Source organism: Alistipes sp. An66, assembly GCF_002161445.1.
GTDB classification, from domain to species: domain Bacteria; phylum Bacteroidota; class Bacteroidia; order Bacteroidales; family Rikenellaceae; genus Alistipes; species Alistipes cottocaccae.
In genome coordinates this window covers 173,014-287,306 of the sequence record NZ_NFHT01000001.1, presented here as the reverse complement: position 1 = coordinate 287,306, position 114,293 = coordinate 173,014, and the positions used below count along the sequence as shown (strand labels likewise).

The 114,293-nt window shown below is 60.2% G+C and carries 105 protein-coding genes and 1 tRNA gene (1 of these 106 running past the window's edge); 38 read left to right on the top strand and 68 right to left on the bottom strand.

Translation table 11 applies throughout. The annotated features are described in order from the left end of the window. Window positions 1–89: 89 nt before the first annotated feature. The 3 genes from B5G16_RS01150 to prmA are packed head-to-tail and all read right to left on the bottom strand — an operon-like array spanning window position 90 to window position 2,065. The gene (locus B5G16_RS01150) at window positions 90–479 is read right to left on the bottom strand and encodes a hypothetical protein (protein WP_087260241.1); all 390 of its coding nucleotides are present in this window, start codon (window positions 477–479) and stop codon (window positions 90–92) included. Between the two features lie 33 nt (window positions 480–512). Beyond that, entirely contained in the window at window positions 513–1,238 is a 726-nt protein-coding gene (gene recO / locus B5G16_RS01145) for a DNA repair protein RecO (RefSeq protein ID WP_087260240.1), read from the bottom strand. Next, window positions 1,235–2,065, bottom strand: a complete 831-nt coding sequence (gene prmA, locus B5G16_RS01140; protein WP_087260238.1) for a 50S ribosomal protein L11 methyltransferase — start codon at window positions 2,063–2,065, stop codon at window positions 1,235–1,237. Before prmA ends, recO begins: the two co-directional genes overlap by 4 nt. Before the next feature lie 70 nt (window positions 2,066–2,135). On the opposite strand from prmA, the gene xerD reads away from it, so the two are divergent. Then, on the top strand, window positions 2,136–3,032 hold the full coding sequence (gene xerD, locus B5G16_RS01135) for a site-specific tyrosine recombinase XerD (RefSeq protein ID WP_087260236.1): 897 nt from the start codon (window positions 2,136–2,138) through the stop codon (window positions 3,030–3,032). 248 nt (window positions 3,033–3,280) lie between these two features. Here the strand turns inward: xerD and B5G16_RS01130 are convergent, their stop codons facing one another. From B5G16_RS01130 to B5G16_RS01075, 12 genes are all read right to left on the bottom strand, one after another. Beyond that, on the bottom strand, window positions 3,281–3,550 hold the full coding sequence (locus B5G16_RS01130) for a cytosine deaminase (protein WP_239405900.1): 270 nt from the start codon (window positions 3,548–3,550) through the stop codon (window positions 3,281–3,283). A gap of 40 nt (window positions 3,551–3,590) precedes the next feature. Next, window positions 3,591–4,418, bottom strand: a complete 828-nt coding sequence (locus tag B5G16_RS01125; RefSeq protein ID WP_087260233.1) for a DUF4296 domain-containing protein — start codon at window positions 4,416–4,418, stop codon at window positions 3,591–3,593. Continuing rightward, window positions 4,415–5,626 carry an ABC transporter permease gene (locus tag B5G16_RS01120; protein ID WP_087260231.1) on the bottom strand — a complete coding sequence of 404 codons (1,212 nt, stop codon included), beginning with the start codon at window positions 5,624–5,626 and terminating at the stop codon, window positions 4,415–4,417. Before B5G16_RS01120 ends, B5G16_RS01125 begins: the two co-directional genes overlap by 4 nt. A 13-nt stretch (window positions 5,627–5,639) precedes the next feature. Next, window positions 5,640–5,981 (bottom strand): 30S ribosome-binding factor RbfA, encoded by a 342-nt coding sequence (gene rbfA / locus B5G16_RS01115; protein ID WP_087260230.1) that lies wholly within the window; start codon window positions 5,979–5,981, stop codon window positions 5,640–5,642. Window positions 5,982–5,993: 12 nt separating this feature from the next. After that, window positions 5,994–6,818 carry an outer membrane beta-barrel protein gene (locus tag B5G16_RS01110; protein ID WP_087260228.1) on the bottom strand — a complete coding sequence of 275 codons (825 nt, stop codon included), beginning with the start codon at window positions 6,816–6,818 and terminating at the stop codon, window positions 5,994–5,996. A gap of 1 nt (window position 6,819) precedes the next feature. Beyond that, window positions 6,820–8,865: an Ig-like domain-containing protein gene (locus B5G16_RS01105; protein WP_087260226.1), complete on the bottom strand. Its 2,046-nt coding sequence runs from the start codon at window positions 8,863–8,865 to the stop codon at window positions 6,820–6,822. Continuing rightward, complete coding sequence (locus tag B5G16_RS01100; protein WP_087260224.1) at window positions 8,862–9,830, bottom strand: hypothetical protein; 969 nt, start codon at window positions 9,828–9,830, stop codon at window positions 8,862–8,864. The genes B5G16_RS01105 and B5G16_RS01100 overlap by 4 nt, the downstream gene beginning before the upstream one ends. Window positions 9,831–9,840: 10 nt before the next feature. After that, window positions 9,841–10,332 carry a 2-amino-4-hydroxy-6-hydroxymethyldihydropteridine diphosphokinase gene (folK, locus tag B5G16_RS01095; RefSeq protein ID WP_087260222.1) on the bottom strand — a complete coding sequence of 164 codons (492 nt, stop codon included), beginning with the start codon at window positions 10,330–10,332 and terminating at the stop codon, window positions 9,841–9,843. A 12-nt stretch (window positions 10,333–10,344) separates the two neighbouring features. Next, the gene (locus B5G16_RS01090) at window positions 10,345–11,490 is read right to left on the bottom strand and encodes a DNA polymerase III subunit (protein WP_087260220.1); all 1,146 of its coding nucleotides are present in this window, start codon (window positions 11,488–11,490) and stop codon (window positions 10,345–10,347) included. Between the two features lie 5 nt (window positions 11,491–11,495). Beyond that, window positions 11,496–12,965 (bottom strand): oligosaccharide flippase family protein, encoded by a 1,470-nt coding sequence (locus tag B5G16_RS01085; RefSeq protein WP_087260218.1) that lies wholly within the window; start codon window positions 12,963–12,965, stop codon window positions 11,496–11,498. Window positions 12,966–13,113: 148 nt separating this feature from the next. Continuing rightward, complete coding sequence (locus B5G16_RS01080; RefSeq protein ID WP_087260217.1) at window positions 13,114–14,097, bottom strand: magnesium transporter CorA family protein; 984 nt, start codon at window positions 14,095–14,097, stop codon at window positions 13,114–13,116. A 72-nt stretch (window positions 14,098–14,169) separates the two neighbouring features. Further along, window positions 14,170–14,697 (bottom strand): ABC transporter substrate-binding protein, encoded by a 528-nt coding sequence (locus tag B5G16_RS01075; RefSeq protein ID WP_335340981.1) that lies wholly within the window; start codon window positions 14,695–14,697, stop codon window positions 14,170–14,172. Between the two features lie 410 nt (window positions 14,698–15,107). Between B5G16_RS01075 and B5G16_RS01070 the strand changes: the two genes are divergently transcribed. The 14 genes from B5G16_RS01070 to B5G16_RS01005 all read left to right on the top strand — a co-directional run bounded on the left by B5G16_RS01070 (window position 15,108) and on the right by B5G16_RS01005 (window position 28,627). Continuing rightward, window positions 15,108–16,073 carry a hypothetical protein gene (locus B5G16_RS01070; RefSeq protein WP_087260215.1) on the top strand — a complete coding sequence of 322 codons (966 nt, stop codon included), beginning with the start codon at window positions 15,108–15,110 and terminating at the stop codon, window positions 16,071–16,073. Then, window positions 16,064–18,424 (top strand): hypothetical protein, encoded by a 2,361-nt coding sequence (locus B5G16_RS01065; protein ID WP_087260213.1) that lies wholly within the window; start codon window positions 16,064–16,066, stop codon window positions 18,422–18,424. Before B5G16_RS01070 ends, B5G16_RS01065 begins: the two co-directional genes overlap by 10 nt. Beyond that, on the top strand, window positions 18,421–18,681 hold the full coding sequence (locus tag B5G16_RS01060) for a hypothetical protein (protein ID WP_087260211.1): 261 nt from the start codon (window positions 18,421–18,423) through the stop codon (window positions 18,679–18,681). Before B5G16_RS01065 ends, B5G16_RS01060 begins: the two co-directional genes overlap by 4 nt. A gap of 3 nt (window positions 18,682–18,684) precedes the next feature. Further along, a complete protein-coding gene (locus B5G16_RS01055; protein WP_087260209.1) occupies window positions 18,685–19,557 on the top strand; it encodes a Clp protease ClpP in 873 nt (290 codons plus the stop codon). A 95-nt stretch (window positions 19,558–19,652) separates the two neighbouring features. Beyond that, window positions 19,653–20,633 (top strand): hypothetical protein, encoded by a 981-nt coding sequence (locus tag B5G16_RS01050; RefSeq protein ID WP_087260208.1) that lies wholly within the window; start codon window positions 19,653–19,655, stop codon window positions 20,631–20,633. A 67-nt stretch (window positions 20,634–20,700) separates the two neighbouring features. Then, window positions 20,701–21,927 carry a phage portal protein gene (locus B5G16_RS01045; protein WP_087260205.1) on the top strand — a complete coding sequence of 409 codons (1,227 nt, stop codon included), beginning with the start codon at window positions 20,701–20,703 and terminating at the stop codon, window positions 21,925–21,927. Window positions 21,928–22,001: 74 nt separating this feature from the next. Next, window positions 22,002–22,475 carry a DUF6712 family protein gene (locus tag B5G16_RS01040; RefSeq protein WP_087260514.1) on the top strand — a complete coding sequence of 158 codons (474 nt, stop codon included), beginning with the start codon at window positions 22,002–22,004 and terminating at the stop codon, window positions 22,473–22,475. Continuing rightward, complete coding sequence (locus tag B5G16_RS01035) at window positions 22,450–22,902, top strand: phage holin family protein (protein ID WP_087260203.1); 453 nt, start codon at window positions 22,450–22,452, stop codon at window positions 22,900–22,902. Before B5G16_RS01040 ends, B5G16_RS01035 begins: the two co-directional genes overlap by 26 nt. Continuing rightward, entirely contained in the window at window positions 22,883–23,290 is a 408-nt protein-coding gene (locus B5G16_RS01030) for a structural protein P5 (RefSeq protein ID WP_087260201.1), read from the top strand. Before B5G16_RS01035 ends, B5G16_RS01030 begins: the two co-directional genes overlap by 20 nt. 33 nt (window positions 23,291–23,323) lie before the next feature. Then, a complete protein-coding gene (locus B5G16_RS01025; protein WP_087260199.1) occupies window positions 23,324–24,802 on the top strand; it encodes a ComEC/Rec2 family competence protein in 1,479 nt (492 codons plus the stop codon). Between the two features lie 17 nt (window positions 24,803–24,819). After that, window positions 24,820–25,965: a THUMP-like domain-containing protein gene (locus tag B5G16_RS01020; protein WP_087260197.1), complete on the top strand. Its 1,146-nt coding sequence runs from the start codon at window positions 24,820–24,822 to the stop codon at window positions 25,963–25,965. A 39-nt stretch (window positions 25,966–26,004) separates the two neighbouring features. Then, window positions 26,005–27,309 (top strand): YhjD/YihY/BrkB family envelope integrity protein, encoded by a 1,305-nt coding sequence (locus B5G16_RS01015; protein WP_087260195.1) that lies wholly within the window; start codon window positions 26,005–26,007, stop codon window positions 27,307–27,309. Between the two features lie 17 nt (window positions 27,310–27,326). Then, window positions 27,327–28,106 carry a Rossmann-like and DUF2520 domain-containing protein gene (locus tag B5G16_RS01010; RefSeq protein ID WP_087260512.1) on the top strand — a complete coding sequence of 260 codons (780 nt, stop codon included), beginning with the start codon at window positions 27,327–27,329 and terminating at the stop codon, window positions 28,104–28,106. Continuing rightward, window positions 28,082–28,627 (top strand): KdsC family phosphatase, encoded by a 546-nt coding sequence (locus tag B5G16_RS01005; protein WP_087260193.1) that lies wholly within the window; start codon window positions 28,082–28,084, stop codon window positions 28,625–28,627. Before B5G16_RS01010 ends, B5G16_RS01005 begins: the two co-directional genes overlap by 25 nt. A 336-nt stretch (window positions 28,628–28,963) precedes the next feature. On the opposite strand, the gene B5G16_RS01000 is transcribed toward B5G16_RS01005, so the two are convergent. Further along, entirely contained in the window at window positions 28,964–29,437 is a 474-nt protein-coding gene (locus tag B5G16_RS01000; protein ID WP_087260192.1) for an Lrp/AsnC family transcriptional regulator, read from the bottom strand. A gap of 10 nt (window positions 29,438–29,447) precedes the next feature. After that, window positions 29,448–30,635, bottom strand: coding sequence for a glycine C-acetyltransferase (gene kbl / locus B5G16_RS00995; RefSeq protein ID WP_087260190.1), 1,188 nt, complete (start codon window positions 30,633–30,635; stop codon window positions 29,448–29,450). Between the two features lie 407 nt (window positions 30,636–31,042). Here kbl and galE point away from each other — a divergent pair, with 407 nt between their 5' ends. From galE to pth, 3 genes are all read left to right on the top strand, one after another. Further along, complete coding sequence (gene galE / locus B5G16_RS00990; protein ID WP_087260511.1) at window positions 31,043–32,071, top strand: UDP-glucose 4-epimerase GalE; 1,029 nt, start codon at window positions 31,043–31,045, stop codon at window positions 32,069–32,071. A 209-nt stretch (window positions 32,072–32,280) separates the two neighbouring features. After that, the gene (locus B5G16_RS00985) at window positions 32,281–32,853 is read left to right on the top strand and encodes a 50S ribosomal protein L25/general stress protein Ctc (RefSeq protein WP_087260188.1); all 573 of its coding nucleotides are present in this window, start codon (window positions 32,281–32,283) and stop codon (window positions 32,851–32,853) included. A 13-nt stretch (window positions 32,854–32,866) separates the two neighbouring features. After that, window positions 32,867–33,430, top strand: a complete 564-nt coding sequence (gene pth, locus B5G16_RS00980; protein ID WP_087260186.1) for an aminoacyl-tRNA hydrolase — start codon at window positions 32,867–32,869, stop codon at window positions 33,428–33,430. A 110-nt stretch (window positions 33,431–33,540) separates the two neighbouring features. On the opposite strand, the gene B5G16_RS00975 is transcribed toward pth, so the two are convergent. The 8 genes from B5G16_RS00975 to rsmH all read right to left on the bottom strand — a co-directional run bounded on the left by B5G16_RS00975 (window position 33,541) and on the right by rsmH (window position 43,264). Next, a complete protein-coding gene (locus B5G16_RS00975) occupies window positions 33,541–33,936 on the bottom strand; it encodes an RNA-binding S4 domain-containing protein (protein ID WP_087260184.1) in 396 nt (131 codons plus the stop codon). A gap of 65 nt (window positions 33,937–34,001) precedes the next feature. Beyond that, a complete protein-coding gene (locus tag B5G16_RS00970; protein WP_087260181.1) occupies window positions 34,002–35,468 on the bottom strand; it encodes an FtsW/RodA/SpoVE family cell cycle protein in 1,467 nt (488 codons plus the stop codon). A 15-nt stretch (window positions 35,469–35,483) separates the two neighbouring features. Next, the gene (gene murD / locus B5G16_RS00965) at window positions 35,484–36,833 is read right to left on the bottom strand and encodes a UDP-N-acetylmuramoyl-L-alanine--D-glutamate ligase (protein ID WP_087260179.1); all 1,350 of its coding nucleotides are present in this window, start codon (window positions 36,831–36,833) and stop codon (window positions 35,484–35,486) included. Window position 36,834: 1 nt separating this feature from the next. Beyond that, window positions 36,835–38,079: a phospho-N-acetylmuramoyl-pentapeptide-transferase gene (mraY, locus tag B5G16_RS00960; protein ID WP_087260177.1), complete on the bottom strand. Its 1,245-nt coding sequence runs from the start codon at window positions 38,077–38,079 to the stop codon at window positions 36,835–36,837. Between the two features lie 15 nt (window positions 38,080–38,094). After that, entirely contained in the window at window positions 38,095–39,573 is a 1,479-nt protein-coding gene (locus tag B5G16_RS00955) for a UDP-N-acetylmuramoyl-L-alanyl-D-glutamate--2,6-diaminopimelate ligase (RefSeq protein WP_087260174.1), read from the bottom strand. Window positions 39,574–39,576: 3 nt separating this feature from the next. After that, complete coding sequence (locus B5G16_RS00950) at window positions 39,577–41,835, bottom strand: penicillin-binding protein (RefSeq protein ID WP_087260172.1); 2,259 nt, start codon at window positions 41,833–41,835, stop codon at window positions 39,577–39,579. 6 nt (window positions 41,836–41,841) lie between these two features. Then, a complete protein-coding gene (locus B5G16_RS00945; RefSeq protein ID WP_087260170.1) occupies window positions 41,842–42,357 on the bottom strand; it encodes an FtsL-like putative cell division protein in 516 nt (171 codons plus the stop codon). A gap of 4 nt (window positions 42,358–42,361) precedes the next feature. Next, on the bottom strand, window positions 42,362–43,264 hold the full coding sequence (rsmH, locus tag B5G16_RS00940; RefSeq protein WP_087260509.1) for a 16S rRNA (cytosine(1402)-N(4))-methyltransferase RsmH: 903 nt from the start codon (window positions 43,262–43,264) through the stop codon (window positions 42,362–42,364). A 94-nt stretch (window positions 43,265–43,358) separates the two neighbouring features. Between rsmH and B5G16_RS00935 the strand changes: the two genes are divergently transcribed. Continuing rightward, a complete protein-coding gene (locus tag B5G16_RS00935; protein WP_087260168.1) occupies window positions 43,359–44,192 on the top strand; it encodes an acyltransferase in 834 nt (277 codons plus the stop codon). 22 nt (window positions 44,193–44,214) lie between these two features. Then, a complete protein-coding gene (locus tag B5G16_RS00930; protein ID WP_087260166.1) occupies window positions 44,215–45,222 on the top strand; it encodes a GNAT family N-acetyltransferase in 1,008 nt (335 codons plus the stop codon). Between the two features lie 305 nt (window positions 45,223–45,527). Here B5G16_RS00930 and B5G16_RS00925 read toward each other — a convergent pair whose 3' ends face one another. The 3 genes from B5G16_RS00925 to B5G16_RS00915 form a co-directional block, all read right to left on the bottom strand. Next, window positions 45,528–45,740, bottom strand: coding sequence for a hypothetical protein (locus B5G16_RS00925; protein ID WP_087260164.1), 213 nt, complete (start codon window positions 45,738–45,740; stop codon window positions 45,528–45,530). A 243-nt stretch (window positions 45,741–45,983) separates the two neighbouring features. Then, window positions 45,984–47,345 (bottom strand): sigma-54-dependent transcriptional regulator, encoded by a 1,362-nt coding sequence (locus B5G16_RS00920; RefSeq protein ID WP_087260162.1) that lies wholly within the window; start codon window positions 47,343–47,345, stop codon window positions 45,984–45,986. A 4-nt stretch (window positions 47,346–47,349) separates the two neighbouring features. Further along, entirely contained in the window at window positions 47,350–49,869 is a 2,520-nt protein-coding gene (locus B5G16_RS00915) for an ATP-binding protein (protein WP_087260160.1), read from the bottom strand. Window positions 49,870–50,062: 193 nt separating this feature from the next. On the opposite strand from B5G16_RS00915, the gene B5G16_RS00910 reads away from it, so the two are divergent. From B5G16_RS00910 to B5G16_RS00895, 4 genes are all read left to right on the top strand, one after another. After that, window positions 50,063–50,986: an ABC transporter ATP-binding protein gene (locus B5G16_RS00910; protein ID WP_087260158.1), complete on the top strand. Its 924-nt coding sequence runs from the start codon at window positions 50,063–50,065 to the stop codon at window positions 50,984–50,986. A 28-nt stretch (window positions 50,987–51,014) separates the two neighbouring features. Continuing rightward, complete coding sequence (locus B5G16_RS00905; RefSeq protein ID WP_087260156.1) at window positions 51,015–52,343, top strand: ABC transporter permease; 1,329 nt, start codon at window positions 51,015–51,017, stop codon at window positions 52,341–52,343. Window positions 52,344–52,508: 165 nt separating this feature from the next. Next, window positions 52,509–53,771, top strand: a complete 1,263-nt coding sequence (locus tag B5G16_RS00900) for a phosphoglycerate kinase (protein ID WP_087260153.1) — start codon at window positions 52,509–52,511, stop codon at window positions 53,769–53,771. Between the two features lie 126 nt (window positions 53,772–53,897). Beyond that, on the top strand, window positions 53,898–55,895 hold the full coding sequence (locus B5G16_RS00895) for a M13 family metallopeptidase (RefSeq protein WP_087260151.1): 1,998 nt from the start codon (window positions 53,898–53,900) through the stop codon (window positions 55,893–55,895). Between the two features lie 559 nt (window positions 55,896–56,454). Here B5G16_RS00895 and B5G16_RS00890 read toward each other — a convergent pair. Then, window positions 56,455–58,752 (bottom strand): patatin-like phospholipase family protein, encoded by a 2,298-nt coding sequence (locus B5G16_RS00890; RefSeq protein ID WP_087260149.1) that lies wholly within the window; start codon window positions 58,750–58,752, stop codon window positions 56,455–56,457. Window positions 58,753–58,828: 76 nt separating this feature from the next. Here B5G16_RS00890 and pheS point away from each other — a divergent pair, with 76 nt between their 5' ends. The 5 genes from pheS (at window position 58,829) to mnmG (ending at window position 65,348) form a co-directional block, all read left to right on the top strand. Further along, on the top strand, window positions 58,829–59,854 hold the full coding sequence (gene pheS, locus B5G16_RS00885; RefSeq protein ID WP_087260147.1) for a phenylalanine--tRNA ligase subunit alpha: 1,026 nt from the start codon (window positions 58,829–58,831) through the stop codon (window positions 59,852–59,854). Between the two features lie 12 nt (window positions 59,855–59,866). Next, window positions 59,867–61,675 (top strand): tetratricopeptide repeat protein, encoded by a 1,809-nt coding sequence (locus tag B5G16_RS00880; protein ID WP_087260145.1) that lies wholly within the window; start codon window positions 59,867–59,869, stop codon window positions 61,673–61,675. Between the two features lie 7 nt (window positions 61,676–61,682). Further along, window positions 61,683–62,804: a murein hydrolase activator EnvC family protein gene (locus B5G16_RS00875; protein ID WP_087260143.1), complete on the top strand. Its 1,122-nt coding sequence runs from the start codon at window positions 61,683–61,685 to the stop codon at window positions 62,802–62,804. A 196-nt stretch (window positions 62,805–63,000) separates the two neighbouring features. Continuing rightward, window positions 63,001–63,432 carry an rRNA maturation RNase YbeY gene (ybeY, locus tag B5G16_RS00870; protein WP_087260141.1) on the top strand — a complete coding sequence of 144 codons (432 nt, stop codon included), beginning with the start codon at window positions 63,001–63,003 and terminating at the stop codon, window positions 63,430–63,432. Next, a complete protein-coding gene (gene mnmG / locus B5G16_RS00865) occupies window positions 63,429–65,348 on the top strand; it encodes a tRNA uridine-5-carboxymethylaminomethyl(34) synthesis enzyme MnmG (protein ID WP_087260139.1) in 1,920 nt (639 codons plus the stop codon). Before ybeY ends, mnmG begins: the two co-directional genes overlap by 4 nt. Before the next feature lie 406 nt (window positions 65,349–65,754). On the opposite strand, the gene B5G16_RS00860 is transcribed toward mnmG, so the two are convergent. From B5G16_RS00860 to B5G16_RS00835, 6 genes are all read right to left on the bottom strand, one after another. Further along, window positions 65,755–66,768, bottom strand: a complete 1,014-nt coding sequence (locus tag B5G16_RS00860) for a branched-chain amino acid aminotransferase (RefSeq protein WP_087260137.1) — start codon at window positions 66,766–66,768, stop codon at window positions 65,755–65,757. 53 nt (window positions 66,769–66,821) lie between these two features. Then, the gene (gene metG / locus B5G16_RS00855) at window positions 66,822–68,864 is read right to left on the bottom strand and encodes a methionine--tRNA ligase (RefSeq protein ID WP_087260135.1); all 2,043 of its coding nucleotides are present in this window, start codon (window positions 68,862–68,864) and stop codon (window positions 66,822–66,824) included. Window positions 68,865–69,056: 192 nt separating this feature from the next. After that, window positions 69,057–71,189, bottom strand: coding sequence for a S46 family peptidase (locus B5G16_RS00850; RefSeq protein ID WP_087260133.1), 2,133 nt, complete (start codon window positions 71,187–71,189; stop codon window positions 69,057–69,059). 29 nt (window positions 71,190–71,218) lie between these two features. Continuing rightward, window positions 71,219–71,707 carry a pyridoxamine 5'-phosphate oxidase family protein gene (locus B5G16_RS00845; RefSeq protein ID WP_087260131.1) on the bottom strand — a complete coding sequence of 163 codons (489 nt, stop codon included), beginning with the start codon at window positions 71,705–71,707 and terminating at the stop codon, window positions 71,219–71,221. Between the two features lie 12 nt (window positions 71,708–71,719). Continuing rightward, on the bottom strand, window positions 71,720–72,661 hold the full coding sequence (gene nadA / locus B5G16_RS00840) for a quinolinate synthase NadA (protein WP_087260129.1): 942 nt from the start codon (window positions 72,659–72,661) through the stop codon (window positions 71,720–71,722). 398 nt (window positions 72,662–73,059) lie between these two features. Beyond that, window positions 73,060–74,112, bottom strand: a complete 1,053-nt coding sequence (locus tag B5G16_RS00835; RefSeq protein ID WP_087260127.1) for an Mrp/NBP35 family ATP-binding protein — start codon at window positions 74,110–74,112, stop codon at window positions 73,060–73,062. Window positions 74,113–74,399: 287 nt separating this feature from the next. Between B5G16_RS00835 and sppA the strand changes: the two genes are divergently transcribed. The 3 genes from sppA (at window position 74,400) to polA (ending at window position 79,711) form a co-directional block, all read left to right on the top strand. Beyond that, window positions 74,400–76,178 (top strand): signal peptide peptidase SppA, encoded by a 1,779-nt coding sequence (sppA, locus tag B5G16_RS00830; RefSeq protein WP_087260125.1) that lies wholly within the window; start codon window positions 74,400–74,402, stop codon window positions 76,176–76,178. A 178-nt stretch (window positions 76,179–76,356) separates the two neighbouring features. Then, the gene (locus B5G16_RS00825) at window positions 76,357–76,809 is read left to right on the top strand and encodes a 6-pyruvoyl trahydropterin synthase family protein (RefSeq protein ID WP_204227969.1); all 453 of its coding nucleotides are present in this window, start codon (window positions 76,357–76,359) and stop codon (window positions 76,807–76,809) included. A 28-nt stretch (window positions 76,810–76,837) separates the two neighbouring features. Next, window positions 76,838–79,711 carry a DNA polymerase I gene (gene polA, locus B5G16_RS00820; RefSeq protein ID WP_087260121.1) on the top strand — a complete coding sequence of 958 codons (2,874 nt, stop codon included), beginning with the start codon at window positions 76,838–76,840 and terminating at the stop codon, window positions 79,709–79,711. Window positions 79,712–79,789: 78 nt separating this feature from the next. Here the strand turns inward: polA and B5G16_RS00815 are convergent, their stop codons facing one another. The 8 genes from B5G16_RS00815 to B5G16_RS00780 form a co-directional block, all read right to left on the bottom strand. Continuing rightward, a complete protein-coding gene (locus B5G16_RS00815) occupies window positions 79,790–80,416 on the bottom strand; it encodes an outer membrane beta-barrel protein (RefSeq protein WP_087260119.1) in 627 nt (208 codons plus the stop codon). A 23-nt stretch (window positions 80,417–80,439) separates the two neighbouring features. Then, complete coding sequence (locus tag B5G16_RS00810; RefSeq protein ID WP_087260507.1) at window positions 80,440–81,081, bottom strand: DUF4136 domain-containing protein; 642 nt, start codon at window positions 81,079–81,081, stop codon at window positions 80,440–80,442. A gap of 157 nt (window positions 81,082–81,238) precedes the next feature. After that, a complete protein-coding gene (gene folE / locus B5G16_RS00805; protein ID WP_087260117.1) occupies window positions 81,239–81,847 on the bottom strand; it encodes a GTP cyclohydrolase I FolE in 609 nt (202 codons plus the stop codon). Window positions 81,848–81,868: 21 nt separating this feature from the next. Then, entirely contained in the window at window positions 81,869–82,846 is a 978-nt protein-coding gene (locus tag B5G16_RS00800) for a Gfo/Idh/MocA family protein (RefSeq protein ID WP_087260115.1), read from the bottom strand. A gap of 18 nt (window positions 82,847–82,864) precedes the next feature. Then, window positions 82,865–83,446, bottom strand: coding sequence for an RdgB/HAM1 family non-canonical purine NTP pyrophosphatase (rdgB, locus tag B5G16_RS00795; protein ID WP_087260113.1), 582 nt, complete (start codon window positions 83,444–83,446; stop codon window positions 82,865–82,867). A 26-nt stretch (window positions 83,447–83,472) separates the two neighbouring features. Beyond that, complete coding sequence (locus tag B5G16_RS00790; protein WP_087260111.1) at window positions 83,473–84,129, bottom strand: ATP-binding cassette domain-containing protein; 657 nt, start codon at window positions 84,127–84,129, stop codon at window positions 83,473–83,475. Continuing rightward, entirely contained in the window at window positions 84,116–84,703 is a 588-nt protein-coding gene (locus B5G16_RS00785) for a hypothetical protein (RefSeq protein ID WP_087260109.1), read from the bottom strand. The genes B5G16_RS00790 and B5G16_RS00785 overlap by 14 nt, the downstream gene beginning before the upstream one ends. 5 nt (window positions 84,704–84,708) lie before the next feature. Continuing rightward, a complete protein-coding gene (locus B5G16_RS00780) occupies window positions 84,709–85,548 on the bottom strand; it encodes an HAD family hydrolase (protein ID WP_087260107.1) in 840 nt (279 codons plus the stop codon). A 71-nt stretch (window positions 85,549–85,619) separates the two neighbouring features. Between B5G16_RS00780 and B5G16_RS00775 the strand changes: the two genes are divergently transcribed. Both B5G16_RS00775 and B5G16_RS00770 read left to right on the top strand, forming a co-directional pair. After that, the gene (locus tag B5G16_RS00775) at window positions 85,620–86,147 is read left to right on the top strand and encodes a nitroreductase family protein (RefSeq protein WP_087260105.1); all 528 of its coding nucleotides are present in this window, start codon (window positions 85,620–85,622) and stop codon (window positions 86,145–86,147) included. Window positions 86,148–86,194: 47 nt separating this feature from the next. Continuing rightward, a complete protein-coding gene (locus B5G16_RS00770) occupies window positions 86,195–87,082 on the top strand; it encodes an SMP-30/gluconolactonase/LRE family protein (RefSeq protein ID WP_087260103.1) in 888 nt (295 codons plus the stop codon). Between the two features lie 86 nt (window positions 87,083–87,168). Here B5G16_RS00770 and recJ read toward each other — a convergent pair whose 3' ends face one another. The 5 genes from recJ to B5G16_RS00745 all read right to left on the bottom strand — a co-directional run bounded on the left by recJ (window position 87,169) and on the right by B5G16_RS00745 (window position 93,088). Next, window positions 87,169–88,938, bottom strand: coding sequence for a single-stranded-DNA-specific exonuclease RecJ (gene recJ / locus B5G16_RS00765; protein ID WP_087260101.1), 1,770 nt, complete (start codon window positions 88,936–88,938; stop codon window positions 87,169–87,171). 8 nt (window positions 88,939–88,946) lie between these two features. Then, window positions 88,947–89,720, bottom strand: coding sequence for a lipoyl(octanoyl) transferase LipB (lipB, locus tag B5G16_RS00760; protein WP_087260099.1), 774 nt, complete (start codon window positions 89,718–89,720; stop codon window positions 88,947–88,949). A 2-nt stretch (window positions 89,721–89,722) separates the two neighbouring features. Further along, window positions 89,723–90,604, bottom strand: a complete 882-nt coding sequence (gene lipA, locus B5G16_RS00755; protein WP_087260097.1) for a lipoyl synthase — start codon at window positions 90,602–90,604, stop codon at window positions 89,723–89,725. Between the two features lie 403 nt (window positions 90,605–91,007). Further along, window positions 91,008–91,931, bottom strand: coding sequence for an AraC family transcriptional regulator (locus B5G16_RS00750; RefSeq protein ID WP_087260095.1), 924 nt, complete (start codon window positions 91,929–91,931; stop codon window positions 91,008–91,010). A gap of 158 nt (window positions 91,932–92,089) precedes the next feature. After that, window positions 92,090–93,088: a hypothetical protein gene (locus B5G16_RS00745; RefSeq protein ID WP_087260093.1), complete on the bottom strand. Its 999-nt coding sequence runs from the start codon at window positions 93,086–93,088 to the stop codon at window positions 92,090–92,092. Window positions 93,089–93,289: 201 nt separating this feature from the next. Here B5G16_RS00745 and B5G16_RS00740 point away from each other — a divergent pair, with 201 nt between their 5' ends. Then, window positions 93,290–93,889 (top strand): ribonuclease HII, encoded by a 600-nt coding sequence (locus tag B5G16_RS00740; RefSeq protein ID WP_087260091.1) that lies wholly within the window; start codon window positions 93,290–93,292, stop codon window positions 93,887–93,889. Window positions 93,890–94,013: 124 nt separating this feature from the next. Here the strand turns inward: B5G16_RS00740 and B5G16_RS00735 are convergent, their stop codons facing one another. From B5G16_RS00735 to dprA, 8 genes are all read right to left on the bottom strand, one after another. After that, window positions 94,014–94,493: an ExbD/TolR family protein gene (locus B5G16_RS00735; RefSeq protein ID WP_418561279.1), complete on the bottom strand. Its 480-nt coding sequence runs from the start codon at window positions 94,491–94,493 to the stop codon at window positions 94,014–94,016. 7 nt (window positions 94,494–94,500) lie between these two features. Then, window positions 94,501–95,106 (bottom strand): ExbD/TolR family protein, encoded by a 606-nt coding sequence (locus B5G16_RS00730; RefSeq protein WP_087260088.1) that lies wholly within the window; start codon window positions 95,104–95,106, stop codon window positions 94,501–94,503. 14 nt (window positions 95,107–95,120) lie between these two features. After that, window positions 95,121–95,540, bottom strand: a complete 420-nt coding sequence (locus B5G16_RS00725; protein ID WP_087260086.1) for a hypothetical protein — start codon at window positions 95,538–95,540, stop codon at window positions 95,121–95,123. A gap of 30 nt (window positions 95,541–95,570) precedes the next feature. Then, complete coding sequence (locus B5G16_RS00720) at window positions 95,571–96,323, bottom strand: MotA/TolQ/ExbB proton channel family protein (RefSeq protein WP_087260084.1); 753 nt, start codon at window positions 96,321–96,323, stop codon at window positions 95,571–95,573. Between the two features lie 365 nt (window positions 96,324–96,688). Continuing rightward, a complete protein-coding gene (locus B5G16_RS00715; protein WP_087260082.1) occupies window positions 96,689–97,717 on the bottom strand; it encodes an asparaginase in 1,029 nt (342 codons plus the stop codon). A gap of 20 nt (window positions 97,718–97,737) precedes the next feature. Further along, window positions 97,738–98,094, bottom strand: coding sequence for a TIGR04076 family protein (locus B5G16_RS00710; protein WP_087260080.1), 357 nt, complete (start codon window positions 98,092–98,094; stop codon window positions 97,738–97,740). 17 nt (window positions 98,095–98,111) lie between these two features. Continuing rightward, window positions 98,112–98,924, bottom strand: coding sequence for a TatD family hydrolase (locus B5G16_RS00705; protein ID WP_087260079.1), 813 nt, complete (start codon window positions 98,922–98,924; stop codon window positions 98,112–98,114). After that, a complete protein-coding gene (dprA, locus tag B5G16_RS00700; protein WP_087260077.1) occupies window positions 98,921–100,021 on the bottom strand; it encodes a DNA-processing protein DprA in 1,101 nt (366 codons plus the stop codon). Before dprA ends, B5G16_RS00705 begins: the two co-directional genes overlap by 4 nt. A gap of 267 nt (window positions 100,022–100,288) precedes the next feature. On the opposite strand from dprA, the gene B5G16_RS00695 reads away from it, so the two are divergent. Next, a tRNA-Cys gene (locus B5G16_RS00695) sits at window positions 100,289–100,359 on the top strand. 123 nt (window positions 100,360–100,482) lie between these two features. Here the strand turns inward: B5G16_RS00695 and B5G16_RS00690 are convergent. Both B5G16_RS00690 and B5G16_RS00685 read right to left on the bottom strand, forming a co-directional pair. Further along, window positions 100,483–100,704 carry a DUF2188 domain-containing protein gene (locus tag B5G16_RS00690; RefSeq protein ID WP_087260075.1) on the bottom strand — a complete coding sequence of 74 codons (222 nt, stop codon included), beginning with the start codon at window positions 100,702–100,704 and terminating at the stop codon, window positions 100,483–100,485. Between the two features lies 1 nt (window position 100,705). Beyond that, window positions 100,706–101,398 carry a hypothetical protein gene (locus B5G16_RS00685; protein ID WP_143260800.1) on the bottom strand — a complete coding sequence of 231 codons (693 nt, stop codon included), beginning with the start codon at window positions 101,396–101,398 and terminating at the stop codon, window positions 100,706–100,708. A 333-nt stretch (window positions 101,399–101,731) separates the two neighbouring features. Here B5G16_RS00685 and B5G16_RS00680 point away from each other — a divergent pair, with 333 nt between their 5' ends. Continuing rightward, window positions 101,732–102,319 carry a Panacea domain-containing protein gene (locus B5G16_RS00680; protein WP_143260799.1) on the top strand — a complete coding sequence of 196 codons (588 nt, stop codon included), beginning with the start codon at window positions 101,732–101,734 and terminating at the stop codon, window positions 102,317–102,319. Continuing rightward, window positions 102,319–102,807, top strand: coding sequence for a hypothetical protein (locus tag B5G16_RS12475; RefSeq protein ID WP_143260798.1), 489 nt, complete (start codon window positions 102,319–102,321; stop codon window positions 102,805–102,807). Before B5G16_RS00680 ends, B5G16_RS12475 begins: the two co-directional genes overlap by 1 nt. A gap of 102 nt (window positions 102,808–102,909) precedes the next feature. On the opposite strand, the gene B5G16_RS00675 is transcribed toward B5G16_RS12475, so the two are convergent. From B5G16_RS00675 to B5G16_RS00635, 10 genes are all read right to left on the bottom strand, one after another. Then, window positions 102,910–105,417, bottom strand: a complete 2,508-nt coding sequence (locus B5G16_RS00675; RefSeq protein WP_087260071.1) for a GIY-YIG nuclease family protein — start codon at window positions 105,415–105,417, stop codon at window positions 102,910–102,912. A gap of 9 nt (window positions 105,418–105,426) precedes the next feature. Beyond that, a complete protein-coding gene (locus B5G16_RS00670; RefSeq protein ID WP_087260069.1) occupies window positions 105,427–105,741 on the bottom strand; it encodes a hypothetical protein in 315 nt (104 codons plus the stop codon). 98 nt (window positions 105,742–105,839) lie between these two features. Beyond that, window positions 105,840–107,330 (bottom strand): Eco57I restriction-modification methylase domain-containing protein, encoded by a 1,491-nt coding sequence (locus B5G16_RS00665; RefSeq protein WP_087260067.1) that lies wholly within the window; start codon window positions 107,328–107,330, stop codon window positions 105,840–105,842. Further along, complete coding sequence (locus B5G16_RS00660; RefSeq protein WP_087260065.1) at window positions 107,317–107,991, bottom strand: restriction endonuclease subunit M; 675 nt, start codon at window positions 107,989–107,991, stop codon at window positions 107,317–107,319. Before B5G16_RS00660 ends, B5G16_RS00665 begins: the two co-directional genes overlap by 14 nt. 347 nt (window positions 107,992–108,338) lie before the next feature. Further along, window positions 108,339–109,763, bottom strand: coding sequence for a MobV family relaxase (gene mobV / locus B5G16_RS00655; RefSeq protein WP_087260063.1), 1,425 nt, complete (start codon window positions 109,761–109,763; stop codon window positions 108,339–108,341). Between the two features lie 245 nt (window positions 109,764–110,008). Continuing rightward, window positions 110,009–110,893, bottom strand: coding sequence for a toprim domain-containing protein (locus B5G16_RS00650; RefSeq protein ID WP_204227968.1), 885 nt, complete (start codon window positions 110,891–110,893; stop codon window positions 110,009–110,011). A gap of 2 nt (window positions 110,894–110,895) precedes the next feature. Further along, entirely contained in the window at window positions 110,896–111,186 is a 291-nt protein-coding gene (locus B5G16_RS00645) for a helix-turn-helix domain-containing protein (protein WP_010262055.1), read from the bottom strand. A 205-nt stretch (window positions 111,187–111,391) separates the two neighbouring features. Next, complete coding sequence (locus B5G16_RS12470; RefSeq protein ID WP_143260797.1) at window positions 111,392–112,495, bottom strand: competence protein CoiA family protein; 1,104 nt, start codon at window positions 112,493–112,495, stop codon at window positions 111,392–111,394. Then, the gene (locus tag B5G16_RS00640; RefSeq protein ID WP_087260061.1) at window positions 112,488–112,898 is read right to left on the bottom strand and encodes a hypothetical protein; all 411 of its coding nucleotides are present in this window, start codon (window positions 112,896–112,898) and stop codon (window positions 112,488–112,490) included. The genes B5G16_RS12470 and B5G16_RS00640 overlap by 8 nt, the downstream gene beginning before the upstream one ends. A 135-nt stretch (window positions 112,899–113,033) precedes the next feature. Then, window positions 113,034–114,293: the 3' portion of an ATP-binding protein gene (locus B5G16_RS00635; protein ID WP_087260059.1), read on the bottom strand. The gene runs 66 nt beyond the window's last position; only the last 1,260 of its 1,326 coding nucleotides appear in the window; its start codon lies beyond the right edge, outside the window; the stop codon is at window positions 113,034–113,036.

The following is a 114,293-nucleotide window of genomic DNA, read 5'->3' as shown; positions in this document are numbered from 1 at the left end:
AAATTGCCGGCCGGGAAAAAGAAAACCCCGCCGGCTTCGGCAGGGCTCGATACGAAGTGTACTCGGGCGGATTCCTCGTCCGCCGACGGTCAGCGGGCCATCGGAAACGACAGCGTCCGCGCATCGAGGTAGGCGTTCGGGAAGGATCCCCAGTTCCACGCCTGCCCGTTCGACAGGTTGAAATGGGGCCCCAGACGCAACGTGTTGTTATCGATCACCGTGACCCGCGAGGGAAGGTTCTCCCGCTGGATCACAACAACCGACGTCATCGAAACCGCCGGCTTCGTCCCGAGCGGCTCCATCGTCCGGTAATCCGGTTTCCAGGGCGACATGTGCGCCAACGAGTCCGGAAGCGTAAAGCCCGGCGTCGTGCGACGTACCGTATCCGGTTTCAACTCGAAACGAGGCTCCGGATCCCGGGCCGGAGCGGATACCCCCAGAAGCAAGGCAAAAACCACAGCCAAAATACCCTTTTTCATGTCGATGCGTTTATTTTCCTTATTGTCAGAACGTCAAAACACCTCCCGTAGTATGTGCACCGAACGAACTGTGCTGATTGCGTCCAGATGATAGCCGAAATAGGACAACATGGCGTTCAAAAAGTCCGACCGCCGCGTCCGGTTCAGCTCGATCTCCCCCAGCCGCCGCACGTCACAATGCAACATCCGATCCAACAGCGCCGCGCAATCCGGCGTCATCGACCCCGGATGCAGCGGGCTCGACGCCGTATAGAGTCCCTCCCGGATGTCGAACCACCACCCCGGGCGGTAGTCGTTCCCCGGACGGAAACCCAGCAGACGGCTCAAATTCGCCAGAAACCACAGGTGGAAGTTCGATACGCCCTCTTCCAGGGCATCCAGCGCCGCCGTGGAGTTCCAAACGAACTCGAACAACGGATCGTTCGGCTCGCTCTCCCGAACCAGCCGGTAAAGCGTTTCCGCCATGAAGAGCGCCATCGTCGACTTCCGCACGTCGAACGGCAGGCTTTGCAGCGGAAAACCCGCTCGAAGCTCCTTGAAACGGTCCATCTGCTGCCGCGGAGATTCCAGTCCCTCGAACTCCACCGGAAACATCGGTTGGAGCAGCGACAGTTTCGATCCGTGGCCGTTCCGGCTCCGGACCCCCTGCACCATGTAGCTCCGACGCCCGCCGACGTCCGTCAGCAGATAGGCCACGAGCGACGTGTCGCCGTATTTGAGCGTATGCAGCACGATGCCGCGCCCCTTGTAGCTTTTCACGCCGACTTCCGCACGTGGACCATCATCCAACCATCCCGCGAGGCCGTCCCGACCAGGGAAAGACCCAGCTCCGCAGCCGCCGAGACGATCGCCGGGACGTCCGCTTCCAGAAAACCGCTCATCACCAGATCCCCGCCCGGCGTCAGCGCCGCAGCATAGGAGGACATGTCCGCCAGCAGAATGTTCCGGTTGATGTTCGCCAGAATGAAGTCGTAGTGCCGTCCCGCAATCCGGCGCACGTCGCCCAGCAGCGGCGTGATCCGCTCCCCGACGCCGTTCATCGCCACGTTCTCGCGGCAGTTCGCATCCGCCCAGTCGTCGATGTCCACCGCGTCGACATGCGCCGCCCCGCACTTCACGGCCACGATCGACAGCACGCCCGTGCCGCTGCCCATGTCCAGTCCCGTGCGGCCCGCAACGCCCAGATCCAGCACCGCACGCGATACCAGCCACGTCGTGGCGTGATGCCCCGTGCCGAACGACATCTTCGGCATCACCACCACCTCGAGCTCCCCGGCCGGCGCCGGGTCGTGGAACGGCGCCCGGATCCGGAGCCGCCCCTCGACATCCACCGCCGGGAAGTTACGCTCCCACACGGCGTTCCAGTTCTGCGTCTCGATGGCGATATAACGTCCCGAAACCCCGTAACGCACCAGCAGGGCGTCGACATCCGGCTTGCACGACGCAAGGCGTTCGCCCGGAATGTAGGCTTTGAGCGTCGTGCCCTCCGTCTCGAAACTCTCGAACGGATAGTCCGCCAGTTCCGCCGTCAGGATCTCGCCCTGCTCCTCGTCGCGGATTTCAACTTGAAGGGAGATATAATCCATAATTATGTAAAATTTTTGTACCTTCGTTCCGACAAAGTTACGATATTTCCTCGATTATACGTCGCCCGGAATGGCCGAAAATACGAAAAAATGGGAGGCTGCGGCAAGTCGCTACCGCACCTACATCAAACTCGAAAAACGTCTCGCACAGAACTCCGTCGAGTCCTACATGCGCGACCTGCGATCCTTCGCACACTTCATCCTCCGCATGTGGGACGTCCCCCCGCAGAAGGTCGAACCCCAGATGATCGAACGGTACATGGCCTGGCTCTTCGACCGCGGGCGCGAAAAGACCTCCCAGGCCCGTGCGTTGAGCGGCGTCAAGAGCTTCTTCAACTTCCTGATGATCTCCGACAAGATCGAAAATTCGCCCGCGGAGTTCATCCTGTCCCCCAAATTCGGACGCCAGCTCCCCGACATCCTCTCGACCGACGAGATCGACCGCATCATCGCCACCGTCGATACCTCCTCCGTCAAAGGGCTGCGCGACAGCGCCATGCTCGAACTCCTCTACTCCTGCGGACTGCGCGTCTCGGAGCTCGTATCCCTGAAAATCCAGGATCTCTTCTTCGGCGAGGGCTACATCCGCGTCATCGGAAAAGGCGACAAACAGCGGCTCGTACCCATCAGCGCCACGGCCCGCGAACGCGTCCACCGCTACCTCGACAAACGCCCCGAAACCCGTTCCGGCGAGGATGCTCTCTTCCTGAACAACCGCGGGAGCCGCCTCACGCGCGTCATGGTCTTCACCATCCTCAAACAGGCTGCGCGGAATGCCGGAATCGAAAAACGCATCAGCCCCCACACCTTCCGCCACTCGTTCGCAACCCATCTGCTCGAAGGAGGGGCTTCGATCCGGCAGGTGCAGGAGATGCTCGGACACGAAAGCATCCTCACGACCGAGATCTACACCCACCTCGACAGCAGCCACCTCCGGCGCACGGTCGAGGAGCATCTGCCGCTCTGAACATGCACACCCGGAATCGGGATCAGGACAGGAGGGAGAAGAAAGAGAGTGATGCCGTGAAACGGAAAAGGGGAAAAAGGGGGCAAGAAGAGACTGGTGCGGCAGGGCGGAGAAAGGGAACGGAGCGAAAAACAACAGGTCGGGAAGAAACGGGGGCAAAGGAAACGGAGGGAATCGGGGAATCGGGGAATCGGGGAATCAGAGGAAACGGGGAATCGGAGGGGCCACCCGGAAACGGCGGAGCGGCGTTACAGCCGCTGGATGCGGGACTCCGCGGTGAGGCGCATCCGGGCGTAGTCCAGCCCCGAAAGCACCACCCAGACCCCGCCCGGAACAACCGTATGCGGCAGCTCCGTCAGAAGATCCCCCGACGAGGCACGAAGCCGTCCGAAGGCCTCCGGGAAATCCGGCGGAAAGTCCGCAACCAGCAGTCCCGCATGGAATTCCGTCTCCGGAAGCCGGTCCGGACAGGGGCACGTCTCCACCACGAAATCATCCTCCGCATCGTAGAAGGTCACGACCGGCGACCGGACAATTCCCTGCGGGGTCCAGAGCAGGTTAGAGGCTATCCTTCGGCGGAAGGGCCGCGCGGAAGAATTCATCGGCAAAGATCCGGATATCGAGTTGCTTTTCATAGAGACGATCCACGGCGACGTCCGTCGGAGGCGTGAACTCCACCTTCAAATCCCGCACCGTGAGCGACGGGCGCTGCGGCTTCTCCCCGAAGGTCAGCAGACGAAGGCACAGCCGGCCGTGCGTCGTATCGGTCGTGAAATTCCGCGTGAAACGCTCCTCCCGGTTCCGGCGCAACGTCACCGTATAGTTGTTTGCGCGCGTGCTGTCCCGCTTTTCCAGCCACATCGCCGCTTTCAGACCCCGGTCGTTCCGGTCCAGCGAGTCGATCCGGTATTTCAGCGAAAGACGGTATTCGCCGGGCTCCACATCCAGCGTGAAGTGCAGCTTCGACGTATCCCGAAGCGACGAAACCCGGATCAGCGTATCCGAAAGCACCGTCCGCGTGAAGGTCCGCCGCGCCACGTTGTCGATCGTGTCCAGAACAGCAACCGCCCGGTCGTAGACCTTGCCTTCCGATTCCAGACGGTCGATCGCCTGCTCCACGACATCGCCCAACCGGGCGCTCTTCCGTTTCGAAAAGTTCCCGATCGTATAATACACATCCTCCGTCGTATAACCGTAACGGGCAAAGATCGGTTCGTAGAGCCGCAGCGAGTCGGTGCGGACGTTCTGCGTCCCCAGGTAGGCGTTCGTAAGAAACGCATCGTGGAAGATCATCGCCAGCTCATCGTCCGGAATGATCTTGTGGCGGGCACAACCGAAGCCGGCAAGCAGCAGCCCGCAGAGCGCAAGCCGAAAAAGTCGTTTCATGGGCAAAACCTGTTTTTTATCATGCTGCGGACCGTGACGTTCGCCAGAAGAACCGCAACTCCCGAAAAGGCCAGCGCCACGGCAAACAGGTCCGACAGGCGGAATTCGACCGGATAGCTCTTCGTGAGAAAGGTATCCGCCGGTATTTCGATCACTCCGAAGTGCTGCTGCATGAGACTCAACGCAACGCCCAGCGTCAGCCCGATCGCCGCCCCCAGACCGCAGATCAGCAGCCCCTCGGTCCGGAAGATGGTGCGGATCAGCGACGTGTCCGCTCCCAGGGCCCGCAGCGTCGCGATGTCCCGACGCTTCTCCACGATGAGCATCGACAGCGCACCCACCACCGAGAACGACGCGATCACCAGCACCAGCAGTGCGATGAAAAAGATGCCCCACTTCTCGTAGGTCATGATCCGGTAGAACGACGCCCGCAGCTCATCCCGCGTGCGGACCCGGAAATCCGCGCCCGCAGCGTCCGAAACCGCCTGCCGCGTCCGCCCGATGTCCGCATCCGGCGTCAGTCGCAGGACCAGTCCCGAGACCTCGCCCGGAGCGTCGAACAGAGACTGCGCCAGACGCAGCGACGCCAGCACGTAGGTCCGCTCCGTATCGAGGTCCAGCACGTAGACCCCGCCGACAGGCTCCGTGCGGCGCGTGTAGTTGTCCATCGGCAGCAGCGTCGAAAAACTCCCCCGACGCACGGCATAGAGCGACACGTCGGCATCGGCCAGCGTCCGGATGCCCAGCATCCACGCCATCGACTGACCCACGACCAGGCGTTCCAGATCCCCGACACGGACCCGCCATTCGCCCGTCGTGACGGCGTCCGACAGGTCGAAAACCTCGCCGTAGGCATCGTCGACGCCCCGGACCGTGGCCGTGGCCTGGCGCCCCCGGTGTTCCAGCAGCGCGCTCTGCTCCAACGTGAACGACAGCGCCCCGACGCCCGGGATCCGTCGCAGCGCCGCCGTGTCGAGCGACTCCGCCGCAAAGGTCTGGCCCCGGCGCGGCGTCACCGTCAGGTCCGCATCGAAGGCCGAATACATCGACTTCACCAGCGACTCGAAACCGTTGAAAACCGACAGCAGGATCACCATCGCCGCCACGGGGATCGCCACGGCCGCAACGCTCAATCCCGAAATCAGGTTCACGACCGACCGGGACTGCGGCGAAAAGAGATAGCGGCGGGCAAAAAGATACGGCACCATGGCGGAAACGACGTCAATCCTCTTTCAGGGCTTTCTCGATGTGCTCGATGTATTCGAGCGAATCGTCCAGGAAGAACTGGATCTCCGGAACGTTCTTCAACTGGTTCCGGATCCGCTGCCCCAGGGCCCGGCGCAGAAACCAGTTCTGATGCGCGAAACGATCCATGAGCGTCTTGCTCTGCTCGAACGGGAAGACGCTTACGTAAATCTTCGCATAGCTGAAATCCGGTGAGACACGAACCCCCGTCACCGTAACCAGCGTCCCGCGGACCAGCGTGGCCCCCTCCTTCTGGAAAATATCCGCCATGTCCTTCTGGATCTGCTTGGCGATTTTCTGTTGTCGCGTTGTTTCCATAACTCTCTCCTTTTACTGTCCGAACTTGAATCCCTCCCGGTTCTTCTCCCGCTTCGGACGCGGTTTCCACGTCTCGAAGCCCTCCTTGTTGAAGCGGTAGTTCAGCCCTACCGAAATCGTCAGATTGTCCAGCGGGGACCGCATCGGTGTCGTATAGAACGGATTTTCCGGGCCGTCGCTGCTGTTGTCGTAGTAACGGTTCCGGTTCCGGACAATGTCCGAATAGCCGAAGTAGTAGCGTACACGGAAGTTAACCTCGAACCGCCGGATCAGAAACGCAACACCCCCGCCGCCGGCCAACCCGTATCCCCAGCGGTTGTCACGGGGAACCTTGAAGGCATAATTCCCGCCGTAGCTGCCCTTCTGTTTCGTCTCCGAATCGAGGAAGTACTCCTGTTCCCACGTCGACGAAAAGTTGTAGAAGAACGTCGCCGCAGCTTCCAGATAGACCCGCACATGGTTCTTCAACAGATAGAAATGCGGCTGCCAGACGACCGGCATCACCACGGAGTTGATCCGCCGCGTATAGTACAGATAATTCGCCGGGTCCTTCTCGTCGACCTGCGAATAGTTCGTCGCGAACGAGAAGGCCTGCTGCTGGAATTCCAGATCCACGCCGAAGCCCCCCACATAACGCTGCTGCCCGTAATACCGCCACGTGAGACCCCCGCTGTAAAGCCCCCAGATCGCTCGCGTCTCCTGCTTCGGGTCGAAACGCCCCGAACCCATCCCGTAACCCGCGATGAACCCCAGCGTGTGTTGTGCCACGACCCCCTGAACCGCGATGACGGACACCGCCGAGAGTATCAATATCCGGATATGTCTGATGATCCTCATGCTATCTGATGCTGTTGAACATGCTTCCCGCCGATCCGAAACTGCTGTTCATGTTCTGGTTCTGGTTCTGATTCCGGTTCTGATTCTGCTTCGGCCCCTCCTTCGCCCGCTTCTCCGCCTCCCGGCGCAGACGCTGCATCTCCCGCTCGTCGAGCATCCGCGACAGCGACTGCATCGTCACCGGCGCGAAAATCCGGTCCATGTCCATCGTGAACTCGATCTCCCAGTTCGTCTTCGTCGCAAAGGTGTCCTCCCCGTTCGAATTCGAATACATCTCCGCACGCTCCGGCTGCATCCGCGCTACCAGATCGCCCGAATCCCACTTCCCGTTCCCGTTCCGGTCCTCGATCACCCGGAACTTGATCTCTCCGGCCGGAACGTAGTTGAACTGGATGTCGCCCGCCGTGACGTCCCGACGCTCCTGTTTCAACGTCCCGCTCCCGTCCAGCAGCTGGACGATATACTTCATCTCCGGATTCCGGCTCGACACGTGCACCTTCACCGTCGCGAACTTCTCCGGGTCGTAAACCGTATATTTCCCCACGATCGAGTCGTTCGCATAACCCGCCACGTCGCGGAACACGCTGTCCGGAATCGTCAGCGTGTACTGCCCGCCCGTGACCCACGGGGCCCGGATGTGCCAACGCCGGAGCATCCCCGTATCGCGCACCATGTGCACCGGGACATCCTCGACCGTGTTGTTCTCCAACTGCCGCGTCAGCAGCAGACGCGACGAGTCGATCGAAACCAGCGGGTAGTCGAAGTCGATCGTCAGGTGGTTCTCCGGGTTCAGATCCCCCGACGTCGGCATGTTGAACACAAACGGATTCTCCGGTTTCGGCTCCTTGAACTCCTCGCCCGCAGCCTCCGCCTTCTTCCGGTCCCGTTCGATCTTCTCCCGGGCTCGCTCCTGCTCCTTCGTCTCGATCAGACGCCACGACAGTTTCAGCTTCGCCGTATCCGGTTGCAGACGGTTCAGCGTGTCGTGTTTCAGGTAGACCAGCTCCCCCTTGATCGTATCCGGAAGCATCGCCGACGGAACGTTGAACCACAGGGCGATCGTATCCTTTCCCACCGTCTGCGGATCCACGATCACCCGCTCCGACGGAATGCTGTCGAACCGAAGCGACCGGATCTCCGGATGCGGCGCCGCAAAGTAGAGCATCGCCTGGTGCTGCTTCGGACGCTGGCTCTCCGAAAGAACCTGCCGCTTGAAGGCCTTGTCCAGGAACATCCGGAAGTAGAGCTGCGGCTCCGCAGAGACGTAACGCCGCACCGAATCGTACCACATCGCGAAATCCGGCATCTCCGCGGGATTCCACGTCCCCTCGATGAAGCCCACCTGGTCGTTCCCCGGATCGTACATCTGGTTGTCGTTCTTGTCCTCCACGGCATAGACCCGGTAGGGGATCGGTTTGAGGTTCTGCGCAATGAAAATCCCGTTGTTCTCCGCACGCGCGATCACCGCCGGCTTGTACTTGAAGACCGTCGAGTCGTACTCCGCAACCTGTTCCACCGAGTCCGCCGGATAGAACCAGATGAACGACTTCGACACCGAATCCGCCTTGTAGCCGTCCGCCGTGTAGCCCGACATCACCATCGAGTCGATCTCCGGACCCGTCGAGAAGACGTAGCGCATCGAATAGAGCGGATTCCCCTCGTTGTTGTCCTGGATCGAGCTCCCGAAATTCAACGCATACGTCGTGTTCGGAAGCAGCGTGTCCCGAAGCTGGATCACGATCCCGCGCCCGCGCATCGTGATCGTCGGTTTCTTCTTCATCTGCGGCGAGGTGAAGAACTCCTTCTGCTGGTCCTTGATCTGCACGAACTCGTCGAACTCGATGTAGATCTTCCCGTGGTTCGTCGTCGGACGGTTGGTCGTGAAGTTGTCCGGGACCATCGTCACGATCACCGGAGGCAGCGAGTCCCGAGGACCTCCCGTGGGGGTCATCGTGCTCGCGCAACGGCTCCCGAAGGCCGACAGGAACAATACCGCAACCGCCAGCCGAAGCGTGTTCATCTTATGTCGAAAATCCGTCCTTTTCATTGTTTCCCATTTTGTGTGACGCCCTCTTCCGGCGCATGGGCCGGATTCACGATCGTCCAGCCCCCCGTATCCGTCTTGTCGATCCAGAGCGTCTGCCACGGCCGGAAAACCAGCGCCGGGAAGGTCACTGGGTCCGCCGTCACGAGATCCACACGCTGCTGCGTATAGGCATACATCTGATCGCTGCGGTCCGCGACCACGACCATCAGCTGCTCGGAGCTCACCGACATCTTGTAGCGTCCCGTATCCCCGTCGGCATAGCCCTGGAAACTCGGAATCGTCCGCGTATCCTCCGGATCCGTCTTCGAGGTGATCTTCCCGTTCACCGCATCGTCGTAGGTGGCGATGTACCACGCCGTCGTGTCCGCCGCATAGGCGTAGACTTCCAGTTTCGAGATCCGCGTCTGTTCACCCCCTTCGGCCGCCTGCACGTACGGATCCACGTAGCAGTCCACGTAGACCGGCGGCGTGTAGAACTCGTTGTAATAGCTCCAATTGCCGTCCTTATACGAATTACCCTCCTTCCAGACCCGGAACGGAAGACTGACGTACAGGTTCGGAAGGTTCACTTCAAGCTCCTGCTGCGTGTAGGCGTAAAGACGGTGCTCCGTATCCACCGCCACGACCATCTGCATCGGCTGCGTCAGCGTCATCCGGATCCAGCCCGTTGCGCCCTCCTGCCCGTAAGGCTCCGAAACAGCCGTCGGAGCCGAAATCTTCGACGAAAGGTCGCCTTTCAGGCTGATCACCCCGTTCAGCGCATCCTCGTAGCTCGCCACCGTATAGAGGTTCGTATCCGCCGCAAAGGCGTACGCCTGCACCCCGTCCAACGGCTCGTAGGAGTCCGTCGACAAGGTCTGCGACAGCGGTTTCAGCACGTAGTTCGTCTTCAAGGAGCCGTCCTTGAAGCATCCCCACGCCAGAAGCAGCAAAACCGCCGCCCATATCGTTTGTATCCCTTTCATCGTTTTTTTCCTATTCCTTGCGCAGCGCTTCCAGCATCTCGCCCACCGTGAGACCCGTCACCGGATGCCGGTGCCGCCGCATGATCTCGTTCAGCGGAACCAGCGCAAACTCCCGTTCCGCAAGATGCGGGTGCGGCAGCGTCAGGCGTTCGTCCGAAAGCACCGCGTCGTCGTAGAAGATCACGTCGATGTCGATCGGCCGCGAGCAGTAGGGAGCGCCCGACGACGCCTTCTCGATCGCCTCGGCCGCCCGGTTGCGCCCCAGTTCCCGCTCGATCGCCTGGCAGGCGTCCAGCACCTCGTGGGGCGTCAGGTCCGTCGAGACCTCCAACGCCTGGTTCGAGAAACGATCCGCGCTCCGGAAACCCCACGCCTCGCTCTCGTATCGGTGCGAACACCGCAGGACCGCCCCCACACGCGAGTTGATCAACTGTTGTGCCGTCTGGAACGTCCGTTTCACATCCCCTTGATTTCCACCCAATAACAATGCCACTCGTGCCATACCGTTATCTTGCTACAAATGTTTTATCATCTTGCTCACCGTGAGCGCAAAATGCGTGAAGACAATCGTCGGATTCCCGTTCTGCGCGATCTGGGCCCCTGCCCGCTCGATCTCCGCAATCAAGGGTTCGATGTTCTGCGTCCCGACGAACGGCGCAAACTTCGAACAGAACGACAGCTCCTCGCCCCACAGGTAGCCGATCTCTCCGAGACCCGCATGGAGCATGAAACTCTCGCGAAGCAGACGCGTCGCATTGCGCAGAAAGCCCCGCTGCTGTTCGCGCGACAACTGCGCCACCTCCTCGGCCCAGCCGATCAGTTCGAGGTGCTTGTCGTTGTAGCTCAACCGCATCAGCCCGCAGAACAGATCGAAATACTCCTTCCGCAAGCCTTCGTTCTCTCCCGCCGCGAGATGTTCGAGCTCCAGCAGGTCCCCGCCCGACAGCCGCGCCATGTTCCGCGCCTGTGTCGGATCCGTAATCCCGCGCGAGGCCGCCTCCCGTTCCAGGATCTCCGGGGCGATGCGCGGAACCGAGACCTCCTGCGTCCGCGAGAGGATCGTCGGGAGCAGCCGGTCCGGCTGTTCGCTTACCAGAATGAAAACCGTCCGTTCCCACGGCTCCTCGAGGATTTTCAGAATCTTGTTCGACGCCTCCTCGTTCATCGTCTCCGGAAGCCATATCAGCATCGCCTTGTAATCCGCCTCGTAGCTCTTGAACGACAGCTTGCGGATGATCTCGTCGGCCTCACGCGCCGAGATCATCCCTTTGAGCGTCTTCCCCAGATCCAGCCGGTCGTACCACTCCTGCGACGAAAAGTATCCCCGACGCTCGGCGAACAGCGTCCGGAACTGCGGCAGGAACTCGTCGCTCAACATCGCTTCGCCCGACTTCTTGCCCTGTTTGTTCACCGGAAAGACCAGATGCAGGTCCGGATGCGCCAATGCCTCGATCTGTTTGCAGTCCGGGCATTCGCCGCACGAATCCCCCTCCCGGCGGTGCCGGCAGCAGAGGTACTGCACATAGGCGACGGCCAAAGCCAGCGACCCGTAGCCCGAGGCGCCCGTGAACAGCTGCGCATGGCTCACCCGCCCCGCATCCACCGACCGGGCCAGATGCCGTTTCAGATCCTCCTGTCCGATGATATCCGCAAATCGCATCCCGCTCAATTCCGTTTCAACGCCGAACGGAGCATCGCAGCCACATCGATCCGTTCGCGGCGGACCAGGTAGAGCGCGTATGCCCCAAACAGCACTATATTAAACGCATAGCTGACAAACATATTGTCCACGAGGCGCGTCACCGCCTCGCAGAGCGCAAAGACGCCCAGCGCCACGATCACATACTCCCAGATCCGGGCCCACGGGTAGGGCGTAGGGTAGCAGCGCCGGTTGAGCCACCAACTCACGGCGACCATCACCGACTCGCTCGCCAGACGCGCCCACGCGGCTCCGTAGTAGCCCCAGCGGGGAATCAGGCAGAACCCGAAGGCGGTCATCGCAACCAGTCCCGCCCCCGTAACCACGATCGCCAGCGACGTCCGCTCCTCGCGCTTGTACCAGAACGAAAGGTTCAGCCACACGCCCGTCAGGACGTTCGCCCCCAGCACCACCGGCAGGATGAAGATCCCCTCGCGGAAGTCCCGGCCCACGATCAGCGCGAAAACGTCCCGGAACAGCGCAATGCCCAGGAAGATCAGCATCGAGGCCATCATGTAGTATTTCAGCGCCGCGGCGTTCATCGCCACGAAGTCCGACTTCTTGAAGTTCGACAGGAAGAACGGCTCCGCGGCCAGCCGGTACATCTGGTAGAAGAGCATCATCACCACGGCGATCTTCGTAATGGCCCCGTAGACGCCCAGCTGCGCCATCGAGCCCGCCGGGACGAGGTACTTGATCAGCTGCCGGTCGATGAACTCGTTGGCCGTGCCGGCCAGACCCCCCACCAGCAGCGGCAGCGAATAGGCGAAGACCGCCGCCAGCAGCGGCCAGTTGATCCGCGGGACCGTGCGGTCCGTCGTCGTCAGGATCACCAGCCAGGTCACCACGCTGGACACGAGGTTCGCCACGAAGACCCATCCCACGCCGAACTCCGTCGCGAAGAGACCCGCCGCCCCGAATGCAAAGGCCAGCGCCACGTTCAGCACCACGTTCATCGCTTTCAGCCCCACGAAGGTCATCGCACGACCCTGCTCGCGCAGCCGCGAGAAGGGAATGCATGCCCAGACGTCGAAAAGGATGATCAGCGCCACCCACACCACATACTCCGGATGGGCAACATAAGCCTCGCCCATGAGCGAGGCCACGCCGTTGCGGAAAAGCGCCATCCCGGCAAAAAAAACCGTCGCGGCCAGCGACGTGATCCCCCACGTCGTGGCGAAAAGGCGGCGCTTGGCCCCCGCCACGTCTCCGCCCGCCTCCTCGGCCTTGGCCGAAAAGCGGAAATAGCTCGACTCCATGCCCATCGTCAGCAGCGTCAGCGCCAGCGGAATCAGGGCATAGACATCCGTAACGATGCCATAGGTCTCCTGCCCGAACACCCGCGTATAGTAGGGCGTGAGCAGGTAGCTCAGGAACCGCACCACGATGGTGCTGATACCGTAGACGGCAGTCTGTTTGGCCAGTTTTTCGAGCATGATAAGCCTATATAGGCAGCAAAGATACAAATTTTAACCGGATTGCCCGCATCTTACGCCTTCTTTCAAAGAAAGAAGAACACAAAAAAACGTCCCGCAGTTTCGGGACGTATGGAAAACCGCGACGGCCGGAGCGCCGCCGCCCAGTTCAAAGCCACTTCTTGTAACGGAAAAACCAGATCGTCAGAATCGAACAGACAATCATCAGACCAATGGCAAACAGATAACCCACCGGAATGACCCACCCGTTGGAGAGATGCCACGTCCACTCCAACTCGGGCATCGTCTTGAAGTTCATGCCGTAGATCGACGCAATGAGCGTCGCCGGCATGAAGATCACCGCCGCCACCGAGAAGATCTTCACGATGCCGTTCTGCTCGATGTTGATCAGACCCAGCGCCGCGTCCTGGATGTAGTCCAAACGCTGGAAACTGAAATCCGCATGGTTGATCAGCGAATTCACGTCCTTGATCATCAGTTGCAGCCGCGGGTAGATATCGTTCGGGAATCGCTCCGAACGCAGAATGCCCGACAGCACCCGCTGCCGGTCGAAGATGTTCTCGCGCAACGACATCGTGCTCTCCTGCAAGGCGCTGATGCGGTGCAGAACCTCCTTGTCGATCGAATCCTCCGAGTTGATGTCCTTCGACAGCGCGGCGACCTGCTTGGCGATCAGCTCCACGAGGTCCGCATCGAAGTCGATGCGCACTTCCAGCAGCGAAATGAACAGGTGGTAGCCCGTCGAGTAGCTCCGGTAGTTCATTTGCAGGCGCTTCTCCGTCTCGCGGAAGGTCCGGAACTCGGCATTCCGCACCGAAACCAGCACGCCCTCGTTCGAAATGATGAACGAAACCGGCTCCACGATGAACGAATCCCCCGTCGGTATGAAGAAGTTCGCGTTCGAGACGATCGAATTCTCGTTCTCCGAGTACTTCGACGTCGACTCGATCTCCTCGACCTGCTGCTTCGTCTGCAAGCTGATCTCCATGAAGTTCTCCACGGCCTTCTGCTCCTTGATCGTGGGCGTCAGCATGTCGATCCACAGAATGTCGTCGTAACCCAGCTCGTCAAAGAGCTTCGTGTCCGCATTCCGGATGATCTTGTTGTATTGTTTGAGGTAGATGGTAATCATGAAAGGCTCTCTGTTAGGAAGTTCGTGAATCCGTGCGGAAAGAGAGGCGGACACCCGGGTCCGCTACGCTCTTCACCCGGGATTGCTCCTCGGAGCCACCTTCTGCCCCGAATCCCAGAACTTTTTGAGGGCCTTGTCCTTCTGATTGTCGAAAATGTAGTCGAAACGGGAGAGTCCTTCGTAGGCACGACCCGGATCGTCTCCGTAGGGAGATTCCAGAATCGCCTCGTAACCGTGTTCCAGACCGTAGGTCAGGGCATGTTGCAGCGCTTCGACGGTCTCGGGATCCACCTCCGGAGCGGCAACCCACAGCGCGAAGGCGCAGGGGAGCTTCCCGTAGGGCTTCCACCCCGCGACCAGCGGATCGTCGCTCGCCAGCAGCTCCGGGAGCGACCCGGGAACGCCGCCGACGCAGTATTCCGTGACGATACGGGCGCCGTTCAGCGTCGGGTAGGCGGAGGCCGGGATCAGGGCCAGATCGGCCCGACGGTCGGAAAAGAGGCGGAGGATTTCGGATGGATCGGACAACAGCAGTTCGGCACGGAGATTACCCTCGTGCTGGATACCATAGATGAATGGCGTCGTGCTCAAACACGACACAACGGCTATACGGGGAACTGTGACCATCATCCATACGATTGTAAATGTTGGTTCGCGAAACAAAGGTAAGACTTTTTTGCGAAAATTTTTCCATAATTTTTGGAAAAAGTGCGCCGCCCTCTTGACAAGGGGGTAGGCGGCGTCGTATATTTGTCCTGCAATCCACACCCCGGTCGGGGTTTCCGGCAAGTTATCGACATCGGGAATTTACTGTCTTCAAGCTGCTTGCCGCATATTATTACCAATTATCAACACTTTTTCGACACGTTATCCACACACGGTCGACCCCTCCCTCACCCCTCTCCGACGCAGGCTCTCTCCGCCCTTTTCCGTCCCTCGTTCCGCCCCTCTCCCATCTCCCGGAACCATTCATCCCCCTCTTTCATCTCTCTTCCAAAAAATCTTCCGCCATGCAATTCACCCAAATCCCGCCCCAGTATGCGCCCCTCGGTTCCGAGGTCCGCTATGTCGTCGAACAGGAGACTGCCGCCGACATCGACATCCGCATTTACGACGAGAACTCCGGTGCACTGTACGGTGCCAAACGGCTGACGGCAACAGTCTCGGCCGACGTCGACATCGCCCCCGTGGTGCGCCGGAATCTGCAATTCTCCCCGACGACCGGTGCGTCCGGTTTTCACGCCGCCCCGGACCGCACGGCGGCCGTCCGCGTCGAGGCCGGACCCGCTGGCAGCGGATCCGCCGAAGCAACGGCCCCCGCCCGCACGTTCATCCCCGGAGAAGGCCCCGCCACGGCGCCCGCCATCCGCACCTCCATGCCCCTCGAACGGCTCATCCCCGAAGGCGCCTGCGACGAACTGACCCTGCTGACCGACGGCGACTGCGCCGTGACGGTCTCCGGATGGGCCGCAGGAAGCGCCACGGCCGAGAGTTTCCGCGAAGCCGGGGCCGGACTCCATGTTTTCCGCCTCGACACCGGCGATTTCCCCGGCTGCGAAACCCTGACGGTCGACGCCGGAGCCTGCGGAACGGTCACATACACGCTCATCCCCGCCGCGCAGGAGGCCCTCCGCATCGCGTGGAGAAGCTGCGCCGGATCCATCGAGCACTACTCCTTCCCGGTGATCCGCTCCACCACGCTCCGTGTCTCCAAGCAGCGCGCCGAAGGAATTGATGGCCTTCTCGTAACGGCTGCGGAGTCCCTCCGCGAAACGGTGCTCGAATCCGCCTACGAAACTCCGGAGACGTTGGAGGCACTGGCCGGACTGCTCCTCTCGCCCGAAGTGTGGATCCTCCGCAACGGGGAGTACGTCCCGGTAGACGTCCGCTCCGAAGAGGCCGTGATCCAGCGCCACGGCATGCTCTGCTCGCTGGAAATTGTCGTACGACCCAAAAACAACCCCTCATGGAACTGAAAATCGACGGACAGAACTGCGACCTCGGCGAGAGTCCGATCGCCATACCCGGATACGATGCCGCCAGCACCGAATCGGTCGACGGCGCACGCGAAGGACGGTCGTTGAAAATCGAAATCCCGATCACGAAGCGCAACCGATCGATCCTCCGATTCGCCGAGGATCCCGATACGGCCGAACGATTCAACGACTCGCTGCATCGGGCCGAGCTCGCGGCAGAGGGGGCCCGGTTGATCGGAGGCAGCGTCCGCCTGCTGGCCGTGACGGACAACGGGTTCGAACTCGAAATCCGCAACGGCGGTGCCGACTGGGCCGAACAGGCCGTACGCCGCAAACTCGAAGACCTGGGCATCGACTGGAACATCCGGCTGACACCGACGGACATCTGGCAGAGTTGGTCGAACGACACGCCCGTCCGCTTCTTCCCCGTCCACCGCGACGAATACGAACAGCAGAACAGCTCCACGGACCTGCTCCCCGCCGAACGGTTCCTCGCCGTGGAGGATTACCACCCCTTCCTGCACCTGGCCACACTCGTCGAAAAGATATTCTCGGACGCCGGATACCGCATCGAGAGCCGGTTCCTCGACTCGGAATTCTTCCGATCGCTCTACATCAGCGGCGCCTACGCCTCGCGAGACACCGCCGCAGCCGTCAACCGGATGGGATTCTCGGCCCGCCGGCTCGGTCCCGCAACCGCCGCCGCAAGCAGCTTGGGACGCGTCTCCGCAAACCCCAAGGCGCTGGCCAACACCGTGGGGAACATCGTCGACACGGCCACGCCCCAAAGCATCGACGTCGACGGCGAAGCCATCAGCGGACTCTACAACAACGGCAACTGCTTCGCCACCGACAACGGAAAGATCGTATTCACGCCCCCCTCGGAGATCAAGGCCGGATTCGAATTCTACCTGAAATACACCACCGACCACCGCATCCGCTCGCGGACCCGCCTCACCGGATTCGACACCCTCTACCTCGGACCCGGAGCCGAATTCGTCTTCCAGCTGGCCAACCGCTACCAGGATCTCCGCAACGAAATCACACTCGGATTCTCCTACCGCGTGATCGTCTTCGACCACGTGGACGGGGCCCAGTACCGCCTCCTCTATACCCGCAACAGTCTGACCGACATCATCTGGACCTCCTTTGCCGCCCGCTCGGCCCTGGTGACCACCCCCTCGGACGGAACGGTCGCCGATCCCAGCTTGCAGATCCTCCAGGGATCCCAATGGGTCGACTACACGGGCGACTGGGCCCTCTACAACGGATACATCGGAGAAACGGGCAAAACAACCGTCGAGGTGCGGCTCCGGACCCCCTCGGAGACCATCTCCCCCACATCGCCCAAATACTTCAATCAGATCTATTTCGCCGGCGCACAGCAGGGCATGGAGATCACGCTGCACAAGGAGTGCTCGCTCCGCCCGATCTTCCTCCCGGGACCCGCCTTCGGATCAATCGTCAAATTCCCGGACGTCGTCCGCTACGACATCCGCCAGTCGGAGCTCCTCGAAGCCGTCGCCCATCTCTTCAACCTCCGCTTCCACACCGAAGAGGAGACCCGCACGGTACGGATCGAACCCGAAGAGGAGTTCTTCGGCGTCGGCCCGACGGTCGATTGGAGCCGGCGCACGGACCGCTCGCAACCGATCGTCCGGAAGCAGATCGCCCCGGAGATCCACGAAATCCGTACATGGCGGTTTCAGGACGGAGACGGCGCCGTGACCCGCTTCGACACCGAAGAGGAGACCACCCTCGGAGCATGGAGCCACGACACCCCCTCCTATGCCGCACTGCGGGGTGAAAAGGAGCTCCGGAATCTGCTGTTCGCACCGACGCTCAACTCCCTGGGCCACTACCTGAACGCACCCTCGGCACTGCTCCTGCAAGTCGGCGACCGCGACGACGCGGAAGACGACGGCGCCAACTTCACGCCCCGCATCGTCCGCTACTTCGGCATCAAGGCCCTGCCCGAAGGGGAGCGGTGGGGATATCCCTCGGGACGGAACGAATACCCGCTGGCGGCGTTCCTCTTCGCCGGGGACGATGAGACGGAGCCCTTCACGCTGGGATTCGAGGACCGAGACGGCGCCCGGGGCCTCCATCGCTTCTACGACCGGCAGGTGCGGCGCGAAGAGTCCGGAGAGCGGATCTCGGTCTCCCTGCGCATCGCTCCCCACGAGTTCGAAGCTCTCTTCTCGCCCGGAACCGGAGCCCCCGACATCCGCTCCGCGTTCCGGATCGACACCGGGACCGGAGTCGTCCGCGCCGCACTCCGCAGCATCGGAGAGTACGATCCGCAAAAGGGCGCAGCACGGTGTACGTTCGAACGAATCGCAGAAGCATGACTCGGCTCGACGAACGGCTCGCGGAGACGCTCTTCCGCGAAGTGAAGGGTCTGACCGGACGTCAGGCCGTACTCAAACTCCTCGAAGCGGGGCTCATCAGCCGCCGGGCCTGCGAACGCCGGGCCATCCGCGACGAGGTGGAACGTTTGCAGCGGTCGGGCGTGCCCCGCTGCGAAGCGCTCGAAGTCGCAGCCGAGACTTTCTGCTGCTCCTACGAAAAGGCACGAAACGCATTTTACAACTCCTTCAAAAACTGAATCATGAAATCGGAAATCCAAATCAACAACGCCTCCGACGTATGCCAGATCGACATCGAAGGGACGATCGGAATCCCCGAAGAGTGGCAGTTCGATGACCCCGACGCCCGCGTGGCCACCTATGAACGGTTCCGCGACGCCCTGAAACGCATCGCCGAGATCGACGCCCCGCTGGTCGTGGTCAACATCCGCTCCACGGGCGGCGATGTCAACGACGCCCTGCTGATCCTCGACGCCCTCCGCCAGCTCTCCGCACGCATCGTAACCCGCTGCTACGGATACACCGCCTCGGCTGCCACGATCATCGCACAGGCCGCCTCGGAAGGCGGGCGCGAAATCTCGGAAAACGCTCTCTACCTGATCCACAACTCGATCTGCGCCACGGAGGGAAACGCCGCGGAAATCGCCGGCGAAATCGAACTCCTGCGGCAGACCGACGCCCGCATCGCCGCGGTTTACGCCGCCCGTTCGGGACGCCCCGACGAGGAGTTCGCGGCCCTCATGGCCGAGAACAACGGAAACGGACGATGGCTCTCACCCCGGGAGGCCGTCGAGGCGGGGCTCGCAGACCGCGTGATCGAAACCGCCGCACAGGAGCCCGCATCGCTGGCCCGGAACCTCGCACGCGGATGGCGCCGTCTGCTCGCCGAGATCGGCGTGAAGCCCGCCGGACAGCCCGCCGCCGACCGGAACATCCTCCACACCGCCGACGAACTGCGGGAGCTGCACCGCCGTTCGGCCGTCGCCGCGCAGGAGACCCGGAAACGGATCACCCCGACCCGGGTTCTTCCCTGCGAGGATCCCTCCTGCGGCGAAGCCCTCCGCTCGGCCAACGAACGCGCCTACGCCGAAGACGCCAAATGCTTCCGCAACTGACGACCGGCCCCCTCCCAACCTCACATACGATACCGGACTGCGGGAAATCCCCGGTCCGAAACCGATTCATAAACCCTCAAAAAAACACAAAAACCATGACTTACCTTGAAAATTCGAAACAGTACACCGGTTCCGACCTCGAAAACATCTTCTTCCGCCCCATTCTGACCGGCGATTCGGCCCAGGAACTCGGCGTGCGCGTCCTTTACAACATGCCCCAGTCCACCCATATCCAGCTCTGGGACGGACAGCGCAACATCCTCCAGAAGTTCACCTCGGCAGGCTGGGCCGGAGGTACCGCAACCAAGCGCGTCGAAAAAGCCATCGACCTCCAACGCGTGAAGGCCGAAATCGGATTCTCCGCCGCCGACTACTTCTCGATGGTCTACGAAAAGATCGCGGCCATCACCGACACGAACATGGAGGATCTCTCCGGCACGATCCTCGAACAGGCCGAAACCGAACTCTTCCGGCAGGCCCTCGCCGAAAACATCCGCGCCACGATGTGGATCGGCGACACCTCCGCCGATTCGGGGTACAACACCTTCGACGGATTCCTCAAAATCATCAAGGATCTCGTCACCGAGCAGGCCGTCTACAACATCACCTACCAGAGCACCGACCTGGAAGACCCCAACTACATCGCCGAACTGCTCGACAAGCTCTGGGTCAACGCCGAACCCCGCGTTCAGGACATGAAGGGCGACGGACATCTCGCCTATTTCGTCTCCTCGGACATCTGCCACCTCTACGAAAAGTACCTCGACTCGAAAGGCGTCGACTCCGCCTACGTCGACACGGTGAACGGCCGCCCGCGACTCGCCTACCACGGAATCCCGATCATCGACGTCCGGATCGGCAGCTATCTCGAAAGCCTGATCACCTACCACCGGTCGTTCTGCATGCTCACCGACACCCGCAACCTCGTCATGGCCGTCAACACCGCCGACATGCCCGGAAACGAGGTCCGCATGTGGTACAACCCCGACGAGATGGAGAACCGCCAGCGCGCCGTCTTCATGGCCGGATGCACGGTCCTCGACGAGAGCCTGATCACCTACGCCTACAAACAGTAACCAACCCCGGACGCCGCCCGCAGCCCCGCCGGCTGCGGCGGCGCTTCCCCGAAACCCCGTATACGCCATGAGCAAAGCGAAAAAATTCAAAACCGCCGTAGGCGTCGCCAACCGCACCGACCCCTACCTGACCCTGGGCGCCGTGCGCGTCGAAAACGACCGTTTCTGGCGCTGGGGCGACGACAACCTCTTCCCCGCGGCGCTCGCGCTGATGGCCCGGCGTTCGACCACCCACCGCCGCATCATCAACGACAAGGCCGACTACATCTCGGGCAAGGGGTTCGTCTGCGACGAGGCCCGGCAGCCCGCTCTGGCCGCCTTCCTCCGGGACGTGAACGGCAGCGGCGAAACGCTGCGGCAGCTCCTCAACAAGCTCGCCTTCGACAAATCGCTCTTCGGAAACGCCTTCCTCGAAATCGTCACCGATGCCGACCGTTCGTTCCTCTCGCTCTTCCATCAGGACGCCTCCCGCTGCCGCGTGGCCCGCGACTCGGAGCACATCCTCCTGCACCACGACTGGTCGGCGTTCAAGGCCTCCGAGGCCCGGTCGCTGCCCCTCTATCCGAACTTCGAGCCACAGAACGACGGAACCCTCCGCGCCATCATCCACTACAAGGATTACGAACCCATGTTCGAGCACTACGGCGTCCCGACCTACATCGCCGGATTCAACGTCTCGGCAATCGCCTACAAGACCGACCGCTGGAACATCTCGCGCCTGGACAACTCCTTCCAGCTCTCGGGCGTGATGATGCTCGACTCGTCGGTCGACAACGAGGCCGAGGCCGAACGCATCGTAAGGATGGCCGAGCGGAAGTTCGCCGGAAACCCCGGGCAGGTGATGTTCGTCATCCGCGACGGAGGCGACGACGACAACTCGCGGTTCATCCCCATCGCCGCCCAGAACGAGGGAGACTGGCAGGCCCTGCACGAGCAGGCCGTCGGCGACATCGTCGTGGCGCACTCCTGGTTCCGGACCCTCAGCGGGCTGGACTACGCCTCGGGATTCAACGCCGAGCGCATCCTCCACGAGTACGAAGTGGCCCTCAACACGGTGATCCTCGCCGAGCAGGCCGAGCTCACCGAACCGATCCGCACCGTCATCACCGCGGTGCTGGGGCTCGACACCGCGTCGTTGCAGATCGTCAACCGTCCGCCGACCCGCTCGAAACCCATCTACATGAAGGTCTGGGAGGCCCGCAAGGCCGACGGTCTCGACTACGACCCCGAGGATCCGAAGCAGCAGTACTTCCTCTCCGAAATCACCAAATACAACGTCACCAGCATCGGATGATCCGCCGTGCGGTGCCGGACGGTCCCGATCGTCCGGCGTCGCACGACGGCGGATCTCCGCAAAAACACCCGCACATGAATACGCTCATCACACCCCTCCAAGTGCTGAAACTCGCCTTCGGAAACGGTGAAAACCTCCCGCCCGACACCTTCGGCGAAGCTGACATCGCCGCAGCCGAACAGCGTTACATCGTTCCCGTGATCGGCCCGGAGCTGTACGAAAAGCTCCTCGCCGGCACCCATGCCGAATTCCGCGACGAATACCTCGCGGCGCCCGCGGCGCTCTTCACCCGGCTGGCGCTCCAACCGCGCCTCGACATCCGCACCGGGCAGTGCGGCACCACGGAGCCGAAATCCTCCTGGGGACAGCCCGCCGACAAGGAGGCGCTCCGCCGCCAATGCCGTGCCCTGCGCAGCGAAGCCCGCACGCTCCTGCGGCGCGCCGTCGCGTATCTCGACAGCCACCGCCGGGAGTTCCCGGAATACCTCCCCGAAAAAAACATCCTCAACCGCTGCACGACCGATGGAGGCTTTGTTCAGATTCGTTAGCGGCCTCGCGGCGGGGATCGCCGCGCTGTTCGCACCCATCAACCCGCTCGTGGCCACCACGCTGCTCTTCATCGGGGTGGACTTCGTATCGGGCATCTTCGCCGACCGGGCCGCGGCCCGGCGCGCAGGCAGGGAGTGGTATTTCGAGAGCTGCAAGGCCTGGCGAACCGTCGCCAAGACGGGACTCGCCGTCACGGCCATCGCCATGGCCTGGATGCTCGACCGTTTCGTACTGGATTTCATGCAGTTGAATCTGGCCAAGCTCTTCACCGGATTCACCTGCGGCGTGGAGTTCTGGTCGTTCCTCGAAAACGCCGCGCAGTTCTCCGAAGCGCCGCTCTTCCGCTGGCTGCGCCGCTACGCCAAACGCCGCATGGAATCCCACCTCCAAATCCGCGACGACGACTATGGCACGGGGACTCGATAACCGCAATCCGGGGAACATCCGGCAGTCGAAGGCCCGCTACCGGGGCGAGGTCCGGCCTTCGCGGGACCCCGCATTCAAGGAGTTCGAAAGCCTCGCCTGGGGCTACCGCGCCATCTTCGTGCTGCTCGACACCTACCGCATCCGCTACGGGCTCGACACCCTCCGGGGGATGATCTCCCGCTGGGCTCCGCCCTCGGAGAACCACACCGACGCCTACATCCGCGCCGTGGCCGCCGACACGGGCCTCGACTCCGACGAACGACTCGACACGCACGACGCCCGGACCATGATCCCCGTTGCGGCCGCCATCTCGCGCGTGGAGAACGGCACGCCGGCCGACATGCGGCAGGTCGCGGAAGGATGGAGGCTCTTCCGGGGAGACTCCTGACTTTTTTCAACATATTTTGTGTATCTTGCAGGTATGAAAATCACCTGCCTGTTGGATCGGCTCGACCGTATGCCGATGGTCAAGCTCCTCGCGCCCTTCGCCGCGGGGATCGCCCTGGCCGGAACGTACGAACTGCCCCTGTGGTTTCTCGCAGGGGCTTTCGTCTGTACGGGAGTCGTGGCCCTGCTGCTGCGTTCGGGAGCTGCCGCCGCGGCGATGCTCCTCACGGCGGGATTCGCCGCCGCACAGCTCCGGACTCCCGAAGTGAGCGTCCCGCGCGAGGTGTACACCCTCTACGAGATCGTCGTGGAGGGGTTTCCCGTCGAGCGGGCGCGCTACTCGTCGGCCGATGCCGTCGTAACGGCCTGGCGGAACCCTGCGGACGGGCACTGGAACGCTTCGGACGCCCGGATCCGGCTCTATGCCGATTCGCTGACGGAACTCCGGGCCGGAGAGCGCATCCGCTGCCGGGGCACGGTGCGCCCGTTCCGGGGCGGTGCGGAGAGCTACCGCCGGCTGATGGAGCGGCGGGGCTATGCCGGGACGCTGTGGATCGGGGAGCGGGCGATCCTCGACCGGAAGATGCTCCATGCCGCGAACCTCCACCGCCGGGCCGTCGAACGGTTGGAGCGGCTCCCGATGAAACCCGAAGCCCGCGCCGTCGTCGAGGCGATGGCCGCAGGCGAGCGTCGCGGCATCCCCGCCGACCTGCGCACGGCCTACTCCCGCAGCGGGCTGTCCCATCTGCTGGCCGTATCGGGGCTCCATACGGGGATCGTCTTCGTCGTCATAAACGTGCTGCTCTGGTGGCTGCCCCTGCTGCGGCGGGGCCATCTGCTGAAAAACATCCTCGCGGCGGCGGCCGTCTGGCTCTTTGTCGCCGCGGCCGGGTTTCCGCCCAGCGCCGTGCGTGCCGCCGTGATGTGCACCCTCCTGCAAACCGCCCTCGCGTCGGCCTCGGAGTATGTCGGAATGAACGCCCTGGCCACGGCCGCCTTCGGCATGCTGCTCTGGAATCCCAACTGGATCGGTGACATCAGCTTCCAACTGTCGTTCCTCGCCGTGGCGGGCATCCTCGTCTGGGGCGTACCCCTCTGCCGGAGGTGCCGGACCCGCCGCCGGTGGCTGAACGCCGTCATCGACGCCTATCTGATCGGACTGACGGCCACGCTGGCCACCGCTCCGCTCGTCTCCCACGTCTTCGGTGTCGTGCCGCTGGCAGGGCTGCTCATCAATCCGGCAGCCATTCTGATCGCCGGTGTCGTGGTCTTCGGCGGCGCCCTCTGGATGCTCCTGCCCGTCGGGTGGCTCGCACCGCTTTTCGGAGTGGTGACGGGCAAGGCCGCCGAGGCCGTCAATCTGCTGGCCCGCACAACGGCCTCGCTGCCCGGAGGTGCCGCCGACTGGACGCTCGGAACGACACCGACATTGCTTGTCTACCTGTTTTTCCTCGCCGCAACCCTCGCCGCAGGGTGCCGGGAACCGAAAAAAAGCCTACCTTTGCGTCTGTAAACGACCCCTTCACACCCATGATCACCGCCGAAGAATTCGAACTGCTGCGTACCGAGGAGCTCCGGCAGGCCGTCGCCGCCGCCCGCGGACGCGACCCGCTGGACGTGGCGTTCGACCGCACGGTGCCCCATGCCCGGCTCGTGGCCACGCAGGTCAAGTACCTCGCGCGTGCCGAACGCAAACTCCCGACGTATGCCGCCGTGCAGTGCATCCTCCCGCCGCGGGCCTTCGAGCAGGCGTCGAGCGAGGCGACGGCCGCCCACAAGGCGATCGAGGGCGACACGGTGCTGGACCTCACCTGCGGACTCGGGGTCGACAGTCTCTACCTCTCCCGACGGTTTCGCCGCGTCGTGGCCCTCGAACGCGACCCGCTGCTGGCCCGGATCACGTCGGAGAATTTTTCGAGAATGGGCGTGGCGAATATCGAGGTCGTGAACACTTCGGCCGAGGAGTACCTCCGGCAGGAGGGGCTGCACTTCGACTGGATCTACGCCGATCCCGACCGGCGTTCGGCCGAAGGGCGCAAGTTGGTCCTGCTGGAAGCCTGCTCGCCCGACATCGTGGCACTGAAACCAAAAATCGACCGCATCACCGCACGGCTCTGTCTGAAAAACTCCCCGCTGTTCGACGTGGACGAGGCCCTGCGGCTCTTCCCCGACAGCCGCGTGGAGGTTCTCTCGCTCGGCGACGAGTGCAAGGAGATGCTCATCTACGCCGACGGAACGGGACCGCTCGTCACGGCCACGGCCCTCGGCATCGGGAGCTTCGCGGCCGCACCCGGAGCCGTGCCGCCCGAAACCCCGCCGTTCGATCCGGAGCGCTTCCGCTGGCTCGTGATCCCCGACGTCGCACTGCGCAAGGCCCGCCTGACGCGGCTCCACCTGGCCGGCAAGGCCGACTGTTGGAGCGACAACGGATTCGGATTCGCCGCCGCGGAGCCGCACGGCGTGATCGGGCGCGTATCGCCCATTGAGTCCATCGAACCCTACGACCCGAAACGGTTGAAACGCGGACTGAAAGGGCGCGGCGTCGAGATCCTCAAACGCGACTTCCCGCTGCCGCCCGACGAACTGATGCGGCGGCTCGGCGCTCACCCCGGCGCCGACGTGCGGATGGCCTTCACGAAAATCGGGAACGATTTTTGGGCGATCCGGCTAAAATAGCTATCTTTGTCGAAAGCGCCGCGACGGCGGACAAGGCCCATGAAACTCCGACAGCTCTTCACCTACTTCACCGACACGATCTTCCGCCAGGACGTCAGCGAATGGCGCAACCCCGTCGTGCGGTGGCTCGTGCAGCAGTACCGCCTGCTCTTCTACACGGCCCGCGGGCTGGTCGAGCACGGAACGCTGGTCCGCTCCGCGGCCCTCACCTTCTACACGCTGATGTCGCTCGTCCCGATCCTCGCCGTCGTCTTCGCCGTCGTCAAGGGATTCGGGCTCACCGACGGACTCGTCGAAAACCTCTACGGAATCTTCCCCCGCCATCCCGAAACCATCGACTACATCGTCGGATTCGCCGAAAACGCCCTCGCCCGCACCCAGGGCGGCGTCGTGGCCGCCGTGGGTCTGGTGATGCTCTTCTGGGCCGTGATCCGCGTCTTCGGCTCCATCGAGAGCGCCTTCAACAACATCTGGGAGGTCAAGGTCGCCCGCAGCATCGCACGCCAATGGACCGACTACATCGCCGTGGTGATGATCGTCCCCGTGCTCTGGATCCTCGCCAACGCCGCCGGCGACTACGTCGAACAGCTGCTCGGACTCTACGACAAGTGGTACTTCAACACGCTCTCGCACCTCGCCTCGATGGTCATCATCTGGACGATGTTCACGCTCCTCTACCTGATCATCCCCAACGCCCGGGTGCGCTTCCAGAGCGCCCTGATGGCCGGGATCGTCGCCGGGACCATCTTCCTGCTCTTCCAGTGGGGATACGTCTACGTCCAGCGCTGGATGACCTCCTACAACGCCATCTACGGAAGTTTCGCCGCCCTGCCGCTCTTCCTCATCTGGATGCAGACCTCGTGGGAGATCCTCCTCTTCGGCGGCGAACTCTCGTTCGCCTACCAGAACATCAGCCGCTTCGCCGAGGAGCGCGAATCCCTCCGGATCAGCTACGACCAGCGCCGCAAGGTGCTCCTCGCGGTGATGATCCTCGTGGCGCGGAATTTCCGTGACCACGGAGGAACGCTCTCGACCGATACGATCCGCGAACGCCTCGGACTCCCGACCCGCATCGTCAATGACGTGCTCTTCCAGCTCGTGCAGGCCGGGCAGCTGATCGCCGTGCGCAGCGGCGACGGCGAACGCGACGTGGCCTTCACCCCGGCGCATGACCTTGCGTCGACGACCGTCTACGGCATTCTGGAAGCCGTCGAACGGACGGGGCAGGCCACACTCGACCTCGGGCAGACCCCCGAACTGGCCCGCGTGAACCGGGAACTCGAAATCCTGAAACAGACCGTACGCCAATCCCCGGAAAACGTGCGGCTGACCGACCTGCTATGACCTCCGAAACGCACCCCATGAAACGCATCGTCATCATCGGAAGCGGCAATCTGGCGGAGGCGCTGGCCCGCGCCGTCGCCGCCAGCAGTCTCGAAGCCGTACAGATCTGGGCCCGGAACCCGGAGCGCGGCCCCGCCGTAGCCCGCATCGCCGGATGCGGATGGAGCGACGACCCCGCCGGACTCGACCGCACGGCCGACCTCTATCTGATCGCCGTGAGCGACCGCGCCGTCGCCGAGGTAGCCTCGACGCTCCCGATCCCCGCATCGGCCGCCGTGGCCCACACCGCCGGAAGCGTACCGCTGGAAGCCATCCCCGGGCATTTCGCACGCCGCGCGGTCTTCTACCCGATGCAGACCTTCACGAAGGGACGCCCGGTGGATTTCTCGGTCATCCCGATCTTTCTCGAAACCGCGGACCCCGGATTCCGGGCCGAACTCGAATCCCTCGCCCGCACGCTCTCCCGGACGGTGCTCTGGGCCGACTCGGCGCAACGCGCCCGGGTACACCTCGCGGCGGTCTTCGCCTGCAACTTCGCCAACCACATGTACGCCCTCGGCGAGGAGACGGTGCGCCGCGCCGGACTCGACTTCGGGGTGCTCAAACCCCTGATCGCCGAGACCGCGGCCAAAGCCTGCGACGCCCGCTCGCCGCGCGACGTGCAGACGGGCCCCGCCGTGCGCAACGACACCGCCACGCAGGAGCGCCATCGGGCCCTGCTCGACGGCGATCCCACCTTACAGGAGATCTATACGCAAATCAGCAAAAACATATGGCAAACTTCAAGGAAGAGATAGCACGCTGCCGGACCTTCATCTTCGATGTCGACGGCGTGATGACCGACGGCGGGATCATCCCGACCGCCGACGGCGACTTCATCCGCCGCTACAACGCCAAGGACGGCTACGCCCTGGCCTATGCCCTGAAAATGGGCTACCGCGTCTGCGTCATCACGGGCGGGCGGGGCAAGACGCTCGAACACCGTCTGCGGATGCTCGGCATCCGTCACTACTACCTCGACTGCATGGACAAGATTGCGGCCCTGCACGAATACCTCCGCAACGAGGGTGTCGACCCGGCCGACGTGATCTACATGGGCGACGACATTCCCGATCTGGAATGCATGCGCGAGGTGGGGATTCCGGTCTGTCCGGCCGATTCGGCCGCCGAGGTGATCGAAGCGTCGCGTTACGTCTCGGAGTTCCGGGGCGGCGAGGGTGCCGTGCGCGACATCGTGGAGCAGGTGCTCCGGGCACACGGCGACTGGGCCCGCGATTCGCAGGGCGTCACGCCCTCGTCGCTGGCCGCCTCCTGTTGACAGAAGGGGAGGGGGGGGGTCTGCGAACGTCACACTCCCACGGGCCCACAGACCCGGAGCCGGTTTCGGGGCGGTCCCGCCTCGGCCCGGTCCCGGCCCCGAAACACCCGCACACGCCGAAACTTCCCGAAAAAAACGGACGACCTTTGTCAGGTCGTCCGTTTTTCAGTTCCGGGACGTGTCCGGGGCGTGTTTCTCTTCCGTTCTCATTTACGGCTCTTCCTCTCCTCTTCCCCTCATCTCTTCCCCTCATCTCTTCCTCTCCTCTCGCTCCTCTTCCCCTCTCGCTCCTCTCTCCCTCTCTCTCGCGCTCCCGGCCCCTCTCACGGCCCCCGGCTACTCCTCGATGAAGTCGACGTTCACCTCGCGCTGGAAGACCTCCTGCAACGAGATGTTGGTCTCGGTGGTGGCGATGCCCTGAATGCGCAGAATGCCGTCGAAGATCGTGTGCATGAGGTGTTCGTTATCCACGCAGTAGAGTTTCACAAGGATGTTGCCCTTGCCGGTGATGTAGTGGCACTCGACGATCTCGGCGACTTTTTTGAGCTCCTCGACCGTATGTGCCTGCAACTGCGGATCTTTGAGCATGATGCTGATGTAGGCGCAGACGTCGAAGCCGATCACCTTCGGATCGACGATCAGCCGGCTGCCGAGGATCACGCCCGCTTCGTCGAGCTTGCGGATGCGCTGGTGGATGGCCGCACCCGAGATGCCGCACTCACGTGCGATTTCCAGGAAGGGCATGCGCGCATTCTTGATGAGGTATTTGAGGATCTTGCGGTCGATTGCGTCCAATGTCGTTTTAGCCATATCTGTGGGGTTATTTGATGACGTTCAACTCCTTGCCGATTTTGGTGAAGGCGGCGATGCAGCGGTCCAGCTGTTCGAAGGTGTGGCCTGCGGAGACCTGCACGCGGATGCGGGCCTGTCCCTTCGGGACGACCGGATAGTAGAATCCCGTGACGAAGATGCCCTCGTCCTGCAACTTTGCGGCGAAGTCCTGCGAGAGCTTCGCGTCGTAGAGCATCACGGCGCAGATGGCCGACTGCGTGGGTTTGATGTCGAATCCGGCGGCCATCATGCCCTTGCGGAAGTGCTCGACGTTGGCCACCAGACGGTCGTGGAGTTCGTTGCTTTCGGCCAGCATGCGGAACATCTCGATTCCGGCGCCCACGACGGCGGGGGGCAGGGAGTTCGAGAAGAGGTAGGGGCGCGAACGCTGGCGGAGCATGTCGATGATCTCCTTGCGGCCGGTGGTGAATCCGCCCACGGCGCCGCCGAAGGCCTTTCCGAGGGTTCCGGTGAGGATGTCGACCTGTCCGCGGAGGTTGTAGAGTTCGGTGATGCCGCGGCCCGTTGCACCGAGGACGCCTGCCGAGTGGCACTCGTCAACCATGACCAGGGCGTCGTACTTTTCGGCCAGGGCGCAGATTTTGTCGAGCGGAGCGGCGTTGCCGTCCATCGAGAAGACACCGTCGGTGCAGATGATGCGGAAGCGCTGGGCCTGGGCCTTTTTCAGACACTCTTCGAGTTCGGCCATGTCGGCGTTGGCGTATCGGTAGCGCACGGCCTTGCAGAGACGCACGCCGTCGATGATCGAGGCGTGGTTCAGGGCATCGGAGATGATGGCGTCCTGGTCGGTGAAGAGGGGTTCGAAGACGCCGCCGTTGGCATCGAAGCAGGCGGCATAGAGGATCGTGTCCTCGGTTCCGAAGTAGTCCGAAACGGCCTTTTCGAGCTCCTTGTGGATGTCCTGGCAGCCGCAGATGAAGCGGACGGAGGACATGCCGTAGCCGCGGGCGTCCATGGCGCGCTTTGCGGCCTCGATCAGGCGGGGGTTGTCCGAGAGTCCGAGGTAGTTGTTGGCGCAGAAGTTCAGAACCTTCCGACCTGCAACCTCGATCTCGGCCCGCTGGGGCGACGAGATGATCCGTTCGTGCTTGTAGAGCCCTGCGGCCTCGATTTCGGCGAGTTCATGTTGCAGGTACTCCTTAATTTTTCCGTACATATCGCGTTAAGGTTTTGATGAAATTCCGGTTATCGGGCTATCAATCTGTTACAAAGGTACGACAAATTTCCGAAAAACAGACACTTGCCGACATTAATTTTTCGCGCCCGGGGTTACGATTTGTCAGTTCCGCGGCCGAAACGAAATTCCAACCGGCATTTCCCACCCTCTCCCGGACTGCCGCACCCAACGCCGCATTCTCGGTCCTCCCCGCCGGCAGAGAGGGCTCCGGTCAACGATCCGGTCTGCAAAAAACGGTGCAAAAGCCCTCTCCAACCCGAAAAAAGACAGTCAACCGCCCCGTTTCGCGCCCTTTCACTCCCCTTCGCGCCGCAAATTTTCACCGTTCCGACACGCTTGTTTCGAAAAAATGAGTATCTTTGTTACTCAATCAATCTTTGCGACTTATGAAAAAATCGTGTGTCTTGGTGAGCGGCGGTGCCGGTTACATCGGCTCGCACACCACCGTCGAACTGATCAATGCCGGCTACGACGTGGTCATCGTCGACAACTTCTCCAACAGCGACATGGGCGCCGTCGAGGGCGTACGCAAAATCACCGGCGTGGAGATCCCCTTCGTTGAGGTCGACTGCTGCGACCGCGAGGCCTTCCGCAAGGTCTTCGAACAGTATGAATTCGACTCGGTGATCCACTTCGCCGCCTCGAAAGCCGTCGGCGAGTCGGTCCAGAAACCCCTCGAATACTACGGCAACAACCTCACGTCGTTCATGAACGTCATCTCGCTGATGCGCGAGTTCGGCCGTCAGAACATCGTCTTCTCGTCGTCGTGCACCGTCTACGGCGAACCCGAGAAGCAGCCCGTCACGGAGCAGACGCCCCGCAAGCCGGCCACCTCGCCCTACGGCAACACGAAGCAGATGTGCGAGGATATCCTGCGCGACTCGCTGGCCGCCTATCCCGGACTGAAAGGTATCGCCCTGCGCTACTTCAACCCCATCGGCGCCCACCCGTCGGCCCTGATCGGCGAACTGCCGCGCGGCGTGCCGCAGAACCTCGTGCCCTACATCACGCAGACGGCTGCCGGCATCCGCGAATGCCTCTCGGTGTTCGGCGACGACTACCCGACGCCCGACGGTTCGTGCATCCGCGACTACATCGACGTCGTGGACCTGGCCCGCGCCCACGTGGCTGCCATCCGCCGCATGATCGAGGACAAGAACAAGGCTCCCTACGAGATCTTCAACGTCGGCACCGGCCGCGGCGTTTCGGTGCTGGAACTGGTCCGCAAGTTCGAGGAGGTCAACCACATGAAGCTCAACTACAAGATCGCGCCGCGCCGCGAGGGCGACATTATCGCCATCTGGGCCGACCCGACGCTGGCCAACACCGAGCTGGGCTGGAAGGCCGAGCGCTCGCTCGACGAGACGCTGGCAGCCGCCTGGGCCTGGGAGAAGCACGTCCGCGGCATGAAATAAGGAATTCCGGAATCGAAAAACGGGGAGGAGAGTGTTCGCTTCCCCGTTTTTTCGTGTAAAAGGGTGATTCCGGGCGTTTTTCGGGCTGCGAAGTTTCTTTTTTCGATCCAAATGCTTATCTTTGCACCCCGAACAGGCGGAAATGGGATGCGACCCCCGAGGCCGCATTGAGAACCGCCGCAGGTAACACACTAAAAAACAAACACATCATGAAAACCATTTCGGTAAAGGCCACCAAACGTGCCGAGTTCGGCAAGAAGGCCGCCAAAGCCGTACGCCGCGAGGGCTTCATCCCCTGCGTACTGTGCGGAAACGGCGAAACGGAGATGTTCTCCGTGGATCCCCGCGAGATCAAACCCCTGATCTACACCCCCAACTCCTACATCGTCGAATTCGACGTCGAGGGCAAGAAGGAGCTTGCCGTACTGCGCGAGGCCCAGTTCCACCCCGTTCGTGAGGAGATCCTCCACATGGACTTCTACCGCATCGCCGACGGCAAACCCGTCTCGATCGCCATCCCGGTACGTCTGACCGGTAACGCCGAGGGCGTGAAGGTCGGCGGCAAGCTCGTCCTGTCGGCCCGCAAGCTGACCGTGAGCGCCCTGGTCGAGAACCTGCCCGACGAGATCGTCGTCGACGTGACGACCCTCGGCGTAGGCAAGACGATCTTCGTCGGCGACTTGCAGTTCGAGAACCTGAAATTCGTGACTCCGGCCACGACGGCCGTCTGCGCCGTGCGCGTAACGCGTGCTTCGCGCGGTGCCGAGGCTGCCGCCAAATAGTCGCTGAAACGGCATGAAATACCTCATTGTTGGGCTCGGGAACATCGGCGCCGAGTACGTCGGAACCCGCCACAACATCGGTTTCAAAGTGTTGGACGCCCTCGCAGAGGCGTCCAACGCTGTTTTTACCACGGCGCGCTACGGCGATGTGGCCGAGGTCCGCTACAAGGGCCGCACGCTCGTGCTGCTGAAACCCTCGACCTACATGAATCTCTCGGGAAAGGCCGTCCGATACTGGCTCGACACCGAAAAGATCCCGCTGGAAAACCTGCTGGTCGTCTCGGACGACATCGCCCTGCCGTTCGGGACCCTGCGCCTGCGCCCCAAAGGGAGCGCCGGAGGACACAACGGGTTGAAGAACATCGCCGAACTGCTGGGCTCCGAGGAGTATGCCCGGATGCGCTTCGGCGTGGGCGGCGACTTCCCCCGGGGACATCAGGTGGAGTACGTGCTGGGCGAGTGGACCGACGAGGAGCGGCAGGCGATGCCCGAACGGTTGAAGGTCTTCGTCGACGCCATCCGTTCGTTCGTCACGCAGGGGTGCGCCCTGACCATGAACTTCTTCAACAAGAAATAAGCCCGTATTTGCAACTGCGAAGGCCGCCCCGTTCGAGGCGGCCTTCGTATTTTCGGGGAAGGAGGGTGTGCGGCGTCCCGTTTCCGGGTCTTTTTCAGCCTCTCCGGCGCTCACTCCTCATCGTCGTAGTAGAGGTCGTCCATGAGCGAGTCGAGTTCGCGCCGCTCCTTCTTCGTGGGACGCCCGGTGCCGCGGTCGCGGAAGACGAAGATCGTCTCGCGCGGAACGTTGAGTTTGTCCAGCTCCTCCTGCGGGGTGATGTTGAGGCAGTAGGCGGGGACGTTCTTGGCCGGCTGGCGGCTCGACACCAGGTCGAGCACCTTGTAGGAGTAGGTCACCTGCTGTTTCCGCACGGCGATCACGTCGCCGATCTTCACCTCGCGCGACGGCTTGGCGTAGGAGCCGTTCACCGTCACCTTGTTCGTGCGGATGGCATCGGCGGCATCGCTGCGGGTCTTGAAGACCCGCACGGCCCAGAGGTATTTGTCCAAACGAATATCTTCCATGATATCAGTAAATATTCCTGGTTTTATATTCCGAGCGCCGGAGCGTTTCCGGCCGCCGTTTTTTGTCAACCGTTGATCCGCAGCTCCTCGCTCTTCGGCCGGTCGTGCGACTGCTCGTCGTTCTGGCGGCTGACGCTCAGGATCATCCCCAGCGCAATGGTCGTGAAGAGCACCGACGAACCGCCGCGCGAGATCAACGGCAGGGTCTGACCCGTCTCGGGTATGAGGTTCACCGTCACCATGATGTGCAGCAGCGCCTGACACGTGATGAGCAGCGCCAGCCCCAGCACCAGCAGCCCCGGGAAAGCCGTTCCGCAGCGCCGGAAGATCTCGATCGCCCGGAAGAAGATCCACAGGTAGAGCATCAGCAGCAGCACGGCCAGAATGATGCCGTACTCCTCGACGAAGAAGGCGTAGGCGTAGTCGCTCTCCGGGTGGATCATCTCCACGCGCATGGCGCTCTGCCCGGCGCCCTCACCGAAGATGCCGCCGTTGTGGATGGCGATCATCGAGCGTTCGGTATCGGTCAGATGCTCGATCGGTTTTTCGGTCTGCGGCTGGGTCCAGAGGTGAATCCAGGTCGAGACGCGGCCTTCGGCCGTCTCGCTGCGTCCGAGGTTGAGGGTCATGATGAGCACGATGCCCGCAACGGCCCACCCCACGAGTTTCATCAGTTCGCTGAACCGCACCCGCCCGATGAGCATCATGACCCACGAGGCCAGGAAGACCAGCACGGCCGACGAGGTGTGCGCCGGGAAGATCACCAGACACGACACGAAGACGGGCATCAGGATGGGCCACGTGCCCTCGTGCCAGATCTTGCGTTGCAGGGCCGACGAGCGCCATGTCCAGAACTTCCAGCTCGGGACGATGCGGATGCGGTCGATTTTCGACTGGCGTCCGGCCAGCTGCCGGGCCAGGAAGAGCACCGTGGCGACCTTCAACGCCTCGGAGGGCTGGAACTGGAAGGGGCCCAGCGGGATCCAGCGCGCCGCGCCGTTGGTCGTGGCGCCGATGAAATAGACGGCCAGCGTCAGGGCCACCGAAAGGAAGTAGATCGGCCGCGAAAAGAGGTTGTAGATCCGGCAGTTGATCTTCTGCACGGCAACCATGACGGCGAGACTGAACACCAGAATCATCAGTTGCTGACGCAGGAAATGGGCCGTTGTCCGGGCCGTATGGGCGTCATAGGCCATCTTGGCCGTCGAGGAGTAGACCACCAGCACCGAAATGACGGAGAGCGCGGCGATGATGATCCACAGCACGCGGTCGCCGGTGAAGAGCCGGAACCGCGGCCGCTCCGCCTCCTCCGGGATCCGGTCCGGACGGTTGTTCCGATCCTCCGTTCCCGGGGCGGTCCCGCTCCGCCCCGCACGGCGGTCCCGCGCCCCGGAAGGTGCGCCGGGCGCCTCCGGAGCCGGCTCCGACTCCGGGAATACGGCAGCCGAAGGCCCCGCAGTTCGACGCGGCACGGCATCGCGGGCGAGTTCCGCCGCGGCCCGTTCGTCGTATCCGTATCCGTCACGCTCCATAACCGATCCCTCTCTCTATGCGTGTTCCCGGACCCACTCCTTGAAGAGTTCGCCCCGGTTCTCGTAGTTCTTGAACAGGTCGAAGCTGGCGCAGGCCGGCGACAGCAGCACGGCATCGCCCGGACGGGCCGCCCGCTTGCAGGCCTCCATCGCGGCATCGAGCGACGCGGTCGAGACCACCTCCGGGACCACGCCCGTGAATTCGCGCACGAGTTTTTCGTTGTCCAGCCCCATGCAGACCAGCGTACGGACCTTCGCCCGCGCGAAAGCCTTCAACGGTTCGTAGTCGTTGCCCTTGTCCGTACCGCCGGCGATCCACACCACGGGGCGGGTCATGCTTTCCAGCGCATAGTAGACCGAATCGACGTTCGTGGCCTTCGAGTCGTTGATCCACAGCACGCCCTCCTTTTCCAGCACGGGTTCGAGCCGGTGCTCGACGGGCGCGAAATCGTAGAGCGAGCGGCGGATCTTCGCCGGGGCGATCCCGGCGGCCAGCGCCGCCAGCGAGGCCGCCATGGCGTTGTAGGCGTTGTGCAGCCCCTTGATCCGCAACTTCGCGGTGTCGATCTCCACGGAGGATTTCCCGGCCGTGGCCGTGAACTTCCCGTCGCAGAGGAACGCATCGCCGGCGCCGCTCGCCACGGCGCTGTGCGCCATGAAGGGAAGCTGGCGCATCCGCAGGTCGTATTTCGGAAGCTCCCCGCCAATCACCGGGTCGTCGCCCGAGTAGACGAACCAGTCGCGCGAGGTCATGTTCCGCGTGATGCGCATCTTGGCGTCGACGTAGTTCTGGAAGCAGTGGTCGTAGCGGTCCAGGTGGTCGGGCGTGATGTTCATCAGCACGCCGATATGGGCCCGGAAGCGGTACATGCCGTCCAGCTGGAACGAACTCAATTCGAGGACATACCAGTCGTACGAACCCGTGGCGACGGAGTAGGCGAAGCTCTCGCCGATGTTGCCGCCGAGGGCCACGTTGCAGCCTGCGTCGCGCAGGATCTTGTAGATGAGCGACGTGGTGGTGGTCTTGCCGTTCGAGCCCGTGATGCAGATGCACTTCGCACGGCCCATGTAGCGGCCCGCGAACTCGATCTCCGAGATCACCGGAATGCCCGCCTCGCGGACCTTCCGCACGATGGGCGCCGTATCGGGAATCCCCGGCGACTTGACGACCTCCGCAGCGGCGAGGATGCGCTCCTCCGTGTGGCCGCCCTCCTCGTAGGGGACCTGCCATTCGTCCAGTTTGGCCTTGTAACGGTCGGCGATCTTCCCGGCATCCGAAAGGAAGACCCCGAAACCTTTCTTTTTGGCGAGGATCGCGGAGCCGTAGCCGCTGATGCCGCCGCCCAGTACGACGATGTTTTTCATGTTATCGGATCTTCAACGTAACCAACGTGATGGCTGCCAGCAGCAGCGAGATGATCCAGAAGCGGGTGACGATCTTCGTCTCGAAGATGCCCCTCTTCTGGTAGTGGTGATGGATCGGCGACATGAGCAGGATGCGGCGTCCTTCGCCGTACCTGCGCTTGGTGTACTTGAACCAGCCGACCTGCATCATCACCGAGAAGCTCTCGACCAGAAAGACGCCGCAGAGCAGCGGCAGCAGCAGTTCCTTGCGGATGCAGAGCGCGAAGACGGCGATCACGCCGCCGATCGAGAGCGAGCCCGTGTCGCCCATGAAGATCTGCGCCGGGAAGGAGTTGTACCAGAGGAATCCGACCAGCGCTCCGACCAGCGCCGCGGCGAAGACCACCAGTTCGCCGCTTGCGGGGATGTACATGATGTTGAGGTAGTCGGCATAGACGATGTGCCCCGAGAGGTAGGCCAGCACGCCCAGCACCGCAACGATCGGCACCGAGACGCCCGTCGCCAGGCCGTCGAGGCCGTCCGTGAGGTTCGCGCCGTTCGACACGGCCGTGACGACGAAGATCGCCACCAGGACGTACAGCAGCCACGTGGCGGTTTCGTTGTCCCCGGTGAGCCAGCCGTAGTCGAACTCGTTGTTCTTGACGAAGGGGATGGTCGTCTGCGTGGTCTTGCGGCTCTCGGAGCTCAACACGACGTTGCGCTGCACGCTCCCGATCTCCGTGCCGTCCTCGTCCATGTAGACCGTCTCGACGGGCTGCGTGACCTTCTCGCGGACGACGATCTCGGGCGAGAGCCACATCGTCGTGCCGACGATGATGCCCAGCCCGACCTGTCCCACGATCTTGAAGCGTCCTTTGAGCCCCTCCTTGCGGTGGCGGAAGACCTTGATGTAGTCATCCAGCCCGCCGATGAAGCCCAGCCAGACCGTCGAGACCAGCATCAGCTGGATGTAGATGTTGTCGAGTTTGCCGACCAGCAGCATCGGGACCAGAATGGCCACGAGGATGATCACGCCGCCCATCGTCGGGGTGCCCTTCTTTTGGAGCTGCCCCTCCAGACCGAGGTCGCGGATCTCCTCGCCGATCTGCTTCCGCCGCAGGAAGTCGATGATCTTCCGTCCGAAAATGATGACGATCAGCAGCGAGAGGATGATGGCCGCCGCCGCACGGAACGAAATGTACTGGAACATGCCCGAACCGGGCAGGTCGTAGGCTTCGTCCAGATACTTGAAAAGATGGTAAAGCATGTCTGCGTATGGATGTTAGAATGTTTCCTGTTTTTCCGCCGCGGGGAGGAGTCCGAAGGCCTTGCGGACCTCCTCGCGGTCATCGAAATGGTGTTTCACGTCGCCGATGATCTGGTAGGTCTCGTGCCCCTTTCCGGCCACGAGCAGGATGTCGCCGGGCCGGGAGAGCAGCACCGCCGTGCGGATCGCCTCGGCGCGGTCCGTGATGCGCACGCAGCGGGTCCCGGCGTCGAGCCCGGCGGTCATCTCGTCGAGGATCGCCTCGGGCGACTCGTGGCGCGGGTTGTCCGAGGTGAAGATCGCCGTCGTGGCGTACTTCACGGCGATGCGCGCCATTTCGGGACGCTTCGTGCGGTCGCGGTCGCCGCCGCAGCCGCACACCACGATCAACTGCTGATCCGGCGTGCGGATCTCCTCGATCGTGCGCAGGACGTTTTCCAGCGCATCGGGCGTATGGGCGTAGTCGACGACAGCCGTCGTGCCGTTCGCCGCCCGCACGACCTCGAAGCGCCCGCTCACGGGATGCAGCGTCGAGAGTACGCGCAATACCTCCTGCCGGTCGAGCCCCAGCAGCACCGCCGCACCGTAGACGGCCAGCAGGTTGTAGGCGTTGAAACGCCCCAGCAACCCGGTCCAGACCTCCTGCCCGTCGATGCGCAGCAGCATGCCGTCGAGGTGCATTTCGAGGATCCGGCACCGGAAATCGGCCATCTCCCGCAGTGAGTAGGTGCTCACCGCGGCGGCCGTGTTCTGCACCATCACGGCGCCGTTGCGGTCGTCGGCGTTCGTCAGCGCGAAAGCCCCCTTGGGCAGTGCGTCGAAGAAGCGTTTCTTGGCCCGGATGTACTCGGCGAAGGTCTTGTGGTAGTCGAGGTGGTCGTGGGTGATGTTCGAGAAGATCCCCCCGGCGAAGTCGAGCCCGCGGGTGCGCTCCTGCACGATGGCGTGCGACGAGCACTCCATGAAGCAGAATTCGCACCCCGCATCGGTCATTTCGCGCATCATGGCGTTCAGACGGATCGGGTCGGGGGTCGTATGCGTCGATTCGATCTCGCGTCCGTCGATCTTGTAGACCACCGTCGAGATCAGTCCGGCGCGGTAGCCCAGCGCACGGACCAGATCGTAGAGCAGCGTCACGGTCGTCGTCTTGCCGTTGGTGCCCGTAATGCCCACGAGTTTCAATTCCCGGCTCGGGAATCCGTAAAATGCCGCGGCCATGTCGGCCATCGCCCCGGCCGAATCGCGCACCACGACGTAGACGACGCCCTCGGCCGGCGACTCCGGCATCCGTTCGCAGACCACCGCCGCAGCGCCCCGGCCGACGGCCATGGGGATGAAATCGTGGCCGTCGCAGCGCGTTCCCGGAACCGCAAAGAAACAGGCTCCGGGCTTCACGGCCCGCGAGTCGTAGGTCAGGCCGCCGACCGCGGTCTCCGCATCGCCGTGCACCGCCTCAACGGGCGTATGCCGCACCAATTCCGAAATTCTCTTCATTGTCTATTTCAACGTTATGGTTACCGTCGCGCCCGGCACGATGCGGGACCCGGCGGAAATCGTTTGCTGTGTCACGGTTCCCTGCCCCGAGAAGCGGACTTTCAGACCGCGGCTTTCGAGCAGGAACAACGCATCCTTCAATCCCATGCCGCGCACGTCGGGCATGACGTTACGCCCTTCCGGAAGGGCCGTCACGGCCACCCGCGCCAGGCTGTCCACCCGGGCGCGCCCCCATCCCGTGCGGCTGTCGAAGGTCGTCCGCGGCGAGAACTCGCCGGCAACGCTCCGGATCTGGGCGATATTCCCGCCCTTGATCCGCTCCGGATAGCGGCGCGGACCGTCGGAGCCGACACGCCCGTACCACTCCTGTTCCCGGTTGTAGATGTAGTCGACCATGCGTTCCACCACGGGGCCCGCCAGCGGGCCTCCATAGTAGGCCTTTCCGGGCTGTGCCCGGGTTTCGATGGTCGTGAGGACCGTATAGCGGGGCGCATCGGCCGGGAAGTAGGCGACCATCGAACCCAGATAGGGCCGCCCGCCCTCGGTCGGGGAGGTGATCTGCGCCGTACCGGTCTTGGCCGCCACCCGCAGGCGCGTCGTATCACGGAAGAAGACGCTCGCCGTACCCTCCGTGCAGACCGCCTGCAAGCATTGCCGCACCTCGTGCAGCGCCGCCCGCGAGGCGATCGACGAGGCGATCGTGCGGCTCCCGAAGCGCTCCTCGACGCGGTCGCCGCGCCGCAGTTCGCGCACCAGCACCGGCGAGATCATCTTCCCGTCGTTGGCCACGGCGTTGTAGAACGTGATCATCTGAATCGGCGCCAGCCGCACGCGGTAGCCGTAGGCCATCTTCACGAGCATCACCCCCGGATCGGGGACCTTCCAGTCGGTGGTGATCGAGGGTTTGCGCTCGCCGAGGCGTTCCAGCCCGACGGTCTCGCCCAGATGCAGCGTTTCGTGCAGATACCGGCTGTAATCGAACTTCTTGCCCGTGATGCCGTAGCGGTCCCACACCGCCTCGGCGAAGTAGACGTTCGACGACGACGCCACGGCCCGCCGGAAGTCGATCTCATGGTCGCCGCGGTGCGAATCGCGGATGTTGCGCGCCGGGCCCACCGTCACCGGATCGCCGTTGTGGGCGTCGTAGACCGTCGAGGGCGACATCCGCGCATCGTCCAGCAGCGTGAGCATCGTCGCCAGCTTGAAGGTCGAACCGGGCTCCATCGAGCGGCTCAACGCATAGTTCTCGCGCTCGGAGAAGCTCCCGTCGGCATTGCGCCCGAGGTTCGCCAGGGCCAGGATCTCGCCCGTATGGACCTCCATGACGATGGTCGTCCCCCACAGGGCGTTCTGGTGCGTCAGCTGCCGCCGCAGGGCCTTGTCGGCCACATCCTGCAAGTCGAGGTCGAGCGTCGTCACCACGTCGTATCCGTCCACCGGATCCTTGTGGTCGCCGCCCGCCACGCGTCCGTAGAACCCGCGTGCGATGCGCTGCCGCAGGGCTTTACCGTCCTCGCCGGCCAGTTCCGTGCGATAGGCCTCCTCGATGCCGTAGTTGCCCCGGTCCCCCGTCAGACCGATCGTCCGCCGGGCCAGTTCCCCCTGCGGATAGATGCGTTCGTCGCGTTCGACGAGCCGGTAGACCATGCCCATGTTCCAGTTCAGCAGCGGGTAGCGCCGCAGCACCTCCCACTCGGCATAATCCACCTCGCGGGGGAAGATGTTCACGGGCGTATGGTCGCGGAGCGTATCGTAGATGCGTTTTTTGATATACTCCTCGCCGCGCAGGCGGTCGAAGAAGCGGGCGATGCGCCCCTCGGAACGCAGGTAGGTCGTGTCGCGCGGCCGCACCAGCCGGTAACGCCGGGCGTGCTCGTCGCGGAACTTCTTCGCATAGGCCGCGGCGGGTTTGTCCTTGAAGAAGGCCGCCAGCAGCTTGGCCAGCGAATCGGCCTGTTCGTGGAAGGTCTTCAAGGAGTCGAGCCCCGGCGACGCGAAGTCGAAGGCCGCCTGATAGCGGAAAATCGATGTGGCGAGGGGTTCTCCGTCGCGCGACAGGATGCTGCCGCGCTGGGCCGGGATCTCCTCCCGGGTGAAGATGCGGCTGGCCAGCCGGTCGGCATTGTAGGCCACCTCGCTGCTGAACAGCTGCACCCAGATGAGCCGCGTGAACACGACACCCCCGGCGAGGATGAACAGCACGTACAACAACCTCACCCGCAGCAGAATATCGCTCTTGACCTTCGATCGTTCCTCCTTCATCGCCGGTCAGTTTTCGATGATTTCACCCGGGACGGCCGGGTCGTAGAGTTCGATGCCGCGCTCGCGCAGCCGTTCGACGATGGCCGAATGGGTGGTCCGCTGATAACGCTGCTCCTGCAAGCGGATCGAGCGTTCGCGCAGCATCTGCACTTCGCGCGACAGCCGCGTATAGCGCATGTCGAGGTGCAGGGACCAGAACATCACCACGATGCTCAAAAAGAACATTCCGGCGATGGTCAGCAGGTAGGGGTAGTATTTCGAGACGCCCTTGCGCACGAGAATCGACCCCGAGAAGAGCTGCCAGAAGGTGCTCGACCGCCGTCTCCGCTCGCGGGCCTCACGGGCTTCGGTCTCGGCCCGCTCGGCGGCTTCGCGCTCCTCGTCGGCACGGATCTCCTCGTCGGCCTCGCCCCGCTCCATGCGGCGCACCTCGCGGCGCACGCGCCGCGCGAATTCGGCCTCCTCTTCGCGACGGGCCTGTTCCTCGGGGGTTATGGGATCGAATTCGTGGTCGCGGTACATGGCATCAACGTTTTACGGCCGCACGGAGTTTCGCCGAACGCGACCGGGGATTGCGCGCCAGCTCCTCGTCCGAGGGGACCACGGCCTTGCGGGTCACCGCCTCGAACGGCGCCAGCGAACGCCCGAAAAAATCCTTCTCGGCCTCGCCCGAGAAGTTGCCGCTGCGCAGGAAGTTCTTCACCAGACGGTCTTCGAGCGAATGGTAGGAGATCACCACGAGCCGCCCGCCGGGTTTCAGCACTTTCAGGCTCTGTTCCAGCGCCATCTTCAAGGCCTCCATCTCGCCGTTCACCTCGATGCGCAGGGCCTGGAAGAGTTTCGTGAGGAATTTCGCGGGGTCTTTGGCCGGCGTGCAGGGCTTCACGGCCTCGACCAGCCCGGCCGTAGTCGTCACGGGGGCTGCCGCACGGGCCTTCACCAGGCAGTTGGCCACCTTCCACGGCGTATCCAGCTCGCCCCAGTCGCCCAGGATGCGCGTCAGCTCCTCCGCCGGGTAGCCGTTCACGACATCGGCGGCCGTCAGGCGTCCGCGCTGGTTCATGCGCATGTCGAGCGGGGCGTCGCCGCGGAACGAGAAGCCCCGTTCGAGGGCGTCGAAATGGTGCGACGAGACCCCGAGATCGGCCAGAATGCCGTCGACCGCCACCACGCCGCGCAGGCGCAGCGCTCCGCGCAGGAAGCGGAAGTTGCACTCCACGTAGTGGAACCGCGGGTCGTCGGGGCAGTTCGCCCGCGTATCGCGGTCCTGATCGAAGGCATAGAGCCGGCCTTCGGGCCCCAGTCCGGCGAGGATGCGGCGCGAATGGCCTCCGCCGCCGAACGTAAGGTCGGCGTAGGTCCCCTCCGGCACGATGCCGAGCAGATCCACAGACTCTTCCAGGAGCACGGGCGTATGATAGGTCGACATGACGGTCATTGACAAAAGTCCATTTGGGGTGTAAAGTTAGTGTTTTTCCGAAAAAGAATCCGTATATTTGTGTAACTAAATTTTCGAAGATTCCATGCCCCAGATAGACATCGGCGCCGTAATCCGGGGAAAAGCCCCGCGGGCGGCGCACTGGATCCCCCGAGCGGTCGTCACGTGGCTCCGCCGCACGATCCACGAACGGGAGATCAACCACATCCTCGAAAGCTACTGGTCGCTGCCGCCCCAGGAGTTCATCCGTGCGGCCTTCCGCGAATGGGGGGTCACCTACTCCGCCGAAGGGCTCGAACGCCTCGACCCCCGGGGCCGCTACCTTTTCGTCTCGAACCATCCCTTCGGGGGGATGGACGGCATGATGCTCGCCGACAAGCTGATCGACCGCTTCGGCGATGCCCGTGTGGTGGTCAACGACCTGCTGATGCACCTCGAACCGCTGCGCCCGCTCTGGATCCCCGTCAACAAGCACGGCTCGCAGAATGCGGCCTACGCCCGGAAATTCGACGAGGAGTTCTTCGGCGACCGCCCGATCCTGACCTTTCCCGCGGGCCTCTGCTCGCGGACCGTCGACGGACGGGTCACCGACCCCGAGTGGAAGATCAGTTTCCTGAAAAAGGCCTACGCCTCGCAGCGGCTGATCGTACCGGTCTTCGTCGAGGGGCGCCTGTCGAACTTTTTCTACCGCGTCTACCACCTGCGCAAGGCGCTGGGCATCCGGTTCAACATCGAGATGCTGTGGCTTCCCGACGAGATGTTCTCGCAGAAGGGGCGCCATTTCCGCATCGTCGTGGGCGATCCGATCGCCGTCGCCGAGCTCCAACCCTGCGGATCGCTCCGCGAACAGGTCGAAGAAGTTCGCAAAAAGGTCTATTCATTGGAAAAAACGCTCGACGATCCCGCAAAAAACCGGTAATTATTGGTATTTTTGCGTCGCCATGCAACAGAAAACAATGGAACCCATCATCGAACCCGTCGACCGGGAGTTGCTGCTGGCGGAACTGACCCCCGCCCGCAAGGTCCGCGACACCCACAAGGCCGGCAACGAAATCTATATCTTCCCGGCCTCCGAATGCCCGTCGCTGATGCGCGAAATCGGACGGCTGCGCGAAGTGGCGTTCCGCGGTGCCGGCGGCGGCACCGGACACGCGGTCGACATCGACGAGGAGGACCTCGCACCCGACGGATACTACCAGCTGATCGTCTGGGACCCCGCGGCCCGCGAGATCATCGGCGGCTACCGCTTCATCATCTGCACGTCGCCCTACCCGCGCCACCTCTCGACGGAGCACTACTTCCGGTTCAGCGAGCGTTTCCGCAACAAATACCTGCCCCGGACCATCGAACTCGGACGTTCGTTCATCCAGCCCGCCTACCAGGCCCGCGGAAACTCGAAGAGCATCTACGCCCTGGACAACCTCTGGGACGGACTCGGCGCCCTGATCGTACTGAACCCCAAGGCCAAATACCTCTTCGGCAAGGTCACCATGTACACGACCTACAAGGCCGTGGCGCGCAATGCGCTGATCTGGTTCCTGCGCCGCTACTTCCCCGACCGCGAGGGGCTGGTCGAAGGAATCCATCCGATCCGGCTCGACCTCGACGACCCCTACTACGAGGAGCTCTTCTCGGGGGAAACCTACATGGAGAACTACCGGATCCTGATCCAGAAAGTCCGGGAGTTCAACGAGAACATCCCGCCGCTGATCAACGCCTACATGAATCTCTCGCCCACGATGCGGGTTTTCGACACGGTTTCGAACCCCGATTTCGGAGGGGTCGAGGAGACCGGAATTCTGGTGACGATCCGGGACATCTACCCCGAGAAGCGGCTGCGCTATACCCGCTGGCAGGGCTGGCGGGCGAATCTGAAACACCGCCGCGAGGAGTTCAGCGAGCAGCTCCGCGAACACCTCGGCCGGATCACCAGGAAACGGAATCCCTGAACGCCGGGCCTCGTCCGGAAAGGGATGGATGCGACGGACGAATTCCCGCATCCGGGTCGCAATACAGACAAAAAACGATTCCGGAGCCAACCGGGCTCCGGTGCGGGATCGACGACAGGCGGGCTTGCGACATGCAGGCCCGCCTTTTTGTGGCGCCCCCATCGGGCAAAAAAATCCCTGCCCGAAGGCAGGGAACCAGGCAAACAATTTTTTTGTTTTTGATTTAAAAAGAAGATGGAAGCACACGAGGATCCTTGCTGCCTCACTCCCACACACAAGACCTTCATGGCCTCCATCCGTTTCGATTATTCTTCTGCGGGTTGTTCTTCGGGTCCGGCGGGTGTCTGATCCGGCTTCGCCGGTTCGGGCTGATCTTCCGGTTTCTGATCCGGAGCCGGCTGCTCTTCGGGCGCCGGGCACTCTTTCTTCGGAGGCTCCTGTTTCTCGGGCTCCTGGGCCACAACCCAGCCGCCACAGGTCAGCATCAGGGCTGCCATCATGACAATCGTCTTTTTCATAACACGGTGTTTTTAAATGGTTGAACTTCTGTTTCCGTTTTTGCCCGCGGAATCGTCATCCGCGTTTCTGCCTTCCAGAAGTTCAAGCGCAGTGCCACACACGCAAAAAGACAGCAATCAACAAATAATCAATAATATACAAAATATATAAAGTTTTCGCGGAGGTGTGGAGATCTGTGGAGAAGCGGGCGGGGAGTGTGGAAATATTCCACACCGCACGTCCGGACGACGCCCCGGCAGGCATCATTCGATGCCGTAGAGACGAAGTTTGTTGTAGAGCGTCTTGCGGTCGATACCGAGGAGTTTGGCGGCCTGCGACTTGTTCCCGCCGGCGACGGCCAATGCCCGCCGGATCTGCTCCTCCTCGGAGACCGGATCGTGCAGGGAGAGCGGCGCGGAGGAGCCCGAACCCTCGGAGATCTCGCGCGGGAGATCGCTCACGGCGATGTATTCCCCGGCGGCGAGCAGCGTCGCCGACATCACCGTATTTTTCAACTGACGCAGGTTTCCCGGCCAGTCGTAGGCCGAGAGCGCCTTCACGGCCGCAGCCTCGAATCCGACGATCCGTTTGTCGAGTTCGCGGTTGGCCTGGTCGAGGAAGAAGTCGGCGAAGAGCGGAATATCCTCGCGCCGCTCGCGCAGAGAGGGGACGCGCAGCGTGAAGGAGTTGATGCGGTGATAGAGGTCGGCGCGGAAGGTTCCGCGGGCGATGGCCGCTTCGAGATCCTCGTTCGTGGCGGCCACGAGCCGGATGTCGACCGGGATCTCGCGATTCCCGCCCACGGGGCGGATCCGCCGCTCCTGCAACGCCCGCAGCAGCTGGACCTGGGTTTCGTAGGTGAGGTTCCCGACCTCGTCCAGAAAGAGCGTTCCGCCGTCGGCCGCCTCGAAAGCCCCCATTTTGTCACTCACGGCACCGGTAAACGAGCCCTTGACGTGCCCGAAGAACTCCGAAGCGGCCAGTTCGCGGGGAATGGCCCCGCAATCGACCGCCACGAAGGGTTTTCCGGCGCGTTTGCTGTTCTGGTGGATGAGCTGTGCCACGTGCTCCTTGCCCGTTCCGCTGGCGCCGTTGACCAGCACCGACATGTTCGTCGGACCCACCAGCCGGATGTATTCGTAGAGGCGTCGCGACGCATCGCTGCGCCCCTCGATGTAGTCGAGCCGCCCGGCCGGTGCGGAGACCTTCGAAGGGCTCTTCCGGACGGGTTTCGCCTCCGCCGCAGCCGCCGCAACCGATTCGGCGGGCATCTCCAACGCTTCGCGGATCTTTTTCAGCAGTTCGTCGGGATTCACCGGCTTGGAGACGTAGTCGCGCGCCCCGAGTTTCATGCAGCGCACGGCATTCTGGATCTCCGCATAGCTCGTCATGACGATCACCGGGGTTTCGAATCCCTCGCCGGCCATCCATTGCAGCAGGGCGATGCCGTCCTCGTCGGGCAGGCGCATGTCGCACAGCACCAGCGAGAAGGCACCGTCGGCAAGCGAAGTCCGGGCTGCGGCGACGGTCGAAGCCGTCGCCACCTCGAAGCCGCGCTTCGAGAGCCAGGTGCGCAGCATCAGGGCAAAAGTGATATCGTCGTCTACGATCAGAATCCGTTCCATAACGTCACAAAGATAGTCTTTTTTCCGCTTCCGCAACGATTGCGCGGATTTCCCCGACCGCCGCGCGCAACGCTCCGTCGCGGGAGGCAATACCGGGACGATCATCTGTTTCGGCCCGCCGCAGGGTCTCGGCCACCTCCGCGGCGCGGAGCATCGTGAAGATCGGAACCATCTTGTGGGCCAGGGCCCGAACCGTCGCATCGTCACCCCGGTCCAGCGCCCGCTCCATCTCGGCGCAATGGGCGGCGGTCTGTTCGGCAAACGAGCGCAGGATGCTCCGCGCCGCCTCGGCATCATCGCCCGCATAGGCCGTCAGGGCGCGGAAATCGACCCCTCCGGCCGTCGGGTGTCGGTCGGGTTCGGACGCCACACCATCCCCGCCCCGCTCCGGATCGGGCACCCCGGCCTCCCCGCAGGCCCCACGGATCACCGCCAACAGCTCCTGCGAGGTGAAGGGCTTGCGCAGACAACCGGCGAATCCGCGCTCCGCAAGCCCGTCTCCATCGAGCGTCCCGCGGGCCGAAACCGCCACCACGGGCAGCGACGGATCGACCTCGTGTACGGCGTTCAGAACGCTGAATCCGTCGGCCGAGGGCATCTGGATGTCGGTAAGCACCAGATCGAAGCCTCCTTCGCCGACGAGTTTGCCCGCATATTCGGGATACTGGCAGCTTTCGGCCTCCAATCCGGCACGGCGGCACATCGCCGCAGTCATTTCGAGTTGCAGCGGATCGTCATCGACCAGCAGAATCCGCAGACCAGGCAGGACAAAGGACTCCTCCGTTCCGGAGAGAGCCGCGTCGGAGCCTCCGGGAGCCGATACCGGATCGGTTTCCGCAGGGGTTCCGAATCCGCCGGTCTCCCGTACCGGCACGGTCACGATGAAACGGCTGCCCTCGCCGAGACGGCTTTCGAGCGAGATCCGGCCGCCGAGGAGCTTCACCAGCCGGTCCACGATCGAGAGTCCGAGACCGAAACCGTCGACCCCGCGGGCCGAGCGCAGGCGGACGAACTCCCCGAAGATCCGCTCCTTCTCCTCGCGGCCGATGCCGCGTCCCGTATCCCGGACCGAGAAGATCAACTCGCCCTTCACCACGTCGACACGGAGTTTCACCCACCCCGTATCGGTGAATTTCAGGGCGTTGGACAACAGGTTGTCGGCAATCTGCCGCACGTGGAAGGCATCCCCCTCGACGATCTTCGCGGCGCCCCCGCCGGTTTCGAGCCGCAGGTCCAGCCCCTTGGCCGCCGCCGCGGCAGCGAACCCCGCCCGGATCGTCTCGAAGAGCTGTCCCGGATTGAACGCCACGCGGTGCACCTCGATCTTGTTGATGTCCAGCCGGTAGAAGTCCAGCAGGCTGTTGACCAGCGCCAGCAGGTGGTCCGACGACTCCTTCATGTTGCGCAGGTAGAGCTCCTGCCGCTTGTCGTCGGTGAGCCGCGACAGCAGGTCGATATACCCCATTACGGATCCCAGCGGAGCCTTGATGTCGTGCGTGATGGCCAGCATCAGCTGCTCGCGGGCCGCCAGCAGCGACTCCTTCTCGCGATTGGTGCGTTCCAGTTCGCGGCGGTAGCGGTTCCCGCGGTTGATGTCGCGCCAGAGGATCCCCACGAAGAAGAGCATCAGCAGAATCGACCCGCCCGTGACGCCGCCCAGAATATGCGACGTGCGGCGGCGGATCGCCTCGTTGCGCCGGATGCGCCGCATCAGGAAGGCCGTATCCTCGGCTTCGAAATCGAGGATCAGGCTGTAAATCTTCATGTTCACCAGGTCGTTGCTGTAACTCAACCGCAGCCCCTCCTGCCACGCCCGGTCGTAAATCGTCCGGCGGTTGCTCGTGACGCTGTCCTGCAAGGCCCGGAGCACCAGTTCGATGGTATCCTTCACCACCCCGACGGGCAGCATCGCCCCGACCACCTCGCGGCGTGAAATCACCACGCTGGAATCCGCCGACGGGCTGAACAGATCGGCCACGCGTTGCAGGAACCGGCGCTTGGCGCGCGGTTCGACGATTGTATCCTGCCGCACGATCCGCCGGAACGGCGTCGTGTCCCCCGCGATGCTCGCCTGCGGACCGATCAGTTCGCGGATGTTCTTGTCCAGCAGTCCGGCGGTCGAACTCGCACGGATGGACTGCTGCAAGCTCATCGTGCGCCGCTCCTTGTCGTTCAGCAGGCGCGTGATGCTGTCCAGCCGCAGCAGCTGCAAGGAGTCATCGGCGGTCGTGAGCGCACGCAACGAGTCGATACATCCCCGCACGGTACGCAGTTCGCTCCGGTAGCGGTTCTCGTAGGAGTGGTAGCCGGCAATCACCAGCTGTCCGTAACTTTCGGACTGATAGAGATGGTAGAGCGTCCGGTTCACGGCCGTACGCTTCGTATGCAACAGGATGGAGTCGTTGTCGGGCGCGGAGAAACGCACCATGACCCGATAGACATAGGCGATGGCGAGAATACTGACCGCCGCGAGCAGCACATACCCCGCCACGATCTTCGTTTTGACGAATTTCGACTCCTTCACAGCGCCAAAGATAGCGAAAGTTCCGCGGATGGACAACTCTCCGACGGACGACACGCTGCCGTCCGTCGTCCCGTCCGTCGGAAAAGGGATGACAGGGGGATTAAAATTTTATCGAAAAACGATAAATATTTTTTGATATTCACAATTTGTTTCTATATTTGCGGCTGTAACGATCCGAAAAATCTCAACCATCATGAAGGATTTGCTCACGGCGGAGCACGTCACCAAACGCTACGCGGCGCACACGGCGCTCGACGACGTCTCGCTCGCCATCCCCGAAGGCTCGGTATACGGCCTGCTCGGGCCCAACGGAGCCGGAAAAACAACCCTCATCCGCATCATCAACCGCATCACGGCTCCCGACAGCGGCCGCGTGCTCTTCGACGGCCGGGAAATCGCCCCCGAGGATGTCTACCGCATCGGCTACCTGCCCGAGGAGCGCGGACTCTACAAGAAGATGAAGGTCGGCGAACAGGCCCTCTTCTTCGCCCGCCTCAAAGGGCTTTCGCGGCGCGACGCCACGGCCCGGCTGAAAACCTGGTTCGAGAAGTTCGGCATCCAGAGCTGGTGGGACAAGAAGGTCGAGGAGCTCTCGAAGGGCATGGCCCAGAAGGTGCAGTTCATCGTCACGGTGCTGCACGAACCGCGTCTGCTGATCTTCGACGAGCCCTTCTCGGGCTTCGACCCCATCAACGCCAACCTCCTGAAAGAGGAGATCCTGGCCCTGCGCGACAAGGGCGCCACGGTGATCTTCTCGACGCACAACATGTCGTCGGTGGAGGAGATCTGCGACCACATCACGCTGATCAACAAGTCGCGGAACATCCTCTCGGGACGTGTCGACGACATCCGCCGCCGTCACGGCGCCAACATCTTCGAGGTGGCCTACCGCGGCGATGAAGAGGCCCTGCGGCGTGCCGTCGCGGGCCGCTGCGAGATCCTCGAAGGGGCCGAGGAGGAGTCCGCCTACCGGACCCTGAAACTCCATGTCCCCGGCGACGGTGAGGTCCGCGCCGTAATCGCGGCCGTGAACGAGGCGGTCGAACTGCGTTCGTTCCGAGAGATCATCCCCTCGATGAACGACATCTTCATCAGGGCCGTAAACGGAAAACTCTGACAACAGGAACCCTTCATCCCCAAAAGCCATGGCAAGATCCAACATACCCATCATCATCCAGCGCGAATTCAACGAACGCGTACGCAAAAAATCCTTCATCATCAGCACGATCCTCATGCCCGTGATGATGATCGCCCTGATGGCCGCCCCGGCGCTCATCATGGAGTATTCACGCGGCGAGCAGAAGGCGATCGCCGTGATCGACGAGAGCGGCCTGGTGGCCCCGCGGCTCGAAAGCGACGAGGAGATCCGCTTCGAGACCACCGACCTGACGACCGACAAGGCCCGCAGGGAGCTGACCGACCGCTTCGGCGTGCTCTACATCGGGCGGGACATCCTCGAAAACCCCTCGAACGTGCGGCTCTATGCCAATGCGTCGACGTCGCTCTCCGTCGAGAACAACATCACGGGCCAGATCGGGAAGATCCTCGAAGCCGAGAAACTCAAAGCCTACGACATCGAGGACCTCGACCGGATCCTCTCCGAAGTGAAGACCACGGTCACGATGCAGACCTTCCGCAACGACAAGTCGCAGGAGGAGGAGACCCAGGCCCAGTCGTCGGGCGTCGCCACGGTCCTCGGCTACATCCTCGGATTCGTGCTCTACATGTTCCTGCTCATCTACGGCTCGATGGTCATGCAGTCGGTGATCGAGGAGAAGAACAACCGCGTGCTGGAAGTGATGGTCTCGTCGGTGCGTCCGTTCGACCTGATGCTCGGGAAGATCCTCGGCGTGGCGGCCGTCGCCGTGGTGCAGATCCTCATCTGGGGCGTGCTGATCGTCCTCGCCGGCGGGGTCGTCATGCCCCACCTGATGCCTGCCGACACGATGGCCGGCGTCCAGGCCATGCAGCAGGGCATGCCCGACGCCGCAGCCATGAGCGGCATGGATCCCGAGCTGTTGCAGGCCGTGGCCGCCATGACCGATCTGGGATACGTCCTCAAAATCTTCGGCTGCCTGCTGTTGTTCGTCTTCGGCGGATACCTGCTCTATTCGGCGATGTTCGCCGCCGTGGGCTCGGCCGTCGACAACGTCCAGGACGCCTCGCAGTTGCAGATGCCCATCACGCTGCCGATCATCCTCGCCCTGCTGATGATGCTGGCCGTGATCAAGGACCCCAACTCGCCGATGGCCTTCTGGTTCTCGATCATCCCCTTCACGTCGCCCGTGGTGATGATGGCCCGCATCCCCTACGACATCCCGCTGTGGGAGATCCTCCTCTCGCTCGCGGTGCTCTACGCCTCGTTCGTGGCGATGGTCTGGTTCGCGGCCAAGATCTACCGCGTGGGCATCTTCATGTACGGCAAGAAACCCACCCTGAAAGAGCTCTTCAAGTGGGTTCGGTACAAATATTGACCGCCGTTCCCGAAGATCGGGAAGCCCGCATCCGGAAGACGTCCGGGAAGGAAACTCATTTTTCTGTTATCGGAATAACAGATTTGCTGAAAATTTTTCGTAAATTTGCCGCCGATACGGAATTCGCGAAAAAATTTCTACAAAATACTTAAATCTCAAAGAGCTATGATTTCGATCGACAACTACGATTTCAAAGGCAAACGCGCGATCATCCGCGTGGATTTCAACGTGCCCCTGAACGAAAAGGGCGAAGTGACCGACGACACGCGCATCCGCGCCGCGATGCCCACCGTCAAGAAGGTGCTCGCCGAGGGCGGAGCGGTGATCCTCATGTCGCACATGGGACGTCCGAAGAAGAATCCCGATCCCAAATATTCGCTCGAACAGATCATCCCGGCCATCGAGAAGAACCTCGGCGTGAAGGTTCAGTTCGCCGGCGACTGCATGGGCGAAAAGGCTGCCGAGATGTGCAAGAACATCAAACCCGGCGAGGTGGTTCTGCTCGAAAACCTGCGTTTCTACGCCGAGGAGGAGGGCAAACCCCGCGGTCTGGCCGAAGACGCCACCAAGGAGGAGAAGGACGCCGCCAAGAAGGCCCTGAAAGAGGGCCCGCAGAAGGAGTTCGTCAAGAAACTCGCTTCGTATGCCGACTGCTACATCAACGACGCTTTCGGCACGGCACACCGCAAGCACGCTTCGACCTATCTGATCGCCAAGCACTTCCCCAACGACAAGATGTTCGGCTACCTGATGGAGAAGGAGGTCAAGGCCATCTCGTCGCTCATGGAGGCTCCGCAGCATCCGTTCTGCGCCATCATCGGCGGTTCGAAGGTCTCGACGAAGATCGGCGTCATCAAGTCGCTCATCGAGAAGGTCGACTCGATCGTCATCGGCGGCGGCATGACCTACACCTTCGCCGCAGCCCAGGGCGGCAAGGTCGGCGGTTCGATCTGCGAGCCCGACATGTTCCCCGTGGCGCTCGAAATCCTCGAACTGGCCAAGCAGAAGGGCGTACAGCTGGTGATGTCGCCCGACGCACTGATCGCCGACGCCTTCTCGGCCGACGCCAACACCTCGACGGCCCCGGCCAACAACATCCCCGACGGATGGGAGGGTGTCGACATCGCCGATGAGGGCAAGAAGATCTTCCGCGAGCACATCCTCGGCTGCAAGACCATTCTGTGGAACGGCCCCGTGGGCGTCTTCGAGATCGACAAGTTCGCAACCGGTTCGAAGGAGGTGGCGCTGGCCATCGCCGAGGCCACGAAGAAGGGCGCCTACTCGCTCATCGGCGGCGGCGACTCGGTGGCCTGCATCAACAAGTTCGGACTCGCCGACCAGGTTTCCTACATTTCGACCGGCGGCGGCGCCCTGCTTGAATACATCGAATTCGGCACGCTGCCCGGCGTAGACGCCATCCGCGAATAAACCGACGGAGCGATCGCACAATCCTTTTCCGAAGCGGAGATTTCCGGGACTCCGGGGATCTCCGCTTCCCATAAAAACCCGAACGTCATGAAACGTATCTTTCTTTTAGCAGCAACCGTGGCCTGTATGGCATCCTGTCAAAACAACCAACCGAAAACCCCGGCCATCGACCTCTCGAACTTCGACCTGTCGGTAGCGCCGAACGCCGACTTCTACCAGTATGCCACGGGCGGCTGGCAGAAAAACAACCCGCTGAAACCCGAATTCTCGCGCTACGGATCCTTCGACGTGCTGCGCGAAAACAACGAAAAACGAATCAACGCCCTCTTCCAGGAGATGACCAAGCTCGAAGCCGCTCCGGGGAGCGTCGAGCAGAAGATCTCGGACCTCTACAAGATGGGGCTCGACTCGGTGCGTCTGAACGCCGAGGGCGCCGCGCCGCTGGCCGCCGACCTGCAACTCGTCGAGGGGCTCGTCGACCGGTCACAGCTTCCCGAAGTGCTGGCCAAAATCCACATGGCGCTGGCCAACCCGTTCTTCGGCATCGGCGTGATGGCCGACCTGATGGACAGCAACGTCAACACGCTCTACGTGGGTCAGTCGGGAATCTCGATGGGCGACCGCGACTACTACGTGGATCCGGAAAACGCCCCGATCAAGGAGGCCTACAAGAATTACCTGGTGCGGATCTTCACCCTCGCCGGCTATGACGAGGCCGCAGCCGCACAGGCCGCCGCCGACGCCCTCGAAGTAGAGGACTCGCTGGCCGAGGTCTTCTTCTCGAACGTCGAGCAGCGCGACATCCCCGCGCAGTACAACCCGATGACGCGCGCGGAATTCGCCAAAGCCTACGACGCCATCGACTGGGATGTCTACTTCGAAGGGATGGGTCTGGCCGATGCCGACCGCATGATCGTCCAGCAGAAGCGCGTCATGGAGCGTGTCAACCAGCTCTTCAAGACCCTTCCGCTCGACAAGATCCGCCACTACCTCGCGGCACAAATCATCAACGGCGGCGCCTCGTCGCTGAGCGACGACTTCCAGACGGCATCGTTCGAGTTCTACGGCCGCACGATGTCGGGCCAGCAGGAGCAGAAACCCCGCTGGAAACGTGCCATGTCGGTACCCAACGGACTCCTGGGCGAGGCCGTGGGCGAGATGTACGTGGCGAAGTACTTCCCCGAGAAGGACAAGCAGCGCATGACCGAACTGGTGAAGAACCTGCAAACGTCGCTTTCGCAGCACATCGCCGCCCTCGACTGGATGTCGGACGCCACGAAGGCCAAGGCACAGGAGAAACTGTCCTCGTTCACCGTGAAGATCGGCTACCCGGACAAGTGGAAGGACTACTCGACGCTGACGATCGACCCGGCGAAGAGCTACTACAAGAACCTGCGTGACGCCAGCGTGTGGGCCACGAAGGACAACCTCGACAAGTACGGCAAACCGGTCGACCGGGAGGAATGGGGCATGACGCCGCAGACGGTGAACGCCTACTACAACCCGACGACCAACGAAATCTGCTTCCCGGCCGCCATTCTGCAACCGCCGTTCTACAACCCGGATGCCGACGATGCGGTGAACTACGGCGCCATTGGCGTGGTGATCGGTCACGAGATGACCCACGGCTTCGACGACCAGGGCCGCCAGTTCGACAAGGACGGCAACATGAACAACTGGTGGACGGACGAGGATGCTGCGGCCTTCCAGGCGAAGACCGACATTCTGGTCAAGCAGTTCGACGCCATCGAGGTGCTTCCGGCCAAGGGTGATCAGCCGGCACTGCATGCCAACGGTGCGCTGTGCCTGGGCGAGAACATCGCCGACCAGGGCGGTCTGCGCGTAGCCTATACGGCCTACCGGAACTCGCTCGAAGGCAAGGAGGCTCCGGCGCCGATCGACGGATTCACCGACGCACAGCGCTTCTACCTGGCTTATGCGACGCTCTGGGCACAGAACATCCGCGACGAGGAGATCGCGCGTCTGACGAAGCTTGACGTGCACTCGCTGGGCAAATGGCGCGTGAATGCCACGCTGCGCAACATTCAGGACTTCTACGATGCCTTCGGCATCACCGACGGAGCGATGTTCATGCCCGAGGAGGAGCGCGTGATCATCTGGTAACCGCCCAAAAAGAAGAGGGGCAGCCCCGCGGCAACCCCTTCACGAAAAAGCCGTCCGAACGAGTTTCGGGCGGTTTTTTCGTGGGGGGGGGTGAGGGGCCCGTAAGACGTCCGACAGCCCGAAAGGACCGGATCCGCATAAAGTCTCGGAGCCGGAAGTCTCTTCCGAAAGCAAAGCCAACACAATACACGCACGTGCAAATCATAACGTTTCGTATCTCGTTGCGGCGAGATACTTCACTGGCATCGCGTTACAGCAAAGAAACAGCCTGCCCGACCTCCCGGGCTTGCGAGTGGGCCCGGGAAGTCGGCAGGCCATCAGAAAGTTGCACGTTTGCGCTTACGGATTACTTACGCGGTCGTGCTGCCCGAATCAAAATCCATGCAATAAAGCCGAAAATCTCTTCCGAAAGCGGAAAAGCGGTCCAGCATCGAAAGACTATCGGGTCCTAATCCAAGAAAATGTTCCGGAGCCGAAAATCTCTTCCGAAAGCGGGAAAGCGGTCCGACACCGAGAGACTGTCCAGCAGCGGCAACAGAATACGGTCCAAGAAAAAAGATCAATAAAAGGTGCCCTTGGGAGCGAAGATTGCGTATCCGAAATTGAAGGTCAGATACATGTTCTTCCAGTTTTTCAGATCGTATTTCGTCAGCGAAAGACTCACCGGGCCGATCGGCGTGTGGTAGACGAGCGACGCCTCGGCGATGTAGTGCCAGCGTTCGTCGGCACCGCCCAGCGGATTGAAGTCGCGCTTCTCCCGGAACATGGCGTAGAAACCCGTGCGGAAGAAGAAGTCGGGCATCAGGTCGAAGGTCGGCATCACGCCGCCGGCCACGAAGCGGCTCGCCCGGTAATCGGGCATGAAGACCATCCGGGCATGGGAGACCGGCGCATACTCGGGCATCGACATGAGCGTTGCGGTGGGGGTGCGGAACGACGGATGGTTCGTATAGACGGCATCGACGTTGAGGCCGAACGAGAACCAGCTGCACCGCGGCATGTCAAAGAACTTGTTCCACGTAAAGCGGCCCCCGAACCAATGCCGATTCTCCCGTGAAATGAAATCATCGGCATCGAAAGGGCTGTATTTGTCGCGTCCGGTGACGAAGATCGCCGAGAGGTTGAGCTCCGACCCGCGCCGCGGATAGAGGAACTTGTCGAGCGTATTGCGCGCAAGCCCGGCCCGGAGCCCGAAGAACGAGAAGCGCGAATGGTCGGTATCGTCGGCAAAGAAATCATCGGAATCATATCGGTAGTTGACATGTCCGCCGTTGGCCCGCAGGACGAAGACGCTGCGGTGGGTCAGCGGCATCCCGATCCCCACGGAGAGGAAACTCTCGCTGCTCTTGACCTGTTCGGCATTGCGGATCTGGGTGACGTTGCCGAAATAGCCGTGCCGGAAGTTGCTCACCGAGAAGTTGTAGGAGTAGTCGATGAAGACCGGCTCGATGGCATAGAAGTCCGTGCGACCGCCGAAGACCCCCCATGTATAGAGGGGTCCGAGGTAGAGATCGGCCCCGAGATGCTGCGACACGCGTCCGATCCAGTGGTATCCGATCCCGATATAGGCCTGGTTGAAGGCTGTCGAGGAGATGTTCCCGCCGATGGTGATCTTGAAGCTGGGACGGATTCCGAAGGTGGTCCCGAAGGTGTAGCGTCCGGAGACCGAATCGTAACGCACGCGCGGGAAATCCATCGTGAAATTCCCGTCGGCAAGGAGTTCGAAGAGGTTGTCGCGCAGTTCGGGGAAGCGCATCGGGCGCTGGACGCCCGGAGTGCGGCGGTCCATGTGGAGGAAATCGCGGATGTAATCCCGCTGTTCGGGCTTCAGGCCGTCGAGTTCGTAATTGTCGAAATAGAGCGCCGGGCACTTCTCGCGGAAGGCACGGCGGCGTTCGGCATACCAGGTCGAATCGCGGCGCTCGCCCACCTTCTCCAACAGCTGCGGCATCACGGCCATGGCATCCTCGTATCCGGCATCCATGATCGCCTCGGCCTGGTCGAAATCGAGCATGTTGACCCCCACGGCGCGGCGTATCGTGACGCTGCGTTCCGCAGGAAGCGTGTAGTCGGTATCCTGCATGGCGAGCATGAAGGCCTGATCGAAGAGGTTGCTGTCCTCGCTGGGCGGGGTGTTCCCGGCCGTGCAGATCGACCCGACGATCAGATCCGGAGCGAATTCGGCGTCCAGCGGTTTCCAGGGGAAGTTGTCGTAGATGCCGCCGTCGTAAAGCAGCATCGAGTCGATTGCCATAGGCTTGAATACCAGCGGAATGGACATCGACGAGCGGACCGCGAGACTCAAATCGCCGCTGCGCATCACCACCGGACGGCGGTGATTCATGTCGCTGGCCACGCAGAGGAACGGCACCATCAGACGGTCGAAATCACCCTGTGCAGCGGCTGTCGCCGGGGCAAAAAGCTCCGTAAGAGCCAGATCGACCTGTGTCGAGGAGATCAGGTTCGTCGGAACCTTGACACGCTCGCCGGCGGGGTTTCCGAGGTTCGCCCGCACGCTCAAAAACGAGGGATTGCTCCCCAGCTGGCGGTAGTAGCTCATGTAGCGGTTGGGGTCGATGCGCCCCGACACCCACTCCTTGACCACTCCCGAGGAGACGATGGCCCGCATCTCGGCAGGGGAGTAGCCGGCGGCATACATCGCGGCGATGATCGAGCCCATGGAGGTCCCGGCCACGCAGTCGATCGGGATTCCGTTCTCCTCCAGGGCTTCCAGCACGCCGATATGGTAAAGGCCCTTGGCACCGCCTCCGCTCATCACGACCCCGACCTTCCGGGCCGAAACCGGAGCGGCGGCCAGCAGCAGCCAAACCACAAATGAGCCGATTTTACGCAACATATCTCAATTTTTTTATAACTTTGCACATTACAAGGATGCCCGTCAAAAGTAGGCAAAAAAGAAACACGCACAAAATATGATCGACAAAATCAACGAACTCCTGCAACGAGTCGAGGAGTTCAAGCCCAAGGCAGCCGCCGAACTCGAAGAGTTCCGCATCCGGATCCTGGGCAAGAAGGGCGAGCTGAACGCCCTGATGGAGGAGTTCAAGACGGTGGCCCCGGAGCTCAAACGCGAACTGGGCCAGCAGCTCAACCGGCTGAAAACCGAGGCTACGACGCGGATCGCCGCGCTGCGCGAGGAGTTGCAGAACGCCGCCGCGGACAACACCCCCTCGTCGGGCGACCTCACGCGCCCCGGCACGGCCGAACACCTCGGTTCGCGCCACCCGATTTCGCTGGTCCGCAACCAGATCGTCGAGGTCTTTTCGAGACTGGGCTATACCGTGGCCGACGGTCCCGAGATCGAGGACGACTGGCATGTCTTCTCGGCGCTGAACTTCCCGCCCGAACACCCGGCACGCGACATGCAGGACACCTTCTTCATCGAAAAGGATCCCGACATCCTGCTGCGCACGCACACCTCGTCGATCCAGGTCCGCACGATGGAGCGCCAGAAGCCGCCCATCCGCGTCATCTGCCCCGGGCGCGTCTTCCGCAACGAGGCCATCTCCTACCGCGCCCACTGCATCTTCCACCAGATCGAGGGTCTCTACATCGACGAAGGGGTCTCGTTCGCCGACATGAAGCAGTCGCTGCTCTACTTCGCCAAGGAGATCTTCGGCGAGCAGGCCGTCATCCGCATGCGGCCGTCGTACTTCCCCTTCACGGAGCCCTCGGCCGAGGTCGACGTCTCGTGCAACCTCTGCGGCGGCAAAGGCTGCCCGGTCTGCAAGGGTACGGGATGGCTCGAAATCATGGGATGCGGCATGGTCGATCCCAATGTTTTGAAAGCAAACGACATAGATCCCGAAAAATACTCCGGATTCGCCTTCGGCATGGGAATTGAGCGCATCGCCATGCTCAAATACGGCGTGAAGGACCTGCGCCTCTACTTCGAGAACGACGTGCGCTTCCTCCACCAGTTCGACGAAGCGCTCTAAACCCCTGCACGCATGAAACGCCCGACAGCGACCACGATCCTCTGCCTCGCCCTCTTTTCCGCGGCCTTCGTCGCCGGAAAGGGGAACCCGGCGGCCCCCGACCGTCCGGACTCGCTGCCGAGCGTATGGTTCTATACCGAAGGAATCAAGCAGCACACCATTGCGGGCGACACCTCCCGGGCCCGGGAGTACTTCCGGGAGGCGATCCGCCGCGATTCGACCTACGCCCCGGCGTGGTACGAACTGGCCGGAAGCCTCGTTGCCTCCTCACCCGACGAAGCCGTCGACGCCGCACGCCGGGCCTGTCGGCTCGATACGGCCAACAGGTGGTACCAGCAGTTCTACGGCCAGACGCTGCTCATGACCGACCGCTACGGCGAAGCATTGAAGGTCTACCGCCGCCTGATGGAGGAGAACCCGAAGGATCCGGACAACTACCGCATCGTGGCGGCGCTCTACGAACAGCGTCAAAGCCCGTTTCAGGCGTTGGTGACGCTCGATTCGGCCGAGGTGCGCTTCGGGCGCATCCCGCTGTTGAGCAGCATGAAACGGCGTCTTCTCGTCGCCACGAACCAGATCGGCAAGGCCCTCGATGAAGCCCGCACGGCCGTCGAAGAGGCCCCCTACGAAGCCGCGAACCACGTGGTGCTGGCCGACCTCTATGCCGCCGACAAGCAGGACTCGCTCGCCCTGGCCGAATACCGCACCGCCCTGGCGATCGACTCCACGAACGTGCAGACGCTCATGTCGCTGGCCGATTTCCACGCCGGACGCCAGGACTACCGTTCGCTGCTCTCCGTCACGCGCCGGCTCTTCCTCTCGGAGGAGCTCCCGCTCGAATTGAAGATCAAGCGCTTCGAGGTCTTCACCTCCGACACGCGCTTCTATCGCGAGTATTACTTCCAGCTGAATGATCTGGCCTCGACGCTGGCCATCCGTTATCCGGACGATCCGCGCGTCGTGGAGCTCTATGCCGGGCATCTGATCGCCTCGGGCGAGTTGGAGCAGGCCCTTTCGCTCTACAAGAGCCACCTGGCGGACCAGCCCCCCGTGGAGCAGTACTACCGCATGGTCATCGACATCGAGAGTTATCTCCAACACCCCGACTCCGTGGACCGCTACGTCACGAAAGCACTGGAACTCTTCCCCGGGAAGGTGGAATTCCACATTTCGAAGGGCCACGTGATGAACCAGACGAAGCAGTACGGGCTGGCCATCCGGGCATACCGCGAATCACTCCGCTACGCCGATACGGACTCGCTGCGCAGCGTCATCTGGGGGATGATCGGCGACACCTGGCACCAGAAGGCCCTCGGCAACGATTCGATCCCCGAGGAGGAGCTCTTCGCCCGGGCGAAACTCCCCGGACGGAAAGGGCGCAGCGGAATCGACCGCCGCGCCATGAAGGAGTGTTACAGGTCCTACGACCGCAGTCTCGCCTACTGGCCGGACAACACGCTGGTGCTGAACAACTACGCCTACTTCCTCTCGCTCGAAGAGCGGGATCTGGACCGTGCGCTTGCGATGTCGAGTCGCGTCGTGGCGCTCACGGACAACAACCCGACCTATCTGGACACCCATGCGTGGGTGCTTTTCAAGTCGGGGCGTCTGGACGAGGCCCGGAAACTGCTGCAAAAGGCCGTGGCGCTCGACGGCCAGAACAGCCCCGAACTGATGCTCCACTACGGGGATGTGCTCCACGAACTGGGGGAACAGTTCATGGCCGAGATCTACTGGCAGCGGGCGCTGGAAAAGGGATACGACCCGCAGCCGATCGAACGGCGGATGAAGCAGCCCGCCCAAACCAAACCCGTCGAATAAACGCCGTATGAAACCGACCGCTTTTCTGCTCCTCGTCACCCTGCTTTTCACCTTCGGAGTCCGGGCCCAGACCGACAGCCGCATCGAGAAGCAGAAGAAGATCATTGCGGACCTCGAAAAGCGTATTGCCAACGAGGAGCGGGAGATTTCGAAGCTCCAAAAGGGGCGTGCGGCGACCGAAGAGCGGGTGCGGCGTCTGGCCCGCCAGATCGACTCGCGGAACCAGCTGCTCGAAGAGACCGAAAAGGAGGCTTCGCTGCTGCGCGAGGAGATCGCCCGCAAGGACAGCGTGGCAGGAGACCTCGCGGCAACGCTCGAACACAACCGCACGCAATATGCCGAGATGGTCCGCGAAGCCTACCGCAATTACCGGCACAACAATTACCTGACCTATCTCTTCGCATCGCGGGATTTCACCGACGTAGCCCGCAAGATCACGGCGCTGCGCGAAGTGGCGTCGCTGCGCGAACGCAAGATGCGCGACATCGCCAGCCTTACCGAACAGGTCCGGATCGAAAAGGAGGAGTTGGACCGCCGCAACCGTTCGCTCGATTCGGTGACGCAGCAGCTCTCGACGCAGCGCGAGAAGCTCCAACGCGATGCGCGGAACGCCCGGGCGAACATCCGTACGATGTCGCAGAAGGAGAAATCGGCCCTGCAACGGAAAATAAACCAGGAGCAGCAGCTGGATGTGGCAATCAACGAACTGCGCAAACTCACGAAGGGCAACCGGGAGGGCGCCTCGTTCTCGTCGAAGACCTCGGGGCTGCGGCTTCCGGTTGTCGGCGGACGCGTGAAGCGCTACAAGGAGAACATGGCCGAGGTCACGGGACCGCGGGGAGCGCAGGTGATCTCGATCTACGAAGGCAAGGTCATCGACATCAAGCGCAACCGCATCACGAACAAATACGACGTTTACGTGGCTCACGGCGAGTACCTGACCTCCTATGCCAACCTGGGGACGATCAGCGTCGAGAAGGGCCAGAAAGTGGCCCGGAACCAGGCATTGGGAACCATCGGCTCGGCGGTCGACGTGATGACCATGGAGACGGAGTACAAGCTCGTCTTCGGCATCTACCCGCCGGACCCGAATCAGAAGATGCGGGCCGAGAACTGTTTCCGGAAATAGCGAGGGAGAGAAACGGGAGAAAGAAACGGGAGAAAAGGCGAAAGAGAGGAGGACGAGAGCGGAAAAAGGGAGAAACGCGCGGAAAGTCCGGGCGGGAAAGCCCGAACAGCCCCGGAAAAGGCGCTGAAACCGCAGATCTCTTCCCGTCCGGACAAGGATACCGAACCTCCGGAACGATTGAAAATATCCAGGAAAAATGGCTGTAAAATACTATACCGACGACTGCACGTACCGATACCCGCAGAAAAGGCTGACGGCCCGCTGGCTGCACGAGGTGGCCGCGGCCGAAGGCTATACGCTGGGGGATGTCTGCTACATCTTCTGCTCGGCGCAGCGGCTGCTGGAAATGAACCGGCAGTACCTCGGACACGACTACTTCACCGACGTCATCACGTTCGATTACAGCGACCGCAAGGGGTCGGGGATCGTCTCGGGCGACATCTTCATCGATGTGGAGACCGTGGCGGACAACGCCCGGCAATACGGCGCCACGGCGTTGCAGGAGATGCGCCGGGTGGTGGTCCACGGCGTGCTGCACCTCTGCGGGCAGGGCGACAAGACCCCCCGCACCAACGCACAGATGCATCGCAAGGAAGACAAATACCTGAAATTCTGGGAGAAACAATGACCCTCGATTACGATATCATCGTCATCGGCGGCGGACACGCCGGATGCGAGGCGGCGGCAGCGGCAGCCCGGCTGGGGTCGCGGACGCTGCTCCTGACGATGGACATGACGAAAATGGCTTCGATGTCCTGCAATCCGGCTGTCGGAGGAGTAGCCAAAGGACAGATAGTCAGAGAGATAGATGCTTTGGGAGGAGAGATGGGGCGCATCACCGACCGTACGTCCGTACAATTCCGGATGCTGAACAAGTCGAAGGGAGCGGCCATGTGGAGTCCGCGGGCACAGTGCGACAAGACCCGCTTCTCGGAGGAGTGGCGTCGGACGCTGGAAAACATTCCGAACCTCTACATTTGGCAGGATGCCGCCACGGAGCTGCTCTTCGACCGGACCCCTCAACCGAATACTTCGGACAATCCCTCCGCCGCAGCTACGCGCCCGCGGATCTGCGGCGTGCGGACCCGGATGGGGGTCGAATTTTCGTGCCGGGCGGTGATCCTCACGGCCGGCACCTTCCTCGACGGCATGATGCACTGCGGCGCCGCCCACGCCGAAGGGGGCAGGGCAGGGGATGCCGCCTCGCACGGCATTACGGAGAGTCTGCGGAGCATCGGTTTCGAGACCGGCCGCATGAAGACCGGAACCCCGGCGCGGCTCGACGCCCGGACGATCAATTTCAAAATTCTCGAACCCCAATACGGCGACGAAAAACCCGGCAAATTCTCCTTTTCGCCCGAAACCGAGCCCGTAAAGGATCAGATGCCCTGTTTTCTGGTCTACACGTCGCCCGAAGTGCATGCCATTCTGCGCACGGGATTCGACCGTTCGCCGCTCTTCAACGGCACGATCCACGGCATCGGACCACGTTACTGTCCCTCGATCGAGGACAAGTTGCGGACCTTTGCCGACAAGGAGCAGCACCAGCTCTTTCTCGAACCCGAGGGGCGGTCGACCCACGAATACTACCTGAACGGATTCTCTTCGTCGCTGCCGTGGGAGGTGCAGTGGGAGGCGCTGCACCGGATAGAAGGGCTGGAAAACGTTCATATTTTCCGTCCCGGATACGCCATCGAATACGACTATTTCCCGCCCACGCAACTCCGCCATTCGCTCGAAACCAAACTCGTTTCGGGACTCTACTTCGCCGGACAGGTCAACGGAACGACCGGCTATGAGGAGGCCGCGGCCCAGGGGCTGATGGCCGGAATCAATGCCCACCGGGCCCTGAAAGGGGAGGAGGCGATCGTTCTGAAACGCGACGAAGCCTACATCGGCGTGCTGATCGACGACCTCGTCACGAAGGGTGTCGACGAACCTTACCGGATGTTCACCTCGCGGGCCGAGTACCGAATTCTGCTGCGGCAGGACAATGCCGACCTGCGGCTCACCCCGATCGGGCATGAAATCGGTTTGATTTCCGAGGAGCGATACGCCCGGTTCCTGCAAAAAAAATCTTCCGTAGAATCGCTTGTAGCCTTCGCCCGCGCGCAGAGCATCAAGGCAGACGAGATCAACGATTATTTGAAAACGGTCGGACAGGAGCCTTTGAGCCAGGGTCGGAAGCTGTACGACATTCTGATGCGCAACAACGTCACCTTCGAAACGTTGCAGGAGGTTCTCCCGAAGCTGCGTCGTTTCATCGAGTCGCACGGAATCGACGCCGAAGCGATCGAGGAGGCGGAGATCCAGATCAAGTATAAAGGCTACATCGAGCGAGAAAAATTCATCGCCGAGAAGCTGCACCGACTGGAAAGCATTCGCATTCCGGAAGATTTCGATTTCTTTTCGATAAATTCGCTGACGATCGAAGCACGTCAGAAGTTGAATCGAATCCGTCCGAAGACGATCGGGCAGGCTTCGCGGATCCCGGGCGTATCCCCGGCAGATGTCAATGTATTGCTGGTCAAGTTCGGCAGATAGGCTCTGACCGGGAGGGTAGATCGGAACCGGGTTCTTTATTCGGTTCCGATTTATATTTTGACATCAATCTTTTCGAGAGCAGCGTTCCACGTGGAACAAACATTCACCCTCATCCGGAAATAAACAAGCTACGCAAAACGAACCTATACGCACAAACCGAAACGTTCCACGTGGAACACCCCCTACATTCATTCAATTCAAATCAGAAATAAAAGCGTTCCACGTGGAACACAAAAGGAATTACCTCCCGACAAGCAATCACCCGACAATAAAAGGAGCCTCTCCTGACGAAGAGGCTCCTTTTATTAAATTAACCGAATTGACTGATTTTTAGTAAAAATTCAAGATTATTAAATCAAAAAATCGTTTATTTTTACAAAAATCAATCGTTGCGAGAATCGGATATTTACAGCACGATCGTACACCAGCCGTATTTATCCTCGGCACGTCCATACTGGATATCCTGCAAACGGGTGTAGAGTTCCAGACAGTTTTTGCCAACCTGGTCGCCGTAATTGTAGGACTCGCCGGTCTGCATGTCGTAGATGTAACCGATGGGGGAGATCACGGCAGCGGTTCCGCAGGCGCCGCACTCCTCGAAGGTCGGCAGCTCCTCAACGGGAATATGACGTTGCTCGACTTCGAGCCCCATATCGGCCGCCAACTGACGGAGGCTCATGTTGGTGATCGAAGGCAGCACCGAAGGCGATTTCGGCGTAATGTATTTTCCCTCCTTGATACCGAAAAAGTTCGCGGCACCGCACTCCTCGATATATTTATGCTCGGCAGCGTCGAGGTACATAATGTTCGAATAACCCATTTCATGTCCCTTTTCGCCCGAAAGAAGGCTTGCAGCGTAGTTTCCGCCCACCTTCACGTCGCCTGTTCCACGTGGAGCAGCACGGTCCTGTTCCCGGTCGATGGCGACACGGATCGGAGCGATTCCCGACTTGAAGTAGGCGCCGACGGGCGAGCAGTAGACGATCAGCAGGGCTTCCTTCGAAGGCTTGACCCCCAGGCCGACCGTCGTCCCGAACATCACCGGACGCAGATACAGCGAAGCGCCCGTCCCGTAGGGAGGAATGAAACGCTCGTTGCGCTTCACCACCTCGATGCAGGCATTGACGATCATCTCCACCGAAGGAACCGGAAGACAAAGCCGTTTGGCCGAAGACTGCATCCGTCGTGCATTGTCCTCGACACGGAACAGACGCACCTTCCCGTCGACCCCCCGGAAAGCCTTCAAACCCTCGAAAAGTTCGATCCCGTAGTGCAGGCACGAAGCCGACATGTGCATGTGAATGTATTCGTCTTCCGTAACGATCATGTCGCTCCACTTGCCATCGGTGTAGGTGTAACGAACATTGCAATCCGTTTTACGGTAGTCGAAACCGAGCGCACTCCAATCCGTATTTTCCATATTCGTCTGTTTTAATAGTTTTTTCAGCAAAAATAAATCGAAAAATCCCGGGCTTATCCGACCACAGCTCCATTGTTGGTCGTATCGCCGGGCTGCAAAAGGCGTAATTTTCCGGAGGCATCCTCGGCCATCAGGATCATGCCTTTCGACAAAATACCCTTCAATTCGCGCGGCGCCAGGTTGACCAGCACCAGCACCTGTTTGCCGACCAACTCTTCGGGTGTGAAGTGCTCGGCGATTCCCGAGACGATTTCACGCTTGTCGATCCCCGTGTCGACGGTCAGTTTCAACAATTTCTTGGTTTTGGCCACCTTTTCGGCCGCCAAAATCGTCGAAACGCGGATATCCATCTTCTGGAAATCGTCGAATTGTATCGTATCTTTCTGTGGTTCAACATGTTGTGCAGCTTCGGCAGCCTGATTGGCAGCTTTTGTGGCGGCGAGTTTGTCCAGCTGGCGCTGGATGACGTCGTCCTCGATCTTCTCGAAGAGCAGTTCCGGTTCGCCGATCGCATGTCCGTCCGGAACCAGGTCCATGGCTCCCAGCCGCTCCCAACCGAACTTGTCGACGGCCAGCATTTTCAGGATTTTGGCGGACGAGAAGGGCATGAAGGGCTCGATGGCGATGGCCGTATTGGCCGTGATCTGCAAGGCGACATTCAGGATGGTTTTGACCCGCTCGGGATCCGTCTTGACGACCTTCCACGGCTCCGTATCGGCCAGGTATTTGTTGCCGATGCGCGAGATGTTCATGGCATCCTTCAACGCCTCGCGGAAGCGGTAATGTTCGATATTGGCTTCGAGCGACGCCTTCACGGCCGCGACCTCCGCAATCGTCTCGCGGTCGTAGCCGGTCAGTTCGCCGCAGGCCGGGACCCGGCCGTCATAGTACTTCTTGGTCAGCACCAGCGCCCGGTTGACGAAGTTGCCGAGGATGGCCACCAGTTCGTTGTTGTTGCGGGCCTGGAAGTCCTTCCACGTAAAGTCGTTGTCCTTCGTCTCGGGAGCGTTGGCGCAGAGCACGTAGCGGAGGACGTCCTCCTTGCCGAGGAACTCTTCGAGGTATTCGTGCAGCCAGACGGCCCAGTTGCGCGACGTGGAGATCTTGTCGCCTTCGAGGTTCAGGAACTCGTTGGCGGGGACGTTCTCGGGAAGGATATAGCCGCCGTGGGCTTTCAGCATCGACGGGAAGACGATGCAGTGGAAAACGATGTTGTCCTTGCCGATGAAGTGGACCATCTTCGTGTCCTCCGACTTCCAGTATTTCTCCCAGTCGGGCGTAAGGTCCTTTGTAGCAGATATATAGCCGATCGGAGCATCGAACCACACGTAGAGCACCTTGCCCTCGGCCCCTTCGACCGGCACGGGAATGCCCCAGTCGAGGTCGCGGCTCACGGCACGCGGTTGCAGTCCGCCGTCCAGCCAGCTCTTGCACTGTCCGTAGACGTTCGATTTCCACTCCCTGTGTCCTTCGAGAATCCACTCGCGGAGGAATCCTTCGTACTGATCCAGCGGGAGATACCAGTGTTTGGTCTCGCGTTTCACGGGTACGGATCCCGACACGGCGCTGTGGGGGTCGATCAGCTCGTCGGGCGAGAGCGTCGAGCCGCACTTCTCGCACTGGTCGCCGTAGGCGCGGTCGTTGCCGCACTTCGGGCAGGTTCCGACGATATAACGGTCGGCGAGGAAGGTCTGGGCCTCCTCGTCATAGTACTGCATGGAGGTCTTCTCGATGAACTTGCCCTCGTCGTAGAGTTTTCGGAAGAAGGCCGAAGCGGTTTCGGCGTGAGTTTTCGACGAGGTGCGCGAATAGATGTCGAACGACATGCCGAGTCCCTCGAACGACTTCCTGATGAGTTCATGGTAGCGGTCGACGATCTGCTGGGGCGAGACGCCCTCCTTGCGGGCCTTGATGGTGATGGGCACGCCGTGTTCGTCGGATCCGCAGACGGAGATCACGTCGCAGCCTTTGAGCCGCAGGTAACGGGTATAGATATCCGAAGGTATGTAGACACCGGCCAGGTGACCGATATGGACGGGACCGTTGGCATAGGGGAGTGCCGAAGTCACGAGATAGCGTTTGAACTCTTTTGCCATAAAAGATAAGGGAATAGCTAATTTTCGTCAAAAGTACGAAATTTTAAGGGATTCCGGAACGAAAAGGGGAATTTTGTCGTACACGGCGGAAAAAAGCGAATTTCCGGTAACTCCGACGTCACTCCGGAAGCCGAAAAAAGGGATTCACCCCCATAGAAGGCAAATCCCTTTTTCGTGTGTGCGGAAACCGTCCTATTCGAACTGCAACTCGTCCAAGAGCCAGCCGGCCCCGGCAAACTTGTCGACGATGAACAGCACGTAGCGGATATCCACGGCGATCGTACGCTGCAACCCGGGCTCGAAGGCGATGTCGCCCGACATGGCCTCCCAGTTGCCGTCGAAGGCCAGTCCGATCAGCGCACCGCGGTCGTTCAGCACCGGCGATCCGGAGTTGCCGCCCGTGATGTCGCAGTCGGCCAGGAAGCAGGTCGGCAACTCGCCCTTCGCATTGGCATAACGCCCGAAATCCTTCGCGGCGTAGAGCTCCTTCAACTTCCCGGGCACGAAGAACTCCTGCGGATTCTCGGGGTCCTCCTTCTCCATAACCCCCTTCAGCGTCGTATAGTAGTTGTACTCGATGCCGTCGGCCGGTGAATAGGGGAGCACACGGCCGTAGGTCAGACGGATCGTAAAGTTGGCATCCGAAGCCCAGGCCTTTTTGGGCTGCTGCAGCATCAACCCGGCAATGTACTTGCGGTGTCCCTCGTCGTAACGCTTCCTGGGCTCTTTGAGGGCCTCGGAAAGCCGTTTGTATTGCTCCATGACCGACCTGGCCATCACAACGGCAGGATCCGAAGCGATCTTTTCCGGAGCATAGTCGTCCAACAGGGCCATGACCTTCTCTTCGGAGGTGAAAATCGAATGGTCGTAGAGATCATCGACACAGGCGTCAATATCGCCCCCGAACCTCTTGTCGACCACCTCGGCATAGAACGACGGCAGCTCCTTCATGTTCTCCCGTGCGATCGTGAGCATCCGTTTGGCCACCTTGCGGTCAGTCGCGGGGCTGTAATCCTTGTACCATGCGGCAAACCGCTCCTTGACTGCAGCGGGATCCTTGATCTCCGCCTTCACCTCCATCCGCTGCATGTCGATAAACGAACGTGCGGGCGTCAGCAGCTCGACGGCCGACAGGAACGCTTCGGCCAGATACTGACGCGATGCGCCCAGCGGCGACATATCGCCGACAGCCTCGCGGATCTTCGCCAGGGCGTCGACATAACCCTCCTCGGGCAGGGTGTTCTTCTCGGCCCACGCCTGGAACGAAGCCTCCTGTGCCTCCTTGCGGGCCTTTACGCCGAGTTTCTCGATGCCGCGCGACATGCCGATCGAATTCTTCCAGTAGTTCGACGAACGGGCGTATTTCGAGGCATACTGGATGCGCACGGCATCGTCGGCAATCATATCCTTCCAGAGGATCTCCTGACGCTCGCCGCGGATGAAGATCCGCTGGGGATTGTCGACTTTCAGCAGATCGTCGATCTCATACGACGTGGCATAACGCTCGGTCGAACCGGGGAAGCCCATGATCATGGCGAAGTCGTTCTCCCCGACGCCGTCCAGCGAGATTTTCAGGAATTTCTCGGCCTTGTAGGGGCGGTTTTCGGGCGAATAGTCGGCCGGACGGTTGTCCGCCCCGGCATAGACGCGGAAGATCGAGAAATCGCCCGTATGACGCGGCCACATCCAGTTGTCGGTGTCGCCGCCGAACTTGCCGATCGACGAGGGCGGCGCTCCCACCAGACGCACGTCCTTGTAAACCTCCATGACGAAGGCGAAGAACTGGTTGCCGCCGAAGAAGTCGCGCACGAGAATCTCCATGCCCGGATTCTCGTCGCCGAGCCGTTTTTCGAGGGCCTCGATGTTCTCGTCCGTGATGCGTTCGTACTCCTCCTGCGAGGCGATCGAGGGGACGCTGCCCATGATCTCGGGCGTCACGTCGGCGATCTTGCGGATGAAGCGCACTTCGAGGCCCGGAGCGGGCAGCTCCTCGGCCTGCGACATGGCCCAGAATCCGTATTTCAGATAGTCGTGCTCCACGGACGAGAGCTGCTGGATCGAGGCGTAACCGCAGTGGTGGTTCGTGAAGAGAAGACCTTCGGGCGAGACGATTTCGCCCGTGCATCCGCCGCCGAAGATCACGACGGCGTCTTTGAGCGACGAGCGGTTCACGCTGTAAATCTCCTCGGCGGAGAGCTTGCAGCCGCGCTCCTTCATCGTCTTGATATTCATCTTTTGAAGGTAGGGCAGCAGCCACATGCCTTCATCGGCAGCGGCGGAGAACGTCACGCATACCGCCGCCAAAAGAGACAGGATTTTCTTCATGGATCAGATTGAAATGAAAGATTTGAAATTCAAGGTATTTTCTTTTGCTTGCCGCTCGCCGAGCGGATCTCCAAACGGAGGATCTCGGTCCGATGGAAGGACTTTTCGGCGTAACGCATCCCCGTTACGCAATCCTCGGGCGCATACTTTTCCAACAGCAGCCGCAGGGCATCCATCCGCTCCTCGGGCGAAAGCCCCCGCACGGCGCGGCATTGCAGGACGACACTCTCGTAGGCCGTGGTGAATTTCGAGGGAAGGACCTTCGTGCGTCCCACGACGCAGAACGACACCTCCGCACAGCGATCCAGGCAGCGCAGCTTACGGCCTTCGGGGGCGCAATGAACATAAATCCGCGTCTCACCGTCCCAGACGTAGCTCAACGGAATGCCGTAACCGCCGCCCTCGGCGGCCTGCATCGAGAGCACGCCGTACTCGCCCGTGCGCAGCAGCTCACGGGCGGCCGTTTCGTCCAGCAGCCGGTCCTGACGCCGGACGTCCGCATTATCGAAGCGAAACATGCCGGCCTGGTCTTAACGGATGGCGATCATGTTGCGGATCGAGCGTTCGGCGGCACGGCGGACCTCCTCGTCGAGGAGGATCTCCGGCGACTCGTTTTCCAGGCACGCACGGATGTTTTCCAGCGTCACCATCTTCATGTAACGGCAGTTGTTGCAGGCGCAGGTCTCGTCGTCGGGCGGTGCCGGGATGAACACCTTCTCCGGGTAGCGTTTGCGCATCTCGGCGAGGATTCCGGCCTCGGTCACGACGATGAACTCCCGGGCGTCGCTCCGCCCGCAGTAGTCGAGGATCCCGGCCGTCGAGCCCACGTAGTCGGCCACCTCGACGATATAGGCGCGGCATTCGGGGTGCACGACGACCTTCGCCGCGGGATGCTGTCGTTTGAGCGCCAGCAGTTTCTCCAACGAAAACTCCTCGTGCACGTGGCAGGCGCCGTTCCACAGCACCATGTTCTGCCGTCCGGTCAGCTTCTGGATATAGGACCCCAGGTTGCGGTCCGGGCCGAAGATCAGGGGCTGGTCGGCGGGCAGCGACTCGACGACCTTCAAGGCGTTGGACGACGTGCAGCAAATATCCGTGAGGGCCTTGACCCCGACCGTCGTATTGACATACGAGACGACCTTGTAGCCGGGGTATCGGGCCTTGAAGGCGGCGAAATCCCCGGCGTCGCACGACTCGGCGAGCGAGCAGCCCGCCTCGGGGCACGGAATCAGCACCTTCCGGTCGGGGCAGAGGACCTTGGCGGTTTCGGCCATGAAGTGCACTCCGGCGAAGAGGATGATCCGCGCATCGCACTGCTGTGCCTGGATCGAGAGGGCCAGCGAGTCGCCGAGGAAGTCGGCCACGGCCTGGACTTCGGGCGTCGTGTAGTAATGCGCGAGGATCACGGCGTTCTTCTCGCGTTTGAGCGCCTCGATGCGTCGGGCGAGATCGGAGGAGTTTTCGACGTTCATCACTTTTTGTTTTTATTCCTTTTAAAATAAATTTAATAAATTAAAAAGAAGAATAAATAGAATGACTGTTGATACTGTTCACAACTTGCTTTGTTATTTCCCTATCAACACTTTCTTTTTTTCTTTTTGATTTATTCTTTATTTAGAATATTGATTTTTAATGAAATATCTGAAATAATCAACATTTGTTCACATCGGTTTTCCACATTTCGACAGCCTTGATTTTTCAACATCGGATGCCCTTTTTTGAAGGATTCCCGGCGGCACAACTTTTCATAAAAAAATTTGCTTTCGGGAAATTCTTGTATATACCCGCATCGATTTCCGAAAAGCAAGTTTCCGACGCTCCGATTTATTCTTTTTTATCATCCTTTGTTGAACCGGTTATCGACAACTTGTCAACCGTTTTTCATCACTTTGCCGACAATCTTTTCGGCGATCGCACGGTAGCGCTCCTCCACCTCGGGATAGGTTGCCGTGGCCGGGCGTCCCTCTTCCGATCCCTCCATAATCGACTGAATGATCGGTATTTCACCCAGAAAATCCACGCCGTTCTGCTCGGCGTAGGCCCGGGCTCCGCCCCGTCCGAAGAGGTAGTAGCGGTTTTGCGGGAGCTCCGCGGGGGTGAACCACGCCATGTTCTCGATGATGCCGGCGACGGGGATGTTCACATGTTCGTTGCGGAACATCTCCACACCCCGCACCACATCGGCTACGGCCACCTGCTGCGGCGTCGAGACGATCACCGCAGCGTCGATTTTCAACTCCCTGATGATCGACAGATGTACGTCGCCCGTGCCGGGAGGCAGATCCGCCAGCAGGAAGTCCAGCGTTCCCCAGCGCGTCTGGTGGATCATCTGTTTCAGGGCGCTCACCGCCATGGCGCCGCGCCACAGCAGCGCATCGTCGGGTTTGATGAAGAAGCCGATCGACATCAGCCGGATATCCATCGACTCGGCCGGAACGATCTCCTCCCTGCCCTCCTCGACGACGGCTTCCGGAAGGTAGCCCTCGACGCCGAACATCTTGGGCTGCGAAGGTCCGTAGATGTCGGCATCCAGTACGCCGACCCGGAAGCCCATGTTCCGCAGGGCGATGGCCAAGTTGGCCGTGACGGTCGATTTGCCGACGCCGCCCTTGCCCGAAGCCACGGCAATTACCTTGGCGATGCCGCCCGTCGTGGTCGTGAGTTTCGGTTCCGGACGCGGCGCCGCGCCTCCCTCCTTGATGACCACGAGCACCTCCGCACCGGGGAAAGCCTCGCGCAGGAGCTGTTCCGCCTGGTTCTTGATCTTCACGGCAAAGGGGTCGCGCGTCTTGGCGAAGCGCAGCACGACTGTCACTTTGCCCTCGATGGCGGCCAGGTGTTCGATGAATCCGCTGGCGACGATGTCCTTGCCCGTTTCCGGGTGGACGATCGAGGCGAGCAGCTCTTTTATTTTGTCTTCCATAGTTGCGAATATGACATTTTCTGCAAAGATAACGCATATTTTCAGGATTAAATATAGTATCCCGATTTATTTTATCGAAAAACGATAAATTTTATTTGTTTTTCGTAAAAGATGGTTATATTTGCAAGGTATTGAAACGGCAGTACCGTTTCGGTTCCGTATTTCCGGGGGGGGAAAGATTGGGGAAGACGGGAAGGAGATTGGGGGAGATGAGGAGGAGATGGGACGATCATTCCGGGGTACGGAAGAGCGGATCTTGATTTGACAACGTAATAAATCGGAATAAGATGAATTTTTTCAAGACATTTCTGGCTGGACTTCTCGCCTTTGTGGCGGGGACGTTTCTTGTATCCTTTCTGTGGATTCTCGTTCTGATGGGAATCGCCGGTTCGATGGGCGGAAGCAAGGCGACGGTCGCTCCCGGGTCGGTGTTGAAGATCGATTTTTCGGAGGTGCTCACCGATGCCCCCTCGTCCGATCCGTTGGAGGGACTCGACGTGATGACGCTCCAAACCACACCGCGGCTGCCGCTGTTCAAGGCGCTGCGGGCACTCGAAGCGGCTGCGGCCGACGACCGGATCAAAGGCGTTTACCTGCGCATGAACGGCACGGGCGGCGTCGCCGGAACGGCACTGCTGGAAGAGTTGCGCGCGGCACTCGAAGAGTTCAAACAGAGCGGCAAGTTCGTGGTAGCCTATAACGAGACCTATTCGCAAGGTCAGTATTACCTTGCTTCGGTGGCCGACAGGATCTGCCTCCAACCGGAAGGGGGGCTGGATTGGACGGGTCTGGCCTCCAACGTGACCTTCTACAAGGGGTTGCTGGACAAGCTCGACCTCAACGTGGAGGTGTTCCGACCTACGGCCTGCAAATACAAGAGCGCCGTCGAGCCCTTCATCCTGGACAAGATGTCGTCGGCCAACCGCGAACAGATGCAGGAACTCGTGAATTCGATGTGGAACACCATCTCGGGGGATGTCTGCGCTTCGCGCGGCATCGACTCCGTGCAGATGCGTCGGATCACCGACAACCTCGAAGTGACGCTCCCCGAGGAGGCGCTCCAATACGGTTTTGTCGACGAATTGCTCTATGAGGATCAGATGGACGACGTGCTGGCCGACCTGGGTGTGGCGTGCGACGATGACGGCTTCCGCTGCGTGACGCTGGGCGAATACGCCGCACAGGTGGGGGCCGATCTGAAAAACATCTCGGCCGATCAGGTGGCCATCGTCTATGCCGACGGACAGATCGTCGACGGCGAGGGTTACGGCAAGGAGATCTACGGCAATACGCTGGCGGCGAAACTCGCCGACGTGCGGCGGAACGAGAAGGTCAAGGCGGTGGTCGTGCGGGTCAACTCGCCGGGCGGCAGCGCCCTGGCGTCGGATGTCATCTGGCGCGAGATGGAGCTGCTGCGGGCCGAGAAACCGGTGATCGTGTCGATGGGCTCCTATGCCGCCAGCGGCGGATATTACATCTCCTGCCCGGCGGACGTGATCGTGGCCGACCGGCTGACCCTGACCGGCTCGATCGGGGTCTTCGGCATGGTGCTCGATCCGCGCGAGGCGTTGAAAAACAAGTTGGGCATCACCGTCGACGGGGTGCAGAGCAATACGTCGTCGGATTTCCTCGGAAAGGGTCCCCTGACGCCCGTGCAGCGGTCGATGATCATGCGCGGCGTGGACAAGGTCTATTCGACCTTCACGAAGGATGTCTCCGAAGGACGGAACCTGCCGCTGGAACAGGTTTTGGAGATTGCCGGAGGGCGTGTCTGGTCGGGTGAGGATGCTCTGGGGATCGGACTGGTCGATGCCTGCGGCGGTTTGAAGACAGCCCTGGCGCTGGCCGTCGACAAGGCCGGACTGGGCGAGGAGTACCGGATCGTCGAGGTCACGGAGCAGCCGACAGGTTTGGCTGCGATCCTCTCGTCGCTCAACATGAGCGTCCGCGCAGCCTTCACGCGCTCGGATCTGGGTGCCATGATGAAGGAGTACGAAGCCGTGCGCGAGGTGTTGAGCCAGCAGGGCATCGTGATGTACTCGCCCTGCCGCGTGGAGCTGAAATAGGGCTCCGGCCCCGCGAAACAGGGACGTCTCCGCATGCGGGGGCGTCTTTTTTTTCGGAATGATTCCGCCCGGGAGGCGGTTTTGTTTCCGATTTCCATTATCTTTGCGGAGTACGGGAGGCGGTGTGGTTGGAGATGCTGGCCTGCTGTTTTGCACTCCCGAACCACGATCCAGAAATATGGCAGTAATCAGATTGACCAAGGAATTTTCGTTCGAGGCGGCGCACGCCCTCGAAGGATACGACGGGCCGTGCCGCGAGATCCACGGACACTCCTATCGGCTTTTCGTGACGGTAAAGGGTGTTCCGGAGCGGAATCCCGAGCATCCCAAGTGCGGCATGGTGATGGATTTCGGCGTGTTGAAACGCATCGTGAACGAGGAGATCGTTTCGCGTTTCGACCATGCGCTGGTGCTCAAAGCCTCGGAGGCGGGGTCGGAGCTCTTCCGGACGTTGTCGGCCCGTTTCGGGAATATCGTGACGGTAGCTTACCAGCCGACGTGCGAGAACATGCTGGCGGATTTTGCGGCCCGCATTGCGCCGCGGCTGCCCGAAGGGGTTGCGCTGCACTCGCTGCGGCTGCACGAAACCGCGACGTCGTTCGCCGAGTGGTTTGCCGGCGACAATGCCTGAACCGATACAACAGACGCAATTCACCGATATGAAAAAACTCTTTCTGGTCGACGCCTATGCGTTGATTTTCAAGTATTACTATGCTTTTTTGGGACGTCCCATGCGTAACCGCACGGGGATGAACACCTCGGTGGTGTTCGGGTTCGTGAAATTTCTGCGCGACATCCAGAAGCGCGAGCGGCCCGATCTGCTGGGAGTTGCCTTCGATCCCCCGGGCGGAAGTTTCCGCCGCGAGATTTTTCCGGAGTATAAGGCCAATCGTGCGGAGACGCCCGAAGATATCCTGCTTTCGGTGCCCTATGTGAAACGGGTGCTGGAAGCGATGTGCATTCCGATTCTCGAAGTCGAGGGCTACGAGGCCGACGACGTGATCGGAACCCTCTCGCAGAAGGGCGCCGAGGCGGGCTATGACGTCTACATGGTGACGCCCGACAAGGACTACGGGCAGCTGGTGCGGGAGCATTGCCGCATCTACAAGCAGCGGGGCGCCGACGGGAGCATCGAGATCGTCGGCCGTGAGGAGATCCGCGACAAGTACGGCATCGACGATCCGCAGCTGGTGCGCGACATTCTGGCCCTTTGGGGCGATGCGTCGGACAACATCCCGGGGGTTCCGGGCATCGGCGAGAAGATCGCCTGCAAGCTGGTCCGCGAATGGGGCACGGTGGAGAACATCCTGGAAAACGTCGGCCGGATTCCCGGAAAGCAGGGTGAGAAGATCGCCGGCTGGGCCGACAACCTGCGGCTGGCCAAACGGCTGACGACCATCCGTCTGGACGTTCCGATCGAACTGCGCGAGGAGGATCTCACGGTCTGCGAGCCGCATCTGGACGATCTGCGGGCGCTCTTTGCCGAGTTGGATTTCAAGGCTTTTCTGAACGATCTGGCCAATCTGGCGCCGCCCGAGCCGGTTTCGGATGTTCCGCGGCAGGAGGCGCAGACCCAGTTGGCGGAGATGGCGCGGGCGAAGTCGGCAGCGGCGAAGAAAGCCGCGCTGGCCGGACAGGGGAACCTCTTCGGCGAGCCGGTGGTCCCGATGACGACGGAGCCGGTTCCCTCGGCCGAATTGCAGGCCGAAGCCGAGTCGATGCACTTCGAAACGGCCCAGACCACGCCGCATGAATATGTGCTTGTGGAGAGTGCCGAGCAGCTGCGCGGGGTCGTTGCCGAGGTGGGCCGTTACGGGGAGTTCTGCTTCGATACCGAGACGACGGGTCTCGACGTCTTCAACGACCGGATCGTGGGATTGTCGCTGGCCGTCGAGCCCTTCAAGGCATGGTACGTGCCCTTCAAGGAGGAGAACACCCGCGCCTATGCGGAGATCATCCGCCCGCTGTTCGAGAACGGGCGCATTGCCAAGATCGGCCAGAACATCAAGTTCGACCTGATGGTGCTGCGGCAGTTGGGCATCGAGGTCCGGGGCCGTTTCTACGATACGATGATCCTCCACTACCTGCTGGATCCCGAGTCGCGGCACAACATGAATATCCTGGCCGAAAAGTACCTGAACTACCGGCCGATCGAGATCGAGACGCTGATCGGCAAGGGAGCCCGGCAGCTGACGATGGATCTGGTGAACGTCGAGCGCGTGAAAGAGTACGCTGCGGAAGACGCGGACGTCACGCTCCGGCTCAAACGGGTGCTCTTTCCGCTGGTCGAACAGATCGGCCTGCACGATCTCTATTTCGAGGTCGAGGAGCCGATGATCGCCGTGCTGGCCGACATCGAGATGGCCGGCGTGCGGATCGATTCGGAGGCGCTGGCGACCTATGCCGTGGAGTTGAACCGCAAACTCGCGGAGCTCGAAGCGGCGGTGCGGGCCGAGGCCGGGGAGCCGAATCTGAACATCAACTCGACGCGGCAGCTGGGCGAGGTGCTCTTTGCGAAGATGCGCATTGCCGAGAAGCCCAAGATGACGCGCACGAAGCAGTTCTGCACCGACGAGGAGTATCTCCAATCCTTCGCGCACAAACACCGCATCGTCGACCTGATTCTCGAATACCGGGGAGTCAAGAAGCTGCTGTCGACCTATGTCGAGGCTTTGCCGCAGTTGGTGAACCGCCGCACGGGACGCATCCATACGTCGTTCAACCAGGCCGTGACGGCCACCGGGCGCCTTTCGTCGACGAACCCCAACCTGCAAAACATTCCGGTGCGCGACGAGATGGGGCGCCGCATCCGCAAGGCCTTCATTCCGTCGGACGACGAGCACCTGCTCCTCTCGGCGGATTACAGCCAGGTGGAGCTGCGGCTGATGGCCCACCTTTCGGGCGACGAGTCGCTGATCGCGGCCTTCGAGCACGGCGAGGATGTCCACGCCTCGACCGCTGCGCGGCTCTTCAACAAACCGATCTCGGAGGTTACTTCCGAGGAGCGCCGGCGGGCCAAGACGGCCAATTTCGGCATCATTTACGGCATTTCGGCCTTCGGGTTGAGCCAGCGTCTGGAAATTCCGCGCAAGGAGGCCCGGGAGATCATCGACGGCTATTTCGCCTCCTATCCCCGGGTGAAGGAGTATATGGACCGCGTCGTGGAGAAGGCAAAGGAGGAGGGATTCGTTTCGACGATCTTCGGCCGGCGCCGCTACCTCAACGACATCAATTCGCACAACGCCGTGGCGCGCGGGCTGGCCGAGCGTAACGCCGTGAATGCTCCGATTCAGGGTTCGGCGGCCGACATCATGAAGATCGCCATGATCGACGTCCACCGCCGTTTTGCCGCCGAGGGGATCCGTTCGCGGGTGATCCTGCAAGTGCACGACGAACTGGTCGTCGACATGCTGCGTGAGGAGCAGGAGCAGGTCGTGCGGATCGTCACCGAGTGCATGGAGTCCGCCGCACGGCTCAAAGTGCGGTTGATCGCCGATGCCGGGGTGGGCAACAACTGGCTCGAAGCGCATTGAGTCCTCCTGTGCAAAGGTGAAAAGACCCGCCTCCATCATGGAAGCGGGTCTTTTCGTGAGAGCGTTTTCCGGAAGACGTCAGAAGGAGACGCCGACGCGGATGCCGAAGTTGTTGATGTTGTTGACCGAGTAAACCAGCACGTCGCCGCTGTTGGTGGCGTAGCTGTAATAGAGCGCCACGTGGAATCCCAGCCGATAGTCGGGACGCGGGAAGATCGACACGCCGACCTCCGGCGAGAGGTAGAAGCCCCACGTCTCGGTGTACTGCCTGACGATGTAATAGTAGGACGACATCTCGGCGTAGCAGGCTCCGACCTTCAAGCCTGCATAGGGCTGGAAGACGCTGTCCGTAAGCCAGTTGTAGCGGCCCGTGACGCCGAACGGCAGTTGGAACAGGGCGTGTTTCTGATTGGTCGTCAGGGATGAGCCGTCCCCCAGGTCGAGCGTCTGGCGGTCGATGGATTGCAGGTTCGTCTGGTAGGAGATGAAGGGGCCGACGGTGATCGCCGGGGTGACGAAGTATCCGCTTTCGAAGTTCATGCCCCAGCCCGAGGCCTTGTCGGCGAAGTCGTCTCCGAGGGGCACACCCATCTGCCAGTCGATGTTGATGTAGGTGTTGGGGAATACCTGTGCTTTTCCCGGCAGGGCCGCAGCCAGCAGGAGCGTGCAGAAGGCAATGGTTTTGAGGTATTTCGATGTTTTCATGATCGGACTGATTTAGCGTTGGACTATTTGTTCAGGTAGGGGGACTGCACGAAGGCCTGCTCCACGCCCTCGACGGTTCGTTGCAGGTTGAGTTCGGCATCCGGGGTCAGCAGGCCGCCGATGAAGCTGTCCCAGATGACGGGCAGTTTCTTGTTTCCGGTCTGGTCGGCGTCGAGGTTGACCATCTCCACGAGCAGCGAACCCGCCGTATAGGCGTAGTAGACGCTGTACGGATAGTGCCACCCGGCCCAGTCGCCCCAGTATCCGGGGGCCCAGTAGTAGGGGTAGTACCACCACCAGCAGGGGTTGTCGTAACCGACGAAGTAGGTCGCCTTGCGCACGTAGCTGAGTTGGAGGCCCACGTTGGCCGAGGTTTTTTCGTCGGTGCGCGTGTAGCCGGCGTTGTTCATACCGTTCTCCACGACGTCGATGATCTGCAAGGCATCCTCATCCTTCCAGTATTCGGTCCGGTTGCTGTTTCCGATGACGAGGATGCTGTCCGGGAGGAAGTAGGTGTCGATTGCCGAGAAGTCGGTCCCGGAATCGCAGGCGGTGTAGACCAGATAGTCCCTGTGGAGATCCGACGTCGAGGGATCTTTCTGGCACGAGCAGAACGCGGCTGCCACGAGCGCGAACGCAATGTAACGGAGTTGTTTGACGTTCATGATGTTTTGATTTTTGGTTTGCTGTCCCCCGCTGCGGTTCAAATTTCGTTCCCCGTTCAGTCGTTTCCGCCCTGCGGGGCCGAACGGGACATGAAAAAACCGGAAATCCCCAGCTGTGCGGATTTCCGGTCGTGGCAACGCCGTGGTATCCGGTTCTTTAACGGTATTTGTGCGAGATGAGGGTCATGAACTCTTCGCGGGTGCGGTGGTCGGAGAGGAAGATGCCGGTGAAGGCCGAAGTCGTGGTGGCGGACTGCTGCTTTTCGATGCCGCGCATCTGCATGCACATGTGGCTGGCCTCGATGACCACGGCCACGCCCATCGGGTTCAGGGCCTCCTGGATGCAGTCGCGGATCTGGACCGTCAGCCGCTCCTGGACCTGCAACCGCCGCGCGAAGCACTCCACCACACGGGCGATCTTCGACAGCCCGGTGATGTATCCGTTGGGGATGTAGGCCACGTGGGCCTTGCCGTAGAAGGGCAGCATGTGGTGTTCGCAAAGCGAATAGAGTTCGATGTCCTTGACCAGCACCATCTGCTTGTACTCCTCGCGGAAGGTGGCCGAACGGATGATGTCGAGCGGGTTTTCGTCGTATCCCTTCGTGAGGAACGACATCGCCTTGGCGACCCGTTCGGGCGTTTTCAGCAGTCCTTCGCGGGCTGGGTCCTCGCCCAGCAGGCGGAGGATCTCCGTATAGTGTCCTTTGAGGGTCTCGACCGTCGCGGGGTCGAAACGCTCCTCCTTGTCGTAGTTTTTCGTCTCCATAGGTGCGGCAAAGATACGCATTTATTCTTTCAGAATTGCATCCATGACCCACGAAGTACGGGCGGCCGAGATGCCGGTCGAGGGGCATTGCCCTTCGCCGCGGAGTTCGGCGACGATCGTGCGGATCAGCGGGCCCTGAATATGCTCCGGCGGGGCGATGGCGAAGCGCTCGCAGCCCTGCGGAGTCGCCAGTTCGATCGGCGTGAAGGCGAAGGTGCTGAACCGGATCGAACCTCCGCTGCCCGTGACGAGCACCGAATCCCCGGTCTCCTCGGGCGGAGCCGTGAAACGCCAGAGGCCCGTGCCGACGGCGCCCGACCGGAAGCGGAACTCCGCCGAGACCGTATCGGCCACGTCGTAAAGTCCCGCCGTGTTTCTCTTTTCACCCCGGGCTTCGGCGATCTCTCCCAGCAGGAAGTCGAGGATGTCGAGCGTGTGGGGCGCCATGTCGCAGAAATAGCCGTCACCGCCGACCTCCCGCCGCAACCGCCACGGAAGATGCTCCCGGTCGCGGTCTTCGGGCCTTGCGGAACGGATGTAGCGGACCTCGACCCGCTGCGGGGTTCCGATCCGTCCGGCTTCGAGCAGCTCCCGGACTTTCAGGAAATAGGGCAGCGCCCGCCGGTAGTAGGCCACGAAGAGTTTCTGACCGTGTTTCTCGGCTGCGGCGATCATGTCGAGGCATTCGGCGTGGTTCATCGCCATGGGCTTCTCGACGTAGACCGGTTTTCCGGCGGCCAGTGCCCGGATCGTCAGCTCCCGGTGCGTGGCGTGCGGCGTGGCGACGTAGACGATGTTGACCTCCGGGTCGGCGATCAGCTCCGTGGCGTCGGTATAGAAGCGCGGCACGCCGTGACGGCGAGCAAAGTCGGCCGCTTTCGCCGCATCGCGCCGCATAACGGCCACCAGCGACGAATGTTCCGTCTGGTACATCGGCGGTCCGCTCTTGTGTTCGCAGACGTTGCCGCAACCCAGAATCCCCCACTTTACCTCCTCCATGGTTCTCTTTTTTATCGGTTATCGGGCGTTTTCGTGCAGCCAGGCCGCCAGTTTGCGCACGGCGCGGCCGCGGTGCGAGACGGCGTTCTTTTCTTCGGCGGACATCTCGGCGAAGCTCCGGTCGCTGCCGTCGGGAACGAACAGCGGGTCGAATCCGAACCCTTCGTGTCCGGTCTCATGGTCGAGGATGCGGCCCTCGACCCTCCCTTCGAAGAGGTGCTCCTCTCCGTTGAGGATCAATGAAATGACCGTGCGGAAGCGGGCCCGGCGGTTTTCGACCCCTTCGAGGTTTTTCAGCAGCAGGCGGTTGTTGGCCGCGAAGTCGTGTCCGTCGGTGGCGTAGCGGGCCGAGTGCACGCCGGGGGCTCCGCCCAACGCCTCGACTTCGAGTCCGGTGTCGTCGGCGAAGCAGTCCAGACCGGTGCGGTCGTGGAGGTAGTGCGCCTTCTGCGAGGCGTTGCCTTCGAGGGTCTCCTGCTCTTCGGGGATCTCCTCCGTGACGCCGCAGTCGCGGGGCGTCACGAGCGTGTATGCGTCGCCCAGTACGGCCTGCACCTCGGCGAGTTTGTGGGCATTGTTCGTGGCAAAGAGTATTTTCATGGCTTTGTGATTTTCGGCGAAGGTACTCAATTTTCCGGGAATCCCGAACCCGATTCGGGATTCGGGATCGCGCGGCCCAGTTCGTAGTGTTCGTAGCGGGCGAGGACACTGCCGCCGCCCAGCAGGTAGAGGTCGTCGCAGACGCCTTCCAGCGGGGAGATTTTCCCGGAGGCGAGGATGACCGTCCGTCCTTCGGACCCCAGCCGCAGGAGGAGTTGTTGCATGACGAACACCCGCTCGGGTTCCAGTCCGCGGAAGGGTTCGTCGAGCAGCAGGATGCGTTTGTCGCGCATCAACGTCAGAATGATGCCGAGATGTTTCCGTGCCAGGGGGTCCAGCGTTGCGGCCTGTGCGTCGGGCGGTACGGGGAAGCGGCGGAGCAGCGCCTCGGGGTTGGCCAATCGGCCGTTGTGCCGCACCAGTCCGATGCAGTCGCGGGCGGTCAGTCCGGGCCAGAAGTGCGGGTCGGCCTCCAAAAAGGCCATCTCGCGGCGTTGCAGCGGATGTCCCGCTTCGGAGATCGTCCCGGAGTCGGGCGTCCGGATGCCGTAGAGGGCTTCCAGCAGGGCGCTCCTCCCCTCCCCCGCTATGCCGTGCACGGCATTTCGCGACAGGTGCATCGTTACGCCGTCGAGCAGCATCCGCCGTCCGTCGCGGATCCGGAGTGCATCAATCGTAATCATGGAGATAGCGGTTGAGGTTGCGTTCGGCGCGCAGCGTGTAGCTGACCGTCAGGCAGAGGGTCAGCGGCAGCAGCACCGGGAGGATGAAGCCTGCGTTTGCGAAACGGGCCGCCACCGGACGGCGTGTCGGGGTGTCGGGGGTGTAGTGGGCGTATTTCGACACGACGGCATGGAACAGCGCGAGTGCGGCCATCGGGATCCATGCGGCGGCCATCCACACCGTGCGGGGGTGTGCGACGACGGCCAGCAGCGCGAAGGGTGCCGTCAGCAGGAAGTAGTTCCGCCAGGCCGTGAGGACCTTGCGGACGAGCAGCCGGCCGGCGCCCAGCTCCGGGAGCCGCAGCAGTTCGAGGGGTTCGTTGTCGAGGTAGAAGACACCGCAGGCTACCGCCGCAACGTAGAGGGCGGGGAATCCGACGACGGGCAGCAGGATGCAGAGCGCCAGCACCGCGGCGGTGATCCACACGGCGGTCGGACGGCGCCGCAGTCCGGCGGTCCATTCCGGGGATCCGCCGAGGCGTTCCGGACGGATCAGACGTCCGGCGTAGATGCGTTTTCCGCTTGCGGATGCCATGGCGGTCAGCGGACGACTTCGAGTTTTTCCAACCGGTCGTCGAGGTCGATCTTGTCGATGATGGTCTTTACGAGCGTGTCCATCTCCGATCCTTCCGAGTAGTCGGCCGGACAGACGTGGCTCACGCGGTTGTCGTGGATGAGCGAGGCCAGTTCCTTGCGGGCTCCCTTCTGGTCGGGGTTGTAGACCGCGATGGAGTGCCCTCCGGAGTTCTTCACGAGGCGCATGCAGGGGATGTCGGTGGTGCCGTCGCCGACGTAGATCATGCGTTTGAACGGCACGGGGCGTTCGTTTTCGGGGATGTAGCGGTTCACGAGCTTCGAGTCGAAGACCGATTCGACGCCCTTGTTGATCTTGAAGATGAACTGCGTCTTGTTGGTGTAGTTGACCGCCACGGCGGGCCAGTAGGCGATTCCGTCGACGTCGTAGAGGAACGAGCAGGCATAGATCTTGCGGAATTCGTGGGCGATCTCCGTGCCTTCGATGATCTCCTTCAACCCCGACGAGTTGATGTAGTGCAGGATGCGGATCCCCCGCTCCTCGCCGTAGCGGTTGATTCTCGAAAACCACTCCCGCACGCCGTTGAAGAGCGTCACGCGGCGTCCCGACTCCTGGAAGGCTTCGCGCCGCAGCGACAGACCCTTGGACTTGGCCTCCTGGATCATCCGGGCCATGTAGGTGAGGACCATGTCGGCGTCCTGCTCTTCGGCCAGCGTGTTGGCTTCGGTCCAGAACTCCTTGTTGCTCTTGCCGACGGCCGGGATGAAGTCGTACTCCTGCATGTTGCCGGGAGCGAGCGTGCCGTCGAAATCGTAGATCAGTGCTATGGTGAATCGGTAATCCATTGCTTTCGGAATTTTGGATTTTCAAAGATAATGTTTTTTCCCTATTTTTGTATGCGAGAAACGTGAAGATTATGGAATTCAAGGAATTGATTGCACAACGACGGTCGATCCGCAGGTTTTCGGATCGGCCCGTGCCCCGTGAGGTAGTCGACAGGCTGCTTGCGGAGGCCCTGACGGCCCCTTCGGCCCGCAATACGCGCACGACCCGCTTTCTGGTGGTCGACGATCCGTCCCTTGTCGCCCGCATGGCCGACATGCGCGATTACGGCTCGGCCTTCCTGAAAGGCGCCCCGCTGGCGGTCGTCGTCCTCGGGGAGACCTCGGCCAGCGACCTGTGGCGCGAAAATGCCGCTATTTCGGCCACCGTGCTGCAACTGGCCTGCGTCGACGAGGGGCTCGGCTCCTGCTGGGTGCACATCCACGGACGCCCGCGCCGCAAGGATGATCCCGAAGGCGAGAAGGCCGCCGACTACCTGCGGAGCTTCCTGCCCATTCCGGACTCCTGCGAGCCGCTGTGCGCCGTTGCCATCGGATACTCCGACTTCCACCCCGCCCCGCTACCGCCGCACGACGACCAGGCCCGCATCATCCGCCTTTGATCTCTCCCGCCCTTCCTGCAACGTATAAACCAAATCATGAAAAGACCATGAAAAAAACAACGCTGACAGGCCTTTCGATGATGGCCGTTCTGTTCCTGGCCGGATGCGGTCCGACTCCGAAATCCGCTGCCGTAACGATTTTCGACGAGGGACTCCGCTACTGTGAGAGTACCTGCCCTTACGACGGCGGCATCCTGATCGCCAATTTCGGCTCCACGCAGCTCGACCCGCTCAACACCGAAGGCCGGGGATACGTCGTCTTTTACAAGGACGGAGCCTCCGAGGTGCTGATCCCTGCCGACGGCAACCTCTCCGGCCCCCGCGGCATGTATTTGCGCGGCAGCCACCTCTTCATCTGCGACGTGAACAAGATCGTTGTCTACAACCTCGCGGCGAAGGACGAGGCTCCCCGGGTGATCGAGTTGCCCGAGGGCGAGGCCTTCGTCAACGACCTGGCGGCCGACGGGAACGACCTGTATGCTTCGGTGACCAATACGGGTCATATCTTCCGCCTCGATATCACCGATCCGGCGCAGGCCGGGACACCCGAACTGTGGCTCTCGGTTCCGGGTCCCAACGGACTGGCGATCCGTGACGGCGCAATGTACGTGGCTTCCTACTCCCCCGACGGCGAGGCGAAGAGCGAGCATGTCGTCTATCGCATCGGGGATTTGCAGAATCCCGTGGCGGAGCCCTTCGTGGCGGTTCCCGGACAGTACGACGGCATCGCCTTCTCGTCCGACGGCAAGTCGCTCTACGTGACGAACTGGGCGCCGGCCGGGCTTTCGCGCATCGACATGCAGACCCGCACGGTGGAGCCTGTGGCGCTGACCCTCGACCAGCCGCTGGTCGGACCTGCCGACATGACCGTTTCCGACGGTACGCTCTATGTGCCCGACCTGCCGAACAGCCGGGTGGTGATCTTTGCCGAGTAGGGAGAGGCATCGGATGATCCCGATATGCAGACGGCCCGGAGGTGCATGCCTCCGGGCCGTTTTGCATCGGTATGCTGCGAAGACGGCTATCGGCCGCCCGTCACCGGCTTGATGTCCTTCACGCGCAGCTGCGTGGAGACCGTGCCGCGGTAGTGGTTCTCGACGATCTGGTAGCAGACGTCGATCGGACGTCCCGAACGCACCCATTCGTAGTGCGTGGGCTGCTGGAAGGCGATGGCCTGCAACTTCGTGTTGGGCTTCTGACGCTGCATGAGGTCCATGCGCAGGTGTTCGGACTCCATGCCGACGAGCTTCGCGTCGCCGTGGTTGCTCACGCCGTAGGTTACGAAGACCGGAGCCGTATTCCCGGGCCCGAAGGGCTGGAAGCGGTTCAGGTCCTTGCGGAAGGCCGGGGTGATGTCCGAAAAGAGCAGTTCGCTGTCGATGTCGACCTGCGGGATGAGCATCTGCGGGTCGATGTTCTGCTCGACGAAGGCGTTGAACCGCCGTGTGAACTCCTCGACATTCTCCGGACGCATCGTCAGACCGGCGGCATACATGTGTCCTCCGAAGTTTTCCAACAGGTCCGAGCACGACTCGACCGCCTGATAGAGGTCGAATCCCGGTACCGAGCGTGCCGATCCCGTGACGAATCCGTTGCTCATCGTCAGCACCACCGTCGGTCGGTAGTAGGTCTCGATCAACCGTGAGGCCACAATCCCGACGATGCCCTTCATCCAGCGCGGGTTGTAGATCACCGTGCTTTTCAGGGCTTTCAACTCGGGGTTCTGCTCGATGTACTCGTGGGCCTCCTGCGTGACGTGGCGGTCGATCGACTTGCGGTCCTGGTTGTAGGAGTCGATCACGTTGCCGAACTCCGCGGCGACGCTCTCGTTGCCCTCGATCAGCAGTTCCACGGCCGCATGGCCGCCCGAGGGCGATGCGTTCTCGTCGTGTTCGTCCATCCGCATGCGGCCGGCGGCATTGATGCGCGGGCCGATCTTGAAGACGATGTCGTCGATGGTGATGTTGTGCTTGTCGAGCCCGCAGATCTTGATGATCGACAGCAGGCCCTTCGAGGGTTCGCGGTTGAGGTTTTTCAGCCCGAAGTAGGCCAGAATGCGGTTCTCGCCCGTCAGCGGCACGATGTCCGAGGCGATCGACACGACAAGCAGGTCGAGCAGATTGAGAATCTGTTCGAACGGAATGCGGTTCTTCTGGGCGTAGGCCTGCACGAGTTTGAATCCCACGCCGCAACCCGACAGTTCGTCGAACGGGTAGGAGCAGTCGACCCGCTTGGGGTCCAGAACGGCTACGGCCCGGGGAATCTCCTCGGCCGGGAGGTGATGGTCGCAGATGATGAAATCCACGCCTTTCGTCTTTGCATAGAGCACCTTTTCCGTGGCTTTGATGCCGCAGTCGAGGGCGATGATCAGCCCCACGCCCTTGCGGGCCGCGAGGTCGATCCCCTTGACCGAGATCCCGTACCCTTCGGTATAGCGGTCGGGGATGTAGAACATCAGGTTTTTGTGCCCGATCTGGCGGAGGAACTTGTAGACCAGCGCAACGGCCGTGCAGCCGTCGACGTCGTAGTCGCCGTAAACCATGATCTTCTCCTGGTTCGCGACGGCCCGTTCGACCCGCTCGACCGCCCGGTCCATGTCCTTCATCAGGAAGGGATCGTGCAGATCGGCGAGGCTCGGTTTAAAGAACTTGTCCGCCTTTTCTACGGTGTCTATGCCTCTTTGTACGAGCAGATTGGCCAACACGGGCGAGATCCGCAGAGCGGCAGCCAACGAAGCTGCCGTCGCGGGGTCGCCCTGGGGCTTCACTACCCAGCGTTTTTCTATGGGCATACGAATTGTTATTTATATATTTCAACATTTAAATTCTCACTTAAAAATTTTACAACCAGACCCTTGACCTCCTCCATGGGGACGTTCCGGCCCGTTTCGGAGAGGATCGACGTCACGCCGCGGTCGGTGAATCCGCAGGGGTTGATGCGCGAGAACCACCCCAGGTCGGTCGAGACGTTGAGGGCGAAGCCGTGCATGGTGACATAACGCGACGAGCGGACTCCTATTGCGCAGATCTTGCGCGGACGGCGGCTTTCGGGTTCGATCCAGACGCCCGAGGCCCCGGCGATCCGCCCGGCGGTGATGCCGTATTCGGCCACCGTGCGGATGACGGACTCTTCCAGTGTGTCGATGTATTCGCGCAGTCCGATGCCGATGCGTTCGAGATCGAGAATCGGGTAGCAGACCAGCTGTCCCGGGCCGTGGAAGGTGATGTCCCCGCCGCGGTCGATGTGGAAGAATTGCGCTCCGGCTGCTTCGAGGGCCTCGCGGCTCACGAGCAGATTCTCGGCGTGCCCGCTCTTGCCCAGCGTGTAGACCGGCGGGTGTTCGACCAGCAGCACCGTGCCGACCGCTTCGGACTCCGGGCTTCCGGACGCTGCGGTTTCCGGATGGCCGCCGGCCGGATGGCGTTCGGGCTTTTCGAGCTCTTCCTGCCCGGATAGGGACACGGCGCCCCCTGCGGACCGTTTGCGGGCCACAAGGGCGTCAAAGAGTTCCTGCTGCAAATTCCAGCAGGTACTGTACTCCATGGTTCCGAGGTCCCGGCAGAGGGCTTTCATCGCTACAAACTCTTTACGCTACGCAGGGCTTCTTCGGCCATGTACGACGAGCGGACCAGCGGGGCGCTCGCGCAATAGCTGAAACCCATTTCCAGCGCTTGAAGTCTGTACCATTCGAACTTTTCGGGAGAGATGTACGCCGCAACGGGGTAATGCTCCAAAGTCGGCCGAAGGTACTGACCAAGCGTCACGATCCTGACGCCTGCATCACGCAGGTCGTGCAGGGTTTGCAATACTTCACCATCGCTCTCGCCGAGTCCGACCATCAGTCCGCTTTTCGTCACGACGCCCCGGCTGCTCATGTAGCGCAGGGTTTCCAGACTCGTCCGGTACTTGGCCCGGGATCGAACCAGAGGGGTCAGCCGCTCGACGGTTTCGATGTTGTGCCCGATGATATCGGGCTTCGACGCGATGACCGTATCCAGCAGGTCGGGTCTTGCGTCGAGATCGGGAATAAGGAGCTCAATTACGGCGTCGGGGTTCTGCGACCGGATGGCCTCCACGGTAGCGGCCCAATGGGCGGCACCGCCGTCGGGGAGGTCGTCGCGGGTCACGGAGGTGACGACGACATACCTCAATTTCATCAGCGAGACGCTTTCGGCGACCTTGCGGGGTTCGTCGGCATCGGGAGCCGACGGACGACCCGTTTGGGTGGCGCAGAAGCGGCAGCCGCGGGTACAGATGTCTCCCAGAATCATGAAGGTTGCGGTCCGGCGGCTCCAACATTCGGCCTGATTGGGGCATCTTCCGCTCGTGCAAATCGTGTGAAGATTGTGTTTTTCAACGATTTGACGGACTTCGGCCCATTCGGCGGAGCGATGGAGCCGGATCTTCAACCATTCGGGTTTTTTGAGAACATCTACCTTGTCATGAAACTTCGGCATTTAAGTTCATTATTTTCCAATTGATGCAAAAATAGGAAAAAAGATTGGATTTTCCTTGTGATTGCCGCTTTTTCTTGCGGTGGCGGGGCGGAACCGGGGTGCCGGGGGCATTTCAGGGAATGCGGCGGCGGAATGCCCGGCGTCGCTTCGCGGATTTCGGGTTTTGCGCCCCTGTCGCGGCTCTTTTTCAAAGGAAATGACCCGATACCGTCACGGTATCGGGTCACTCTGGTTAGGTTAGTTAGGTTAATGAGAGTGGGAGAATCCCACGTTTGATACACAAAGATAAACCGGATTTTATGAAAATCCAAATATTCTGTAACATTTTTTTCAAACGACGGAATTATATTTTACAGTCTGTAATTAAAATTTTTTAAATACATTCCATTTCGTAAGATTTTGCTTAAAGTGCCTGACGGATTTCCCCGTTTTCGGCGGCCGCAGCGAACGCCTCCTCCGATTCGGCGGCCGTGGTCAGATGGCGGTGCCGATAGGTTGCCGGAGTCATCTGGTACTCCTTCTTGAAGAGTTTGATGAAGTGCGACGTATTGGGGAAGGTGCATTCGTTGCCGATTTCGGAGATCGATTTCGAGGTCGAGATCAGCAGCAGGCGCGAGTGCATCAGCCGCTGGCGGATATACCACTTGTGGGGCGGCATCTGGAAATGGCGTCGGAACTCCTTCTTGAAGGAGGTCAGCGACCGGTTGGTGAGTTTGGCGAGCTCCTCGATGGAGATGTCCTTGAAGATGTGGTCGTAGACGATCTGTTCGAAATTCTCCTTGGCGGCATCCACGTTGCTCAACAGTTTGCTCTTGATGCAGCAGTCGTCGTGCGAGGCGATCAGATAGATCAGTTCGGTCATCTTGATGCTTTCGGCCGTTTCGTCGTGGCGGAACTCTTCGTCGCGCAGATAGTTGTTGGTGTTGATGAAAAAGTTGCGCAGTGAGTTCCAGGCGGGCATGGCGACATGGGTCCGGTTCTGGCAGTTTTCGCACGAATGGTCGTTCGTAATGTTAAGCCCGTAGGTGATGTTCAGGTGCATGAGGACCCGTTGGAGGTCTTCGGGCGTGTAATAGAAGAGCACCTGTTCGAAGGGTTGGCTGCCTTCGGGGCAGTTCTCGATGTAGTGGTGTCCGATTCCCAGATAGAATACGTCACCGCGTGTAAGGGTCTGGCGCTTATCGCCGTCGTAGATGTGTTTCGTCCCGCGGAGGATATAGCCGATGGCATAGCGGGAAAGAACCTGGGTTTGGATTCCTGTGTGAAGTGATTCCGCATACTTCACGATCATCGGTTGCTGAACCGACGAATTCATTGAATTCTTCATGTTAATTGTACATTAAGTTTCCGGGAACAAAGCGTTGCGTCACATTTGTTCGGACTCAAATATACAATTAAAACTTTCCAATCTCCTATATTGAATGGCATATTATGGTCCTGAATCTCAAAATAGGACCTTTTATACTATGATTTAGTCTAAATATATTATTGCAAGCACAGATTCGCGACGACGCCGGCGAGCAGAATCAGATAGAGGATCAGTGCCGGGAGGCGGTGGATCCGGACGAACAGGAAGGGCAGCAGCACGGCCGAAGGTGCCGCCGTCAGAAAGATGACGTCCGGGGTTGCGGCGGGATTGCACAGCGTCGCGACGGTGAGCAGCAGTTGGAAAATCTGGAACAGGAAGATGCTGCGTGGTTTGGTTCCGAGGGCGTAGCTGTCGGAGAAGAAATAGAGGATGGCGATCAGGTCGAGAAGCAGGATGCCGCCCAGCAGTACGAGGTTGCGGATCGGGAGTGCGAGGAGGGTGGTAAGGGCGGGTCCGCTCATCCACGCTTCGGCGAGATGTGCGAGAGGAGCGGCGAATTCGCCTCCGACGCCCCAGTTCAGGTAGCAGAGCGTGAATGCCGGGAGCAGGAGTCCTGCGACGGCTACGGCGGCCTCGCGCAGCGTGCGTCGGAAGAGCGTGACGGCCAGCGGCAGCATCACTACGAGCGGAAGGGATGCCGCGATGATGAAGGGCAGGCATCCGAGGTAGAGCGATGCGCGGAAGAGGGAGTCGAACCCGTATCCGTTGCAGAACGAACGGCCGTAGTTCTTGGCGGCCAGGGCAAGCAGAGCCGAAGCGGCGAGAGCCGGCAGGGAGATGAATCCGGCGGAGACTCCTCCGGCGATTGCGGCGTAGAGCGGAATGGCCAGACAGGTTCCGACGGAATAGAGGTTGTAACGCACCGTGAGGCGGCCCGTGCTCATGCCGGTGAAGAGCAGGAGCAGGGTTCCGATCCACCGGCTCCATCCGGGGCATGCGGTCTGGAAACGCATCAGCCACTCCGCGGGTGAGAGGAGCGGAAGGGTTCCGGAGAACGCTCCGCTTCCGGAGTCCGGTGCGGCGGGGATGCCGGCACTCCACATCGTGAGGGCGGCCAATGCGACGAGTGTCACAAAGGCCGGGACGAGCGGTTGCCGTGCGATGTTGAGATTCATGTCGGAGCGTTTTTCGGGGGTAAAATTAGCGAAAAAAGCGGAATATTGCGTAACTTTGTCAAGTTCGTTGATCGACTTCGGGGCCTTCGGGAGCAGCGGGATTGCGCTTTTTTAGCAGGGACGGGATTTCGTGGTTTGCGGGAGTGCGCTCTTTTCGTGAGGACCGGATTTTGCGGAGTCGTTTTTTCGGGCTCGGGAACCATGTTGGAGAATCAGTATCAATACCATTTGTCGGAAGCGGGTTGCGACGAAGCCGGCCGGGGATGCCTGGCAGGTCCGGTCTTTGCGGCGGCGGTGATGCTGCCGCCGGACTTCCACGATCCGCTGCTGAACGATTCGAAACAGATGAGCGAACGGAACCGCGACAAACTCCGGGCCGTTATCGAGCGGGAGGCGATAGCCTGGGCCGTAGAAGCGGTCTCGGCGGCGCGGATCGACGAGATCAATATTCTGAACGCCTCGTTCGAAGGGATGTCGTTGGCCGTGGAGCGCCTCTCTCCGGCTCCGGAGTTTCTGGCGATCGACGGCAACCGCTTCCGGACGCATCTGACGATTCCGTGGCAGTGTATCGTCAAGGGGGACGGCAAGTATGCCGATATTGCGGCCGCCTCGGTGCTTGCCAAGACCCATCGGGACGAATACATGCGTCGGATCGCCGGGGAGTATCCGCAGTACGGATGGTCGCAGAACAAGGGGTATCCGACGCGGGAGCATCGTCTGGCGATCCGTGAATACGGGTTGACACCCCATCACCGGTTGAGCTTCAACCACGAAATCGACCAGTTGGAATTGCCTTTCTGATCGTTGCCGTCTCTTTTCCGGACAAAATCGTTGCCATCTTTTCTCCGGATCGTTTCCGTCTTTTTTCCGGACAAAAAAGAAGCAGGCCCGAAAGCCTGCTTCTTCCAATTCCGATCCGGTCGGTTTAGTTCTGGTATCCCAGCGACTTGGAGGCCGCATAGGAGATTTTCAGCGCGTTGGCGCGACGGAGTTCCTGCTTGACGTCGGTCACGATACCCATCTTCGTAGCCTGGTCGGCTTTGAGGCAGATGGTCATCGAGGCACGGTCTGCTTCGCTCAACTTGTCGCGTTCCGCAGCGACGAAATCCAGAATATCCCGCGTGGATTTGTACGAGTCGTTCAACTGGATGCGGGGCGCGGTACCGAACTTTGCCTGCATCGGCAGGGAGGGGGGACCGATGTGGATGAAGCTGACCAGAGATTTCTTTTCGAGCTTCTGCACTTCGGTAGCCTCCGGGAGTTTGTATCTTACGAGCAGTTCCTGATCACGCATGGTCGTGGAGACCATGAAGAAGAAGAGGATCATGAAGATCACGTCAGGAAGCGAAGCGGTCGAGATAGCGGGGACTTCTTTTTTGTCTCCCGTCTTTTTCATTACTGCCATGGCTTACTTACCTTTTAATATTACGTGGTTCTGCTTCCGAAATCTTCAAGGGCACAGCTTTTGCTACCGCATTGCGCTCGTCCTCGGTGAGTTCGCTGTATTTGGATCCGAACTTGCGCAGGGCTACCTCATCGCGCACCTCGTTGAAGGCGCGGGTGAGTTCGTTCTGCACCATGATATAGGACTGATAGTTCGTATCACGCGTCGTCTGCAAGGAGATCACGCCCTCGCTGACGGGATAGACCCATTTGCTGCCATCGGCGAGTTCGATCTCCTTGTCGATCCGTTCCGGGAGGTTGGGGTCGTCCATCGGGTTGACGACGAACTCCTTGGCCCGGTCCTTCAACTGACTGAGGACGATCGGTTCCTGTTTGCCGGAGACTCCCGCCATAATATCGCCGCGGCCGTTGATGAATACGAGGAAGAGGTTGCGCTCCTTCACCTTGATTTCCTCCTGCTGTTGGTCCTCGGGAGGCATGGGCGGAAGCATACGCGCGATACCCGTATCGGTATTCATCGTGGTGGCGACCAGGAAGAAGATCAGCAGCAGGAAGGCGATGTCGGCTTGGGAGTCAGCTCTTACTTCCGGTGTTTTTCTTGCGTTTCTTGCCATAACCGCTCATTTTATTATTTAAGTGCTCCCCAGATTTCGGTAACTACGGTCGTTACGATTGCAGCAACTATGGCTACGTACGTCACCAGGATGCTGGTTTCAGTCAGCACGGTTGCACCACGGTCGAATACACTGTTGTTTGCGAGGTCGGGAATTTGAACCGAGTGGCTGGCGGAAATAAAGTATGCTATGCCGACTATGGCGACTATCAGCCCAAAGGATAATAAGGTTCCCTTGATGCCTGCCGGGTTCTGGGTCATTCCGAAGACGGCGCAGAAGAGAGCGGCAGCGATGGCGGCTACGATGAGGACGTAGCACCATATGAGGTTTACGCTGATCGCGGCTTCCGAGCCCCCGGTGGCGATCGCGTAGACCAGAAGGACTATCGTGATGACCATCAGAATGCCCAGCAATATGTTCATTACTTTTTTCATGATTGCTAATGACTTTTTAACTGCGTTCGATTATTTTTTGCTGTAAGCGGTGAGGATATCCATGAGCGTGATGGAGGAATCCTCCATTGTGTTGACGAGGGAGTCGATCTTCGAAACGATGTAGTTGTAGCACAGCTGAAGAATAACCGCAGCGATAAGACCCATGAGGGTCGTCAGAAGGGCGACCTTGATACCGCCTGCAACGAGCGTCGGGCTGATATCGCCGGCAGCCTGGATGGCGTCGAATGCGTCGACCATACCGACGACGGTACCCATAAATCCGAGCATCGGGCTGAGGGCGATGAACAGGCCGATCCATGTCAGTCCCGACTCCATCTGGCCGGTCTGTACGGATCCGTAGGAAACGACGGCTTTTTCAACCGAGTCGAGACCCTGGTCGTAGCGGTCGAGGCCCTGATAGTAGATCGAAGCGATCGGGCCACGGGTGTTGCGGCAAATCTCTTTGGCAGCCTCGATGCCGCCATTTTGCAGGGTCTCTTCGACCTTGGCGATGAATTTCTTCGAGTTGATCGTCGAGAGCGACAGGTAAAGGATACGTTCGATGGCTACAGCCAAACCGAGTACGAGGAATACCAAAATCGGAAGCATCCATTGCCAACCGCCTTCGAGGAACTTCTGCATCATGACGTGGTGCAGGCTGTCACCAGCCATTTGGGTTTCGGCGACAACCGTTTCGGCTGCGGCTGCGGCATCCTGCGCAAAAGCGCTAACGGTACCCAGTACGGAGAGGGCGACCGACGGAATCAAAAAAAGTTTTTTCATAGTTGTGTTGGATAAGATTAAATTTGATTAGTTGATCGTTGTATTTGTTTGCTTTGGTTTCTTCCTTTTCCGGGGTTCAGTTCTACCCTTCCTTCCCGGTTTTGCGCTTAAAAAAATTCCTTTTCCTGACACATATTTTTTCGTTTCCCGTGCTCCGCGCCGTTGTTTTGCGGTTCCGCATGGCTCCGGAAACGGGTTCCGAAATCTGTCCCCCCTCTCCCGTCCTCATCCTTCCGGTCGGTTGCAACGTCCTGTCAATCAGTCGATTCAATCGAAAAATCCACGCTCCTGCACCGGACAAGCCTTGCGATAGGGACACATTAGCAGTGCGAAATATAGGAAAAAAAATCGTTCCATGCAATGTTTCAGGGGGTAAATTCTCCGCGCAGGGGCTCGCGCAGCAGGACCCGGGTGTGTTCGTCGGGGAGTCCCAGTCCGAGGACGTACATGAGTTTGGTCACGGCGGCTTCGGCCGTCATGTCGTATCCGGAGAGCACGCCGGTCTTCTGCAATTTCAGTCCTGTTTCGTAGAGGTCCATCGAGACCCGTCCGCCGCCGCACTGGGTGATGTTGAGCAGGATGATTCCGCGGTCGACGGCCTCCTTGACGACGCGGATGAAGCGCTCCGACGTGGGGGCGTTTCCGGCGCCGTAGGTTTCGAGCACGACGGCCCGCAGTCCGGGAGCGGCGAACATCGCCTGGAGGATCTCCTCGCCGAGTCCGGGGAAGAGTTTCACGAGTTCGATGCCGCCCGAAAGGCGGGTGGCGATGCGCAGCGTGTCGCCGCACTCCGCGGGGCGGAGGATGGCCGCACGGTTGTAGGCGATGTTGACGCCGACCTCGGCCAGCGGCGGGTAGTTGTAGGAGCGGAAGGCGCTCAACGCTTCGGCGCTGCGTTTGGTGGTGCGGTTGGCCCGGAACAGGCGGTTCTGGAAGTAGAGCGACACTTCGGGGACGACGGGCCGGCCGTCGATGCGGGCTCCGGCGATTTCGATGGCCGTGATGAGGTTCTCGCGGCCGTCGGTGCGCAGGACGCCGATGGGGATCTGGCTGCCGGTGAAGACCACGGGCTTGGCGAGGTTTTCCAGCAGGAAACTCAACGCCGAGGCCGTATAGGACATCGTGTCGGTGCCGTGCAGGACGACGAATCCGTCGTATCGGGTGTAGTTGTCGCGGATGAACTCGGCCAGAGCGAGCCAGTTTGCGGGTTCGACGTTCGAGGAGTCGATCACCGGGTCGACCGTGTGGACGTCGATATCGACGTTGAGGCGTTTCAACGAGGGGAACTCCTCATAGATGCCGCTGAAATCGAACGGAACGAGCGCTCCGGTCGCCGCATCGGTCTTCATGCCGATGGTGCCGCCCGTGTAGATGATCAGAATGGAGGATCGCATATCGTGTATGGTGTTCTTTTTCAGTTGTTTTTTTGATTTTCGGAGGGTTCGGTTCCCCATCCGTCCGCGGCCGTTTCGTCGAGGGCCTCCACAAGGAAGCTCACCGGCCGGAACCCGTCGTTGCACGACAGCATTGCCGATGCCGGGTTCTTCATCCATCCGTCGTAAAAATCCGTGGCTCCGTGGGCCAGCGCCATGACGAAGGGCGAGAGGGTCTGCCAGGCGCTTTCGCACAGCCCTTCGGGCCGTTGCCAGCCCTCGGCGACGAAGACCTCTCCCTCCTGCATGTCGCAGGCGTGTTCGATCGGGTTTTCGTAACGTTCGATCAGGTCCCGGTGGCAGACCTTGCGGAGAACGGTGATTCTTATTCGTTTCATGGTTCGGACCGATTTTTTCAGCTTGTTATTGCGGGCGCCGCCTTCCCGAACATCCGTTCGGCATTGGCTGTCGTGATTTCGGCCGTCTCCTCCGGAGTGATCCCCCGGATCTCGGCCACCTTCTCGCAGACGTGGCGGACATAAGCCGATTCGTTGCGTTCGCCCCGGTGGGGAGCCGGTGTCAGGTAGGGACAATCGGTTTCGAGCACCAGGTCCCGCAACTCCATTTCGCGTACTACCTCCGCGAGCCGGCTCTTCTTGAAGGTGACAACGCCTCCGATCCCGAAGAGGAAATCGCCGCACGCTTTCAGTGCGCGGTAGGTTTCGATGCCGTCCGAAAAGGCGTGGAAGACGCCCTGGACACCGCATCCGCGGTATTCGCGCATGATTTCGACCGTTTCGGGCCAGGCGTCGCGCGTATGGACGGCGATTGGAAGACGATATTGCCGGGCGAGTTCGATCTGGCGGCGGAACGCCTCGATCTGCTCTTTGCGGAACTCCCGGCTCCAATAGAGGTCGAGCCCGATTTCGCCGACGGCGCAGAAGGTTGGAATCCCGGGCGGCGGCGTTTCGAGGTAATGCTCCACGAGCGCCAACTCCTCCTGCCAGCGGGGATTGTCGTTGACCGAGGTCGGATGCAGGCCCATCATCGGCGTACAGCGGTCGGGGTGCCGGCGGCAGAGTTCGAAGAGCCGTTCGTGGCTTTCGGAGTCGATGGCCGGAAGCAACAGTTGCCGAACCCCTTCGTGCAGGGCTCTTCCGAATGCCTCCTCGCGGTCTGCATCGAACGCTTCGTCGTAGAGATGCGAATGTGTATCGATCAGATTCATAGTTTCATGTATCGGTTTCCGGGGAGTTGCCGGATGGCGCCCGAGAGTTCGAGTCCGATGAGCAGGGCGGTGAGTTCGCCGGGGTTCAGCCCGCTCGTTTCGGCCAGGGTTTCGAGCGGCAGGGGGTCGGTCGTCGGGAACAGATCGAGCAACCGCGTTTCGTCGGGTGTCAGCGCCGGGGTCGGGGCCTGGGGCCGGAACGTGGCGGGATTCTCGCCGAGGTCCCACATCAGTTCGCGGATGATGTCGTCGGCGTTCATGACGAGTTGGGCCTTGCGGTTGCGGATCAGGTGGTTCGTTCCGGCCGACGTGCGGTCGGTGGCGCGTCCCGGGACGGCCATGACCGTCCGGTTGCAACTGTCGGCGCAGTGGGCCGTGAAGAGGGATCCTCCGCTGTCGGGAGATTCCACGATGACGCATCCGGCGCTCAATCCGGCGATGATGCGGTTTCGGGCGAGGTAGAAGTTTCCGTTCTGTTTGGATTGCGAGTGGAGTTCCGTGACGAGGGCGCCTCCGCGGTCGAGGATGTCTCGTGCGACTCCCGCGTGTTGGGCGGGGGTTATGCCCGGGAGCGTGTTGGCCAGGACGGCGACGGTGGGGACGTCGGCTGCGAGGGCGGCCCGGTGCGCGGCGACGTCGATTCCGAAGGCGAGGCCGCTGACGATGCAGAGTCCGGGGATTCGTTCCGCGAGACCGTCGACGAGCCGGTTGCACATGGATTGGCCGTAGGGTGTTGCCTGGCGGGTTCCGACCATCGAGAGACAGTGCAGGGTAAGGGCTTCGGCATTACCCCTGACATAGAGGACGGAGGGATAATCGGGCATTTCGCGCAGCAGCGGCGGGTATTCGGGATCGGAGGAAGCGATGATGCGGATCTCGTTTCGGCGACAGTATTCGATTTCGCGTGCAGCGGCGGGAAATCCCTGTCGGCGGAGGATCTGACGGGCGAGGTCGGGCCGGATTTCGGCTCTTTCGACAAGATCTTCGACGGAGGCGGCGAATATGGCGGACGCGCTGCCGAATACTTCGAGCAGATGGACGGCGCCTTTCATGCCGATTCCGGGAGTCATTTGCAGGGCGATATCCTCGATAGTCATGGTCTTTGCAAGGAAAAATCATGGTAAAGTTAGGTATTTTTTGGGGAATAGCGCATGTTTATTCGAATAAAAGGGTTAAAGTTTGCGAGAAGTTTTGGAGGGAAAGGAAAAGTTTGTATATTTGCACTCCGAAACACCGATCCGTACATCATCTTTTTCGGGAGGGGGGGGGTAGCGAAAGGCCCTTGCCTTGCAAGAAAAGAGGGGGGGGATGGCCTTGTAAGGATGGATTCCGTACAGGAGAGGGATTGGAGTTGCGAAGATCATGGTCTGATGGCCGAGTGGCTAGGCAAAGGTCTGCAAAACCTTGTACAGCGGTTCGAGTCCGCTTCAGACCTCACAGAAACCGCGTTGTAGATATCTGCAACGCGGTTTTCGTTTTATTTTGTCATACATTTGTCATACAACAATTAGATTAAGAAAGGAGGATGATCAAATCATCCTCCTTTCTTGACGTTTTTTTATCCTTCGGGTGGATGAGGATCGTTCCCATAGCTATCGCGATCTCGTATTTGGCCATTGGGTCGGTGAATAAGTAATTCAGACCTTTGGTTGCGAGCGATTTCGCGGGCTATCTCAATTGCCTCTTGTTGAGTGCGAGTAATTACAGTTACTCGTTGATTACCTTCTCCTCTGACGGCCCATTGGCCGTCATGAGGTACAACGTGTTGGTTCTTTCCCATTTTAGGCAACGTTCCAAAGTTCAACAATCTGTTCACTGGCAATTCGAAGATCTTCCATATCCGATTGAAGGTCTCTTGGTGCCGGAATAATGTTTCCATCCATGGCGTTGTAGCACAGACAAAAATTATTCACTACGACTTCATCGTCAGCGGCAATGCATCTTAAATAATGAGCCAGCAAAGATGCGATACGTCGGTACACTCCGAACTCGGCAGCCTTCTTTTTGATCCGCAGTTTCAGGCATCCGATATAACGGGTTCCATCCTCTTCCCAGCGGAAAATTAAATCCGGAGCTACCACAAGGGTTAGTCCTCCGAACCTAATCTGCTTTTCACGAGGCGTGAAAAACGAGCATTTGATTCGACCGAATCGTTCCGGAAAGTGACTTTGCATAAACCCTCGAATCGCTTGGATAGAACAACTCTTTTCGCTGGCCGCCCATTGCGATACTGGCGTCTTGTTCTGAAGTTTCTCCAATCCTTGAAGGAGGATAGCTTCATCAAAATCGTTCTTGCAATAGTTCTTAAAGGATGCGCGCGCTGTTGCATACCGAGCAACTCGAAATGTCGAAGGATGCTTTTGCTTACGAACAATTGCTCTCTTGCCGCGTTCTGAGGCGGCTACAAATTCCGCCATCTGGTTAATGGATATCATAGGAGATAATCCATCTTTTTGTTGAGTGTTACTTGTCATAGCAATTTTAATTTTTATAATTAAAAATGATATGGCCAACCACAAAAAACACAAAATAGAATACTATATTTGTGACGAAAATAACAAGGATTCCCGCTAAGGTTTTTGTTATTTCCTAAAAGGACAGGTGGTTGACCGCTTCGTCCTTTTTTATGTCTATCTTTATCTCTATTTACATTGTTACCTCCTTTCCTTTAGGGGTTCGAGACAAAGGTGTTAACGGGCATTTTAAATCCCAAATATTTAATGCCAAAATTATCGACAAGATATTTACAAATCACAAAAAAGGCTTAAACCCCTTGTCTGTAGCTTCATTTTATTTTTTCCAATTCTTTGTTCCTTTCGAAACAAATTTGTTGGGTCTACGTATCTATAATAGAAGTAATTATTTTATATTTGCAAAGTATTTTATCCGGTAATCCAGATATGCCAGATTTTAAATATACAAGCATTGATATTGCTCAAATGCTGCGTTGGCAGGCATATAAGACACAAAATGTCTTGTTGAATAAAACGCAGCTAGAGAAATTGTTGTATATTACTTATGGTATATACGCAGCCTTAACAAATGAAAGATTATGTGAGGAAAGTCCCAAGGCTTGGCCATTTGGCCCTGTTTTCCCTCGTGTTGCTAAACATGTGGATGTAGATCTACCGCCGCAGGAATGGAAGAAAGAGGAATATGAAGCAGATCCAAATTTGAGAAAGGCTATAGACTTTGTAGTTGGCACATATTCTCATACTACGGCGAAAGTTTTAAGTGCATGGTCGCATGAAGAAGATGGGCCGTGGTATCAGACGATTTATGGGAAAAAAGAGGTGGAAGATGTGCAAGGAAATAAAATAGTGCCTGCATGGAATACACCTATTGATTTTTCTTTAATAAAAGAGTATTTTAGTAGGAAATTTATAAATCGGTAATGGCCGAGTTTCGAGATCCAATAAATAGCAGTAGTGAGAAACCTCAAACATCAGAAAGTCGGATAAAGAGGTTTCTAAAATGGGTATGGTATGCAAAACCGAGTGCCCCTAAACATGATCTTAATTTATTGGATAATGTTGAACTTTTTTTGAATTCATCAAGTCCATCTGAAGATAGTTTAAATGTTTGTAGACGTTTTATTGAACTACATCGGATAACTGAAAATACGTCAGCTAGAAAGCGCCTGGAAAAGTGGGCAAGAAGGACAATTCAATGGTATTTAATAATTGTTGGTATTATCATTATTGCCCAAGGACTACAATTTATTAATTTATCTGATACTATCTTTATTGCAATATTAACCACTACTACTGTTAATATTTTGGGCTTGGGATTTATCATTCTACGCGGACATTTCCCCAATAAAGAAGATGTAAACAATAGGGTCGAAGATCGACCTGATAATAACTTTTCAAATCCAACGTAATTTATTACGATAAATGTTTAATCAGTTATAAAGGAGCAATAATTAGTTGTCTCTTTTTTATAAATGATTTGCCTTAATAAAAGAAGTGGATTTAATACAAGTTTAGAATAGAACAATCTTATCAAGCTTTTTATACTCCGCCGATGGAAGCACGGTGTCGAACAAACCGATCTCCTCGTCCGGGCGTTTGTTGATGCCGATATACTCGAGCGAAGCATCCTCATAACGCTTGAACTTATAGATAGCATCATTCATCAGCGCTGAGTTGAAGACGTCGAGCGACACAAGCAGCTCGAAATCCGAGACCGACAACCCCGTTACCTTCTTGAACAACCCCGGTTCCAGTTGCGTGATGACATCATAGAGGCTTCGCTCGCGGAAATCCGTCAGGTACATGAATATCGGTACGCGCGTAGCGAATTTGATCAGTTTCTCCTGAATCTGCTTCCGCAGGCTCTTGTACTCCTTCTCCTCCTCGGTCAGTTCCCGTTTCTTCTGCGGGGTTATTGCCTCGTCCGGGGTCTCCTTTCGCGCCTTCTTGACCGCCTCCGATTTATTGATGATGGTCTCAATGTCCTGATTCAGGTTGCGGAATCCCTCGATGCGCGTCAGCGCAGCCATTGCCTCGGCATTCCCCATCAACCTCCGCAGCGTTGCATTGTCGACATTGACCAGCAGGGCGCTCTCCCAGCGACGGGCCAGCAGAGTCGCCGTCGTTCCGCTCATGGCAATGTCGAGAATCCCGGCGGCATCGATCTGCTTCATCGAACTGCCGTCGTAGGCCAGCACCGGAAGGAACGAGATAAACTCCTCGACCTTGCGTTCGGGATTGTTCTCCTCGACATTCAGCCGGCAGCTGTAATCGGCAATCTGCCGCAATGCCCGGTTGGGAGCAAAGTCGAATACATAACATTCCTGCTTCAGAATATCTACCCGGCTGGGCGAAACACCGTCAGCATTGCATACCGTCCAGGGTGTCTGCACGCGAAAGGCCGCCTGGAAATAGGTTTCGGGACTCGATGAGTTGCGCAGCATGAAGATGCCCGACCAGGGCTTCACCGACACACCCGTCGTCAGTTTGCCGCACGACAGCGTGATGGTCTTCGTCTCCAACGGATTGCCCATGGCCTTCAGCACGGGAGCCAGCGCATCGACTCCGATCCCGGCGCTGCTCCCTGCAGCTACGACCACCCGATAATCCTGATAGAAACGGTTCTGACGCTCGGCAAGCAGATTCCGCATGGCATAACACGACGCCACCGACGGCAGGAACCAGAACGTGTGTGTCAACACCGAGAGCAGCGGGGCGTGAGAGAAGGGCATCGGAGGCCGTGAATGCCCCAGCTTCAAATCGGAAACAATATTTTCGACATAGGCGCCGCGGATTAGGTCCAGCCACTTCTGCACCTCGTTCTTGAAGACGAACCGGGCGTCGTCACCATTGCCTTCGGCTCGAAAGAAAAGATTGAGGTCGAATTCGTCGAACTCACCCTCAATGGCAACCTGCCGCAATTCGTCGGGCAGTTGATAGGTCATCATCACCATGCGCGGCAGGGCGGTGTAGGGATTCGGCCCGTCGGCATCGTTCCACGACGCCTTGGCGCGTTGCTCGTCCGAGTAGGTCCAGTTGTAAACCTGTTCCTCGATAAACTCTCCCGAACTGATGGCCCGAAACGGTGTCCCCGACAGGTAGAGATAGGCTCCCGTGGTGATGGGCATCGCCTCCTCGTCAAACCAGTCGCGGCCTTCCCCTTCGGCAAAGGCCTGCTCGCGGCGATCTTCGTTCTCGAAGAGATCCTTGGCATGATCGCGCCAAGCACCGTAGTGATATTCGTCGAGAATCACACAATCCCAGTTGATGGCATGTACCCACTCGTTCTTCAGCTTGATGCCGCCCGACTTGCTGCGTCCGAGAAAATCCTGAAACGACCCGAAGCAGACGATCGGACGGTTGTGGTCGGCCGTTTCGTAGTTCAGTTCCGAATTGCGCGACAGGAACTGCCACCCTTCGAAATCGACATGCGTGCGCAGGTCCTCTTCCCAGGCACTCTGCACGGCGGGTTTGAAGGTCAGAACCAGCAGCCGTTTCCACCCCATGCGGCGTGCTAGCTGGTAGGCCGCGAAGGTCTTGCCGAAACGCATTTTGCAATTCCAGAGGAAATGCGGCGTGCGGTTGTTGTCGGCACGGCAGGCACGGAAATATTCGCAGGTCTTCTCCACGGCAGCCTCCTGCTCGGGGCGCATGGCAAAATGCTCCGTGCGTTGAAACTCGGCTTCGCGCCGCTCCCGCACGGAGCGTACCGCCGCCCGGACCTCGCGAACCGTACAACGGAACCACTCTCCCTCGGGATTCTCCACTCCCATTCGACGCAACACGCGGTGTACCTCGTGGTCGGTAAACGAGGTGCCGTCGCCACGCATGGCCGACTCTTCGAAGACAATGCGGTAGGGGCGCGCTCCGGGCCGCAGCGTCGGATATTGCTGCGCCACGCGATGCTGCACATCGACGGTGGTGTATCCGACCTTCAGCAGCCCACGGTACTGCGGATGGGTATCTTCGTAGGCATAGATGGTCGGATGCGCCGCCGGGCGGGAGGGGAAAAAGGACATACAATAGAATTATAAATCGTGAATAGTTCGAGTCGGTAGATTTTGTGCGAAGGCAAAACAAAATGCTATGAGCAAAGCTATGCCATCTTTTTGAATGCCAAAGTCTTCACAATTTGCCAGAGAATCAAACTCAACATCCATCACTCGCTTCATGTCGTCATTCCAAAAATCTACAACACAAACATTTTTTTCAATCCACGAGACCAATGTGTGCTCTTGAGCCATTTGGGTGATTTCATCTGCACTAATGTGCAGACCATTGTCCTGTTTGTTTGCGAGATGCATTCCGATGTAACAGAATTGCGAAGTAGTGAATTCATTCATAATAATATTATTTATTTGGTTTATATCTCAAAAGTATGCGCATTGAACCGCCTTTCCAAACAATTTAAACGAAATGTATTTCAGTACTGAAATAGTTTTTATTCCATCGGCCTCACCATCGACTCGATGAATTTTATCTCCTCGTCGGTGATCCCATATTTGGCATAGAGCTTTTCATCCGTCCATGACTGGGAAAAGTCCTGTATAGGAACCAGCCGATAGGCTTCTTTGGTAATGTGGTGCGAGTACATGCACTGGGCAACCAGAAACCGAAAGAACAACGTTTTCATATAGGCAACCAGATTCTTTGCCTCCTGCTTCGTGTCGAAGCTGCCCACGACCAGATAGGTCTCCGTGCAAATGGTCCCCGGCGGAAGAATGTCTATCTTGGAAAAGACCCGACGTTTTCCATCCTTGCCCGGATTGCCGGCATGGTCATAGCCGACATAGGAGGTGATTACCTTCCATTTGTCAATCAACTCCCGGCCGATGGTAATCTCATCACGGCGATAGGGCCCCTCTCCGTTTTGCCACCTCAGAAGAATGTCTCCGGATTCCTGAGGCCGCACAAATGTACGCAATCCGAATGGCTTACTGCTTGATACCATATTGGACATCATGGGCTCACCGAATGCGCAGACTTTTCTGACGATAGATGCAGCCTGGTCGTGACGGATGAAGGTGTCGAACTCGTTCAGCGCACGCACGGAGTGCATCGTTTCGTTGTTCCGGATGTTGACGACATCGCACAGCCCGGGATTATCCCGGTCCCACAGAAAATAACAGACACCGCCGGCTATATCGACGCCGGGAAAACAATCGGAGGCATTTTCATAGTCCACGAGAACCCGGATGTGGTTGTCGTTTAACATCTCCCTGCGGAAGTCGTCCAGCCCTTTTCCGCCTCCGAACCACCGGGAGGGAATAATCATGGTCAAATAACGGGGTTTGAGTTTCTGCGCCTGCCGAACGAACCTGTGATAAAGCGGACTTGCGCTGGCGCCGTTTCCACCATCGCTCAACTGATACGGCGGGTTGCCTATAATGACATCGAATTTCATATCGGGGAATATGGTTTCGGGATTCTCGGTGTGGATAAATTCGTAGGCGTGGCTCTCCAGCGTGTCGTCTCGGTCGTATACCTCCCGGCTCGCCCCGCAATAGCGGCATCGGCCGTTCTGCCAGGTGTGTTCCGTGGACCGGAAGCGGATATTTCCATCCGCATCGTGAAAGGCCGTGCAAACCGAATAGGGCCCGTTCGCCTGTTTGCTGCAATAGACCGAACGGCGCGACAGAAGGGCTGTCAGTTCGGTGATGGCCAAACCGAACAACTGCCGGGTGAAGATGTGGTCGGCTCGCTGCTGTCGATCGGGGATCCGCTCGCTCAACCCCTCCATTAACCGTTTGGCAATCTCCCGCAGGAAGACTCCCGTTTTGCTTACGGGGTCAAGGAACCGCGCATCGGGATTGCGCCACAACTCCGCAGGCAGCAGATCGAGCATGCGATTGACAACGACCGGAGGGGTGAACACCTCGTCGTTGCTCAAATTGGCCAGGCAGGTCAGCACATCGGGGTTATAGTTCTTCATCGGCTCCGAGTTTGAGGAAGTGAACAAGCGGATATTCGGCTACGGGGGTCGGAATAAAGGCGGCATCTCCGAGGTCGGAGAAGAGGTTGGGACCCTCCATTGGCTGGCTTTGCAGCAGGTTGGCCAGCGTGAAATCGCGGCGTTTGAACCGCCCGCCGCCAATGTCAGACCACTCGGCAAAGACAATCGGCCGCGCCGATTCGTCCGGGGTTTGGAGGGTCAGGGCATCACCCCACAGAATGTTGGTCGCAAGCAGATAGCGCACCGCACGGCAGCAGGCGGGCTTCATGCTCTTCGGGAAGAGAGCCCGGTATGCCGTCAGGAACGTATCGTAGAGATGATTGCGGCAGAGCGTCACGTTGTCCGCCAGAATGTCGATTCCGTAGAGACTCGATACGGCAATCGCGGCATGGCGTTCCCATTCGGATTGCGTCGCGGCATAACGGGACGACACGACGGCGAGTTTGCGACGCAGGATCTCGATCAGAAAAGCGCCCTGTCCGCAGGCGGGTTCGAGGAACCGGGATTCGATGCGCTCGGTCTCGTTTTTCACAAGGTCGCACATCGCCTTGACCTCACGCTCGGAGGTGAAGACCTCGCCGTGGTCGGCCACGCGCTGACGCGAGATGATTTGCGGTGTATGGGATTTGGTGGAGGGCATAGGCTTCTTTTATGGAGAGCCTTTGCCGTATTCGGACAGGCAAAAAAGAAGAGCGTGATACCGTTCGTTATTGCCTATCCAAATCCAAGGTCACGGCCAAGTAACCCAATGCACAGATAAGCACGAACGGTTCACGCCCAGACGGACGCGAACCTTCGCCGCTCATTCCCGTGCATTCAAAAAATTGGCCGTATTTTGGATTTGGGAATAAGAGCTAAAAGCTCAATTAGTTATATGTTGATATTGTCTTTTTCTCTTGTCGTTGTTCTATTTCTTGATTTTACGGATTCAAAGATAGGAAAAATCCCGGGATTTATTTCATCCGGGGGTTAGATTCGGTCCTCGATTTACCGCTTGATGGTATGTCGTCTGACTACGGGGCGTTCGGGGCGGACGGGGTAGCCCAGGCGGGTCATGAGCTCCACATACCGTTGGCGGAACCAGGCGTGTGCGGGCTGGCGGTCGATGAGCAGCTGGAAGCCTCCGGGACCGTTTGGGTCGCGTTGCAGGCGGATCTCGGTATTTGAGACGTCGAAGCGGCGCGAATACTCTCGGGTATAGAGTTCGCCCGAGACGTAGAGAGGTTTCATGGTGATGATCTCGCGGGCGCCCGATTCCGAGATCCCCATGTCGCGGCAGTATTCGCCCCAGCTGATGAGCGTCTGCGTGTCGGGCAGCCAGTGTTCGATGCGGTCGAACTTCGCCTGCAGCTGTTGTTCTGCCTGTTCGTGCCGGGCCTTCTCCTCGCGGTTGGCACGGTTCAGCGTTCCGATCTGTTCGTGCAGGGCGGCGTTCTCCGCGTTGAGGCGGTCGATCTCCTGCTGCTGCCGCTTGACGCGGGAGGTGCCGATCATCGCCCCGATTCCTTCGACTATGTTCGACCCGACCTCCGCCGCGGCGTTTTTTAACCTGGCACCCTTCAGCTCGCCCTTCACACTCTTCAGCTCGGCCTCGGTGCGGTTCAGTTCGGCGCTCTTCTGCGCCTGGAGCGTGGCGGTCTGTTCGTATTCGGTGCGCACCTGCCGCTCCTGTTGTTTGAGCTGCTCGACAGCCTTCCGCTTCTGCTCTTCGAGACGGAGCAGCGCGTCGATGTTCTCCTGCAGATCCTGCTGCTGGGCGATGGTCTGCCGGTAGAACTCTTGCGTGGTGATGTGGCGCGCCTCCGAACCGTCGATGCCGCGCTCCAGCCCGTATTTGGACATCGCTGCGGCATAGGTGTCCTGATACTGCTTGAGCCGGACGCGCGACATGACGTCGTCGGCGCAGAGGCGGGGCCGTGCGGCGGATTTCGGACGGTAGTGTCGCTTGCCCGGTGTTTCGGATGGGACGGTGCGGGCCTTGCGGCGCTCGCCCGTGACGATCGGCACCACGGCGGCGTGGATATGCGGGGTCGATTCGTCGCGATGTACGACGGCTGAGACGACATTCTCCGTTCCGAAGGTCTCGCGCAGCCAGGCGAGGTTGTCGGCACACCACTCCGGAAGCCGCCCCTCCTCCTCGATGCGCTTCATCGCGTCGTGCGAACCGGTCAGCATGACGCGGATCACCCGCACCTGGTTCGTTCCGATCTTGCGCGTGAGACCGGCGTGTTCGAGGCGGTAGCTGATCGCTTCCGTACGGTCGGCCACCTCCTCGGGGAACTCGACAAGCTCCTCGTTGAGGCAGGTGCGCTCGGGCGAGGCGTTGGTGGGTATCTTTGTGCGGGCAATGTGGGCGGTCATCGCCGCCTCGTTGCCCGGGGCTTTGTCGAGATGCAGGACGGCATATCCCATGGTACGGTCGTTTTTCGGAGGGTTGTGTGGTTGAAGAGGGGACCGCCTCGGCGGTCGGCGCGCGCAGCACGACAGGGGGTGTCCAGAGGGGCTTGACCCTTTGGCCTATTGGGGCTTTTTCAGCGTCGGCGGGCCGATGCGTTGGAAAAAGCCCTAATAGGCTATGGCTTTTTCCTCGGGGGAAAAGCCGCGGTCGCGAAGCGGCCGATGGGTGGGCGACGGTTCTGGCGTCATTCCGGGCGACGTTACAACTTGCGGCCGCGACGACGCGGCGTGCGGGAAACCTTTGCGGAGGGTCGGAGCGATTCGTTCAGATCCTTGTGGGCTCGGTAACTCTCCGCCCGGTCGATGACGGTCGCACCGGGCAGGGCGCTGCGCAGCCGTTCGAGGGTGAGGCGCCCCGCCTCGTCGTTGTCGAGGAAGGCGTGGATCGTCGTGTGGCGTGCGAGAAACGGAAGGGCGCGGGGAAGGTTGACCACGGAGTTGAGTACGGCGGTGTCGGCGGTTGGCGTCGCCTTGTGCTGCAATGTCAGGTAAGAGAGCAGGTCGAAGAAGCCCTCGAAGAGCAGCGCCGTGTCGCCGTGCCGGTCGAAGGTCGTGATGGATTTCGGGGCGCTGCTCCCCTTGAATTGCGGGCTGCGCAGCTCCCAGCCTCCGGCATCGTTGCGGAAGCCGATGGCGAAGAAACGCCGTTCGCCGACGGCGTAGTGGACCTCGCGGCACAGCGCTCCGGCCACGGCGGGGGCGATGCCGCGTTCGCGCAGATAGCCGATCAGTGCCGGGTGGCGAATCTCCCCGACGCTGAGGATCCGCAACGGGGAGTCTTCGCGCGGCGAGGCGGTCGGGAGGGGCTGGAAGGAAACTTCGTCTGCGGCTCCTTTGCGGAGGCGTCGGATGGCTTCTGCCATGCCGCACCCTTCGAGGCGCATGACCAGCTGGAGAAGCGTGCCCCCTTCACCCAGTCCGAAGTCGTACCAGAGCCCCTTGTCGTAGCGGACGCTGAAGCTGGGGGTGCGCTCCTTGCGCAACGGCGAGAGGAACATGCCGTGTGTGGTGGTTTCGCGGTGGGGCTGCAGCCCCCGGCGGAGGAGATACTCCCGGATGCCGATGCAATCTGTTGTCGTCTTCATGGCTATCGGCTTTTGATGGGGACAATCCGGTGCAGTGCCGCTTCGACATCGCTGTCGCGGAAGAGCACGCGCCCGCCGATCTTGTGGGCGCGGATTCGCCCGCGGTTCACCCAGTCGTTGAGCGTCACGAGCGAGATGCGCAGGCGGCGGGCCGTCTCGCGGCGGGTCAGATAGTTCGGCGTCTCGGCGGAGGGTTCGGGATGGAGCTGCCGCAACTCGTCGCGCAGCGATTCGCGAATCATCTCCGAGAGCTGGTCGGCGGTCATGCCGCTCAGAAAGATTTCCTTGGTCATAACGATTCGAATTTGGTTGATGACGCAAAGAAAGGCTTTCCGAACCCCTCCCGAAAACGGCGAATGGCGTTACAAATCAGCGCCAACCGATGCCAACCGATGCCACACCGAAGACATGCCGTTGTCTGTTTCCGGATTTTGGCATTCGTTTGCTTGGGTTGGCACTGCCGTGTAATCGGATTCCACCCGATGCAAAATAGGCCTTCTAATCATTTGGTTTCTTCCAAATGATTGGTTTTACCATTTTATATTCTTGTCTAATCTCTGCCATTGTTTTTCCATCTATTTTCCGGAATGCAGTGCAAGTGCGTGCATCTGATGGGTCTCGATATTTATCAGTCCCGAGTTTTTTGTATAAGCAGCAAAAAATTGGACGTTTATCGATTCTTATGTCGAACAGATCGTCGAATAATATGTCTCGGGGTCTATAATAGCGGCAGAGGTTGCATACTTTGAGGTTAGGATCCAAATCGTATAGTTCTACGATTCCATAATCATATAGAGAATATTCTGGGAGAAAGTCGGGATGAAAGTCGGAGGTTAACTCGAAGATAGCTTTGTTTCTGTGACATGAGAATGTCTGACAGTCCGTATTTCCACAATACATTTTATAGCTTTCAAAAACTGAAAACTTCACCAATTGCTTGGGATGTGGAGGTGGCCCGGTAAAGTCTCCTTTCGGTTTGAAATTATATAATCTGATAAGATCTCCGTCTTCTGTGATGATGGGGCTATTGATGATTGATTTTATATCATCTTCCGAGTTGATCTTTAGTTCTATGATTTTATTTCCTGAGTCAATCTTTTGATGTTCGCAAGGATGTGAAACATATATTTCGATAAAGACCGGTGTATACTTTTTAATGGAATTTGAAAGAAGAATGTCTGCGCGAAAGTTATCGTAGAAGGCTTCAACTTCAAATGTGTTATAGAATTTTTTTAAATCATAATTTTTGTATCCAGTCCAGTTGCAAGATTCATCAAATGAATCTTCGTACCATATGCAGGTCTCTTTATTTTTACAAGTGAAAGGAACTTTAATTTCGACCCCGAAAGGTTGTTCACTTCTGAGTTTTTGTAGGATTAAAAGTTTTGCCAATGAATGTAAGTAACTTTCATAGCTGCAGTTAGGAGAAAGAGCCTTGTGCGCAAAGTGCCATTGCCGTATTTTTCCCTGCTTTGCAATCATTTGACGATGGCAAAAAAGACAAAAAAATTCGTCATTGCTTGGATTAGCATCTTTTATGTGTCTAATGTTTCCGGAAGAATCCAATGCATAGTGTTGATCTTTGTTTGACGAATTATTCATTGGAAAACGTTATTAGTACCTCCCGAACGGCGTTGGCCGCAAAGAGGGTGTCGCCGCTACTAGAGATCTGAACGCGGCACGGCTCCAGCCATCCGTTTGTGATCCACCGGTCGAGTGTCGGACGTGCGACGCCCAGCGCCTCGGCAAGCTCCTTTTTGTTGAAGAGCCGGCTGCCGTTTGCCATCAGATAGCGCTCGCTCTTGTGTACGCCCAGCCAGTAGTCGAAGCGACGGAGAATCGCGTCGGCATCCTTCAGCTTCGGCTCATACCGTTCGTAAGCCCAGACGTGCAGGCTCGACGGATCGAATCCGGCAAACTCCGGCTGCTGATGCAACTCCCGGACGAGCGTCTCGAAGCACTCCAGTTCGGAGGCCCGGATCGTTATTTTTCGACGGCGCGGCATGGCTCTGATGGTTGGTTAGTGCTTGAAAAGCGTTTGATTTTTCTTCCTCGGTCGAATTTAAGTGCTTTTAATGTGTTGTTTATGAGCATAAAGCGGTTTTCTGTAGCTTTTGAAAAGCGCTTAAATATTCCGTAATTACATATCTTCCAGCGTTAGGCAGCGCTGTTCGATCTCATATTTCGGGAGCACCTTCTCCTTGAGGTGCTGCACCTTCTCGGCAAAGGCTTCGGGCTTGAACTCCTTGCGCTGGCGCTTGACCTCGACGGCCACGGCCCTGTTCTTCTCCAGCCGCAGGGCGACGATGTCAATCTCGTATTGCTCCTTGCCCCGCTTGGCCTCCCAGTAGGAGCCCAGGTCACGGTATTCGTGGCTTTCGATGAACTGCTGCTTGAAGTAGGTTTCAAGCGTTCGGCCCGAGTAGGTCGTGTAGTCGGCCGCAATTATCTTCTCCAGCACCTCGAACTGATTCATCTCAACCAGCGTCCGGTTGCCTTCGAAGTAGCGGAACCAGAAGCGGAGGAAGAGGTCGGCAATCTCGTAGCGCACGGTCTGCGTCCCCTCTTTCGAGAGGATGGGGCGCATCTTTTTCGTGATTCCGTAGGTCTCTTCCAGCTTTTTCAACTGCCCGCCGATACTTTTCTCGCCCAGCGCCGCGGCAATCTCCGACTGGGTGTTGATGCCGTTCGAGATGGCGTCGAGGATCGAGAAGTAGGTGCCGTATTGTTTGCCGAATTCGTCGATCAACAGCGTCTTGCCCTCGTCCTTGAAAGGCGAATCGGGGTCGCATACCGCATGGATGATCTTTTTGACCGACAAGGCTTTTGCATCCACCAGCAGCTCCACATACTTCGGGATGCCGCCCGTAACGGTATAAAGAGCCAGCAGGTCGTCGTTCGTGTAGCCGGAAGCGTGCTCCGCGAGGATCTGCTTCAGCACCGGCAGCGCAAACGGCGTGAGTTTCATGATGACATCCGCCCGTCCGAACAGCGGTTCGTGGTAGTTCTGGAAGATCTTGACCATCAGCGAATAGATCGAGCCGCTGACGATGAAGTTCACATGGGTCTTCAGCCGGTATTGATCCCAGATATTCTGCACGTCGCTGTAGACCGACGGGTTGATGTTGAAGAACTCCTGGAATTCATCCACAACCAGCGTGAATCGGCGGCTCTCTCCCTGCTGCATCAGGAAGGTGAAGACATCCTGAAAGCTCGTCATGGGCGGGATGAAGAGCCCCAGTTTCGCCGCAATCTCCTTGCAGTAGCCCGCGCAGAGCGAAGCCTCGTTCTTGCGCCCGACGAAGAGGTAGACCAGCGGTTCGTCCTCCATGGCCCGGAGAATCAACGATGTCTTGCCAATCCGGCGGCGGCCCGTCAGAACGGTCATTCGCGAATGGTC

Excerpts from the sequence above, each read along its gene's own strand:
- B5G16_RS01040 (WP_087260514.1), top strand. The coding sequence starts at position 22,002 with ATGAATACGCTCATCACACCCCTCCAAGTGCTGAAACTCGCCTTCGGA.
- B5G16_RS01085 (WP_087260218.1), bottom strand. The coding sequence starts at position 12,965 with ATGCTCGAAAAACTGGCCAAACAGACTGCCGTCTACGGTATCAGCACC.
- B5G16_RS00815 (WP_087260119.1), bottom strand. The coding sequence starts at position 80,416 with ATGAAAACATCGAAATACCTCAAAACCATTGCCTTCTGCACGCTCCTG.
- B5G16_RS01005 (WP_087260193.1), top strand. The coding sequence starts at position 28,082 with ATGGCAAACTTCAAGGAAGAGATAGCACGCTGCCGGACCTTCATCTTC.
- B5G16_RS00785 (WP_087260109.1), bottom strand. The coding sequence starts at position 84,703 with ATGGCATCCGCAAGCGGAAAACGCATCTACGCCGGACGTCTGATCCGT.
- B5G16_RS01025 (WP_087260199.1), top strand. The coding sequence starts at position 23,324 with ATGAAAATCACCTGCCTGTTGGATCGGCTCGACCGTATGCCGATGGTC.
- B5G16_RS01010 (WP_087260512.1), top strand. The coding sequence starts at position 27,327 with ATGAAACGCATCGTCATCATCGGAAGCGGCAATCTGGCGGAGGCGCTG.
- B5G16_RS00690 (WP_087260075.1), bottom strand. The coding sequence starts at position 100,704 with ATGGGAAAGAACCAACACGTTGTACCTCATGACGGCCAATGGGCCGTC.
- B5G16_RS00735 (WP_418561279.1), bottom strand. The coding sequence starts at position 94,493 with ATGGCAGTAATGAAAAAGACGGGAGACAAAAAAGAAGTCCCCGCTATC.
- B5G16_RS01090 (WP_087260220.1), bottom strand. The coding sequence starts at position 11,490 with ATGCGATTTGCGGATATCATCGGACAGGAGGATCTGAAACGGCATCTG.
- B5G16_RS00945 (WP_087260170.1), bottom strand. The coding sequence starts at position 42,357 with ATGTACCGCGACCACGAATTCGATCCCATAACCCCCGAGGAACAGGCC.
- B5G16_RS00665 (WP_087260067.1), bottom strand. The coding sequence starts at position 107,330 with ATGAAGAACTATAACCCCGATGTGCTGACCTGCCTGGCCAATTTGAGC.
- folE (WP_087260117.1), bottom strand. The coding sequence starts at position 81,847 with ATGGAGACGAAAAACTACGACAAGGAGGAGCGTTTCGACCCCGCGACG.
- B5G16_RS01030 (WP_087260201.1), top strand. The coding sequence starts at position 22,883 with ATGGCACGGGGACTCGATAACCGCAATCCGGGGAACATCCGGCAGTCG.
- B5G16_RS00875 (WP_087260143.1), top strand. The coding sequence starts at position 61,683 with ATGAAACCGACCGCTTTTCTGCTCCTCGTCACCCTGCTTTTCACCTTC.
- prmA (WP_087260238.1), bottom strand. The coding sequence starts at position 2,065 with ATGGATTATATCTCCCTTCAAGTTGAAATCCGCGACGAGGAGCAGGGC.
- xerD (WP_087260236.1), top strand. The coding sequence starts at position 2,136 with ATGGCCGAAAATACGAAAAAATGGGAGGCTGCGGCAAGTCGCTACCGC.
- B5G16_RS01125 (WP_087260233.1), bottom strand. The coding sequence starts at position 4,418 with ATGAAACGACTTTTTCGGCTTGCGCTCTGCGGGCTGCTGCTTGCCGGC.
- recJ (WP_087260101.1), bottom strand. The coding sequence starts at position 88,938 with ATGCCCATAGAAAAACGCTGGGTAGTGAAGCCCCAGGGCGACCCCGCG.
- lipB (WP_087260099.1), bottom strand. The coding sequence starts at position 89,720 with ATGAAAGCCCTCTGCCGGGACCTCGGAACCATGGAGTACAGTACCTGC.
- B5G16_RS00895 (WP_087260151.1), top strand. The coding sequence starts at position 53,898 with ATGGCATCCTGTCAAAACAACCAACCGAAAACCCCGGCCATCGACCTC.
- B5G16_RS00890 (WP_087260149.1), bottom strand. The coding sequence starts at position 58,752 with ATGTTGCGTAAAATCGGCTCATTTGTGGTTTGGCTGCTGCTGGCCGCC.
- B5G16_RS00730 (WP_087260088.1), bottom strand. The coding sequence starts at position 95,106 with ATGGCAAGAAACGCAAGAAAAACACCGGAAGTAAGAGCTGACTCCCAA.
- ybeY (WP_087260141.1), top strand. The coding sequence starts at position 63,001 with ATGGCTGTAAAATACTATACCGACGACTGCACGTACCGATACCCGCAG.
- B5G16_RS00905 (WP_087260156.1), top strand. The coding sequence starts at position 51,015 with ATGGCAAGATCCAACATACCCATCATCATCCAGCGCGAATTCAACGAA.
- B5G16_RS00845 (WP_087260131.1), bottom strand. The coding sequence starts at position 71,707 with ATGTTTCGCTTCGATAATGCGGACGTCCGGCGTCAGGACCGGCTGCTG.
- B5G16_RS01020 (WP_087260197.1), top strand. The coding sequence starts at position 24,820 with ATGATCACCGCCGAAGAATTCGAACTGCTGCGTACCGAGGAGCTCCGG.
- mraY (WP_087260177.1), bottom strand. The coding sequence starts at position 38,079 with ATGCTTTACCATCTTTTCAAGTATCTGGACGAAGCCTACGACCTGCCC.
- pheS (WP_087260147.1), top strand. The coding sequence starts at position 58,829 with ATGATCGACAAAATCAACGAACTCCTGCAACGAGTCGAGGAGTTCAAG.
- B5G16_RS00745 (WP_087260093.1), bottom strand. The coding sequence starts at position 93,088 with ATGAATCTCAACATCGCACGGCAACCGCTCGTCCCGGCCTTTGTGACA.
- kbl (WP_087260190.1), bottom strand. The coding sequence starts at position 30,635 with ATGTACGGAAAAATTAAGGAGTACCTGCAACATGAACTCGCCGAAATC.
- B5G16_RS00930 (WP_087260166.1), top strand. The coding sequence starts at position 44,215 with ATGCAACAGAAAACAATGGAACCCATCATCGAACCCGTCGACCGGGAG.
- B5G16_RS00710 (WP_087260080.1), bottom strand. The coding sequence starts at position 98,094 with ATGAAACGAATAAGAATCACCGTTCTCCGCAAGGTCTGCCACCGGGAC.
- B5G16_RS00970 (WP_087260181.1), bottom strand. The coding sequence starts at position 35,468 with ATGGAGCGTGACGGATACGGATACGACGAACGGGCCGCGGCGGAACTC.
- B5G16_RS00810 (WP_087260507.1), bottom strand. The coding sequence starts at position 81,081 with ATGAACGTCAAACAACTCCGTTACATTGCGTTCGCGCTCGTGGCAGCC.
- B5G16_RS01080 (WP_087260217.1), bottom strand. The coding sequence starts at position 14,097 with ATGATTACCATCTACCTCAAACAATACAACAAGATCATCCGGAATGCG.
- B5G16_RS12475 (WP_143260798.1), top strand. The coding sequence starts at position 102,319 with ATGGCCGAGTTTCGAGATCCAATAAATAGCAGTAGTGAGAAACCTCAA.
- B5G16_RS00685 (WP_143260800.1), bottom strand. The coding sequence starts at position 101,398 with ATGACAAGTAACACTCAACAAAAAGATGGATTATCTCCTATGATATCC.
- B5G16_RS00800 (WP_087260115.1), bottom strand. The coding sequence starts at position 82,846 with ATGGAGGAGGTAAAGTGGGGGATTCTGGGTTGCGGCAACGTCTGCGAA.
- B5G16_RS00770 (WP_087260103.1), top strand. The coding sequence starts at position 86,195 with ATGAAAAAAACAACGCTGACAGGCCTTTCGATGATGGCCGTTCTGTTC.
- rbfA (WP_087260230.1), bottom strand. The coding sequence starts at position 5,981 with ATGGAAACAACGCGACAACAGAAAATCGCCAAGCAGATCCAGAAGGAC.
- B5G16_RS00670 (WP_087260069.1), bottom strand. The coding sequence starts at position 105,741 with ATGAATGAATTCACTACTTCGCAATTCTGTTACATCGGAATGCATCTC.
- B5G16_RS00780 (WP_087260107.1), bottom strand. The coding sequence starts at position 85,548 with ATGGATTACCGATTCACCATAGCACTGATCTACGATTTCGACGGCACG.
- B5G16_RS00950 (WP_087260172.1), bottom strand. The coding sequence starts at position 41,835 with ATGAAGGAGGAACGATCGAAGGTCAAGAGCGATATTCTGCTGCGGGTG.
- B5G16_RS01055 (WP_087260209.1), top strand. The coding sequence starts at position 18,685 with ATGAAATCGGAAATCCAAATCAACAACGCCTCCGACGTATGCCAGATC.
- B5G16_RS00935 (WP_087260168.1), top strand. The coding sequence starts at position 43,359 with ATGCCCCAGATAGACATCGGCGCCGTAATCCGGGGAAAAGCCCCGCGG.
- B5G16_RS01070 (WP_087260215.1), top strand. The coding sequence starts at position 15,108 with ATGCAATTCACCCAAATCCCGCCCCAGTATGCGCCCCTCGGTTCCGAG.
- B5G16_RS00725 (WP_087260086.1), bottom strand. The coding sequence starts at position 95,540 with ATGAAAAAAGTAATGAACATATTGCTGGGCATTCTGATGGTCATCACG.
- B5G16_RS00660 (WP_087260065.1), bottom strand. The coding sequence starts at position 107,991 with ATGCCCTCCACCAAATCCCATACACCGCAAATCATCTCGCGTCAGCGC.
- B5G16_RS01050 (WP_087260208.1), top strand. The coding sequence starts at position 19,653 with ATGACTTACCTTGAAAATTCGAAACAGTACACCGGTTCCGACCTCGAA.
- galE (WP_087260511.1), top strand. The coding sequence starts at position 31,043 with ATGAAAAAATCGTGTGTCTTGGTGAGCGGCGGTGCCGGTTACATCGGC.
- B5G16_RS00645 (WP_010262055.1), bottom strand. The coding sequence starts at position 111,186 with ATGACCAAGGAAATCTTTCTGAGCGGCATGACCGCCGACCAGCTCTCG.
- B5G16_RS00775 (WP_087260105.1), top strand. The coding sequence starts at position 85,620 with ATGGAATTCAAGGAATTGATTGCACAACGACGGTCGATCCGCAGGTTT.
- B5G16_RS00850 (WP_087260133.1), bottom strand. The coding sequence starts at position 71,189 with ATGAAGAAAATCCTGTCTCTTTTGGCGGCGGTATGCGTGACGTTCTCC.
- B5G16_RS00910 (WP_087260158.1), top strand. The coding sequence starts at position 50,063 with ATGAAGGATTTGCTCACGGCGGAGCACGTCACCAAACGCTACGCGGCG.
- lipA (WP_087260097.1), bottom strand. The coding sequence starts at position 90,604 with ATGCCGAAGTTTCATGACAAGGTAGATGTTCTCAAAAAACCCGAATGG.
- pth (WP_087260186.1), top strand. The coding sequence starts at position 32,867 with ATGAAATACCTCATTGTTGGGCTCGGGAACATCGGCGCCGAGTACGTC.
- B5G16_RS01000 (WP_087260192.1), bottom strand. The coding sequence starts at position 29,437 with ATGGCTAAAACGACATTGGACGCAATCGACCGCAAGATCCTCAAATAC.
- mobV (WP_087260063.1), bottom strand. The coding sequence starts at position 109,763 with ATGGGATATGCCGTCCTGCATCTCGACAAAGCCCCGGGCAACGAGGCG.
- murD (WP_087260179.1), bottom strand. The coding sequence starts at position 36,833 with ATGAAAAACATCGTCGTACTGGGCGGCGGCATCAGCGGCTACGGCTCC.
- polA (WP_087260121.1), top strand. The coding sequence starts at position 76,838 with ATGAAAAAACTCTTTCTGGTCGACGCCTATGCGTTGATTTTCAAGTAT.
- B5G16_RS00920 (WP_087260162.1), bottom strand. The coding sequence starts at position 47,345 with ATGGAACGGATTCTGATCGTAGACGACGATATCACTTTTGCCCTGATG.
- B5G16_RS01120 (WP_087260231.1), bottom strand. The coding sequence starts at position 5,626 with ATGGTGCCGTATCTTTTTGCCCGCCGCTATCTCTTTTCGCCGCAGTCC.
- B5G16_RS01110 (WP_087260228.1), bottom strand. The coding sequence starts at position 6,818 with ATGAGGATCATCAGACATATCCGGATATTGATACTCTCGGCGGTGTCC.
- rdgB (WP_087260113.1), bottom strand. The coding sequence starts at position 83,446 with ATGAAAATACTCTTTGCCACGAACAATGCCCACAAACTCGCCGAGGTG.
- mnmG (WP_087260139.1), top strand. The coding sequence starts at position 63,429 with ATGACCCTCGATTACGATATCATCGTCATCGGCGGCGGACACGCCGGA.
- B5G16_RS00975 (WP_087260184.1), bottom strand. The coding sequence starts at position 33,936 with ATGGAAGATATTCGTTTGGACAAATACCTCTGGGCCGTGCGGGTCTTC.
- B5G16_RS00985 (WP_087260188.1), top strand. The coding sequence starts at position 32,281 with ATGAAAACCATTTCGGTAAAGGCCACCAAACGTGCCGAGTTCGGCAAG.
- rsmH (WP_087260509.1), bottom strand. The coding sequence starts at position 43,264 with ATGTCGACCTATCATACGCCCGTGCTCCTGGAAGAGTCTGTGGATCTG.
- B5G16_RS00790 (WP_087260111.1), bottom strand. The coding sequence starts at position 84,129 with ATGATTACGATTGATGCACTCCGGATCCGCGACGGACGGCGGATGCTG.
- B5G16_RS00720 (WP_087260084.1), bottom strand. The coding sequence starts at position 96,323 with ATGAAAAAACTTTTTTTGATTCCGTCGGTCGCCCTCTCCGTACTGGGT.
- B5G16_RS00925 (WP_087260164.1), bottom strand. The coding sequence starts at position 45,740 with ATGAAAAAGACGATTGTCATGATGGCAGCCCTGATGCTGACCTGTGGC.
- nadA (WP_087260129.1), bottom strand. The coding sequence starts at position 72,661 with ATGAACGTCGAAAACTCCTCCGATCTCGCCCGACGCATCGAGGCGCTC.
- B5G16_RS01105 (WP_087260226.1), bottom strand. The coding sequence starts at position 8,865 with ATGAAAAGGACGGATTTTCGACATAAGATGAACACGCTTCGGCTGGCG.
- sppA (WP_087260125.1), top strand. The coding sequence starts at position 74,400 with ATGAATTTTTTCAAGACATTTCTGGCTGGACTTCTCGCCTTTGTGGCG.
- B5G16_RS00640 (WP_087260061.1), bottom strand. The coding sequence starts at position 112,898 with ATGCCGCGCCGTCGAAAAATAACGATCCGGGCCTCCGAACTGGAGTGC.
- B5G16_RS01015 (WP_087260195.1), top strand. The coding sequence starts at position 26,005 with ATGAAACTCCGACAGCTCTTCACCTACTTCACCGACACGATCTTCCGC.
- B5G16_RS00825 (WP_204227969.1), top strand. The coding sequence starts at position 76,357 with ATGGCAGTAATCAGATTGACCAAGGAATTTTCGTTCGAGGCGGCGCAC.
- dprA (WP_087260077.1), bottom strand. The coding sequence starts at position 100,021 with ATGACTATCGAGGATATCGCCCTGCAAATGACTCCCGGAATCGGCATG.
- B5G16_RS01100 (WP_087260224.1), bottom strand. The coding sequence starts at position 9,830 with ATGAAAGGGATACAAACGATATGGGCGGCGGTTTTGCTGCTTCTGGCG.
- metG (WP_087260135.1), bottom strand. The coding sequence starts at position 68,864 with ATGGCAAAAGAGTTCAAACGCTATCTCGTGACTTCGGCACTCCCCTAT.
- B5G16_RS01035 (WP_087260203.1), top strand. The coding sequence starts at position 22,450 with ATGGAGGCTTTGTTCAGATTCGTTAGCGGCCTCGCGGCGGGGATCGCC.
- B5G16_RS00955 (WP_087260174.1), bottom strand. The coding sequence starts at position 39,573 with ATGAAGAGAATTTCGGAATTGGTGCGGCATACGCCCGTTGAGGCGGTG.
- B5G16_RS00750 (WP_087260095.1), bottom strand. The coding sequence starts at position 91,931 with ATGAAGAATTCAATGAATTCGTCGGTTCAGCAACCGATGATCGTGAAG.
- B5G16_RS00740 (WP_087260091.1), top strand. The coding sequence starts at position 93,290 with ATGTTGGAGAATCAGTATCAATACCATTTGTCGGAAGCGGGTTGCGAC.
- folK (WP_087260222.1), bottom strand. The coding sequence starts at position 10,332 with ATGGCACGAGTGGCATTGTTATTGGGTGGAAATCAAGGGGATGTGAAA.
- B5G16_RS00675 (WP_087260071.1), bottom strand. The coding sequence starts at position 105,417 with ATGTCCTTTTTCCCCTCCCGCCCGGCGGCGCATCCGACCATCTATGCC.
- B5G16_RS01060 (WP_087260211.1), top strand. The coding sequence starts at position 18,421 with ATGACTCGGCTCGACGAACGGCTCGCGGAGACGCTCTTCCGCGAAGTG.
- B5G16_RS00705 (WP_087260079.1), bottom strand. The coding sequence starts at position 98,924 with ATGAATCTGATCGATACACATTCGCATCTCTACGACGAAGCGTTCGAT.
- B5G16_RS01065 (WP_087260213.1), top strand. The coding sequence starts at position 16,064 with ATGGAACTGAAAATCGACGGACAGAACTGCGACCTCGGCGAGAGTCCG.
- B5G16_RS00900 (WP_087260153.1), top strand. The coding sequence starts at position 52,509 with ATGATTTCGATCGACAACTACGATTTCAAAGGCAAACGCGCGATCATC.
- B5G16_RS01045 (WP_087260205.1), top strand. The coding sequence starts at position 20,701 with ATGAGCAAAGCGAAAAAATTCAAAACCGCCGTAGGCGTCGCCAACCGC.
- B5G16_RS00860 (WP_087260137.1), bottom strand. The coding sequence starts at position 66,768 with ATGGAAAATACGGATTGGAGTGCGCTCGGTTTCGACTACCGTAAAACG.
- B5G16_RS00715 (WP_087260082.1), bottom strand. The coding sequence starts at position 97,717 with ATGCGATCCTCCATTCTGATCATCTACACGGGCGGCACCATCGGCATG.
- B5G16_RS12470 (WP_143260797.1), bottom strand. The coding sequence starts at position 112,495 with ATGAATAATTCGTCAAACAAAGATCAACACTATGCATTGGATTCTTCC.
- B5G16_RS01150 (WP_087260241.1), bottom strand. The coding sequence starts at position 479 with ATGAAAAAGGGTATTTTGGCTGTGGTTTTTGCCTTGCTTCTGGGGGTA.
- B5G16_RS00835 (WP_087260127.1), bottom strand. The coding sequence starts at position 74,112 with ATGGAAGACAAAATAAAAGAGCTGCTCGCCTCGATCGTCCACCCGGAA.
- B5G16_RS00880 (WP_087260145.1), top strand. The coding sequence starts at position 59,867 with ATGAAACGCCCGACAGCGACCACGATCCTCTGCCTCGCCCTCTTTTCC.
- B5G16_RS00650 (WP_204227968.1), bottom strand. The coding sequence starts at position 110,893 with ATGAAGACGACAACAGATTGCATCGGCATCCGGGAGTATCTCCTCCGC.